112 protein-coding genes, 3 tRNA genes, 1 other RNA gene, 1 pseudogene and 1 riboswitch (1 of these 118 running past the window's edge) are annotated in these 111,626 nt (G+C 69.6%); of the genes and pseudogenes, 65 read left to right on the forward strand and 52 right to left on the reverse strand.

What is annotated here, in order from left to right:
- The 3 genes in view from ACWEPG_RS20275 to ACWEPG_RS20285 are tightly spaced (at most 37 nt apart) and all read right to left on the reverse strand, a layout consistent with a single transcriptional unit that may run on beyond the window.
- On the reverse strand, positions 1-304 hold the beginning of the coding sequence (locus ACWEPG_RS20275; protein WP_452595131.1) for an HtaA domain-containing protein. The gene continues 788 nt to the left of window position 1, outside the view; only the first 304 of its 1,092 coding nucleotides appear in the window; the start codon lies at positions 302-304; the stop codon falls past the left edge of the window.
- Positions 288-1,364 carry an ABC transporter substrate-binding protein gene (locus ACWEPG_RS20280; protein ID WP_452595132.1) on the reverse strand — a complete coding sequence of 359 codons (1,077 nt, stop codon included), beginning with the start codon at positions 1,362-1,364 and terminating at the stop codon, positions 288-290. Before ACWEPG_RS20280 ends, ACWEPG_RS20275 begins: the two co-directional genes overlap by 17 nt.
- 37 nt (positions 1,365-1,401) lie before the next feature.
- Complete coding sequence (locus ACWEPG_RS20285; RefSeq protein WP_452595133.1) at positions 1,402-1,533, reverse strand: hypothetical protein; 132 nt, start codon at positions 1,531-1,533, stop codon at positions 1,402-1,404.
- Positions 1,534-1,886: 353 nt separating this feature from the next.
- Here ACWEPG_RS20285 and ctaD point away from each other — a divergent pair, with 353 nt between their 5' ends.
- From ctaD to ACWEPG_RS20300, 3 genes are all read left to right on the forward strand, one after another.
- The gene (ctaD, locus tag ACWEPG_RS20290; RefSeq protein ID WP_452595134.1) at positions 1,887-3,617 is read left to right on the forward strand and encodes an aa3-type cytochrome oxidase subunit I; all 1,731 of its coding nucleotides are present in this window, start codon (positions 1,887-1,889) and stop codon (positions 3,615-3,617) included.
- Between the two features lie 149 nt (positions 3,618-3,766).
- The gene (gene serB, locus ACWEPG_RS20295; protein WP_450135200.1) at positions 3,767-4,987 is read left to right on the forward strand and encodes a phosphoserine phosphatase SerB; all 1,221 of its coding nucleotides are present in this window, start codon (positions 3,767-3,769) and stop codon (positions 4,985-4,987) included.
- Positions 4,987-5,736: an aminoacyl-tRNA hydrolase gene (locus tag ACWEPG_RS20300; protein WP_452595135.1), complete on the forward strand. Its 750-nt coding sequence runs from the start codon at positions 4,987-4,989 to the stop codon at positions 5,734-5,736. Before serB ends, ACWEPG_RS20300 begins: the two co-directional genes overlap by 1 nt.
- 24 nt (positions 5,737-5,760) lie before the next feature.
- On the opposite strand, the gene ACWEPG_RS20305 is transcribed toward ACWEPG_RS20300, so the two are convergent.
- The 3 genes from ACWEPG_RS20305 to ACWEPG_RS20315 all read right to left on the reverse strand — a co-directional run bounded on the left by ACWEPG_RS20305 (position 5,761) and on the right by ACWEPG_RS20315 (position 8,412).
- Positions 5,761-6,765, reverse strand: a complete 1,005-nt coding sequence (locus tag ACWEPG_RS20305; RefSeq protein WP_452595136.1) for an ABC transporter substrate-binding protein — start codon at positions 6,763-6,765, stop codon at positions 5,761-5,763.
- A gap of 80 nt (positions 6,766-6,845) precedes the next feature.
- The gene (locus ACWEPG_RS20310) at positions 6,846-7,586 is read right to left on the reverse strand and encodes an ABC transporter ATP-binding protein (RefSeq protein WP_452595137.1); all 741 of its coding nucleotides are present in this window, start codon (positions 7,584-7,586) and stop codon (positions 6,846-6,848) included.
- A gap of 13 nt (positions 7,587-7,599) precedes the next feature.
- Complete coding sequence (locus ACWEPG_RS20315) at positions 7,600-8,412, reverse strand: ABC transporter permease (protein WP_452595192.1); 813 nt, start codon at positions 8,410-8,412, stop codon at positions 7,600-7,602.
- A 254-nt stretch (positions 8,413-8,666) separates the two neighbouring features.
- A riboswitch (TPP riboswitch) is annotated at positions 8,667-8,777 on the forward strand.
- On the opposite strand from ACWEPG_RS20315, the gene ACWEPG_RS20320 reads away from it, so the two are divergent.
- The 8 genes from ACWEPG_RS20320 to ACWEPG_RS20355 all read left to right on the forward strand — a co-directional run bounded on the left by ACWEPG_RS20320 (position 8,769) and on the right by ACWEPG_RS20355 (position 16,220).
- Positions 8,769-10,112: a purine-cytosine permease family protein gene (locus ACWEPG_RS20320; RefSeq protein ID WP_452595138.1), complete on the forward strand. Its 1,344-nt coding sequence runs from the start codon at positions 8,769-8,771 to the stop codon at positions 10,110-10,112. It overlaps the preceding riboswitch by 9 nt.
- Entirely contained in the window at positions 10,109-10,714 is a 606-nt protein-coding gene (locus tag ACWEPG_RS20325) for a TenA family protein (RefSeq protein WP_450134922.1), read from the forward strand. Before ACWEPG_RS20320 ends, ACWEPG_RS20325 begins: the two co-directional genes overlap by 4 nt.
- The gene (locus tag ACWEPG_RS20330) at positions 10,711-11,322 is read left to right on the forward strand and encodes a thiaminase II/PqqC family protein (RefSeq protein WP_452595139.1); all 612 of its coding nucleotides are present in this window, start codon (positions 10,711-10,713) and stop codon (positions 11,320-11,322) included. The genes ACWEPG_RS20325 and ACWEPG_RS20330 overlap by 4 nt, the downstream gene beginning before the upstream one ends.
- 55 nt (positions 11,323-11,377) lie before the next feature.
- Positions 11,378-12,208, forward strand: coding sequence for an ABC transporter ATP-binding protein (locus ACWEPG_RS20335; protein ID WP_450112716.1), 831 nt, complete (start codon positions 11,378-11,380; stop codon positions 12,206-12,208).
- A 73-nt stretch (positions 12,209-12,281) separates the two neighbouring features.
- On the forward strand, positions 12,282-13,091 hold the full coding sequence (locus ACWEPG_RS20340; protein ID WP_452595140.1) for an NUDIX hydrolase: 810 nt from the start codon (positions 12,282-12,284) through the stop codon (positions 13,089-13,091).
- A gap of 102 nt (positions 13,092-13,193) precedes the next feature.
- Complete coding sequence (locus tag ACWEPG_RS20345) at positions 13,194-13,973, forward strand: enoyl-CoA hydratase/isomerase family protein (RefSeq protein WP_450112718.1); 780 nt, start codon at positions 13,194-13,196, stop codon at positions 13,971-13,973.
- Positions 13,974-14,071: 98 nt separating this feature from the next.
- Entirely contained in the window at positions 14,072-15,058 is a 987-nt protein-coding gene (locus tag ACWEPG_RS20350) for a class I SAM-dependent methyltransferase (protein WP_450112719.1), read from the forward strand.
- A 7-nt stretch (positions 15,059-15,065) separates the two neighbouring features.
- On the forward strand, positions 15,066-16,220 hold the full coding sequence (locus ACWEPG_RS20355) for a THUMP-like domain-containing protein (protein ID WP_450112720.1): 1,155 nt from the start codon (positions 15,066-15,068) through the stop codon (positions 16,218-16,220).
- Positions 16,221-16,253: 33 nt separating this feature from the next.
- Here ACWEPG_RS20355 and ACWEPG_RS20360 read toward each other — a convergent pair whose 3' ends face one another.
- The 6 genes from ACWEPG_RS20360 to ACWEPG_RS20385 form a co-directional block, all read right to left on the reverse strand.
- The gene (locus tag ACWEPG_RS20360) at positions 16,254-17,000 is read right to left on the reverse strand and encodes a sirohydrochlorin chelatase (protein ID WP_450112859.1); all 747 of its coding nucleotides are present in this window, start codon (positions 16,998-17,000) and stop codon (positions 16,254-16,256) included.
- 31 nt (positions 17,001-17,031) lie between these two features.
- Positions 17,032-18,318, reverse strand: coding sequence for a sulfate adenylyltransferase subunit 1 (locus tag ACWEPG_RS20365; protein WP_450112721.1), 1,287 nt, complete (start codon positions 18,316-18,318; stop codon positions 17,032-17,034).
- A 109-nt stretch (positions 18,319-18,427) separates the two neighbouring features.
- Positions 18,428-19,363 (reverse strand): sulfate adenylyltransferase subunit CysD, encoded by a 936-nt coding sequence (gene cysD, locus ACWEPG_RS20370; protein ID WP_450112722.1) that lies wholly within the window; start codon positions 19,361-19,363, stop codon positions 18,428-18,430.
- Positions 19,360-20,109: a phosphoadenylyl-sulfate reductase gene (locus ACWEPG_RS20375; RefSeq protein ID WP_450112723.1), complete on the reverse strand. Its 750-nt coding sequence runs from the start codon at positions 20,107-20,109 to the stop codon at positions 19,360-19,362. The genes cysD and ACWEPG_RS20375 overlap by 4 nt, the downstream gene beginning before the upstream one ends.
- Entirely contained in the window at positions 20,106-21,827 is a 1,722-nt protein-coding gene (locus ACWEPG_RS20380; RefSeq protein ID WP_450112724.1) for a nitrite/sulfite reductase, read from the reverse strand. The genes ACWEPG_RS20375 and ACWEPG_RS20380 overlap by 4 nt, the downstream gene beginning before the upstream one ends.
- A 136-nt stretch (positions 21,828-21,963) precedes the next feature.
- Positions 21,964-22,053 (reverse strand): Ms4527A family Cys-rich leader peptide, encoded by a 90-nt coding sequence (locus tag ACWEPG_RS20385; RefSeq protein ID WP_450112725.1) that lies wholly within the window; start codon positions 22,051-22,053, stop codon positions 21,964-21,966.
- 132 nt (positions 22,054-22,185) lie between these two features.
- Here ACWEPG_RS20385 and hemW point away from each other — a divergent pair, with 132 nt between their 5' ends.
- On the forward strand, positions 22,186-23,400 hold the full coding sequence (gene hemW / locus ACWEPG_RS20390; RefSeq protein WP_450112726.1) for a radical SAM family heme chaperone HemW: 1,215 nt from the start codon (positions 22,186-22,188) through the stop codon (positions 23,398-23,400).
- Between the two features lie 354 nt (positions 23,401-23,754).
- On the forward strand, positions 23,755-26,652 hold the full coding sequence (locus tag ACWEPG_RS20395) for a UPF0182 family protein (protein WP_450112727.1): 2,898 nt from the start codon (positions 23,755-23,757) through the stop codon (positions 26,650-26,652).
- A gap of 60 nt (positions 26,653-26,712) precedes the next feature.
- Here ACWEPG_RS20395 and ACWEPG_RS20400 read toward each other — a convergent pair whose 3' ends face one another.
- A complete protein-coding gene (locus ACWEPG_RS20400) occupies positions 26,713-27,015 on the reverse strand; it encodes a type II toxin-antitoxin system VapB family antitoxin (protein ID WP_450112728.1) in 303 nt (100 codons plus the stop codon).
- Between the two features lie 196 nt (positions 27,016-27,211).
- On the opposite strand from ACWEPG_RS20400, the gene hrcA reads away from it, so the two are divergent.
- The 3 genes from hrcA (at position 27,212) to ACWEPG_RS20415 (ending at position 30,288) form a co-directional block, all read left to right on the forward strand.
- Positions 27,212-28,237: a heat-inducible transcriptional repressor HrcA gene (hrcA, locus tag ACWEPG_RS20405; RefSeq protein ID WP_450112729.1), complete on the forward strand. Its 1,026-nt coding sequence runs from the start codon at positions 27,212-27,214 to the stop codon at positions 28,235-28,237.
- A gap of 119 nt (positions 28,238-28,356) precedes the next feature.
- Complete coding sequence (dnaJ, locus tag ACWEPG_RS20410; protein ID WP_450112730.1) at positions 28,357-29,508, forward strand: molecular chaperone DnaJ; 1,152 nt, start codon at positions 28,357-28,359, stop codon at positions 29,506-29,508.
- Between the two features lie 18 nt (positions 29,509-29,526).
- Positions 29,527-30,288, forward strand: a complete 762-nt coding sequence (locus ACWEPG_RS20415) for a 16S rRNA (uracil(1498)-N(3))-methyltransferase (protein ID WP_452595141.1) — start codon at positions 29,527-29,529, stop codon at positions 30,286-30,288.
- A 47-nt stretch (positions 30,289-30,335) separates the two neighbouring features.
- Here ACWEPG_RS20415 and ACWEPG_RS20420 read toward each other — a convergent pair whose 3' ends face one another.
- Positions 30,336-31,214, reverse strand: a complete 879-nt coding sequence (locus ACWEPG_RS20420) for a helix-turn-helix domain-containing protein (protein WP_452595142.1) — start codon at positions 31,212-31,214, stop codon at positions 30,336-30,338.
- A 102-nt stretch (positions 31,215-31,316) separates the two neighbouring features.
- On the opposite strand from ACWEPG_RS20420, the gene ACWEPG_RS20425 reads away from it, so the two are divergent.
- The 6 genes from ACWEPG_RS20425 (at position 31,317) to ACWEPG_RS20450 (ending at position 37,817) form a co-directional block, all read left to right on the forward strand.
- Positions 31,317-31,997 (forward strand): SDR family NAD(P)-dependent oxidoreductase, encoded by a 681-nt coding sequence (locus tag ACWEPG_RS20425; RefSeq protein WP_452595143.1) that lies wholly within the window; start codon positions 31,317-31,319, stop codon positions 31,995-31,997.
- Positions 31,998-32,058: 61 nt separating this feature from the next.
- The gene (locus tag ACWEPG_RS20430) at positions 32,059-32,820 is read left to right on the forward strand and encodes an alpha/beta hydrolase family protein (RefSeq protein ID WP_452595144.1); all 762 of its coding nucleotides are present in this window, start codon (positions 32,059-32,061) and stop codon (positions 32,818-32,820) included.
- A 171-nt stretch (positions 32,821-32,991) separates the two neighbouring features.
- Positions 32,992-34,164, forward strand: coding sequence for an AAA family ATPase (locus tag ACWEPG_RS20435; protein ID WP_452595145.1), 1,173 nt, complete (start codon positions 32,992-32,994; stop codon positions 34,162-34,164).
- 72 nt (positions 34,165-34,236) lie between these two features.
- Positions 34,237-35,010, forward strand: a complete 774-nt coding sequence (locus ACWEPG_RS20440; protein WP_452595146.1) for a PASTA domain-containing protein — start codon at positions 34,237-34,239, stop codon at positions 35,008-35,010.
- Between the two features lie 105 nt (positions 35,011-35,115).
- Positions 35,116-35,565: a GreA/GreB family elongation factor gene (locus ACWEPG_RS20445; RefSeq protein ID WP_452595147.1), complete on the forward strand. Its 450-nt coding sequence runs from the start codon at positions 35,116-35,118 to the stop codon at positions 35,563-35,565.
- A 56-nt stretch (positions 35,566-35,621) separates the two neighbouring features.
- Entirely contained in the window at positions 35,622-37,817 is a 2,196-nt protein-coding gene (locus ACWEPG_RS20450) for a DUF222 domain-containing protein (RefSeq protein WP_452595148.1), read from the forward strand.
- A 116-nt stretch (positions 37,818-37,933) separates the two neighbouring features.
- On the opposite strand, the gene ACWEPG_RS20455 is transcribed toward ACWEPG_RS20450, so the two are convergent.
- Together ACWEPG_RS20455 and ACWEPG_RS20460 are read right to left on the reverse strand one after the other, a co-directional pair.
- On the reverse strand, positions 37,934-38,320 hold the full coding sequence (locus tag ACWEPG_RS20455; protein WP_452595149.1) for a DUF7683 domain-containing protein: 387 nt from the start codon (positions 38,318-38,320) through the stop codon (positions 37,934-37,936).
- Between the two features lie 153 nt (positions 38,321-38,473).
- Entirely contained in the window at positions 38,474-39,874 is a 1,401-nt protein-coding gene (locus ACWEPG_RS20460) for a hypothetical protein (RefSeq protein WP_452595150.1), read from the reverse strand.
- Between the two features lie 122 nt (positions 39,875-39,996).
- On the opposite strand from ACWEPG_RS20460, the gene ACWEPG_RS20465 reads away from it, so the two are divergent.
- Positions 39,997-40,611: a QsdR family transcriptional regulator gene (locus tag ACWEPG_RS20465; RefSeq protein WP_450112741.1), complete on the forward strand. Its 615-nt coding sequence runs from the start codon at positions 39,997-39,999 to the stop codon at positions 40,609-40,611.
- A gap of 125 nt (positions 40,612-40,736) precedes the next feature.
- On the forward strand, positions 40,737-41,105 hold the full coding sequence (locus tag ACWEPG_RS20470; RefSeq protein WP_450112742.1) for an STAS/SEC14 domain-containing protein: 369 nt from the start codon (positions 40,737-40,739) through the stop codon (positions 41,103-41,105).
- Between the two features lie 9 nt (positions 41,106-41,114).
- Here ACWEPG_RS20470 and ACWEPG_RS20475 read toward each other — a convergent pair whose 3' ends face one another.
- Both ACWEPG_RS20475 and ACWEPG_RS20480 read right to left on the reverse strand, forming a co-directional pair.
- Complete coding sequence (locus tag ACWEPG_RS20475) at positions 41,115-41,657, reverse strand: AAA family ATPase (protein ID WP_452595151.1); 543 nt, start codon at positions 41,655-41,657, stop codon at positions 41,115-41,117.
- Between the two features lie 13 nt (positions 41,658-41,670).
- Positions 41,671-43,251 carry an MFS transporter gene (locus ACWEPG_RS20480; protein ID WP_452595193.1) on the reverse strand — a complete coding sequence of 527 codons (1,581 nt, stop codon included), beginning with the start codon at positions 43,249-43,251 and terminating at the stop codon, positions 41,671-41,673.
- Positions 43,252-43,424: 173 nt separating this feature from the next.
- Between ACWEPG_RS20480 and ACWEPG_RS20485 the strand changes: the two genes are divergently transcribed.
- From ACWEPG_RS20485 to era, 5 genes are all read left to right on the forward strand, one after another.
- Entirely contained in the window at positions 43,425-44,069 is a 645-nt protein-coding gene (locus tag ACWEPG_RS20485; protein WP_452595152.1) for a TetR/AcrR family transcriptional regulator, read from the forward strand.
- A 139-nt stretch (positions 44,070-44,208) separates the two neighbouring features.
- On the forward strand, positions 44,209-45,297 hold the full coding sequence (locus ACWEPG_RS20490) for a PhoH family protein (RefSeq protein WP_450135203.1): 1,089 nt from the start codon (positions 44,209-44,211) through the stop codon (positions 45,295-45,297).
- Between the two features lie 66 nt (positions 45,298-45,363).
- Positions 45,364-45,906, forward strand: coding sequence for an rRNA maturation RNase YbeY (gene ybeY, locus ACWEPG_RS20495; protein ID WP_450112745.1), 543 nt, complete (start codon positions 45,364-45,366; stop codon positions 45,904-45,906).
- A 6-nt stretch (positions 45,907-45,912) separates the two neighbouring features.
- Positions 45,913-47,247, forward strand: coding sequence for a hemolysin family protein (locus tag ACWEPG_RS20500; RefSeq protein WP_450112746.1), 1,335 nt, complete (start codon positions 45,913-45,915; stop codon positions 47,245-47,247).
- Positions 47,244-48,161, forward strand: a complete 918-nt coding sequence (gene era, locus ACWEPG_RS20505; protein WP_452595153.1) for a GTPase Era — start codon at positions 47,244-47,246, stop codon at positions 48,159-48,161. Before ACWEPG_RS20500 ends, era begins: the two co-directional genes overlap by 4 nt.
- 15 nt (positions 48,162-48,176) lie before the next feature.
- Here era and ACWEPG_RS20510 read toward each other — a convergent pair whose 3' ends face one another.
- Positions 48,177-48,476 carry a putative quinol monooxygenase gene (locus ACWEPG_RS20510; RefSeq protein ID WP_452595154.1) on the reverse strand — a complete coding sequence of 100 codons (300 nt, stop codon included), beginning with the start codon at positions 48,474-48,476 and terminating at the stop codon, positions 48,177-48,179.
- Between the two features lie 130 nt (positions 48,477-48,606).
- Between ACWEPG_RS20510 and ACWEPG_RS20515 the strand changes: the two genes are divergently transcribed.
- Complete coding sequence (locus ACWEPG_RS20515; protein WP_452595155.1) at positions 48,607-49,239, forward strand: dihydrofolate reductase family protein; 633 nt, start codon at positions 48,607-48,609, stop codon at positions 49,237-49,239.
- A gap of 30 nt (positions 49,240-49,269) precedes the next feature.
- Here the strand turns inward: ACWEPG_RS20515 and ACWEPG_RS20520 are convergent, their stop codons facing one another.
- Positions 49,270-49,827, reverse strand: coding sequence for a TetR/AcrR family transcriptional regulator (locus ACWEPG_RS20520; protein WP_450134946.1), 558 nt, complete (start codon positions 49,825-49,827; stop codon positions 49,270-49,272).
- 1 nt (position 49,828) lies between these two features.
- Complete coding sequence (locus ACWEPG_RS20525; RefSeq protein ID WP_452595156.1) at positions 49,829-51,289, reverse strand: amidase; 1,461 nt, start codon at positions 51,287-51,289, stop codon at positions 49,829-49,831.
- Between the two features lie 137 nt (positions 51,290-51,426).
- Here ACWEPG_RS20525 and recO point away from each other — a divergent pair, with 137 nt between their 5' ends.
- The 6 genes from recO to ACWEPG_RS20555 all read left to right on the forward strand — a co-directional run bounded on the left by recO (position 51,427) and on the right by ACWEPG_RS20555 (position 54,746).
- Positions 51,427-52,236 carry a DNA repair protein RecO gene (gene recO, locus ACWEPG_RS20530; protein WP_450134948.1) on the forward strand — a complete coding sequence of 270 codons (810 nt, stop codon included), beginning with the start codon at positions 51,427-51,429 and terminating at the stop codon, positions 52,234-52,236.
- On the forward strand, positions 52,193-53,005 hold the full coding sequence (locus tag ACWEPG_RS20535) for an isoprenyl transferase (RefSeq protein ID WP_452595157.1): 813 nt from the start codon (positions 52,193-52,195) through the stop codon (positions 53,003-53,005). The genes recO and ACWEPG_RS20535 overlap by 44 nt, the downstream gene beginning before the upstream one ends.
- The gene (locus ACWEPG_RS20540) at positions 53,002-53,403 is read left to right on the forward strand and encodes a hypothetical protein (protein ID WP_450112754.1); all 402 of its coding nucleotides are present in this window, start codon (positions 53,002-53,004) and stop codon (positions 53,401-53,403) included. The genes ACWEPG_RS20535 and ACWEPG_RS20540 overlap by 4 nt, the downstream gene beginning before the upstream one ends.
- A 171-nt stretch (positions 53,404-53,574) precedes the next feature.
- Positions 53,575-54,006, forward strand: a complete 432-nt coding sequence (locus ACWEPG_RS20545; protein ID WP_450112755.1) for a hypothetical protein — start codon at positions 53,575-53,577, stop codon at positions 54,004-54,006.
- Positions 54,007-54,289: 283 nt separating this feature from the next.
- Positions 54,290-54,511 (forward strand): hypothetical protein, encoded by a 222-nt coding sequence (locus ACWEPG_RS20550; RefSeq protein ID WP_450112756.1) that lies wholly within the window; start codon positions 54,290-54,292, stop codon positions 54,509-54,511.
- 31 nt (positions 54,512-54,542) lie between these two features.
- Complete coding sequence (locus ACWEPG_RS20555; protein ID WP_450112757.1) at positions 54,543-54,746, forward strand: hypothetical protein; 204 nt, start codon at positions 54,543-54,545, stop codon at positions 54,744-54,746.
- Between the two features lie 111 nt (positions 54,747-54,857).
- Here the strand turns inward: ACWEPG_RS20555 and ACWEPG_RS20560 are convergent, their stop codons facing one another.
- From ACWEPG_RS20560 to ACWEPG_RS20570, 3 genes are read right to left on the reverse strand one after another with little or no spacing between them, the layout of a single operon-like run.
- Positions 54,858-55,592 (reverse strand): Clp protease N-terminal domain-containing protein, encoded by a 735-nt coding sequence (locus tag ACWEPG_RS20560; RefSeq protein WP_450112758.1) that lies wholly within the window; start codon positions 55,590-55,592, stop codon positions 54,858-54,860.
- A gap of 55 nt (positions 55,593-55,647) precedes the next feature.
- Positions 55,648-56,064 (reverse strand): Fur family transcriptional regulator, encoded by a 417-nt coding sequence (locus tag ACWEPG_RS20565; protein ID WP_450112759.1) that lies wholly within the window; start codon positions 56,062-56,064, stop codon positions 55,648-55,650.
- A gap of 1 nt (position 56,065) precedes the next feature.
- Positions 56,066-56,497, reverse strand: a complete 432-nt coding sequence (locus tag ACWEPG_RS20570; RefSeq protein WP_452595158.1) for an ArsR/SmtB family transcription factor — start codon at positions 56,495-56,497, stop codon at positions 56,066-56,068.
- A gap of 121 nt (positions 56,498-56,618) precedes the next feature.
- Between ACWEPG_RS20570 and ACWEPG_RS20575 the strand changes: the two genes are divergently transcribed.
- Positions 56,619-58,010: a glycine--tRNA ligase gene (locus ACWEPG_RS20575; protein ID WP_450112761.1), complete on the forward strand. Its 1,392-nt coding sequence runs from the start codon at positions 56,619-56,621 to the stop codon at positions 58,008-58,010.
- Positions 58,011-58,074: 64 nt separating this feature from the next.
- Here the strand turns inward: ACWEPG_RS20575 and ACWEPG_RS20580 are convergent, their stop codons facing one another.
- The gene (locus ACWEPG_RS20580) at positions 58,075-58,815 is read right to left on the reverse strand and encodes an ABC transporter permease (protein ID WP_452595159.1); all 741 of its coding nucleotides are present in this window, start codon (positions 58,813-58,815) and stop codon (positions 58,075-58,077) included.
- 12 nt (positions 58,816-58,827) lie between these two features.
- Positions 58,828-60,885, reverse strand: a complete 2,058-nt coding sequence (locus ACWEPG_RS20585) for a TPM domain-containing protein (protein WP_452595160.1) — start codon at positions 60,883-60,885, stop codon at positions 58,828-58,830.
- 142 nt (positions 60,886-61,027) lie between these two features.
- On the opposite strand from ACWEPG_RS20585, the gene ACWEPG_RS20590 reads away from it, so the two are divergent.
- Both ACWEPG_RS20590 and ACWEPG_RS20595 read left to right on the forward strand, forming a co-directional pair.
- Positions 61,028-61,705: a YdcF family protein gene (locus tag ACWEPG_RS20590; protein ID WP_450112764.1), complete on the forward strand. Its 678-nt coding sequence runs from the start codon at positions 61,028-61,030 to the stop codon at positions 61,703-61,705.
- Positions 61,702-62,997, forward strand: a complete 1,296-nt coding sequence (locus ACWEPG_RS20595) for a deoxyguanosinetriphosphate triphosphohydrolase (protein ID WP_452595161.1) — start codon at positions 61,702-61,704, stop codon at positions 62,995-62,997. The genes ACWEPG_RS20590 and ACWEPG_RS20595 overlap by 4 nt, the downstream gene beginning before the upstream one ends.
- 11 nt (positions 62,998-63,008) lie before the next feature.
- Here the strand turns inward: ACWEPG_RS20595 and ACWEPG_RS20600 are convergent, their stop codons facing one another.
- A complete protein-coding gene (locus ACWEPG_RS20600) occupies positions 63,009-64,196 on the reverse strand; it encodes a dipeptidase (RefSeq protein WP_452595162.1) in 1,188 nt (395 codons plus the stop codon).
- A gap of 61 nt (positions 64,197-64,257) precedes the next feature.
- Here ACWEPG_RS20600 and dnaG point away from each other — a divergent pair, with 61 nt between their 5' ends.
- A complete protein-coding gene (dnaG, locus tag ACWEPG_RS20605) occupies positions 64,258-66,162 on the forward strand; it encodes a DNA primase (RefSeq protein ID WP_450112767.1) in 1,905 nt (634 codons plus the stop codon).
- Positions 66,163-66,177: 15 nt separating this feature from the next.
- Here dnaG and ACWEPG_RS20610 read toward each other — a convergent pair whose 3' ends face one another.
- Entirely contained in the window at positions 66,178-66,417 is a 240-nt protein-coding gene (locus ACWEPG_RS20610; protein WP_450112768.1) for a hypothetical protein, read from the reverse strand.
- Between the two features lie 138 nt (positions 66,418-66,555).
- Here ACWEPG_RS20610 and ACWEPG_RS20615 point away from each other — a divergent pair.
- Positions 66,556-66,628: transfer RNA gene (locus ACWEPG_RS20615), tRNA-Asn, on the forward strand.
- A gap of 431 nt (positions 66,629-67,059) precedes the next feature.
- Here ACWEPG_RS20615 and ACWEPG_RS20620 read toward each other — a convergent pair.
- Together ACWEPG_RS20620 and ACWEPG_RS20625 are read right to left on the reverse strand one after the other, a co-directional pair.
- Positions 67,060-67,413, reverse strand: coding sequence for a hypothetical protein (locus ACWEPG_RS20620; protein WP_450112769.1), 354 nt, complete (start codon positions 67,411-67,413; stop codon positions 67,060-67,062).
- A 288-nt stretch (positions 67,414-67,701) separates the two neighbouring features.
- A complete protein-coding gene (locus tag ACWEPG_RS20625; RefSeq protein WP_452595163.1) occupies positions 67,702-68,145 on the reverse strand; it encodes a DUF5994 family protein in 444 nt (147 codons plus the stop codon).
- 935 nt (positions 68,146-69,080) lie between these two features.
- Between ACWEPG_RS20625 and ACWEPG_RS20630 the strand changes: the two genes are divergently transcribed.
- The gene (locus ACWEPG_RS20630) at positions 69,081-69,230 is read left to right on the forward strand and encodes a hypothetical protein (RefSeq protein WP_450112771.1); all 150 of its coding nucleotides are present in this window, start codon (positions 69,081-69,083) and stop codon (positions 69,228-69,230) included.
- Between the two features lie 92 nt (positions 69,231-69,322).
- Positions 69,323-69,396 (forward strand) — tRNA-Ile (locus tag ACWEPG_RS20635).
- 67 nt (positions 69,397-69,463) lie between these two features.
- Here ACWEPG_RS20635 and ACWEPG_RS20640 read toward each other — a convergent pair.
- A complete protein-coding gene (locus ACWEPG_RS20640) occupies positions 69,464-69,787 on the reverse strand; it encodes a hypothetical protein (protein ID WP_450112772.1) in 324 nt (107 codons plus the stop codon).
- 633 nt (positions 69,788-70,420) lie between these two features.
- Here ACWEPG_RS20640 and ACWEPG_RS20645 point away from each other — a divergent pair.
- From ACWEPG_RS20645 to ACWEPG_RS20670, 6 genes and pseudogenes are all read left to right on the forward strand, one after another.
- On the forward strand, positions 70,421-71,992 hold the full coding sequence (locus ACWEPG_RS20645) for a S1C family serine protease (RefSeq protein ID WP_452595164.1): 1,572 nt from the start codon (positions 70,421-70,423) through the stop codon (positions 71,990-71,992).
- A 157-nt stretch (positions 71,993-72,149) separates the two neighbouring features.
- Positions 72,150-72,320 (forward strand): annotated as a pseudogene (locus ACWEPG_RS20650) (DinB family protein); the annotation flags it as partial.
- 281 nt (positions 72,321-72,601) lie between these two features.
- Complete coding sequence (locus ACWEPG_RS20655) at positions 72,602-73,729, forward strand: NDMA-dependent alcohol dehydrogenase (protein WP_450112775.1); 1,128 nt, start codon at positions 72,602-72,604, stop codon at positions 73,727-73,729.
- 120 nt (positions 73,730-73,849) lie between these two features.
- Positions 73,850-74,665: a serine hydrolase domain-containing protein gene (locus ACWEPG_RS20660; RefSeq protein ID WP_452595165.1), complete on the forward strand. Its 816-nt coding sequence runs from the start codon at positions 73,850-73,852 to the stop codon at positions 74,663-74,665.
- 138 nt (positions 74,666-74,803) lie between these two features.
- On the forward strand, positions 74,804-75,322 hold the full coding sequence (locus ACWEPG_RS20665) for a DUF3145 domain-containing protein (RefSeq protein WP_450112777.1): 519 nt from the start codon (positions 74,804-74,806) through the stop codon (positions 75,320-75,322).
- 224 nt (positions 75,323-75,546) lie between these two features.
- Positions 75,547-75,750 (forward strand): cold-shock protein, encoded by a 204-nt coding sequence (locus tag ACWEPG_RS20670; protein WP_450112778.1) that lies wholly within the window; start codon positions 75,547-75,549, stop codon positions 75,748-75,750.
- A gap of 90 nt (positions 75,751-75,840) precedes the next feature.
- On the opposite strand, the gene ACWEPG_RS20675 is transcribed toward ACWEPG_RS20670, so the two are convergent.
- The 6 genes from ACWEPG_RS20675 to aceE form a co-directional block, all read right to left on the reverse strand.
- Complete coding sequence (locus tag ACWEPG_RS20675; RefSeq protein WP_450112779.1) at positions 75,841-77,274, reverse strand: acyl-CoA carboxylase subunit beta; 1,434 nt, start codon at positions 77,272-77,274, stop codon at positions 75,841-75,843.
- Positions 77,275-77,366: 92 nt separating this feature from the next.
- Positions 77,367-78,608 (reverse strand): KasA/KasB family beta-ketoacyl-ACP synthase, encoded by a 1,242-nt coding sequence (locus ACWEPG_RS20680; RefSeq protein WP_450112780.1) that lies wholly within the window; start codon positions 78,606-78,608, stop codon positions 77,367-77,369.
- Positions 78,609-78,616: 8 nt separating this feature from the next.
- Complete coding sequence (acpM, locus tag ACWEPG_RS20685; RefSeq protein WP_450112781.1) at positions 78,617-78,898, reverse strand: meromycolate extension acyl carrier protein AcpM; 282 nt, start codon at positions 78,896-78,898, stop codon at positions 78,617-78,619.
- A 119-nt stretch (positions 78,899-79,017) separates the two neighbouring features.
- On the reverse strand, positions 79,018-79,926 hold the full coding sequence (locus ACWEPG_RS20690) for an ACP S-malonyltransferase (protein ID WP_450112782.1): 909 nt from the start codon (positions 79,924-79,926) through the stop codon (positions 79,018-79,020).
- 128 nt (positions 79,927-80,054) lie between these two features.
- Entirely contained in the window at positions 80,055-81,323 is a 1,269-nt protein-coding gene (locus ACWEPG_RS20695; RefSeq protein WP_450112783.1) for a PucR family transcriptional regulator, read from the reverse strand.
- A 276-nt stretch (positions 81,324-81,599) separates the two neighbouring features.
- Entirely contained in the window at positions 81,600-84,410 is a 2,811-nt protein-coding gene (aceE, locus tag ACWEPG_RS20700) for a pyruvate dehydrogenase (acetyl-transferring), homodimeric type (protein WP_452595166.1), read from the reverse strand.
- A gap of 285 nt (positions 84,411-84,695) precedes the next feature.
- Here aceE and ACWEPG_RS20705 point away from each other — a divergent pair, with 285 nt between their 5' ends.
- The 4 genes from ACWEPG_RS20705 (at position 84,696) to ACWEPG_RS20720 (ending at position 87,363) form a co-directional block, all read left to right on the forward strand.
- Positions 84,696-85,118 (forward strand): DUF3052 domain-containing protein, encoded by a 423-nt coding sequence (locus ACWEPG_RS20705; protein WP_450112785.1) that lies wholly within the window; start codon positions 84,696-84,698, stop codon positions 85,116-85,118.
- Positions 85,119-85,183: 65 nt separating this feature from the next.
- The gene (locus ACWEPG_RS20710; protein ID WP_450112786.1) at positions 85,184-85,648 is read left to right on the forward strand and encodes a peroxiredoxin; all 465 of its coding nucleotides are present in this window, start codon (positions 85,184-85,186) and stop codon (positions 85,646-85,648) included.
- Between the two features lie 38 nt (positions 85,649-85,686).
- Positions 85,687-85,761: transfer RNA gene (locus tag ACWEPG_RS20715), tRNA-Val, on the forward strand.
- Positions 85,762-85,857: 96 nt separating this feature from the next.
- A complete protein-coding gene (locus ACWEPG_RS20720) occupies positions 85,858-87,363 on the forward strand; it encodes a hypothetical protein (protein ID WP_452595167.1) in 1,506 nt (501 codons plus the stop codon).
- On the opposite strand, the gene ACWEPG_RS20725 is transcribed toward ACWEPG_RS20720, so the two are convergent.
- Positions 87,354-87,830 (reverse strand): SRPBCC domain-containing protein, encoded by a 477-nt coding sequence (locus tag ACWEPG_RS20725; protein WP_452595168.1) that lies wholly within the window; start codon positions 87,828-87,830, stop codon positions 87,354-87,356. The two genes, ACWEPG_RS20720 and ACWEPG_RS20725, sit on opposite strands and share 10 nt — an antisense overlap.
- Positions 87,831-87,846: 16 nt before the next feature.
- Here ACWEPG_RS20725 and ACWEPG_RS20730 point away from each other — a divergent pair, with 16 nt between their 5' ends.
- Positions 87,847-88,173: an ArsR/SmtB family transcription factor gene (locus tag ACWEPG_RS20730; RefSeq protein WP_452595169.1), complete on the forward strand. Its 327-nt coding sequence runs from the start codon at positions 87,847-87,849 to the stop codon at positions 88,171-88,173.
- A 365-nt stretch (positions 88,174-88,538) separates the two neighbouring features.
- On the opposite strand, the gene ACWEPG_RS20735 is transcribed toward ACWEPG_RS20730, so the two are convergent.
- The gene (locus ACWEPG_RS20735) at positions 88,539-89,531 is read right to left on the reverse strand and encodes a GlxA family transcriptional regulator (RefSeq protein WP_452595170.1); all 993 of its coding nucleotides are present in this window, start codon (positions 89,529-89,531) and stop codon (positions 88,539-88,541) included.
- Between the two features lie 72 nt (positions 89,532-89,603).
- Here ACWEPG_RS20735 and ACWEPG_RS20740 point away from each other — a divergent pair, with 72 nt between their 5' ends.
- The gene (locus tag ACWEPG_RS20740) at positions 89,604-90,899 is read left to right on the forward strand and encodes an MFS transporter (protein WP_450134970.1); all 1,296 of its coding nucleotides are present in this window, start codon (positions 89,604-89,606) and stop codon (positions 90,897-90,899) included.
- A 36-nt stretch (positions 90,900-90,935) separates the two neighbouring features.
- Here ACWEPG_RS20740 and ACWEPG_RS20745 read toward each other — a convergent pair whose 3' ends face one another.
- From ACWEPG_RS20745 to ACWEPG_RS20760, 4 genes are all read right to left on the reverse strand, one after another.
- Positions 90,936-91,454, reverse strand: a complete 519-nt coding sequence (locus ACWEPG_RS20745) for a DUF2231 domain-containing protein (protein WP_450112792.1) — start codon at positions 91,452-91,454, stop codon at positions 90,936-90,938.
- 44 nt (positions 91,455-91,498) lie between these two features.
- Positions 91,499-92,764, reverse strand: coding sequence for a sensor histidine kinase (locus ACWEPG_RS20750; protein WP_450112793.1), 1,266 nt, complete (start codon positions 92,762-92,764; stop codon positions 91,499-91,501).
- Positions 92,761-93,435 carry a response regulator transcription factor gene (locus ACWEPG_RS20755; protein WP_450112794.1) on the reverse strand — a complete coding sequence of 225 codons (675 nt, stop codon included), beginning with the start codon at positions 93,433-93,435 and terminating at the stop codon, positions 92,761-92,763. Before ACWEPG_RS20755 ends, ACWEPG_RS20750 begins: the two co-directional genes overlap by 4 nt.
- 542 nt (positions 93,436-93,977) lie before the next feature.
- Entirely contained in the window at positions 93,978-94,787 is an 810-nt protein-coding gene (locus ACWEPG_RS20760) for an alpha/beta hydrolase (RefSeq protein ID WP_450112795.1), read from the reverse strand.
- A 102-nt stretch (positions 94,788-94,889) separates the two neighbouring features.
- On the opposite strand from ACWEPG_RS20760, the gene ACWEPG_RS20765 reads away from it, so the two are divergent.
- Positions 94,890-95,387 (forward strand): acyltransferase, encoded by a 498-nt coding sequence (locus tag ACWEPG_RS20765; RefSeq protein WP_452595171.1) that lies wholly within the window; start codon positions 94,890-94,892, stop codon positions 95,385-95,387.
- A 142-nt stretch (positions 95,388-95,529) separates the two neighbouring features.
- Here the strand turns inward: ACWEPG_RS20765 and ACWEPG_RS20770 are convergent, their stop codons facing one another.
- From ACWEPG_RS20770 to ACWEPG_RS20785, 4 genes are all read right to left on the reverse strand, one after another.
- Positions 95,530-95,910, reverse strand: a complete 381-nt coding sequence (locus tag ACWEPG_RS20770) for an ArsR/SmtB family transcription factor (RefSeq protein WP_450112797.1) — start codon at positions 95,908-95,910, stop codon at positions 95,530-95,532.
- 5 nt (positions 95,911-95,915) lie between these two features.
- Complete coding sequence (locus tag ACWEPG_RS20775) at positions 95,916-97,160, reverse strand: MFS transporter (protein WP_452595194.1); 1,245 nt, start codon at positions 97,158-97,160, stop codon at positions 95,916-95,918.
- Positions 97,161-97,664: 504 nt separating this feature from the next.
- Positions 97,665-97,793 (reverse strand): hypothetical protein, encoded by a 129-nt coding sequence (locus ACWEPG_RS20780; protein ID WP_450112798.1) that lies wholly within the window; start codon positions 97,791-97,793, stop codon positions 97,665-97,667.
- Positions 97,794-98,049: 256 nt separating this feature from the next.
- Positions 98,050-98,427 (reverse strand): type II toxin-antitoxin system Phd/YefM family antitoxin, encoded by a 378-nt coding sequence (locus ACWEPG_RS20785; protein WP_450112799.1) that lies wholly within the window; start codon positions 98,425-98,427, stop codon positions 98,050-98,052.
- Positions 98,428-98,565: 138 nt separating this feature from the next.
- On the opposite strand from ACWEPG_RS20785, the gene ACWEPG_RS20790 reads away from it, so the two are divergent.
- Positions 98,566-99,558: a cobalamin biosynthesis protein gene (locus ACWEPG_RS20790; RefSeq protein ID WP_452595172.1), complete on the forward strand. Its 993-nt coding sequence runs from the start codon at positions 98,566-98,568 to the stop codon at positions 99,556-99,558.
- Here the strand turns inward: ACWEPG_RS20790 and ACWEPG_RS20795 are convergent.
- Genes ACWEPG_RS20795 through ACWEPG_RS20805 form a run of 3 tightly spaced genes read right to left on the reverse strand, consistent with a single transcriptional unit; the run spans position 99,484 to position 101,621 of the window.
- On the reverse strand, positions 99,484-100,449 hold the full coding sequence (locus ACWEPG_RS20795) for an SURF1 family cytochrome oxidase biogenesis protein (protein ID WP_450112801.1): 966 nt from the start codon (positions 100,447-100,449) through the stop codon (positions 99,484-99,486). The genes ACWEPG_RS20790 and ACWEPG_RS20795 overlap by 75 nt on opposite strands.
- Positions 100,450-100,501: 52 nt before the next feature.
- Positions 100,502-100,972 carry a low molecular weight protein-tyrosine-phosphatase gene (locus tag ACWEPG_RS20800; protein WP_452595173.1) on the reverse strand — a complete coding sequence of 157 codons (471 nt, stop codon included), beginning with the start codon at positions 100,970-100,972 and terminating at the stop codon, positions 100,502-100,504.
- A complete protein-coding gene (locus ACWEPG_RS20805) occupies positions 100,962-101,621 on the reverse strand; it encodes an HAD-IA family hydrolase (RefSeq protein ID WP_452595174.1) in 660 nt (219 codons plus the stop codon). The genes ACWEPG_RS20800 and ACWEPG_RS20805 overlap by 11 nt, the downstream gene beginning before the upstream one ends.
- Before the next feature lie 56 nt (positions 101,622-101,677).
- On the opposite strand from ACWEPG_RS20805, the gene cobC reads away from it, so the two are divergent.
- The 5 genes from cobC to ACWEPG_RS20830 all read left to right on the forward strand — a co-directional run bounded on the left by cobC (position 101,678) and on the right by ACWEPG_RS20830 (position 107,565).
- Positions 101,678-102,715, forward strand: coding sequence for an Rv2231c family pyridoxal phosphate-dependent protein CobC (gene cobC / locus ACWEPG_RS20810; protein WP_452595175.1), 1,038 nt, complete (start codon positions 101,678-101,680; stop codon positions 102,713-102,715).
- Positions 102,712-103,839 carry a Nif3-like dinuclear metal center hexameric protein gene (locus ACWEPG_RS20815; protein ID WP_452595176.1) on the forward strand — a complete coding sequence of 376 codons (1,128 nt, stop codon included), beginning with the start codon at positions 102,712-102,714 and terminating at the stop codon, positions 103,837-103,839. Before cobC ends, ACWEPG_RS20815 begins: the two co-directional genes overlap by 4 nt.
- A 142-nt stretch (positions 103,840-103,981) precedes the next feature.
- Positions 103,982-104,719: a zinc ribbon domain-containing protein gene (locus tag ACWEPG_RS20820; protein WP_452595177.1), complete on the forward strand. Its 738-nt coding sequence runs from the start codon at positions 103,982-103,984 to the stop codon at positions 104,717-104,719.
- Positions 104,716-105,849 carry a bifunctional RNase H/acid phosphatase gene (locus tag ACWEPG_RS20825; RefSeq protein WP_452595178.1) on the forward strand — a complete coding sequence of 378 codons (1,134 nt, stop codon included), beginning with the start codon at positions 104,716-104,718 and terminating at the stop codon, positions 105,847-105,849. Before ACWEPG_RS20820 ends, ACWEPG_RS20825 begins: the two co-directional genes overlap by 4 nt.
- A gap of 318 nt (positions 105,850-106,167) precedes the next feature.
- Positions 106,168-107,565: a dicarboxylate/amino acid:cation symporter gene (locus ACWEPG_RS20830; protein ID WP_450112808.1), complete on the forward strand. Its 1,398-nt coding sequence runs from the start codon at positions 106,168-106,170 to the stop codon at positions 107,563-107,565.
- Positions 107,566-107,586: 21 nt separating this feature from the next.
- Here ACWEPG_RS20830 and ACWEPG_RS20835 read toward each other — a convergent pair whose 3' ends face one another.
- Positions 107,587-108,111, reverse strand: a complete 525-nt coding sequence (locus ACWEPG_RS20835) for a DUF1697 domain-containing protein (protein ID WP_450112809.1) — start codon at positions 108,109-108,111, stop codon at positions 107,587-107,589.
- Positions 108,112-108,148: 37 nt separating this feature from the next.
- Here ACWEPG_RS20835 and rnpB point away from each other — a divergent pair.
- From rnpB to ACWEPG_RS20850, 3 genes are all read left to right on the forward strand, one after another.
- Positions 108,149-108,578: RNase P RNA component class A (rnpB, locus tag ACWEPG_RS20840), an RNA gene on the forward strand.
- A 487-nt stretch (positions 108,579-109,065) separates the two neighbouring features.
- Positions 109,066-109,248, forward strand: coding sequence for a hypothetical protein (locus ACWEPG_RS20845; RefSeq protein WP_450112810.1), 183 nt, complete (start codon positions 109,066-109,068; stop codon positions 109,246-109,248).
- A gap of 92 nt (positions 109,249-109,340) precedes the next feature.
- Positions 109,341-110,741, forward strand: a complete 1,401-nt coding sequence (locus ACWEPG_RS20850) for an RNB domain-containing ribonuclease (RefSeq protein ID WP_452595195.1) — start codon at positions 109,341-109,343, stop codon at positions 110,739-110,741.
- A 10-nt stretch (positions 110,742-110,751) separates the two neighbouring features.
- Here the strand turns inward: ACWEPG_RS20850 and ACWEPG_RS20855 are convergent, their stop codons facing one another.
- Entirely contained in the window at positions 110,752-111,618 is an 867-nt protein-coding gene (locus ACWEPG_RS20855; protein ID WP_450112811.1) for a CHAD domain-containing protein, read from the reverse strand.
- Between the last annotated feature and the right edge of the window lie 8 nt (positions 111,619-111,626).

The following is a 111,626-nucleotide window of genomic DNA, read 5'->3' on the forward strand; positions in this document are numbered from 1 at the left end:
GCCAGTGCGGGGCGAAGGCGCCGAACGCGACGAACGTGCCGTGCGGCACGCCCGGCGGCACCGGGGCAGGCAATCCGCTGGTGTTCGCCTGCGGGTCGAATCCGGTGCCGCGCACCACGATCCGGTCTCCCTCGTGGACGGCGGAGTTCCCGAATGGGGTGATGCCGTCGGCGCCGAGGAGCTCGATGTGCGCACTCGCCGCCGGGGCGGGGGTGGCGGACACCGCGGGCGCGGTCAGCGCCGACCCGATCAGTGCCCCGCCGAGCGCGGCGACCAGCAGCCGGGACCTAGTTGACGTAGCCATTGAGTGATGCTTCCAGATCGTCGAGGATGCCGCGGGCGGCCACCACGCCGATGCCCGTCATCCAGATCTCGTCGTCGACCTTGAACACGCGCCCGTCCTTCACGGCGCCGAGGCCCTGCCACAGTCCGCCGTTCATCACCTCGACGCCCTGGGTCTGGGCCTCGTCGCCGAAGAAGCTGACATAGATGACGTCACCCTCTGCCTTCGTCAGTTCCTCTTCGCTGATCTCCGCGAAGCGACGGTCCTTGGCGCCCTCGAGGCGCTGGAACGGGGGACGCTGCACGCCCGCGTCGGCGAGAACCTGACCGGAGAAGCTCTCCGGGCCGTACACCCGGATCGATCCGGGCCGGAACCGGACGATCGACGCCTGGGTCTCCGAGGCGCTGAGCGACTTGCCCGTCTCGACCGCCGCGGTCTGGTACTCGTCGAGGAGCCGGTGGGCGTCGGCGCCGCGGCCGAGGGCGGTGCCGTCCAGGAGGAAGTTGTCCTTCCAGGTGATGCCGACCTTCTCGGTGTAGACCGTCGGGGCGATCGCGGCCAGGCGCTCGTACGCCTCGGGGGCCCGGAACTTGGTGCCGAGAATCAGGTCCGGCTGCAGCGCCGCGATCTTCTCGAAGTTCGGTTCCTGCAGGGTGCCCACCAGTTCGACGCCGGCGATGGTGGGGCCGAGGTACTTCGGCTGCGATCCGATGGCGTCGGCGGCGGCCGCGCCGACGAGCCGGTCCTGCAGGCCGAGTGCGCACACGGAGTCGAGCTTGTCGGTGTCGAGGACCACGATCCGCTGGGGGTCGGCCGGGACCTCGGTCTCGCCGGCCGCATGCGTGACCTTGCGCACCGTGCCGGTGACACCCGCCGGGTCGACGGGGGCGGTCGGACCGCACACGTTCTCGGTGTCGCGGTCGTTGCCGAGCACGCCGGCGCCGGCGACGTTGGTGGTGCTGCGCACGATGGTGCTCGCGGCGTCGTCGGTGTCGGAGCCGCCGCACGCGGTCAGGACCAGGGCGGTCGCCGCCAGCAGGGCGACAGGGGCGGTGCGGCGGGCGAGGGTGGGCTTGCGCATGTGAACTTCTGTCCTCTCGGGGTGGGGCACGACGAGACTATCCGCGCTGCGGGTCGACCCCGAACGCCTCGGCGAGGTCGCCGCCGGCGATCGCATCGCCGGTGTACTCGGTGCGGGCGTCACCGGGACGGTCGGGCAGCCCGTCGGCCCGGTGTGTGACATATCCCATTCGATCGGTTGCGAGGATGTCGGGTTAGGTAAGGGAAACCTTAACAATCGATCGGGTTGTCCCTGTGTCGTGAGGTCGGTGCGCCGACCGTCCGCGGTGCGTCCGGCGCGGTCCCGGCCGGGAGTGTGGGTCCCCGGCGCGTCGCGGGGCCGCCGCCGTCGTCCCTGGTCAGAGGAGAACAGATGGCGGGAACGGACACGAAGTACGACAGTGGGTAGGACCGGCTCCGCGGATCGCGGAGCGACGGTCTACGATTCCTCAGAGCGCAAGCCATGAGGATGTTCGTCTCGCAGCCCGAGGTGGACGTCCTGAGCGAGCCTGCGGAGCGACCAAGGGCACATTCAGGAGGATCAGTGACTGCCGTAGCGCCCCAGCCAGTCCCAGAGCTAACGGCCAAACGGCCGTTCCCGGCGAGACTGGGACCCAAGGGCTCGTACATCTACAAGATGATCACCACTACGGATCCCAAGGTGCTCGGGATCATGTACATGGTGACGTCGTTCGCGTTCTTCCTCATCGGCGGCCTGATGGCCCTGCTGATGCGTTCGGAACTCGCGATCCCCGGCATGCAGTTCCTGTCGAACGAGCAGTTCAACCAGCTGTTCACCATGCACGGCACGATCATGCTGCTGATGTACGCGACGCCGATCGTCTTCGGCTTCGCCAACTACATCCTGCCGCTGCAGATCGGTGCGCCCGACGTCGCGTTCCCGCGTCTGAACGCCTTCAGCTACTGGCTGTACCTGTTCGGCTCCACCGTCGCGACCGCAGGCTTCATCACCCCGGGTGGTGCCGCCGACTTCGGCTGGACCGCCTACGCGCCGCTGACCGACGCGGTGCACTCGCCCGGCGTCGGCGCCGACCTGTGGATCCTGGGCCTCGGCGTCAGCGGCCTCGGCACCATCCTCGGTGGCGTCAACATGATCACCACCGTGGTGTGCCTGCGTGCCCCCGGCATGACCATGTTCCGGATGCCGATCTTCACCTGGAACATCCTGGTGACCAGCGTCCTGATCCTGCTCGCCTTCCCGCTGCTGACCGCGGCGCTGCTCGGCGTGTTCGTCGATCGCCAGTTCGGCGCCCACATCTTCGACCCCGCCAACGGCGGCGTCATTCTGTGGCAGCACCTGTTCTGGTTCTTCGGCCACCCAGAGGTGTACATCATCGCGCTGCCGTTCTTCGGCATCGTCTCGGAGATCTTCCCGGTCTTCTCGCGCAAGCCGATCTTCGGTTACAGCGGCCTGGTGTACGCGACCCTCGGCATCGCCGCCCTGTCCGTCGCGGTGTGGGCGCACCACATGTACGCCACCGGCGCCATCCTGCTGCCGTTCTTCTCGTTCATGACGTTCCTGATCGCGGTCCCGACCGGTGTGAAGTTCTTCAACTGGATCGGCACCATGTGGAAGGGACAGTTGACATTCGAGTCGCCGATGCTGTTCTCGGTCGGCTTCATCGTGACGTTCCTCTTCGGTGGCCTCTCGGGCGTCCTGCTCGCCAGCCCGCCGCTCGACTTCCACGTCAGTGACACGTACTTCGTCGTCGCGCACTTCCACTACGTGCTCTTCGGCACCATCGTGTTCGCCACCTACGCCGGCATCTACTTCTGGTTCCCGAAGATGACCGGACGGATGATGGACGAGCGCCTCGCGAAGTGGCACTTCTGGCTCACGTTCATCGGCTTCCACACCACCTTCCTGGTGCAGCACTGGCTGGGCAACGAGGGCATGCCGCGTCGCTACGCGGACTACCTGCCGTCCGACGGATTCACCTCGCTGAACACGATCTCCACGATCGGCGCGTTCATCCTCGGTGCCTCGACGCTGCCGTTCCTGTGGAACGTGTTCAAGAGCTACCGCTACGGCGAGGTCGTCACGGTCGACGACCCGTGGGGTTACGGCAACTCGCTCGAGTGGGCCACCTCCTGCCCGCCGCCGCGGCACAACTTCACCGAGCTGCCCCGGATCCGTTCCGAGCGCCCGGCGTTCGAGCTGCACTACCCGCACATGGTCGAGCGGATGCGCGCCGAGGCGCACGTCGGCCCCGGCCACAAGCACGCCACCGCGGTCCTGGAGGACGCGCACTAGGCGTCGCGCACGCGTGACCACGAGGCCCCGCCCGAGATTCGGGCGGGGCCTTCTGGTTACTGCGCGAGCACGATTGGCACAATGAATGGCGATACCCGTGGCGGCGCCCGCGGGATGGAGGGAGTTTCTCGGTGGGTTCGGATGCCTCGATGAAGTCGGGGACCACGGTTCTGGTCACGGTGACGGGTAAGGACCGGCCCGGTGTCACCTCGGTGCTGCTGGCCGCGCTGTCACGCCACCAGGTCAGCCTGCTCGACGTCGAACAGGTGGTCATCCGTGGACGGCTGACGCTCGGCGTGCTCGTCGAGTGCCCGGCGGACCCGGAGGCGCTGCAGGAGGCGCTCGAGGACGCCATGGCCACCGTCGGAATGGCCGTGGACGTCGAGATCGGCGCCGACGCCGGCGATCGTGTCGCGCCGTCGACGCATGCCGTCGTGGTGCTCGGCAGCCCGGTCACCGCCCGCTCCTTCAGCCACATCGCGCGGGAACTGGCCAAGCAGGGCGCCAACATCGACTCCATTCGTGGCGTCGCCGACTACCCGGTGACCGGCCTCGAGCTGATGGTCACCGCGGCCGACACCAGCGGCGAGACGGACGGACGGCTGCGCACCGGGCTCTCCGAGCTGGCGATGGTCGAGGCGGTCGACATCGCCGTCGAACGGGCCGGGCTGGCGCGCAGGGCCAAGCGACTCATCGTGTTCGATGTCGACTCCACCCTGGTGCAGGGCGAGGTCATCGAGATGCTCGCCGCCCACGCCGGCGTCGAGGACAAGGTCCGCGAGGTCACCGAGTCCGCGATGCGCGGCGAGATCGACTTCACCGAATCCCTGCACCAGCGGGTGGCGACCCTCGCCGGTCTCGACGCGTCGGTGATCGACGAGGTCGGCCGGGCGCTGGAGCTGACCCCCGGCGCCCGCACCACGATCCGGACGCTGCGCCGCCTCGGATTCCACTGCGGCGTGGTGTCCGGTGGATTCCGCCAGGTCATCGAGGGTCTCGCGCACGAGCTCGAACTGGACTTCGTCGAGGCCAACACCCTCGAGATCGTCGACGGCAAGCTCACCGGACGGGTTGTCGGCGACGTGGTCGACCGGGCCGCGAAGGCCGTCGCGCTGCGCAAGTTCGCCGCCCAGGTCGGTGTGCCGCTGGAACAGACCGTGGCGGTCGGAGACGGCGCCAACGACATCGACATGCTCAATGCCGCCGGTCTCGGTGTCGCGTTCAACGCCAAGCCGGCGCTGCGCGAGGTCGCCGACACCGCGCTCTCGCACCCGTTCCTCGACGCGGTGCTGTTCGTGCTCGGCGTGACCCGCGACGAGGTCGAGGCCGCCGACGCCGTCGACGGACTGGTGCGCCGAGTTCCGCTCTGATGTTGCCCGAACTGGACGCCGATTTCGCGGCCCGGCACGCGGTCCTCGCGGCGGGCTACGGGCACCGGCCCGACCCGGACGATCCGGCGCAGGTGCTGGCGATGCCGCTGGTGCTGCACATCCCGAAGGTCGACCGGCCCGCTCGGAGCGCGCTGCTGGAGGCGGCGGCCGCCGCGACCGCGGCGCTGTGCCTCGACGAGCGCGTCGGGGTCGGACCGGACGGTGAGGCGGGGCCGTGGCGGCGCGACTACCTCGCCTGGACCGACGCCCGGATCCGGAAGGTGGCCCGCCGCGCCCGCGGTGCGCAATGGTTGGCCGCGCAGGACGTCGACGGGGTGACCGTCGAGGTCGACGGCGCGCAGGCCCGGGCCCTCGTGCCCGGACCGGTCGGCGCCCTCGACACCCGGATCCGCAAACTGCAGATCGGGGGCACCGATCTCGACCACGACGAACCGGGCGACCCCGCCGCAGGCGTGCCGGTGCTGTGGCTGAACGCCGAACTCGGAATGACCGTCGGCAAGGCCGCCGCCCAGGTCGGGCACGCGGCGATGCTGCTGGCCGGTGCCATGAGCGCCCGGCAGGCGGCGGAATGGGCCGCGAACGGCTTCCGCTGCTCGGTCCGCGACGCCGACCCGCAGCGCTGGTCCGCGTCGGCCGCGGAGGTCGACGCCGGACGGGCAGTGGCGGTACGTGACGCCGGATTCACCGAGGTCGCACCCGGGTCGATGACGGTCATCGCCGTCATCTGACCTGTCCGGCCGGGGAGCAGCGTCCTAGCCCTCGAACCTCCGGTCGACCGCCCCGGCGAAGTCGACCGTGCCCGGCAGTTCCCCGGCCGCGGTGAACGCGTCGGCGATCTCCTGCTCGGAGGCCACGACGGCATCGGTCAGTGGAATCGGCTGCTTGATCGACCGGGTCCAGGTGGTTCGCGACGCGTCGGGACTGATCGAGGTGAGTTCGGCGTACTTCGCGGACCATTCGTCGAGGTTGTCCTGCGACCACGCGGTCGCCGCGGCGTAGCGGCCGAGGAAGTCGTCGACGGCCGCGGTCTTGCCCGGATCGTCGAGGGCGGCGCCGGACGCGGCCCAGAAGTTGTAGCCGTTGGCGGCCTGGTCGGCGGTCGCGATCACCCGCGCGCCGGATTCCTTCTCGGCGATCGCGGTGTACGGATCCCATGTCGCCCAGGCGTCCACGTCGCCCTTGGTCAGCGATGTGTATCCGTCGGCGGGGGAGAGGAACACCGTCTCGACGTCGGTGCGGTCCAGACCCGCCTTCTGCAGCTGCAGCAGCAGGTTCGCGTGCGCCGAGCTGCCCTTGAACGTCGCGATCTTCTTGCCCTTCAGATCCGCCACCGACGTCGCCGGGGAATCCTTGCCGACCAGGATCGCGTCGCCCTCACCGGTCGCCTCGAGCGCTCCGACGATCTTGATGTCCGCCTTCGACGCGGCACCGAAGATCACCGGGGTGTTGCCGGTCTGGGCGAGGTCGATGCCGCCGGCGCTCGCGGCCTCGATCAGCGGCAGTCCCGCGGTGAACGAGGAGAACTCGATCTTGTAGGGCACGTTCTCGAGCTGTCCCGACGCCCGCAGCAGAACCTCGATGGAGGTGGCCTTCTGGTCACCGACCTCAAGCGTGACGGTGGACAGGTCCACCGGTCCGGTCGCTGCCGCTTCGGTGGCGTCGCCGTCGGATCCGCCGCACGCGGTGAGTGCCAGCGCGGTGGCGGTGATCGCGGCCAGTCCGACGAGTCGTCGACGGCCGAAGGTACTGAGTTTCATTGGGTGTGGTCCTGTTTCGGTGAGGAGCGGTCGGCGGTGTGAAGTGGCGGCGGTGGGAAACGGCGGCGGTGGAGTCGAGCTCAGGTGGGTACGCCGAGCAGTTCGAGCAGTCGGGCGGAGTACTCGGCGGTCTCGGCGGTGGCGCGTCTGCGCGGGCGGGGCAGGTCGATCGGCACCTGGTGGGCGATGCGGCCGCCGTCCAGAATCAGGGCCCGGTCGGCCAGTGCCACCGCCTCGGTCACGTCGTGGGTCACGAGGAGGACGCCGAATCCGTGCTCGGCGAACAGGCCGAGCAACAGGTCGTGGACCGAGAGCCGGGTCAGCGCGTCCAACGCACCGAACGGCTCGTCGAGCAGCAGCAGCGTCGGTTCCGCGACCAGCGCCCGGGCCAGGGCTGCTCGCTGCGCCTCGCCGCCGGACAGCGTCAACGGCCACGCGTCCCGGCGATGCCCGAGACCGACCTCGCCGAGCACCCGGGCCGCCCGGTCCCGGCGTCCCGGACCGCGGCGGGGGTCGGGTAGGCCGAGTTCGACGTTCGTGGTCACGTCGAGCCACGGGACCAGCCGGGGTTCCTGGAAGACGACGGTGGGGTATCCGTCGGTGGTGACCTGCCCCTCGTGGTCGCCGGACAGGCCTGCCAGGGCCCGCAGCAGAGTCGACTTGCCCGATCCGCTACGTCCGAGCAGGGCGACGATCTCGCCGCGGCGGATCTCGAGGTCGATCCCGTCGAGTACGGGCCGGCCACCGAAGCTCTTCCGCAGACCGGTGACTCGGGCGGCCGGAGCCGTGGACACCGGCGAGGCGGTGATGGTGTCTGTCATGACGTGGTCCTCCTCAGGCCGCGGCGGGCTGCCAGCGCAGCGCCCGCCGCTCCAGCCCGCGTACCAGTGCATCCGTGATCAGCCCGAGCAGTCCGTACACGAGCAGGCCGAAGATGACGATGTCGGTGCGCAGGAACTCGCGCGCGTTGTTCACGATGTACCCGAGACCCTTGCCTGCGTTGATCTGTTCGGCGACGATCAGCGAGAGCCATGCCACGCCGAGGCTCTGACGCAACCCGACCAGGATGTGCGGCAGCGCACCGGGGATCACCAACCGGCGCAGCTGCTCGGTCCGGCTCAGCCGCAACACCCGGCCGAGTTCGAGGAGCTTCGGGTCCAGCTGACGAATCCCGGCAAAGGTGTTGAGGTACAGGGGAAATGCAACGCCGAGCGCGATGAGGAAGACCTTGGGTTCCTCCCCGATGCCGAACCAGATGATGAACAGCGGGATCAGGCCGAACAGCGGTACGGTTCGCAGCATCTGCAACGGCGGATCCACGATGTACTCGCCGATCCGGCCGATACCGGCGACGACGCCGAAGCCGACGCCAAGCACGGCGCCGAGCGCGAACCCGATCAGGACCCGCTGCCCGGACACGAGCAGGGCGTCGGTCAGCGCGCCGGAACGAAAGACCTCGACGCCGGCCTCGAGGATCACCGACGGCGCGGGCAACACCCGCTCGGACAGCAGTCCGGTCCGGCTGCCGATCTGCCAGACGAGCAGCAGCGTGAGCGGTGCCAGCGTTCGCAGCAGACCGCGGCGGCGGTGGTGCGCCTGCGACCCGGCGGACGACGCAACCGGCGCCTCTGCGGCGGCAGTGGTCACGGACAACGGAACCCCCTCTGATGGCCCCGCACACGGCGGGTCAGGGCGTCATGGTGCGCGGGCGGGCCGACGTCGGGAAGGTTTGGAATCAGCGCGAGCGATACCGTCGCGCAGCCGGGTCGGCTCGGGGTGGGCAGCCGGGTCGGCTCGATGGGCGCGGCAGGGTCGGCTCGATGGGCGCAGCCGGGTCGGCGTGCTCGTGGGGCAGGGGGCGGCTTGGACTGCGCCGTGACGACGGCCTAGTGTGAGCGTCGTCCATCCAGCACGGGAGCCCTGGCGTCGTAGGGCTGAGAGGGAGCACGGCTGCTCCGACCGTCACACCTGATCCGGGTCATTCCGGCGTAGGGAGCAGTGCGATGTCCGTCGTACCGACACGTCCGTCACCGGGGTCGGCTCAGGCCGAGCCGTCCTTCACCCTGGATGAATCACCAACCCGCACCCTGGGATTCGGCGCGCAGGTCGGCCTGTGGGGCAATCTCGGAATCTCCCTGCTGCTGCCGGTCGCTGCGACGTTCGCGGTGCTGCAGGGACAGTCGCTGCTCGCCACGCTGCTCGCGGTGGTCGTCGGTGCGCTGATCGGGTCGGCGTTGCTCGGGCTGTGTGCGGCCGCCGGCGCCTCGGTCGGCGCCCCCGCCATGGTGATGATGCGCGGCTTGCTCGGTACCCGGCTCTCCGCGCTGCCGACGGTACTGAACCTGGTGCAGTGTGTCGGTTGGGCGACCTTCGAGGTGTTCGTGATCGCGGAGACCGCGGCCCGGCTGACCGGGTGGCAGCGGTGGCCGTTCGTGCTGCTCGGCGGTGTGCTGGCGACGGTGATGGCGCTGTACCCGCTGCGGGTGGTCAAGATCCTGGCCCGGTATGCGGTCTGGGCGGCGCTCGCGTCCACGGTGTACCTGCTGGTGAACGTGCTGATGAAGGATCTGCCGTCGCTGACCGAGGGCAGCTTCGCCGGGTTCTGGACCAGCGTCGACCTGGTGATCGCGATGCCGATCTCCTGGGTTCCGTTGGCCGCCGACTACGCCCGGCACTCCCGGTCCCCACGGGCGGCGTTCCTCGGCGCCACTGTCGGCTACGGCGGCGCCACGGTCGCCTTCTTCGCGCTCGGCGTCCTGGCGTTCGTCGCGTTCGGGCTCGAACCCGGCTTCGACGTGATCGGCAGCCTGCTGGTCCTGCCGCTGGCGGGGGTTGCGCTGCTCATCCTGCTGGTCGACGAGGTCGACGAGGCGTTCGCGAACATCTACTCCACCGCGATCAGTGCCCAGAACCTGCGACCGAACCTGGACCGCCGATTCCTCGTGATCGGGGTCGGCGTGATCGCGACGCTGCTCGCGCTGACGGTCGACGCGTACAGCTACGAGCCGTTCCTGTTCCTGATCGGTGCCGTGTTCGTGCCGCTGACCGGAACCTTCCTGGCGTCGTTCTACCTGCTCCGGCGCGGCCACTGGGACGTGTCGGCCCAGTCGCCCACCCGCTGGATGATGTTGGTGCCGTGGGTCGCCGGGTTCGTCGTCTACCAGCTGGTGACGCCGACCTACTTCACCGGCTTCGGTGCCGGCTGGACGCGCTGGTGGACGAATCTGCAGTCGTCGCTGGGGATCCCGGCCTCCGGCTGGTCCGCGTCGCTCGCCGCGTTGGTGGTCGCCGCCGGGCTGGCGTTGCTGATCGGCCTGATCGACAAGCGAAAGGTGGTGCGGGCGTGACTCTCTCGTCCCGACTGCAGGAGAAGGGACGGGCGCTGCTCGCGGAGCAGCTCGCCCACCCCACGGTCGTGGGGATCGCGCGCGGCGACCTGGATCCGGCACTGTTCCGCGGCTGGCTCGAGCAGGACTACCTGTACCTGCTCGACTACACCCGGGTGTTCGCGCGCCTGGCGTGGCAGGCCCCCGACGGGCACCTCGGCTACCTGGTGGACCTGGCGCACTCGACGCTGCACGAGGAGTTGAGTCTGCACCGAGAGCTGTCCGAGCCGTTCGGTGCGGACTTCGGCACCGCGGTCAAGAGCCCGCAGTGCGCGGCGTACACCGAGTTCCTGCTCGAGTCGGCCGCGGACTACGGGCGTGGGCTGGCGGCGCTGCTGCCGTGCATGTGGGGGTACTCGCAGCTGGGCCTCGCCCTCGCGCAGGACCCGCCCGCCGATCCCCGCTACCGCCGCTGGGTGGACACCTACGCGGATCCGGGATTCGCGGCGCTCGCCGACCGGTGTGCGGAGATGCTGGACGAGGCGGCGCCGGACGAGGCGGTCGCGGAGGAGGCGTTCATGACGGCGATGCGGCACGAGCTCGCGTTCTGGGACGCGCGGTGACTCGCGCGGACGCCCTGCTGCGGGGCGAAGCGCAGCGGTGGCAGCGGTCGGCGGAGCACCCGTTCGTGCTCGCCACCGCGGACGGCACCCTGCCGGAGGCGGCCTTCGACCGCTGGCTGCTCGAGGACCACGCCTTCGTCGTCGAGTTCCGGCGGTTCCTCGGCGGGGTGCTCAGCCTCGCCCCCGACGAACGTTCCCGGGATGTCATCGCGGGCGGAATCGCCGCTCTGACTTCGGAGCTCGATCTGTTTCGTGCGGAGCTCGAGCGGCGAGGTCTGGATCGACACGGGCACCGACCGAGCGACGGGTGCATCGCATACACCTCGTTCATGCTGGCGAGCCTGCATGACGGCTACGACGTCGCGTCCGCCGTGCTGTACGGGATCGAGAAGGCCTACCTGGACGCCTGGACGACCGTGCGGCAACGCGCCGCCGACGCCGAGTCGCGGTACCGCGAGTTCATCGACAACTGGAGCGCGGCGCCCTTCGCCACGTACGTCGAGGACCTGGCGACGTTGCTCGGTGAGGGAGAACCCACCGACGCGCAGCGCACCGCGTTCGGGCGGGTCGCGGTGTTCGAGGAGCAGTTCTGGGACGCGCTGGTGTGAGCCCGCGACACGCGCCTCTGATCCCGTTTCACTCCCGCAACACCGGTGCGGGAAGATGACTGCCGTGTCCGAACCTGATCCCGATCTGCTCATCGACTTCGACGACGTCCTGATCCGCCGCGGCGGCGTGACCCTGGTGGGTCCGGTGACCTGGAAGGTGGAGCTCGACGAGAGGTGGGTCGTGCTCGGCCCGAACGGTGCGGGCAAGACCTCGTTGCTGCGCATCGCCGCAGGCGAGGTCCACCCGACGTCGGGCAATGCGAATCTGCTCGGCGAGACACTCGGACGGGTCGACGTCAACGAACTCAAGCCCCGGATCGGGTTGTCGTCCTCGGCCCTCGCACACCGGGTGCCCGCCGACGAACTGGTCAAGGACCTCGTCGTCTCCGCCGGCTACGCCGTCCTCGGCCGCTGGCGTGAGCGATACGAGGCGATGGACACCGACCGTGCGGTGGAGATCCTCGAGAGCATCGGCGCCGAGCACCTGTCCGACCGCACCTACGGCACCCTCTCCGAGGGGGAGCGCAAGCGGGTGCTGATCGCCCGGGCGCTGATGACCGACCCCGAACTGCTGCTGCTGGACGAGCCCGCCGCCGGTCTCGACCTCGGTGGCCGCGAGGAACTCGTCGCCCGCCTCGGCGACCTTGCCGCGGACCCGGATGCGCCGGCGACCGTGCTGATCACACACCACGTGGAGGAGATCCCGCCGGGCTTCACGCACGCCCTGCTCCTGAAGGAGGGCGAGGTGGTCGCGCAGGGTCTGATCGACGACGTCATCACCGCCGAGAACCTGACCACCGCGTTCAGCCAGTCCATCGCCCTCGACCGCGTCGACGGCCGGTTCTTCGCCCGCCGCAGCCGCCTGCCCGGCCAGCACCGCCGCTGACCGTCCCCTCGCCAGGCCCCGTTCACTCGGGCGGCGGCGGAGGGTGGGGGTGGGGCGGCGTAAGTTGCGTCACATGGCTTCGAACGAACTGCATCCCGACGTCCCGGTGAAGGACGCCTCCACCGTCATCCTGGTGCGCGACGGCGCCTCGGGGCCGGAGGTGTTCCTGCTGCGCCGCGTGGCCGGTATGGCCTTCGCCGGTGGCATGACGGTCTTCCCCGGCGGCGGCGTCGATCCGCAGGACGCGACCGCGGACGTCGCGTGGGCCGGGCCCGCGGTGTCGTGGTGGGCCGAGCGGTTCGGGGTCGACGAGGCGCGGGCGAAGGCGTTGGTCTGCGCGGCGGTGCGGGAGACGTTCGAGGAGTGCGGGGTGCTGCTGGCCGGCCCGACCGCGACCACGGTCGTGGCCGACACCTCCGGTTACGCGCAGGCGCGCAAGCAGCTCGAGGCGCGGGAGTTCTCGTTCAGCGAGTTCCTCTCCCGGGAGGGCCTGGTGCTGCGCGCGGATCTGCTTCGCCCGTGGGCGAACTGGATCACCCCGGTCGGTGAGCACCGTCGCTACGACACCCGGTTCTTCGTCGCCGCGGCACCGGTCGGGCAGACCGCGGACGGTGAGACGTCCGAGGCCGCCGAGGTCGCGTGGCAGACGCCGGAGGAGGCGATCGCCGACTGGCGGGCGGGCAGGACGATGCTGCTGCCGCCGACGTGGACTCAGCTCCGGTCGATCGCCGCGTTCGGTTCGGTGGAGGCGGTGCTCGAAGCCGAACCGGAGATCCCGCGGATCCTGCCGACGCTCTACCAGGAGGAAGGTCAGCTGCGGGTGCGGTTCCCGGGACAGGACCCCTACTACGCCGCCGGAGTCCATCCCTGGAGCAAGCGGTAGCGCCGGATTGGGTTCGGAGCAAGCGGTAGCGCCGGATTGGGTTCGGAGCAAGCGGTAGCGCCGCCGGGATTCGGTTCAGGCGCAGGCGGTAGCCTTCCGCACATGGCTGAGTTCGTAACCCTCGAAGTTTCCGACGGCATCGGCACCATCCGACTGGCCCGTCCCCCGATGAACGCCCTGAATCGTCAGCTGCAGGAGGAGCTGCGGGCGGCGGCGCGTGAGGCCACCGTCAACGACGAGGTCAAGGCCGTCATCGTGTACGGCGGCGAGAAGGTGTTCGCGGCGGGCGCGGACATCAAGGAGATGGCGGAGATGACCTACGCCGACATGGCTCCGATCGCCGGCGAACTGCAGTCGGCGCTCGGCGCGATCGCCGACATCCCGAAGCCGACGGTCGCCGCGATCACCGGCTACGCGCTCGGCGGCGGACTCGAGATCGCGCTCGGCGCGGATCGGCGGATCGCCGGCGACAACGCCAAGGTCGGTGTCCCCGAGGTGCTGCTCGGCGTCATCCCAGGCGGCGGCGGCACCCAGCGCCTGGCCCGGCTGATCGGCCCGGCCAAGGCGAAGGACATGGTGTTCACCGGCCGTTTCGTCGGCGCCGAGGAGGCGCTGCAGATCGGCCTGATCGACGAGATGGTCGCCCCCGACGAGGTGTACAACGCCGCCCGTACGTGGGCGTCGCAGTTCGTGGGGGGCGCCTCCCGTGCGCTGGCCGCCGCGAAGGCGTCCATCGACCAGGGGCTGGACACCGATCTGAACACCGGCCTGAAGATCGAGGCCGCCCAGTTCGCCGCCCTGTTCGCGACCGAGGACCGGACCATCGGCATGGCCTCGTTCATCGAGAACGGCCCCGGCAAGGCGAAGTTCGTCGGCAAGTGACGCCGGTGTCCCGGGCGGTGCGTGGCGTGCCGCCCGGGGCCCGGGAATTTGAAAAACTAGAACTTGTTCATTGCTTACTGCAGGGTAGGCTCTCCTCCATGACTGCAAGCCCGAACAACGGCGTCGACCCGGCGCCGAACCCGCACGCCACGGCCGAAGAGGTCGAGGCGGCGCTCAAGGACACCAAGCTGGCCCAGGTCCTCTACCACGACTGGGAGGCCGAGACCTACGACGAGAAGTGGTCCATCTCGTACGACGAGCGCTGTATCGAATACGCCCGCGGGCGTTTCGACGCGGTCGCGGGGGACCAGCCGCTGCCGTACGAGCGGGCGCTCGAACTGGGCTGTGGCACCGGCTTCTTCCTGCTCAACCTGATGCAGGGCGGCGTCGCGAAGACCGGGTCGGTCACCGACCTGTCGCCGGGCATGGTCAAGGTCGCGCTGCGCAACGCCGAGGGCCTCGGCCTGCCGGTCGACGGCCGGGTGGCCGACGCGGAGCGGATCCCCTACGACGACAACACCTTCGACCTCGTCGTCGGGCACGCCGTCCTGCACCACATTCCGGACGTCGAGCAGTCGCTGCGCGAGGTCATCCGGGTGCTCAAGCCCGGCGGGCGCTTCGTGTTCGCCGGTGAGCCGACCACGGTCGGCGACTTCTACGCCCGCTGGCTCAGCCGTGCCACCTGGTACGTGACCACGAACGTCACCAAGCTGGGTCCGCTGCAGGGCTGGCGTCGCCCGCAGGCCGAACTCGACGAGTCCTCCCGCGCCGCAGCGCTCGAGGCGGTCGTCGACATCCACACCTTCGACCCGGACGACCTCGAGAAGATGGCGCGTTCCGCCGGGGCGGTGCAGGTGCACGCAGCCACCGAGGAGTTCACGGCCGCGATGCTCGGATGGCCTGTGCGCACCTTCGAGGCCGCGGTGCCCGAGGGGAAGCTCGGCTGGAACTGGGCCAAGTTCGCGTTCGGTGGCTTCAAGGCCCTGAGCTGGGTGGACGAGAAGATCATGAAGCGCGTCGTCCCTCGCGGCTTCTTCTACAACGCGATGATCACCGGCGTGAAGCCGGGCGAGAAGGAGTCCTGACTCACCGGTGGGATACGACTTCACCACCTCGGATGTCCGGTATCTGAGCGCCGCCGCCGCCGACCTCGCCGAGGTGGATCGTCTGGAGTTCTCGCCGCGTACGCACCTGGCCGACATCGGCCGGGTGCGTACGCGTTTCGGGGACCGGGCCGGTGCGCTCGTCGAGACGGTGCTGCTGCGACGTCGCGCCGAGGGCAAGCTCGCCGGACACGACTGGCTGCTCACCGACGACGCGTTGCAGCAGGCCACACCGACGGTGGTCGCGGGCCGGCGGGCGCTGCGGCTCGCCGGCCGGGACGTGCACGACGTCACCTGTTCCATCGGGGCGGAACTGTCCGCGCTCGTCGGGATCGCGGGCGTGGTGCTCGGCAGCGATCTCGACCCCGTCCGCCTCGCGATGGCGGCGTGGAACGTGCCCGGAGCCACCGTGATCCGCGCGGACGCGCTGGCGCCGTGCAGTCGTGGCACGGTCGTGCTTGCCGACCCCGCCCGGCGGTCCGGGGGCAAACGCAGGCACGACCCGGCCGCGCTGATGCCGCCGCTGCCGGACCTGCTGGACGTGTACTCCGGACGTGACATCGCGGTCAAGTGTGCACCCGGCCTGGACTACGACCAGCTGGGCTGGGACGGCGAGGTGGAGATCGTCTCCCTGTCCGGCGGGGTGCGTGAGGCATGCCTGTGGTCGCCGGGTCTGGCGGGCGCCGGGGTGCACCGGCGTGCGACGGTCCTCGCCGCCGACGGCACCGGCTGGGAGATCACCGACGCCGAACCGGACGAGATCCCGGAAAGGGAGCCGGGGGAGTGGATCGTCGACCCGGACGGTGCCGTGGTGCGGGCCGGGCTGGTACGGCACTACGCCGCCCGGCACGGGCTCTGGCAGCTCGACCCGCGGATCGCCTACCTCACCGGCGACACGGTTCCGACGGGGGTGCGCGGCTTCCGGATTCTGGCGCAGCTCAAGTACTCCGAGAAGGCGCTGCGTCAGGAACTGACCCGCATGGACTGCGGTGTCGCGGAGATCCTGGTCCGCGGTGTCGACGTCGACCCGGCGGTGCTGCGGCCCAAGCTCAAACTGAAGGGCGGCCGCTCGCTGAGCGTCGTGCTCACGCGGATCGGCCGCACGCCCACGGCGTTCGTCTGCGAGCCCGGCGCCCGCGCGTAACTCTCCCTGCGGGCGGGTGCCGGCGAAGCGGTGTCAGGCGGCGCGGGTGGTCGCGACGAGCTCGAGGCCCTCGCGGTACCGATCCAGCACGACCTCCACGAGCAGTGGATGGTCGCCGATCACGCCGGCGCGCAGCGCATCCGGGGCCACCGCGTCCGTCGCAGTGTCGATGCGGTCCGTGAGCAGCCCGGGTGCCAGGAACCAGGGGGCGACGACGATGCGCCGCGCACCGTCCGCCCGCAGTCGTGAGACCGCCTGCGACAGCGACGGATCGGTGGTCGCGAAGCATGCCCGCGCACCGGACCACGACGTGCCCGCGAGCAGCCGTGGCGCGATTGCGGCGGTGCGGTCGTTGGCCTCGGCGCGGGACGAGCCGACCGCGGCGAGCACCACCCCGACCTGCGGGTCGTCGAGCGCGACGCCGGCAGTGCGCACACGGTCCCGGACCGCGCCGACGAGGCGGTCGTCGTCGCCGAGGACGTCGGCCTGCACCAGATCCAGGCCGCGGTGCCGCGCCCGCGCGGCCGCGAGCAGTCCCGGCAGGTCCACGCGGGCGTGGAAGGCGTTGCCCAGCAACAACGGCACGACCACGGCCGACGAATGGCCCTCCGCGGCGACGGTGTCGACGACCTGGTCCACCGACGGGGCGGACAGGTCGAGGAAGCAGAGCCGGACGTCGAGATCCGGCCGGGCGCCCCTGACCGCCGCCACGGCCGCCGCGACGGACCGCGCCGAGCGCGGGTCGCGGCTGCCGTGGGCGACGAGGATCATCGGCGGCACCGCCGCGGCGATCAGGGGCGGTGTCACCGAGCTAGACCCGCTCGCCCAGTTCGACGGCGGCGATCGCGTCGCCGACCAGCCCGGCAGCGAGGGTGTTGCCACCGGCCGGGTCGATCAGCAGGAAACTCCCGGTGTGCCGGTTCACGCGGTAGTCGTCCGCGACGATCGGCTCCGCGACGCGCACCGAGATCTTGCCGATCTCGTTGAGCTGCAACGATGCCGGGCTCGGCTCCGTGGTCAGCTCCTGCTCGTCGAACCGCTCGACAATGGCGCCGACGATGGCCTGCGTGGTGCGGGTGCCGTGCTTGAGCAGCAGCCGGGCACCGGGGTGCAGCGGCTTCTCGGCCAGCCAGCACACGGTCGCCTCGAACTCGCCCAGCGGCTCCGGGGCGTCCTGCGGCGAGGCGATGGTGTCGCCGCGGGAGATGTCGACCTCGTCCTCGAGCACCAGCGTGACGCTGCGGCCCGCGTGCGCGGCGGCGAGCTCCCCGTCCGCGGTGTCGACCCGCGCGACGGTGGTGCGGATGCCGGACGGCAGCACCACGACCTCGTCACCCGGGCGGACCTCGCCCGCGGCGACCTGGCCTGCGTACCCGCGGTAGTCGGGGAACTCGGCGGTGCGCGGCCGGATCACGTACTGCACCGGGAAGCGCAGGCCCACACGGTGCGGCTCGGAATCGACCGGAACCGACTCGAGGTGCTCGATCAGCGTCGGACCGTCGTAGTACGGGGTGTTCTCCGAGCGCACGGCCACGTTGTCGCCGTGCAGCGCGGAGACCGGGATCTCCACGACGTCCTCGTCCGCCCAGCCCAGCGACGAGGTCAGCTCGTTGAACTCGCGGGAGATGTCCGCGAACACCGTCGCCGGATCCTCGACGAGGTCGATCTTGTTGACGGCCAGCACCAGCTTCGGCACACCGAGCAACGCGAGGACGGCCGCGTGCTTGCGGGTCTGCGAGATCACACCCTTGCGGGCGTCGACGAGCAGAACCACCAGCTGCGCGGTCGAGGCGCCCGAGACGGTGTTGCGGGTGTACTGGACGTGACCGGGGGTGTCCGCCAGCACGAAGCTGCGCTTCGGGGTGGCGAAGTACCGGTACGCGACGTCGATGGTGATGCCCTGCTCGCGTTCGGCGCGCAGGCCGTCGACCAGCAGCGAGAGGTCGGGGGTGTCGAGGCCCTTGTCGACCGACGCGCGGGTGACGGCGTCGATCTGGTCGGCCAGAACGGATTTCGTGTCGTACAGCAGCCGGCCCACCAGGGTGGACTTGCCGTCGTCGACGCTGCCGGCCGTAGCCAGGCGCAACAGGTCGCTCATGATCAGAAGTAGCCCTCTCGCTTGCGGTCTTCCATGGCCGCCTCGGAAACTCGGTCGTCGCTCGCCCCGGGACGTGCACTGTGCGTCGCGCTCGGTCCGGTGACGCGCATCAGAAGTAGCCTTCGCGCTTGCGGTCTTCCATGGCCGCCTCGGAAACTCGGTCGTCGCCGCGCGTTGCGCCGCGCTCGGTCAGCCGCGACGCCGCGACCTCGGCCAGGATGGCGTCGTTGTCGGCGGCCTCGGACAGCACCGCGCCGGTGGTGGAGCCGTCACCGACGGTGCGGTAGCGCACCGACAGGGTCTGCACCTGCTCGCCCTCGCGCGGTCCGCCCCACACGCCGGAGGTCATCCACATGCCGTCGCGCTGGTACACCTCGCGCTGGTGGGCGTAGTAGATGCTCGCCAGTTCGATGTCGTCGCGGGCGATGTAGCGCCAGATGTCGAGCTCGGTGAAGTTGCTCAGCGGGAACACCCGCACCTGCTCGCCGGGGGAGTGCTTGCCGTTGTACAGGTTCCACAGCTCCGGGCGCTGCTTCTTCGGGTCCCAGCGGCCGAACGAGTCGCGCAGCGAGAAGATCCGCTCCTTGGCCCGCGAGCGCTCCTCGTCCCGGCGCCCGCCACCGAAGATCGCGTCGAAGCGGTGCTCGGCGATCGCGTCGAGCAGCGGCACGGTCTGCAGCGGGTTGCGGACGCCGTCGGGCCGCTCCGTGAGCCGGCCGTCGGCGAGGTAGTCCTCGACGTTGGCCACGTGCAGGCGCAGGTTGTACTTCTCGACGACGTGGTCCCGGAACGCCAGCACCTCGGGCAGGTTGTGCCCGGTGTCGACGTGCAGCAGCGCGAACGGGATCGGGGCCGGCCAGAACGCCTTGATCGCCAGGTGCAGGAGCACCGTGGAGTCCTTGCCGCCGGAGAACAGGATCACCGGGCGCTCGAACTCTCCGGCGACCTCGCGGAAGATGTGGATGGCTTCGGATTCGAGGGCCGCGAGGGTGTCGAAGTCGGCGCCGTCCAGAAGCGGTCGGATGTCGGTCAGTTCAGCAGTCATGAGGCGTGCAACCCGCATTCTGTCTTGGAGTTGCCGGCCCAACGTCCGCTGCGCGGATCGGAGCCGGGAGCTGGCTTGGAGGTGCAGGGCGCGCACCCGATGGACGGATAACCCTCGTCGACGAGCGGATTGACGAGGATGCCGTGCCTGTCGATGTAGTTCTGCATGTCCTCGTCGGACCAGGCGGCGATCGGGTTGATCTTCACCAGGCCGAAGCCCTCGTCGTACGAGATCAGCGGTGCGTTGGCCCGGGTGGGTGCCTCGACGCGGCGGATGCCGGTGACCCACGCCTTGTATCCGGCGAGGGTGTTCTTCAGCGGCACCACCTTCCGCAGCCGGCAGCACTCGTTGGCGTCGCGGGCGAAGAGGTCCTTGCCCAGCAGGGCATCCTGTTCGGCGACCGTCTGCTCGGCCTTGGCGTTGATCACGTTGACCCCGTAGACGGCCTCGACGGCGTCGCGGGTGCCGATCGTCTCGGCGAAGTGGTAGCCGGTGTCGAGGAACAGCACGTCGACGCCGGGATGCACCTGCGCCGCCAGGTGCACGAGCACCCCGTCCTGCATGTTCGACGCGACGATGTACTGGCTGCGCTGATTCCCCGTCGCTACGCTCGCCGCCCCGAAGGTGTCCTCGGTCCAGCGCAGGAGTTCCTCGGCGGACGCGCCGTCGAGACTTGCCGCCCCCTGCGCGGCAAGGTCGCGGAGATCGGCCTCGGTGGCGTCGGTCAGGTCGAGACCTGTTGTCATCGCAAATCCTCCTCGTCCGCACGGACTGCCCATTCGGCGAACCGTTCGCCCTCGTTGCGGTGCTTGACGAACTGCCGCACCACGCGCTCGATGTAGTCGCCCAGCTCTTCGCTGGTCACCTTGTGCTGGCGCAGCTTGCGGCCGAACGCGGCGTCGAGGCCGAGGCTGCCGCCCAGATGCACCTGGAAGCCCTCGATCTGGTTGCCCTCGCCGTCGTCGACCAGCTGGCCCTTGAACCCGATGTCCGCGATCTGGGAGCGGCCGCACGAGTTGGGGCAGCCGTTGATGTTCACCGTGATCGGCACGTCGAGGGAGGCGTTGATGTCTGCCAGCCGCTCCTCGAGTTCCGGCGCGAGCACCTGGGACCGCTTGCGGGTCTCGGTGAAGGACAGCTTGCAGAACTCGATGCCACTGCACGCCAGCAGATTCCGCCGCCAGTGCGACGGCCGTCCGTGCAGACCAAGAGGTTTGAGCTCGTCGATCAGCCATTCGACCTTGTCGTCGGGCACGTCGAGCACGATCAGCTTCTGGTACGGGGTGAAGCGGACGCGGTCGGAGCCGACGGCGGCCACTGCGTCCGCCACCTTGGTCAGGATGGTGCCCGAGACCCGGCCTGCGATGGGGGAGAAGCCGATGGCGTTGAGCCCGTTGCGCAGCTTCTGCACGCCGATGTGGTCGATCGGACGGGCCGGCTTCTCCGGGGCGGGGCCGTCGATCAGCTTCCGCTTCAGGTACTCGGTCTCGAGCACCTCGCGGAACTTCTCGATGCCCCAGTCCTTGATCAGGAACTTCAGCCGCGCCTTGCTGCGCAACCGGCGGTAGCCGTAGTCGCGGAAGATCGAGACGACCGCCTCCCACACGTCCGGCACCTCGTCGAGCGGCACCCACACCCCGACCCGTTGCGCAAGCATCGGGTTGGTGGACAGGCCGCCGCCGACCCAGAGGTCGAGTCCGGGGCCGTGCTCGGGGTGGTTGACGCCGATGAACGCGACGTCGTTGATCTCGTGGACCACGTCCTGCTGGCCGGAGATCGCGGTCTTGAACTTGCGCGGCAGGTTCGAGTACGCCGGGTCGCCGATGTAGCGACGGACGATCTCGTCGATCGCCGGGGTCGGGTCGAGGATCTCGTCCAGCGACTCGCCGGCCAGGGGGGAGCCGAGGACGACGCGCGGGCAGTCGCCGCACGCCTCGGTGGTCTTGAGGCCGACGGACTCGAGGCGGCGCCAGATCTCCGGGACGTTCTCGATCTCGATCCAGTGGTACTGGACGTTCTCCCGGTCGGACAGGTCGGCGGTGTCGCGGCCGAACTCGGTGGAGATGCCGCCGAGGGTGCGCAGCTGCTCGACGTTCAGGGCGCCGGCGTCGCAACGCACGCGCATCATGAAGTACCGGGCCTCGAGCAGGTCGATGTTCTCGTCACCGGTGTAGGTGCCGTCGTAGCCCTGCTCGCGCTGCGTGTAGAGGCCCCACCACCGCATGCGGCCGCGCAGGTCGGACTTGTCGATGCTGTCGAAACCCTGCTTCGAGTAGATGTCCTCGATGCGGGCGCGGACGTTGAGGGGGTTGTCGTCCTTCTTGGTCTGCTCGTTGGCGTTGAGCGGCTCGCGGTAGCCGAGGGCCCACTGGCCCTCGGAGCGACGCTTGACCGGCCGCGGGGTGCGGGCGCGGGGTGCGGCCTCGGTATCCGCGGGGGGTGACGAGTCGACGGACTGCGACATCAGGGCGCTCCAAGATCTGCTTCAGGTGGATCTTTACGGGCGCCGGTCTACCGGGGCATGGCTGAGGCGGGGAGGGCTGTCCCCGCGTTGCCCACATTCGAGACCGGCCGGGACTGGCGGGGTGCTGGGAATGCGTCTACGCAGAAGAGGGAAGACAGCAACAGCTACAGACGCGCTTGAGATCGACATGGCGGCGAGCCACGAGCACAATCCCAAGTCCGGTCACGCCGACGATTGTGCCAGATCACACCGCCGATTCCGACACCCCGGCGGACATTTCCCCCGGATTGGGGGGAAATGCGCAGGGCAGCGGCCGGTGTGGGATGGGTCACTCCCGGGTCGGTGGAACACTGGAGGGGTGAGTACACCCCTTACCGAGCCGGCCGCGGCGGAGTTCGCACTGCCCGACGACGCGCTGGTCGGTGTCGGTTCGCGGCCGTTCGGTATCTACGTCCATGTCCCGTTCTGCGCCACCCGCTGCGGCTACTGCGACTTCAACACCTACACCGCGGGCGAGCTCGGCACCTCCGCGTCACCGCAGTCGTGGCTCGAGGGGTTGCGCCGCGAGCTCGACGCCGGCGCCGCGATGCTCGGCCGCGACGGCCGAGCGGTGCCCGCGGCGCAGACGGTGTTCGTCGGAGGCGGCACTCCGTCGCTGCTCGGCGGCGACGGGCTGGCCGAGGTGCTCGACGCGGTGCGTGCCAGCTTCGGTCTGGCCGTCGGCGCGGAGGTGACCACCGAGTCCAACCCGGAGTCCACGTCGCCGGAGTTCTTCACGGCGATCCGCGACGCCGGGTTCACGCGGGTGTCGCTCGGAATGCAGTCCGCCGCGCAGCACGTGTTGCGGATCCTCGATCGCACCCACACCCCGGGCCGGGCTGTCGCGGCGGCCCGGGAGGCGCGTGCGGCCGGGTTCGAGCACGTCAACCTCGACATGATCTACGGCACCCCCGGCGAACGCGACGCGGATCTCGACGCCACCCTGGATGCGGTGCTCTCCGCGGGCGTCGACCATGTCTCCGCCTACGCGCTGATCGTCGAGGACGGCACCGCCCTGGCCCGCCGGGTGCGCCGCGGCGAACTTCCCGCTCCCGACGACGACGTCCTCGCCGCTCGCTACGAGCGCATCGACGCTCGGCTCGCCGACGCGGGCCTGCACTGGTACGAGGTGTCGAACTGGGCGGCCGGTGAGAAGTCCGCCTGCAGGCACAACATCGGGTACTGGGACGGCGGGGACTGGTGGGGCGCCGGGCCCGGCGCGCACAGTCACGTGGGCGGCGTGCGCTGGTGGAACGTCAAGCATCCGGCCCGTTACGCGGACCGGTTGGCATCCGGTGTGCTGCCGGTCGCGGACAGCGAGGTCCTCACCGCCGAGGATCGGCACGTCGAACGGGTGATGTTGAGTGTCCGCCTGCGGACCGGGCTGCCGCTGTCCGAGCTGTCGGACAGCGAACGCGCGGCGGCCGCGCGGGTCGTCGAGGACGGGCTCGCGGTGGCGGATGCCGATCGGCTGGTGCTGACCGATCGCGGGCGGTTGCTCGCCGACGGGGTGATCCGCGACATCGTTGCGTGAGTGGACTTTTCGCCATTCGGGAGGGTGAGTCGCCGCCGGGTCGTTGCGCAGGAGATTTAGGGCAAATACGACACGCCGCGTCGATCGGTGGATGGCGGTCCGCCGCTGCTGGCACCCTCGTCAACGTCTTCGGCACCCACACCCGGGCGATCCAGAGTTCTGTGGACGAGGCACGCAAGGCTGACGTCGTGTACGAGCTCGCCGGCTGTCTGGGGGGCCGGAGCGGGTCCAGATGCGGTCCGCGATCGCCTGCGGTGGCCCGGCCGCGGCGTCACGGGTCGAAGACGGCGTTCCCGGCCCGGTCCGGCTACGTAGAATTGGGGCACACGGCCGAGTGCCGACGAGGGCAGGAAAGTGGGTATGCCCGCCGCCAAGGATCTACCGAGGTTGTCGCGACGCAGTCGCATCCTGCTGCTGGCCGCGGCGTTCCTGCTCGTGGCGCTGGTCTTCGTCCCGCCGCTGGTGCACGCGTACACGGACTGGCTGTGGTTCGGTGAGGTGGGCTTCCGCAGGGTCTGGGCGACCGTGCTGGTCACCCGAGCGCTGACGTTCCTGGCGGTGTCCACGCTGGTCGGCGGTGCGATGGCACTGGCGGCGCTTCTGGCGTTCCGGGCGCGGCCGGTGGTCGCTCCCCGCAACGGGTCGGACGACCCGATCCAGGTGATCCGGATGATCGTGCTGCGGCGGCCGCGGCTGTTCGGGCTGGGGATCCCGGTCATCGTCGGGCTGCTCTGCGGGCTGATCGCGCAGACGAACTGGACCACGATCCAGCTCTTCCTGCACGGCGGCTCGTTCGGCGTCACCGACCCCCAGTTCGGTCTGGACGTCGGGTTCTACGTGTTCGACCTGCCGTTCTACCGCGCCGTGCTGAACTGGCTCTTCGCGGCCATCATCCTGGCCTTCGTGACCTCGCTGGCGACCCACTACCTGTTCGGCGGAATCCGGGTGTCCGAGGAGGCGAGTGGCGTGACGTGGGCCGCCCGCGTGCAGCTCGCGGTGCTGGTCGGCACGTTCATCCTGCTCAAAGCCATCGCCTACTGGTTCGATCGGTACGCCCTGTTGTCGAGCTCGCGCAAGGAACCGACCTTCGCCGGCGGCGGCTACACCGACATCAACGCGCTGCTTCCGGCCAAGCTGATCCTGCTGGCCATCGCCGTCATCTGCGCCGTCGCGTTCTTCGCCGTCGTGGTGGTGCGGGACCTGCGCATCCCTGCGATGGCCGCGATCCTGTTGGTGCTGTCCTCGATCGTGGTGGGTGCGGTGTGGCCGCTGGCGGTCGAACAGTTCTCGGTGCGTCCCAACGCCGCCGATCGGGAGAGCCCGTACATCGCACGCAACATCGCCGCCACCCGACAGGCCTACGGCATCGGTGCCGACAAGGTCGAGTTCCAGCCCTATCCCGGCATCGGGACGAGGTCGCCACCGGACGTGCCCGCCGACGTGACCACGATCGCAAACGCCCGGCTGCTGGACCCGAATGTGCTCTCGCACACGTTCATCCAGCAGCAGCAGCTCAAGAACTTCTACACGTTCCCGCCGACACTGGACCTGGACCGCTACTCCGTCGGCGGTCAGTTGCGTGACTACGTCGTCGCTGCCCGCGAACTGACGCCGAGCAGCCTGAGCGGTAACCAGACCCAGTGGGTCAACATGCACACCGTCTACACGCACGGCGACGGGTTCGTGGCGGCCCCTGCGAACCGGGTCAACGCCGCGGTCCGCGAAGCGGCGACGGACACGGCCAGCAGCAACAGCGGCTATCCCGTCTACATGGTGAGCGACATCGCCAGTCAGGAATCCGGGCGCCAGATCATCCGGGTCGATCAGCCGCGCATCTACTTCGGGGAGATGATCGCGAGAGCCGACCCGGACTACGCGATCGTCGGCGGTCCGCAGGGATCGGCTCCGCGCGAGTACGACACCGACAACTCCACCTACACCTATGCCGGGACCGGCGGGGTTCCCATCGGGAACTGGCTCAACCGCGTGGCCTTCGCCGTCCGGTACACCGAGCGGAACATCATCTTCTCCAAGGCCATCGGGTCCGACTCGAAGATCGTCTTCAACCGCGACCCGGCCGAGCGGGTGCGCCTGGTGGCCCCGTGGCTGACCACCGATCACGATCCCTACCCGGCCGTCGTCGGCGGGCGGATCGTGTGGATCGTCGACAGCTACACCACCGCGAGCAACTATCCCTACGCGCAGCGGAGTTCGCTCGACGACCTCGCGGCCGCACCGGAGGGCGCCGGAACGGAACAGGGCCGCGAGGTGTCCTACATCCGGAACTCGGTGAAGGCCACCGTCGACGCCTATGACGGCACGGTGACGCTGTACCAGGTCGATCAGCAGGATCCGGTGCTGAAGGCGTGGATGGCGGCGTTCCCGGGAACCGTGCAACCGGCGAGCGCCGTCCCCGACGAGCTGCGGGCGCACTTCCGGTACCCCGAGGACCAGTTCAAGATCCAACGCGACATGCTGGCGAGGTACCACGTCGACGATCCACGGGAGTTCTTCACCACCAATGCATTCTGGTCGGTGCCGAGCGACCCGACGGTCGAGACCAACCCGTACCAGATGCCGTTCTACGTGCTCGTGGGCGACCAGGCCACGGCGGAGCCGTCGTTCCGGCTGGCGAGCGCGATGGTCGGCTTCCGGCGCGAGTTCCTCTCCGCCTACATCTCGGCGCACTCGGATCCGCAGGACTACGGCAAGCTGACCGTGCTCGAGTTGCCGACCGACACGCTGACCCAGGGCCCGCAGCAGATCCAGAACTCGATGATCTCGGACACCCGGGTGGCGTCCGAGCGCACGCTGCTGGAGCGATCGAACCGGATCCAGTACGGCAACCTGCTGACGCTGCCGATCGCCGACGGCGGCGTGCTGTACGTCGAGCCGCTGTTCACCGAGCGGATCGCGTCGGCGCAGAACACCTCCACGTTCCCGCAGCTGGCCCGGATGCTGGTGAGCTACCGGGAACCGGGTGTCACCGGTGGTGTGCGGGTCGGGTACGCCCCGACCCTGGCCGAGGCGCTCGACCAGATCTTCGGACCCGGTGTCGGCGGGTTGGCGACCGCCCCGGAGACCGGCGGTCAGCAGCCGTCGCCGGACACCGGTGCGCCCCTGCCTGCGCCCCCTGTGGCCGCGCCCCCGAACCCGGCCCTCGCCGACCTGAACGCGGCGCTGGCGCAGCTGCGGGAGGCGCTGGACCGGCTGCAGCGGGCGGTCGACTCCTATCAGAACGCCCCGCGATAGCCGGCTTGGGCCTGTGCCCGACCCGTACCCCGTCCGGGGTGAACTCGAACCGTCGGCGCGTCAGTGCACCGTGTCGTGCTCGTACACGCGGGCGTGGAGCACGACCCGATTGCGCAGTGCGGATCGGACGGCGTGGTGCACCCCGTCCTCCAGATAGATGACGCCCTGCCAGAGCACCGCGTGCGGGAACAGGTCGCCGTAGAACGTGGAGTCCTCGGACAGCAGCCGGTCGAGTTCGAGGACCTTGGTAGTGGTGACGATCTCGTCGAGTCGGACCTGGCGCGGCGGAATCTTCGACCAGTCGCGGATCGACAGTCCGTGGTCCGGGTACGGCTTGCCGTCCCGGACTCCCTTGAAAATCATCTGGGCATCCGTCTCGTGGTCGGGCGGTGCTCGATGGCACCGCATGTCGGTGAGGCGCCACCACCCTAAGGCCTGCACGGCCGGTGGTCACGAGACGACTAGAATGCGGTCAGCCGGGGGTTTACATGCGTGCCCGGCGCGAGCATCGCCCTGCGACACCGGTCGAGGGGCACAGGGCGAGACGGAGGTGATCGGCATGGCGAGTACCGAGGAACGACGCTTCGAGGTGCTGCGCGCGATCGTCGCCGACTATGTCGCCAGCCAGGAGCCGATCGGGTCGAAGGCGCTCGTCGAGCGGCACAACCTCGGCGTCTCCAGCGCCACGATCCGCAACGACATGGCCGTGCTCGAGGCGGAGGGCTACATCACCCAGCCGCACACCAGCTCCGGACGCGTCCCCACCGACAAGGGGTACCGCGAGTTCGTCGACCGGATCGCCGAGGTCAAGCCGCTGTCCCCGGCGGAACGCCGCGCGATCCTCGAGTTCCTCGACTCCGGGGTCGACCTGGACGACGTGCTGCGCCGCGGGGTGCGGCTGCTGGCGCAGCTGACCCGCCAGGTCGCGGTCGTGCAGTACCCGACGTTGTCGGCGTCGTCGGTGCGGCACCTCGAGGTGGTCGCGTTGACGCCGGCGCGGCTGCTGCTCGTCCTGATCACGGACTCCGGCCGCGTCGACCAGCGGATCGTCGAGCTCGGTGACGTGATCGGCGACGACGACCTGGCCAAGCTGCGGGATCTGCTCGGCGGGGCCCTCGAGGGCAAGCGACTGGCCGCGGCGTCGATCGCGGTCTCGGAGCTGGCGGACGCCGCCCCGGAGGGCCTGCGCGATGCAGTGGTGCGCACCTCGACCGTGCTGATCGAGACACTCGTCGAGCACCCCGAAGATCGTCTCGTGCTCGGTGGCACCGCGAACCTCACCCGCAACGCCGGCGATTTCCCCGGTTCGCTGCGGTCGGTCCTCGAGGCCCTCGAGGAGCAGGTGGTGGTGCTCAAGCTGCTGGCGGCTACCGGCGCGCCGGGTTCGGTGACCGTGCGGATCGGTGAGGAGACGCAGGTCGAGCAGATCCGAGGCACCTCGGTGATCACCACCGGGTACGGCGCGGGCGGCAACATCTTCGGCGGCATGGGTGTGCTCGGTCCCACGCGCATGGACTACCCGGGAACAATCGCGTCCGTCGCGGCGGTTGCCAGGTACATCGGCGAGGTGCTTGCCGAGCGGTGAGGTGTGCCCGGTGACGGCCACGAGGTGGCCGGTCATGCGTCGCGCCGGGATTGATCGACAGACGAACGACGCCAGAGACAGACGACGAGCAAGACAGCAACGAGGACGAGAGACGTAACGTGGCACGGGACTACTACGGACTGCTGGGTGTCTCACCCAAGGCGACCGATCAGGAGATCAAGCGGGCGTACCGCAAACTCGCCAGGGAACTGCACCCCGACGTCAACCCGGACGAGGACGCGCAGGCCCGGTTCAAGGACATCTCCACCGCGTACGAGGTGCTCTCCGATCCCGAGAAGCGTCGCATCGTCGACCTCGGCGGGGACCCGTTGCAGCAGGGCGGCGGCGGGGCAGGCGGCTTCGGCGGAGCCGGCTTCGGCGGCGGTCTCGGCGACGTGTTCGAGGCGTTCTTCGGTGGCGGCACCGGAACCCGGCGCGGCCCCCGTGGCCGCGTGCAGCCCGGTGCCGACTCGTTGCTGCGCACCAAGCTGACGCTCGAGGAGTGCGCGACCGGCGTCACCAAGCACATCACCGTCGACACCGCGATCCTGTGCGACGTCTGTACCGGATCCGGCACCAACGGCGACTCGAAGCCCGTCACCTGTGAGACCTGTGGTGGCGCCGGCGAGGTGCAGTCCGTGCAGCGGTCGTTCCTCGGTCAGGTCATGACGTCGCGTCCGTGCCCCACCTGCCGCGGCGCCGGGGAGACCATCCCCGATCCCTGCCACAAGTGCGGTGGTGACGGTCGGGTGCGGGCCCGCCGCGACATCGCCGTCAAGGTTCCGGTCGGTGTGGGCAACGGCATGCGGATCCGGTTGTCCGCGCAGGGCGAGGTCGGCCCCGGCGGCGGACCGGCCGGTGACCTGTACGTCGAGGTCATCGAGCAGGCGCACGACGTGTTCGTGCGGGACGGCGACGACCTGCACTGCACCATCCGGGTGCCGATGGTCGACGCGGCGCTGGGCACGACGGTCACCGTCGACACCATCATCGACGGCCCCACCGAGATCACGGTCGACGCCGGCACCCAGCCCGGATCGGTCGCGGTGCTGCGTGGCCACGGCATGCCGAAGTTGCGGTCCGGAGTGCGCGGCGACGTGCACGCCCACCTGGAGGTGGTGGTCCCGTCGAAGCTGGACGGCAAGCAGACCGCCGTCCTGAAGGACTTCAAGAACCTGCGCGACCGCGATCAGGCGGAGGTCGTGAGCAGCGGGTCGCACCAGAGCGGCGGGTTGTTCTCGCGGCTGCGCGACGCGTTCAGCGGTCGCTGACGGGCGGCCGGAGAACGCATGGCCGCCACGGTGTTCTACCTCGATCCGCTGCCCGACGTCGGGGCGATCGCGGTCCTCGACGGCAAGGAGGGCCGGCACGCCGCCACGGTGCGCCGGATCCGAGTCGGTGAGCAGTTGGTGCTCGCGGACGGCCGCGGCGGCGTCGCCCGCGCCGAGGTCGTCGAGGTCGGCAAGGATCGGCTCGACCTGACGGTCACCGCCCGCGACGAGGTGGCGGCCGCGGCTCCGACCGTCACCCTGGTGCAGGCCCTGCCGAAGGCAGAGCGGTCCGAGCTCGCCGTGGAACTCGCCACCGAGGCGGGGATCGACGAGATCGTGCCGTGGCAGTCGTCCCGCTGCGTCGCCAAGTGGGAGGGCCCCAAGGCCGTCAAGGGTGTCGCGCGGTGGCAGGCGGTCGCGGTCGCGGCTGCGAAACAGTCACGGCGAGCGCACATTCCGCAGGTCGCGGAGCTGCACCGCACCCCGGCCGTGCTCGACCGGGTGCGCGCTGTCGTCGCGGAGGGCGGGGTCGTGCTTGTGCTGCACGAGTCCGCCACCGCGGAACTGGCGACGCTCGACCTGCGTGAGGTCCCGGAGATCGTGCTCGTCGTCGGGCCGGAGGGCGGACTGTCCGAGGAGGAGGTCGCCGCGGCGACCGAGGCCGGCGCGACCGCGGTGCGGCTGGGCCCGACCGTGCTGCGCACCTCGACGGCGGCCGCGGTGGCACTCGGCGCGCTCGGCGTGCTCACCGACCGCTGGTCCGCGGCGCCGCTGCAGTAGCGAACACCCGGCCCACCTCGGTATGCACCGGGCGGTTCCGGAACGGCTCACCCGGTGGTGTCCGTTCTCGTCACCGCCAGTGGGCGCCGATGGTCCGACAGGTCCTGCAGACCGGTGACCCGAAGCAGGTCGAGCTTTTCTTCGTCGGCGGATCCCGGCTCGACCGTGTAGACGACGATCCGCAGGTCGCCGCTACCCGGCGCGCCGAGGACATCGCAGTCCACCGTGATGTCGCCGACAGCCCTGGTGTGCAGGACCTTTCGGCTCGACCGGTGCAGGGCCACGTGCGCCTGTGCCCAGCGCGCCGCGAACTCGGTGGACTCCGAGAGGAGACGGTCCACGAGGGCCCGCAGCGGAGCATCCTCGGGGTAGCGCCCCACGGCTGATCGCAGATCCGCGACCAGGTCCGCTCTGAACTCGTCCTCGCCGACGGTGGTGTGGCTGACGGGGATGGCCCCTCCGGTGAACACCCGCCAGACGAGGTTGCGCCGCAACCCGGACTGCGTCGAGGGGTCACCGAGGAGCGCCGCCCAGAGCGGATTCCACAGCAGGAGGTCGTGTGCGGCGCTGTACACGGCGACCGGCACGTCACCGAGACGGTCCACGATCCGCTGGACGCCGGGCCCCACGTGCCGCGGCAACGAGGCAGGCGTCGGAACGGCGACACCGGCGACCCGGTACAGGTGGTCGCGCTCCTCGTCGGTCAGGCGCAACGCCCTCGCGAGCGCACCGAGCAGCTGCGCCGACGGATTGGTTGCCCGGCCCTGCTCCAGCCTCACGATGTAGTCGACGCTGACGCCGGCGAGCATTGCGAGCTCTTCCCGCCGCAGCCCCCGGGCGCGACGACCCGTACCGGGCGGCAGCCCGACGTGTTCGGGCTGCACGCGGTCGCGCCAGGCGCGCAGCACGCGCGCGAACTCGTCCATGCCCCCATCCTGCTCGCTGCCGGTGCGCGGTGGGTGGTACTGCCGGTCCCACTGTCGATCGGTGCCTGGTGTGCGCGCCGGAGCCGCGGGAGTGTTGTGGACATGACCACGACATTGATCACCGGAGCCAACCGCAGCCTCGGCCTGGAGACCGCACGCCGACTCATCGACGCCGGCCACACCGTCTACGCAGGCATGCGTGACCTCGCTTCGGCGGCAGAGGTACAGAATCTCGGCGCCCATCCCGTGCAACTCGACGTCACGGATCAGCGCAGCATCGACGCGGCGCTCGCCCAGCTGCCCGAGCTCGACGTCCTCGTCAACAACGCCGGCGTCCTCGGCAGGTCCTTCGGCGTCGACGACCTCGATGTCGCCGCCATGCAGGAGGTGTTCGACACGAATGTCCTTGGCGTCGTGCGTGTCACGCAGGCCACGCTGCCACTGCTGCGGCGCTCGGCGAACCCCGTGATCGTCAACGTCGCCTCCGGCGTCGGCTTCGCCCGGGCGCTGAGCACCCCCGGCACCGACGAGCACTTCGTCCGGGCGGTTCCGTATGCGAGTTCGAAGGCGGCCGTGATCGCCATGACGGTCCAGTACGCGAAGAACCTCCCGGAATTCCGGGTCAACGCGAGCGACCCGGGATACACGAGCACCGACTTCAACTGGCACCGCGGACACCAGACCGTGACCGAGGGAACCGATGCGACCGTGATGCTGGCCGGGCTGGGCCCCGACGGACCCACGGGGAAGTTCTTCAACCGCGACGGGCTCATCGACTACTGACCACGGCGTGCTCGCGTGGGCGGGGTGAGGCCGGCGTCGGCGCGACCGCGACAATGGGTTCATGTCACGCCTCCGCATCGACTACGGACCCGAACCCGCCCAGTTCGGGCATCTCTACACCCCCAATGGAGTGGACGGGCCGGTGCCGGTGGTGATGCTGCTGCACGGCGGCTACTGGAGCGCCGACTTCCATCTCAACCTGGCGACGACCCTGGCCTCGGAGCTGGCGCGACGCGGCGTGGCGGCCTGGAACGTCGAGTACCGGCGGGTCGGCGCGGGCGGCGGGTGGGCCGAGACCAGCGCCGACGTCGAGGCCGCGCTGGCCGCGACCGCGACGCTGCTGCCCGAGCATTCGACGGTCCCGCTCGATGTCGGCGACGTCCGGCTCGTCGGCCACTCCGCGGGAGCGCAGCTCGCGATGTGGGTTGCGGGGCAACGGGATTGTCCGGTGCGGCCCACCCGGGTGATCTCCCAGGCCGGCGCGCTCAACCTCGCCGCCCGTGCCGCCACCCGCAGCGGGGGCGCCGCGCTCGAAGCACTGTTCGGGGTGTCCTACGCGGACGACCCCCAGGTCTACCGGGACGCGTCACCACTGCACCGCGTCCCGACCGGGGTGCCGACGGTGTGCATCCACGGGGTCGAGGACGTGCAGGTGCCGGTGGCGGCAAGCCGCGCCTACGTGGACGCGGCCCGCGCCGCCTGCGACCGTGCCGTGCTGTGGGAGGTACCGGGCGAAGGGCACAACGCCTTCCTCGACCGCACCACCCGCAGCTGGGCGCTGACCCTGGACGCCGTCCTCGGCGAGGATCCCTGGGCCGGCTAGGACGAACCGGTGACCTCGATGAGGTTGACCTTCAGTTTCGGCACGGTGGTGCTGCCGCCGGCCTGGGTGTCGTAGGTGAAGGAGCTGTCCTCCCTGACCACGTCCCGGTCCCATCAGCCTTTATCGGACATTATCTGCAAAGCTCATATAAACCTGGATAAGGTGTGATGCATGGATCCGGTGCTGAACCCCTTCAAGCCGGGCGCCGGCTTGCGTCCCCCGATTCTCGCAGGTCGGGACCGTCTCTTCGCCGACTTCGATGTGGTCAGCCGCCGGATCACCGAGTTCGGGGAGGGCGACCGGGGCTGGATGCTGGTGGGGTTGCGGGGCGTCGGCAAGACCGTGCTGCTCGGCGAACTCGAACGGATCGCCGTCAACACCGGCTGGATCGTGGCGAAGCTCGAGGTCCGCAAGGCGCATCCGCTCACCGACGAGCTCGCCTCGAAGCTGGCCGTCAGCCTGCGCGCGACCACGCACCGTCATGCGATCGACAAGCTCGCGCGGCTTCTCGGGGTGTTTCGGTCGTTCACCGCGAAGCTCAACCTCGGGGTGGTCTCCCTCGGTGTGGACATCGACCCCGCCAAGGGGTACGCCGACAGCGGGCGTCTCTCGCTGGATCTGGCAGACCTCTTTGTCTCGCTGGGGGAGTCGTCCCGCGACCTCGGCATCGGCACCCTCATCCTGATCGACGAGTTGCAGGAGGCCACGGCCGAGGAGATGGCTGCGGTGAGCGCCGCGGTGCATCAGGTGGGTCAGACGTCGCCGGCGCTGCCACTCTTCCTCGTCGGCGCGGGCCTGCCGTCGCTTCCGGCGCTGCTGGCCTCGGCCACCAGTTACGCGGAGCGGCTGTACCAGTTCCGGGAACTGACCCTGCTCAGCGAATCGGACTCGCGGGCCGCGCTCACGCAGCCGGTGATCGAACGCGACGCGCACTGGGAACCGGACGCGCTGCGGGTGGTCCTGGACGCGGCCCGCGGCTACCCGTACTTCCTGCAGGAGGTCGGAAAGGCGGTGTGGAACAACGCCGTCGGTCCGGTCTTCACGGTCGACGATGCGCAACTCGGAGTCGACGTGGCCCGGCACGAGGTGAACGCGGGCCTGTACCGCGCAAGGTGGGACCGCGCGACGCCGGCGCAGCGAGCGCTGCTGCACGCCCTCGCGGAGACGGGAGTCGCTGGAACGGCGACGATGAAAGGTCTCGCGGCGGCGCTGGGGAAGAAGACCACCGCACTGTCGGTCCCGCGCGACGAGCTGATCAAGAAGGGGCTCGTCTACGCCCCGGAACGAGGACTACTCGCGTTCACCGTCCCCGGTTTCGACGACTTCATCCGCACGGAGGAGTAGCAATTCGTGTCGGCGGTCCATGCCATCATGGGCCCGACACAACGTATTGGCCTGGCGCTTCGGGAGTTACACGTGAAGAAGTTCGCGCCGTACTGGCGGGTCGCCGCCGGGTTCTTCGCGGCGGTCGGAACCTGGGTGGTTGTGCTGGATCTCGTCCACGGCAGGTTCGGGGATGCGCTCGTCGGTGTTCTGTTGGCGGCCGGGTTGTGGTACCTCGCAGTCGGCAAGCCGATCCGCGACAGTCTCGGGCGCAGGAAGGCGGAGGACGCGGCGCTCGCTGCCCGTGCGCAGGCGGGGCACGAGGCGTTCCTCGCCGGCGACCCGGCCGCGTTCGCGCCGCCGCCGCCCGCACCCGAGAAGCGCCCGGTGCGCCGCGGAGTGATCATCGCGGCCGCGGTCGCGGCAATCCTCGTGCTCATCGGGATCATCGGGGACGTCAGCGACGGCCTCGACGACGACTCCGACTCGGAGCTCACCGCGACGTCCGCGGCGGCGACCGCCGCGTTCGGTGTGCCCGCACCCTCGACCGCCAGGCCGACGGCGGCGGCAGCGCAGTCGGTCCATTCGGCCGCGCCGACCACCACGGTCACGGCGGCCGCGGCTCCCGCAGCCCCGGCGACCATGCCGGACGTGACGTGCATGAACCTGCAGGACGCGCAGGACACCATCCAGGCGGCGGGCGTCTTCTACTCCCGCAGCCGGGACGCGACCGGTGAGGGCCGCAACCAGGTCGTCGACCGCAACTGGGTCGTGGTCGGCCAATCGCCGCCCGCCGGGAGCGCCGTCGGTGAGGGAGCGGCGATGCTGTCGGTCGTCAAGGTCGGCGAGCCGGGAGACTGCTCGTGACCAGGAAGCCGGAGCGGTCGGCATGCTGAGCGGGCTCCGGCGGGCCGTGGCCGTAAGGATCCGCGACGTGGGCTCCTCCCCTCGGGGCTGCGTGCTCGACATGCGGTGAATCTGCAGATCGACACCCAGCGCGAACGGTGGGAGGTCGAACTGGCGCAGTGCCGGGCTCGTCGCTCCGCGCTGTCCGCGCGCATCAGGGACGAACGGTGCGGCTTCGACCCCGCCGAGAGCGAAGGCTCCCGCGTCGCGCTCAAAGCCCACCGCGACAATGAATCCCGGATCGAAGAACTCCGGGACCTCCTGCGCCTCACGGCTATGCCGACCTACATGCCGCAGTTCGCAGTCAGGGAAGGTTCGGTCGTCACAGCGCGGTTCAGCGGCAGTGAACCATTGCGAATGATCGTTGCCCCGCACAGTCACGATGAGACGATCGAGCCGTGTCCGCCGGACACGCCACTCGGCAGCGCGCTTGTGGGGCGTCGGCGCGGCGACACTCTCTCCTACACCGTCGACGGCCGTGCACGCTCCGTGACGATCATCGACCTGATCGTCTAGCGCATCGGATCTCCGAACACTGGCCAAGAATCTCGAACATATGTACGATAGAACTCATGTTCGAGTCGGGGGGTTCGATGCAGGCCGGGGCGGAGGCTCCCGGTGTGCTGTCGGGCGTCCCGGAGGTCGAATGGACGGCGGTGCTGCGCGAGCGGCACGCCGGGATCGCCCGGGCCCAGTTCCTCGAGGTGGATGCTGTCGCATCGGTGTATTTGGCGCGGTGCGCAGAGGACGCCCGGCGGGGCTGTAATGAGGCGTTTCAGGGCGAGTTCGCGCACGTTGAGGTCGGCGTGATGCTGACCGTGACCGAGCCGGTGGCGCGGCGGTGGATCGGGTTGGGCTTGGACTTGCGGTGGCGGCTGCACGCGACGTCGCTGGCGTTCTCGACCGGTCGCATCGATCAGTCTCGGGCCCAGGCCATTTCGGATGCGTTGGCGAACGTCTCACCCGACAAGGTGGATTTGGTGGAGCGACTCCTTCTGGCCGGGATCGAGGGGGCGACGACGTCGACGATCCGTCGCACCGCGCGCAGGTTGGTCGCTCGGCACGATCCGGCCGGTGCCAAAGCCCGGCGGGAACAGGGCGAGGCCGATCGTGACGTGCGGTTCCGCGCGAACGACGACGGCACGTGCTCGATGGAGGGCACGCTGCCCGGTCCGGCGGGTCAGGTGGTCGCGATGCGGCTGCGGACGATGTGCTTCGAGGTCTGTGGGAACGATCCGCGCACATTCGCGCAGCGTCGGGCGGATGCATTGGTGGCATTGGCGGACGGGTCTGGTCGACTGCGATGCCTCTGTGGTCACACCCACTGCACGCAAACAGTGAGTGTGACGGAACCCACGAGGGCCGGCGCTCGGACAGTCGACTCGAGAGGGTGTGCGGCGGCGGCGGCATCGGCGGCGACCGAGCCGACGTCGACCTGCGCGGCTGTCCCTGGTCGGCGAGGCACGGACGAGTCCGCGAGCCACGGGTCCGCAATCGACAACTCCGGCAAGCCCTCCGGCGATTCCGGCAAGTCCTCCGGCGACTCCGGCAAGACAGCCAGCTACTCCGGAAAGCCTTCCGGTGACTCCGGCAAGCGCTCCAGTGATTCCGGTAGGCCCGCCGACGGTGACGGGTGTGCTCGCGGCGGTTCGAATCTGCCGCCCCTGCCGGCGGCGACCATCCATGTCGGGGTGAACCTGACGACGCTGCTGGGACTCGACGATCTGCCCGCGTACCTCGCCGGACAGGGGTGGATAGACGCCGACCTCGCGCGGGACATCGCGGCGGACGGCACGTGGAAGAAGGTCCTGACCCTGACCGACACGGATCGGGAGGCTCTGCTCGACGCCCTGTGTGGCCACTCGGGGCAAGGCCGCGGGGCAGGCGAAGTTGCGGCCGATGATCTCTCGGGCGAGGTGTGGTTGTCGCGTCGTCGAATCGAAACACTCCCGCAAGGAACGATACTGGGAATCGGCCGCGCGTTGACTGCCGCGAGGATCACGCCGTCGGCCATCCGAAAACGCAGCAGGCGTCGACGAGAACAGCTGACGTACCGGCCGTCTCAGCGGCTGGCGGAGATCGTGCGCGCCCGGGACGGAATCTGTCGATTCCCCGGATGCAGCGTTCGGGCGGTTTCCTGCGACATCGACCACACGGTGCCGTATGACCACGCGAACCCGGCCTCGGGCGGCTGGACGGTCGAGCAGAACCTGGCCTGCCTCTGCCGTCGGCACCACCGCCTGAAGACGATCGGGCGGTGGACGGTGCGGCAGCTCGGAGGTGGGCGACTCGAATGGACCACTCCCTCCGGTGAACTCGTCATCACAGAACCCCTCGGTGAATTCAGTGCCGACGCGACCGCACCACCATTCGACGCGGGCACAGCGAACCCGGATGTGCCGTCGGCGGGAGCTGCGGGCTCTGCTGTGCGGCCGCTCGACGGTGCAGGTTCGTCGGTACAGCCGCCCGACATGGACGGCTCCGCCGCAACCTCGCTCAAGAGCGCCGGCCCGGCGGTACCGCCAGGTGACGACGGGCGCTCGAACGCAGAGAGTGCAGCGACGCGGGGTGTGACGCTCACCGATCCGCACGAGCTCGCCCGATTGTTGGGACAACCCCGCGGTCGGGGAGTTGAGGCGGACCTGAAATACCTGCTCGACAGCTGGCCCAAGCCGATCGCCGTGGTCGACCGAGCCTGCAACATCAAGGTCTACGACCTCGACCGGCCCGTCACGGTCCCGGTCGACGAGGAACCGGCACCGTTCTGACCGCGGTGCGTGAATATTCGCATGCACTTCGACTCGCCGGCACGCGGTCCTGGCGTTCCACCCGAACAGTTGGCGCGCAGGAATAGTGGTCCGTGGCGGGCCTGAAGTAGTCGGTGTCATTCACCATAGAAGCCGACCTGATAGTCCCACGAGTCGTCGATCGTGAATGGTTCGCCGATGTACTCCGCGAAGGTGTGGAGCATTACCGGTGAAATGTCGTAGCCGCCCGCTTCGAGTGGGTATTCCACTCCGCCGATCCTCACGGTGTCTCCGAGGGTCAATAGATCCTTGAGAGTTTCCGTACTCAATCCCGGCATGGGATAGTCACGAACTTGCAGTTCGGAGTCCTTGTCGAAAGCCTCCAAGTACCACATACGTTCATCGCTCCGATCGACGTGTCGGATCAGCCGGCCTTGTTGGCGCACTCGCGTGGGGGTCGTACTCGCCTCGGTGCCTCCCGCCCTTGTCGTATTCTCGACCGCGCCTTGCTGATAGTCCCACACGTACGTATTGCCCTTGTTGTCTTGCGATCTGGTGCGCTGCCGGTAGCTCCGGCGAACGCCTTCTTGAAGGTTGGCGACGTGCTCCTCGGGATCCGGCGGCCCGGCGGGGTGGTACCCACCCCGCCGGGTACCACCCGGCGAACGGGTTGGTGCTCAGCGGTGCAGCGGAGAGCAACCCCGGGCCTCGAAATCGGCCTTGGAGGAGTACACGCCGTCGGGCAGGTACTGCCCCATCACGGCCTTTTCGTCGCCCGGTGTCCGGGTGTCCTGGACGGCGTGGCCGAACCCGGCCGACGGCAGCATGTTTCGCAGGATGAGGTAGCCGTCATCGGGGTGGCCCGCGCCGTCGCCGGTCGGGGAGAGGGGTAGCCAGGCGACGCCGCAGGCTTCGGTGGCGTTCACCGGGCGGTCCTCCGGCAGGGTGGCGACGATGGTGAATCGGCGTGCCGAGTCGAGCGGCACCTGCTCGTCGTGGAGGCATCCGACCACCTTCGTGGTGGCCATCGACTCGTTGTTGCACAGCGACCAGTAGCGCATGTCCACGTCGTCGACGCGATCCTGACCGTTCAGGGTGCGCGGCGTCACCGGCATCGTCCCGGTCAGGGTGAGAACCTCGCCGAAGCCGCGGTTGGTCAGCGCCGCAACGTAATTGTTGTCCTTGTTCGAGTACTGGCCGCCGGTGCGTGCGGGGGTCCCGCTGCACTGCCCGAGGTAGCTGCACTGGAGGCCGAACGGCACGTTGTAGAAGGTTCGCCACGCCGGCTGCTGCTCGGCGGGGAAGGTCGCGGGCTTGCCGGGCTGGTCCCGCAGCGAGAGGTAGGTGTCCAGCGGGAGCTTGTCCACTGCCGGTGTGGTCGTCGCGGCGGCAACGGCGCTGCACAGGGACTCCCCGGTGAGCACCTGCCCGTCGGTCAGGTGCAGCTCGGGCTCGGGCAGTCCGACGCCACCGGTCACGTCGCGGCCGTTGTCGGGCAGGTACAGGCGGTAGAGCAGGGTGGTTCGTTCCTGCCCGGGAACTCCCGCGTACAGGGTGTTCGGCGCGGCGGTCCCGGGATCCGTGGGCGGTGTCTCGTTCACGACAGTCGCGGTGTACGAGCGGGGGCCGTGCCCGTTGCGGGGAGCCCCGGGCAGGTACGGGTTCGTCGAGCCCTCGTCGGGCGCGGTCGACACGTCGTTCAGCGCGGCCGTGGGCGAGTTGGTGCTGATGTCGTAGGAGTTGAGCGACTGGTACCGGGCATGCGCGTAGTCGCCCCGCAGCACGAGGCGCGCGCCGTCCGGGATCGCGAACTGCGCTGCCCAGTACAGCGCCCCGGAGTCGGGGAAGGCGTAGTTGAGGTCCTGGTTCGTCGCCGAGAACGTCGGACCGAACCAGAAGCACGTGGACGTGGGGTGGTTCTGGTCGCCGGTCGACCCCCCGCTCGACCCGAGATCCGGGGCGCCGGAGCCCGAGGAGCCGAGGTCGAGGGGGCCGAGCGCCTGGGCGGCACCGGTCGGAAGCAGGGTGACGACCGCGGCGAGTGCCGCCGCTGTCACGAGTCTGGCGAGGGCGGGCATCCGTGCTCCTTGTGATCTGGGTAACAAAACGTGCGCTGACGATAGGGGCCGTATGGAACAAAAGTCAATGACGTCTCATTTGGAAAGGTAGAAGTAAACGTCCCATGCGCTACAGTCCGACCGTGAGTTCCCAGCCTGTCGACGGGCCGCCGTCGTTCCGTAAGCCGACCGCGAGCGATGCCCGCGCCATGGCGACATGGCTGTTCCGGCGGGGCGAGCGCGTGGACATGCACACCGTCGCGTCGCATCTCGACATCGGCCGGTCGACGCTCTATCGGTGGGTCGGGGATCGCGAAAAGCTCATGGACCAGGTGATTCTCGCGTCCATCGGGGACATCTGGGAGGATTCGCGCGGCGCCGCCGAGGGCGCGGGGATCGACCGCGCGCTCGACGCGACTCGGCGCTTCATGCAGGGCTGTGTCGACTTCGAGCCGCTCGCGACGTTCGCGCGACGTGAGCCGAATCTGGCGTTGCGGGTCCTGCTCGATCCGGACGGTCTCGTCACGAAGGCGCTCGCGCGCAACCTTTCTCGCGAGATTGCCGAGACGGCCCCGGATATCGCCGTTCCGGAGGAGACCTACGGCGTGCTCGCGCTCACCGCCACCGCGCTGCTCTGGGCCCACGTCGCGGCGAGCCGTGAACCCGACATCGACGCGACGATCGCCATCATGCGTGCCGTGCTCGCCGCACACGTGCGGGATGCGGGATCCCCCGGCGCGGAACCGGGTCGACCGTAGGTTCCGGTGGACTTCGCGTCCAGCGGTGAGCGCACCGACCCGGAAGGGGCAGGTCCCGGGCGAGTTCCGGATCCGTCGCGGCGAGCCTCCGGGCATCGGCGGACGAGGTGGACCACAGTCGACGGATGACCATCGAGAAGATTCCCGGACTTCCGGCCGGCACTCTCGGGTATCGCGGACTTGGCGTGGTGACCGCGGACGACTACCGGACGGTGCTCGACCCCGCGATCGAGGAGGCGACCGCCGCCCATCAGCGGGTCAACCTCGTCTACGTCCTCGGTGACGGTTTCGATCGGTACTCACTCGGCGCGATGTGGCAGGACTCGCGGCTGGTCGGCGTCCCGCGCGACATCTGGGGACGGTTGGCCCTGGTCACCGATCACACCGGACTCGGCGAGGCCGTTCACCTGCTGGCCTTCCTGTTTCCCGGTGAGCTGCGGGTCTTTTCGACGGACCGGGAGGCCGACGCGATCGGGTGGGTGTCTGGCGGCTGAGGGCGTCGGTCACCCGGCGATCCGGTCGATTGAAGTCAGCGGGACCGTCGGATGGGCGCGAAGCACGGCCTCCAGCCGTGCCGCGACGTCGGCGGGAGCGGTGCTCTCCGTGCTCAGGACCAGGTCGACGCTGGTGAGTGCGCGCATGGTGGTCGCCAGCCGGTGGGCGGCGTCAGCCAGTTCCTCTCTTCCCGACCAGGTTTCGGGCTCCCGGTCGAGTACCCGGCGTCGTACGGTCTCCGGTTCGGCGTCGAGACGCACGGTCAGGTGATCGTCCGCGCCGGTCGCGGCCGACAGTGCGTCGCCGTACGCGTCGTCCTCCACGGTTGCCGTGACGAGGAGGAGCGTGTGGCCGGCCTCGCGGTACGAGTCGGCGAGCATCGCCACGTTGCGCATCAGGCGCCGGACGTCGAGCGGCGGGTAGCAGCGTTCGAGTTCGTCGAGTTCGATCAGCGCGTTGGCGACGCCGGCGTCCCCGAGGCCGTCGTGTAGTTCGGTGACGACGGAGCTCTTTCCCGCGCCCGGTGGTCCGGTCAGCAGCAGCACGAACATGTCGGCCAGTGTGTCAGTTCGCGGACCGCCCGGGCAGGATCAGGGCGACCACCAGGGCCCCGACGGCCAGTGCCAGGCCGCCGACCAGGCTGGCCTGCCCGATGGCGTCGGCGAACGAGATGCCCGCGGCCTCCCGCAGCGGCTCCGCGAACGACGAGGCCAGCGGGTTGGCCGACAGCTCCTGTGCGACCAGCGTTGCGCCACCGACGGATTCGCCCGCGACCTGCATCGCGTAGTCGGCCTGGGCGGCCATGTCTCCGGTCAGTGTCGGGAGCGGTGCCGCGTCGATGAACCCGGCGATCGACTCCTTGTATCCGGCGGCCAGGATCGAGCCGAGGATCGCGATGCCGAGCGAGCCGCCGAGTTCGATGGCCGTGTCGTTCAGGCCGCCGGCCGCGCCCAGATCGTCGTCGGGGAAGCGGTCCATGATCGCGTCGGTGGCGGGAGGTTCGGCCAGGCCGATGCCGAGACCGAGCAGCACCAGCGGCACCGCGAAGTCCAGGTAGCCGGAGCCGGCGTCCACCCGGACCAGCAGCAGGACCCCGGCGGCGGCGATCGCCATGCCCGCCACGATCGCCCACCGCACGCCGACTCGTGGGGCGACCCGCCCGGCCGCGAGCGCGCCGACCGAGACCGCCGCGGCCAGCGGCAGCAGCCGGACTCCGGTCTCGAGCGGGCCGTAGCCGAGGACGAACTGGAACTGCTGGGCCACGAAGTAGATCGCGCCGAACGCGGCGAGGAACAGCAGCAGCACTGCCAGGGTGGCGCCGCCGATCGTGCGGTCACCGAGTTTGCGGACGTCGAGCAGCGGCTGCGGATGCCGGAGTTCCCAGACCACGAACGCGGCCAGGGCGCAGGCCGCGAGGGCCGCGGCGGCGACCGGTCCGGCAGTCCACCCGAAGTGGAAGCCGTTGATGATCGCGTACACCAGGGCGCCGATCGCGACCACCGAGAGCAGTCCGCCGACCCAGTCGATCCGCCCCGCCTTCTCGGCCCTCGACGGCGGCACGAGGATCAGCGCGGCGACCGCTGCGACCGCGGCGATCGGCACGTTGATCAGGAAAGTGGCATTCCACGAACCGGATTCGAGGATCCATCCCGCCAGGAGCGGCCCGAACGCGATGGCCAGACCGGACGTCGCGGCCCACGCCGCGATGGCGCGGGAGCGTTCGGCTCGGGGGAAGGTCGCGACCAGCAGCGACAGGGTCGCCGGCATGATGATCGCCGCGCCGACGCCCATGGTGATCCGGGCGGTCACCACCGCGGTGGTCGTGTCGGCGAGGCTGCCGTAGACGGCGCCGGCGCCGAACACGAACAGTCCGGTCAGCAGCGCGCCGCGGCGGCCGTACCGGTCGCCGATCACGCCGCACAGCAGCATCAGTGCCGCGTAGGGGACGGTGTAGCCGTCGATCACCCACTGCAGCTGCGAGCTGGTGAGCGCGAGGTCGCGGGTCATGTCGGGCGCCGCGACGATCAGCGCGGTGTTCGCCATGACCACGATCAGGAGCGAGAGGCACAGCACGCCCAGTGCCGCCCATCTCCATCGATAGGGAGTCTCGTCGGTGGTGGTCGGTCGGGTGGCGAGGAAGGTCACGGTCGGCTCCGTTCCGGGCGTCACGACTATTGATTGCACACTGATGTGCAAGTTAGTTTGTTGCACAGTGGTGTGCAATGACGGTGTGGCGGGTATCACCGCCCCCGCGCGGTGCGCCGAACGCCGCGTCGGCGGCGTGGAACACTGCGAGTGTGGAAGTTGGTGCTGGTGGGGTGAGTGAGCCGGTCCGGCCGCGGCGCAGTCAGGCCCGCGCCAACCGGTCGCGCATCATCGAGGCCGCGATCGGGGCCTTCGCCGCCGACCCGGACGCGAGCATGGACGACGTCGCACGGGCGGCGGGAGTGGTCCGCCGTACCGTGTACGGACACTTTCCGAGCCGGGACGCCCTGGTCGAGGGCATTGCCGACGAGGCATCGGCGGCCCTGCTGGCAGTTCTCGACGGAGTGCCCGCACTGCCAGGCCGACCGGACTTGGCGTCCGCGGTGCTCGCGCTGCTGACCTGGCCGATCGGCGACCGCTTCCGGGTGCTGCTCACGTTCGCCCGCAAGGAACTCGGCGAGGAACGCATCCGCGATCTGCTCGAACCGGCCCGGGCGCCGAGCGTGGCACTGGTCGAACGCGGTCAGGCCGACGGGGTCTTCTCCTCGTACCTGCCCGCACCGGTCCTGGTCACGATGACCGAGGCGGTGGCACTCGCGCTGTTCGAGGAGGCCAACCGCGGTCTGGTCAACGATGCGGGGGAGTCGTTCGCGGTCGCGTCGCTCGTGATCGTCGGCCTGACGCCCGATCGGGCCGCAGAAGTGGTCGACGAGGCCCTGCGCTGGCTGCGTGAGAGCGCCGCCACACCCGGGGTCTGACCGCCCTTTACTCGGTGGGAAGGCCCGCGCGAGCGAGATAGACTGCGAACACCACCATCGCCGGATCAGGGAAGCAGGCCATAGCAACCACGTGAGTGCAGACAGCGAAACGGGTGAGACCACGGTGTCGTCGTCCGCCATGTCCGGATCCGGTGTCTCGGCGCGGACGGCCGACCGGCAACAACGCCCCGCACAGCGCTCCGTTCGATCCAGCATGGAGGTTCCACCCGAGTCGGTGCTGCCCCTGCTCGGATCGACCGACGAGAACCTCAAGGCACTCGAACGGTTGCTCGCCGCCGACATCCACGTGCGCGGCAACAGCGTCACGCTGACCGGCCGCGTCGAGGACGTCGCGCTGGCCGAGCGGGTGTTCGGCGAACTCGTCGCCATCGTCGGCCGCGGCCAGACGCTCACCCCGGATGCGGTGCGCCGCAGCGTCTCGATGCTGACCGACGGTGCGGGGGAGTCGCCGGCCGAGGTGCTCAGTCTCGACATCCTGTCGCGGCGCGGCAAGACGATCCGGCCGAAGACCGTCAACCAGAAGCGGTACGTCGACGCGATCGACGCCAACACCATCGTGTTCGGCATCGGACCCGCAGGCACGGGCAAGACGTATCTGGCGATGGCGAAGGCCGTGCAGGCGCTGCAGTCGAAGAACGTCAGCCGGATCATCCTGACCCGTCCGGCCGTCGAGGCCGGGGAACGGCTCGGATTCCTGCCCGGCACCCTGCACGAGAAGATCGACCCGTACCTGCGGCCGCTGCACGACGCGTTGCACGACATGATGGATCCCGAGGCGATCCCGAAGCTGATGCAGGCCGGGGTGATCGAGGTGGCACCGCTCGCGTACATGCGAGGCCGCACCCTCAACGACGCGTTCATCATCCTCGACGAGGCTCAGAACACCACCGCAGAGCAGATGAAGATGTTCCTCACCCGGCTCGGATTCGGGTCGAAGATCGTCGTCACCGGTGACGTCACCCAGGTGGACCTGCCCGGTGGGCAGCGTTCCGGCCTGCGCGCGGCGGCGGAGATCCTCACCGACATCGACGACATCCATTTCGCGGAACTGACCAGCGCCGACGTCGTGCGGCACCGGCTCGTCTCCGACATCGTCGACGCCTACGATCGCTACGACTCCGACCGGCTCGACGACGTCAAGCTCGGTAACCGGGCACAGCGGCGAGCCGCCGAGACATCGCAGCGGCGCGCGGCGGCGCGGCGCTGACCGAACCGGAATTTTCGAAGTGAGCCCCCGCACCGACGCCGACGCGGCCCGAGGAGAACGGCACAGATGAGCATCGAGGTATCCAACGAGTCCGGGATGGACGTGTCCGAGGCGGAGCTGGTCAGCGTCGCCCGGTTCGTGATCTCCCGCATGGACGTGCATCCGGCGGCCGAGCTGTCGATGGTGCTCGTGGACCTGGACACCATGGCGGACCTGCACATGCGCTGGATGGACCTGCCCGGTCCGACCGACGTGATGTCGTTCCCGATGGACGAGCTCGAACCCGGCGGGCGGCCCGACGCGCCCGAACCGGGTCCGGCGATGCTCGGCGACATCGTGTTGTGCCCGGCGTTCGCCGCGGACCAGGCCGCGAAGGCCGGTCACTCCACTGCGCACGAGCTGGCGCTGCTCACCGTGCATGGCGTCCTGCACCTGCTCGGCTACGACCATGCCGAGCCGGAGGAGGAGAAGGAGATGTTCGCGCTGCAGAACAGCCTGCTCGCCGAGTGGTACGAGGACCTGGACCGGCAGCAGCGCGAGGCCGAACTGGCCGCCCGCGACAGCCGGCTGCTCGGCAAGACCGGCTTCGTCGGGCCGACCGATGAGTGATCACCGGTGACCGGTGCCGTCGTACTGATCCTGTTCGCTGTCGTCCTCGTTCTCCTCGGTGGGCTGTTCGCCGCCCTCGACTCCGCGCTGAACACCGTCTCGCCGGCCCGCGCCCTGGAGATGGCCAAGGACGAACGTCCCGGCGCCCAGCGGCTGCTCGCGGTCGTCGAGGACCGGCCCCGCTACGTCAATCTGATGGTGCTGCTGCGCATCGCCGCGGAGATCAGTGCGACGGTGCTGCTCGCGGCGGGTCTGCTCGAACTGCTCACGCGTGGCTGGGCGCTCGCGGTCACCGCAGTGGTGATGGTGCTGGTCAACTACGTCGTGATCGGTGTCGGGCCGCGCACCGTCGGCCGTCAGCACGCCTATTCGATCGCGCTCGCAGCCGCGCTGCCGTTGCAGTGGCTCGGTGTCCTGCTCACCCCGATCAGTCGGCTGCTCATCGTCATCGGCAATGCGCTCACCCCCGGCAAGGGATTTCGCAACGGACCGTTCGCGTCCGAGATCGAACTGCGTGAGCTGGTCGACCTGGCACAGGAGCGCGGCGTCGTCGCCGACGAGGAACGCCGGATGATCCAGTCCGTCTTCGAACTCGGCGACACCCCGGCCCGTGAGGTGATGGTGCCGCGACCGGAGATGGTGTGGATCGAGGCCGACAAGTCGGCCGGACAGGCTACTTCGCTGGCCGTGCGCAGCGGACACTCGCGAATCCCGGTGATCGGTGAGAACGCCGACGACGTTCTCGGCGTGGTGTACCTGAAGGACCTGGTACAGAAGACGTATCACTCCACCGACGGCGGCCGCGGCGTCACCGTCGCCGAGGTGATGCGGCCGGCCGTGTTCGTGCCCGACTCGAAACCCCTCGACAGCCTCCTCGCGGAGATGCAGCGCGACCGCAACCACATGGCGCTGCTCGTCGACGAGTACGGCGGCATCGCCGGACTGGTCACCATCGAGGACGTGATCGAGGAGATCGTCGGCGAGATCGCCGACGAGTACGACACCGACGAGATCCCGCCCGTCGAGGACCTCGAGGACGGCCGCTACCGCGTCTCGGCGCGGCTGCCGCTCGAGGACCTGGGCGAACTGTTCGACCTCGAGATCGACAGCGACGAGGTCGACACCGTCGGCGGCCTGGTCGGCTACCAACTCGGCCGCGTGCCGCTGCCCGGCTCCGAGGTCGTGGTCGCCGCCGGCGACGACTCGGACACCGCCGAGCGCCTCGTGCTGCGGGCCGAGGGCGGCAGCGACATGCGCGGCCGCGTCCGGATCACCACCGTTCTCGCCTGGCGCGCACCGGAACCCGACGACGCCGACACCGACACCCAGGAGCACGCATGACCACCACCCAATTCCGTTCCGGCTTCGTCTGTTTCGTCGGCCGCCCGAACACCGGCAAGTCGACGCTGACCAACGCGCTGGTCGGCAGCAAGATCGCCATCACCTCGTCGCGGCCGCAGACCACCCGGCACACCATCCGCGGCATCGTGCACCGCGACCACGCTCAGCTGATCCTGGTCGACACGCCCGGTCTGCACCGCCCGCGCACCCTGCTCGGGCAGCGGCTGAACGACCTTGTGCGCGACACCTATTCGGAGGTCGACGCGATCGGCCTGTGCATCCCGGCGGACGAGAAGATCGGCCCCGGCGACCGCTGGATCCTCGAGCAGGTCCGGCAGGTCGCGCCGCGCACCAAGCTGATCGGCATCGTCACCAAGATCGACAAGGTGAGCAAGGACCAGCTCGCGCAGCAGCTGATGGCCGTCTCCAAGCTCCTCGGACCGGACACCGACGTGGTGCCGGTGTCCGCCTCGTCGGGGGAGCAGGTCGAGGTGCTGGTCGACGTGCTGGCCTCGCACATGGAGGAGGGTCCGGCGTTCTACCCGGACGGCGAGCTCACCGACGAGCCCGAGGAAACCCTGATGGCCGAGCTGATCCGCGAGGCCGCGCTGGAGGGCCTCGGCGACGAGCTGCCGCACTCGCTGGCCGTCGTCATCGAGGAGATCGTCGAACGCGAGGGGCGCACGGAGAAGCAGGGCGAACTGCTCGACGTGCACGCGCTTCTGTACGTCGAACGCCCCAGCCAGAAGGGCATCGTCATCGGCAAGGGCGGTGCCCGGCTGCGCGACGTCGGCACCAAGGCCCGCACCCAGATCGAGAAGCTGCTCGGCACCAAGGTCTACCTGGAACTGCACGTCAAGGTGGCCAAGGACTGGCAGCGCGACCCGAAGCAGCTGGGCCGGCTGGGCTTCTGACCCCCTCCTCCCCGGTCAGAGTTTGTCGGCGAGGACGTCGAGATTGCTGATCTCCGGCGGCACGGAGAACAGTTCCTCGGCGCGCTCGCCGAGAGCCTTCGCGACGGCCCCACCCAGATGCGTCGCCCGCCCGGCCTCGTCGGGGAACGCGTCGATGATCCCGAACGACGACGGTCCGAACCGCACCGCGAACCACGCAGTGGTGTCCGGCTCCTGTTCGACGAGCGGCACCGCCGACCGCAGGAACTCCTCGACCGCGTCCTCCTTGCCTGCCTTCGCCTCGAGCCGGACCAGCAGTGCCTTGGTGGTGACCATGGGAACCTCCTCGGTTCAGTCGACCAAGAACCAGCATCACACCGCCGGGTGTCCTTGGGAAGGTGCCTGTCCGTCGACGCCAGGAGGTCTACCTTCCAAGGAAGGACAACCACCTCAACTGGAGGACGGCATGGGTCTCATCCACATCGAGCTGTTCGCAACCCTCGACCTCGTCGGGCAGGCACCCGGCGGCCCCGAGGAGGACCCGGTCGGGTTCCCGTTCGGCGGCTGGCAGGCGCCCCTGCTGGACGAGGTCGCCGGGGCGCAGGTCGGTGCCGCGTACGAGGGCACGGACGCCCTCCTGCTCGGCCGACGGACGTACGACATCTTCGCCGCCTACTGGCCCCATCAGGAGGGCGGCGAGGACAACGAGATCGCGACGCTCTTCAACAGGGTCCCGAAGTACGTGGCGTCCCGCGGCAGGCCCGACCTCTCGTGGGCGGGGTCCACGCGGCTCGGCCCGGATCTGGCGACCGCGGTGCGTGAGATCCGGGACCGGCACGAACACGTGAAGGTCGTCGGAAGCCTGAACCTGGTCCAGACCCTCCTGCGCGAGAAGCTGTTCGACCGCCTCGACCTCTGGGTGCACCCGATCGTGCTCGGCGTCGGGAAGAAGGTGTTCGACGGCGGCGCGGTGCCCACCAACCTCACGCTTCTCGATGCGCCGGTGGCCGGTCCGAAGGGCACGGTGTACCTGCGCTACGGGCTCGCCGAGGGCACGCCGCGGACGGGCGACATGACCGCACCCGACCGCGGTGCCTGACCGGACGACTGAAGCCGCCCCGGCGCCGCGTCAGCCGCCGGCGAGCAGCCGCAGGATCGCGACGGAGACGTCCTGCGGCACGCCGGTCGCGACGCGGCGCAGCTGCAGACCGGCGATTGTCGCGACCAGGGTCGGGGCGACCGCGGCGGCGTCCGGCACCCCGAGGGCCTCGAGGATCGTGACGGTCAGCGCGTCGTAGGCGGCGAAGCACTCGTCGGCGGCGTCCTGCAGCGACGGGTCGCGGCCGGCCTGGATGTACAGCTCGAACGGAGCCAGACGCTCGGCCGACCAGCCGAGGTCGCGGACCACCTGTTCGGTCAGCGACGCGGCGTCGACGATGCTCAGTCCCCGGTCCCGGTAGCTCTCCGCGAGGGTCGTCAGCCGGGCGGTCTCGTCGGTGACGAAACCGAGCAGCGCGTCGCGCAGCATGTCCGTCCGGGTGGGGAAGTGGTAGGTGATCGAGCCGAGCGACACGCCCGCCTGTGCGGCGATCCGCCGATTGGTCACCGCCGCGACGCCGTCCGTGCCGATCACGTGCAGCACCGCGTCGAGGATCCGGTCCCGGGCCGGCGCCGTCTGCGTCGTCATCTCACCACCACCGGTCGGGACACACCGTGTCCCAGCGCAGTTCGCGTTCGAGCTGCCCCGCGAGTGCCACCAGCATCGGCTCGGTGGAGTCGTGACCCATCAGCTGCACGCCCCGCGGCAGCCCGTCGGCGGTGAACCCGGCGGGGACGTTCACCGACGGCCAGCCGAGCACGTTCCACGGCCACGTGTACGGGCACGCGGCGGTGATCACCTTGTCGGTGTCGAAGTGTCCGGTGTGGTCGATCGCGTGGACCGGAGGCGGCGGGGTCGCGGTGGTCGGGGCGAGGATCACGTCGAACTCGGAGAAGATCGCGCCGATCCGCCGCCGGATCCGCGGCTCGGCGGCGCGGGCGGCGCGCAGCGGCAGGCCGCCGAGCAGGCGTCCGTTGCGGGCGTTCGCGAGGGTGCGCGGGTCGAGCAGCGACGGATCGGGTGCGCGCCGTCGCCACAGCTCCAGCCCGGCCATCGACCGGGGAAGGAAGTTGGCGCCCAATGTGATTCCATAGTCCGGGTCGGCGAGGACGACCTGGTGCCCGAGCCGGCGCAGGGTGTGTGCCACGGCGCCGACAGCGCCGAGCATCTCCGGGTGCAGCGCGGTCGGGGTCGCGGTGAACGGCCGCTTCAGCGACAGTGCGATCCGCAGCGGTCCGGGGTCGCGGTCGGCGGCCTCGCGGACGGTGACCGGCCGTGGCGTGTGCAGGTCGCCGTCGTGCGGTCCGGCGACGAGGTCGAGGAGCAGGGCCGCGTCGGCGACCGTCCGGGCGAGCGGGCCGATCACGGTGATGCCGTGGAACGCCTCGGGATCCGGCCAGGTGGAGATCCGTCCGCGCTGCGGCTTGATGCCGACCAGGTTGGTCCACGACGCCGGGATCCGCACCGAGCCGGCGCCGTCCGAGCCCAGTGCGGCGGGCACGAGTCCGGCCGCGACCGCGGCGGCGCTGCCGCCCGACGAGCCTCCCGGGGTGCGGCCGCGGTCCCACGGGTTGCGGGTGTGGCCGAAGCTGCCGCCGGTGAAGGGCCACTGGCCAAACTCGGGGCTGTTGGTCTTGCCGACGATCACCGCGCCGGCGGCGCGCAGGCGGCGCACCACCTCGGAGTCGGCGGTCTTGGCGGGGAAGTCGCCCGCGCAGCCGAATGCCGTGGGTTCGCCGGCGACGTCGACGTCGTCCTTGACGGCGATCGGGACGCCGAGCAGGGGGAGTCGCTCACCTGCGGCGAGACGGCGATCGGCGTCGGCGGCCTCGGCCAGCGCGGCGGTGCGGCGCACCACCTTGAACGCGTTCAGGGTCGGCTGGGCGGCGGCGATCGCGTCCAGACTGCGGGTGACCATCGCGACCGCGGTGGTCTCGCCGGCGGCCAGCGACCGCGCGCACTCCTCGAGCGACGGCCAGGCGCGGTCGGACCCCTCGTTCCCGACCGCGCCCACCCGCGGTGCCCCTTGTTGACCGGTGTCAACGCTCATGTCGCGCCCCCTGTTCGTTCGAACGAACGGTAGCAGCGGCTCCGCCGCCCGTGAGTCCTTTTCGCCCACTCGCGGGCCAAAAGAACTCACGGCGCGGGGGGTGCGGGGGTGACGGTGCCCCGTGGGAGACTGGTTCGGTGAGGTTGTACCGGGATCATGCGGTGGTGCTGCGCCAGCACAAGCTGGGCGAGGCGGACCGCATCGTCACCCTGCTCACCCGCCAGCACGGTCTGGTCCGGGCGGTGGCCAAGGGCGTGCGCCGGACGAAGTCGAAGTTCGGGGCCCGGCTCGAACCGTTCGCGCACATCGACGTCCAGCTCTACCCCGGCCGGAGCCTCGACGTGGTGACCCAGGTGCAGACCCTCGACGCCTTCGCCACCGACATCGTCGACGACTACGGCCGCTACACCACCGCGTGCGCGATCCTCGAGACGGCCGAGCGGCTGTCCGGGGAGGAGCGGGCCCCGGCGCCGCGGCTGCACCGGCTGACCGTCGGCGCGTTGCGGGCGGTCAGTGACCAGATCCGTCCGCCGGAGCTGATCCTCGACGCCTTCCTGCTGCGGGCGATGGGTTTCGCCGGCTGGGCCCCGGCCCTCGACGAGTGCGCCCGCTGCGCCGCTCCCGGACCGCACCGCGCCTTCCACGTCGCGGCCGGGGGAGCGGTGTGCGTGCACTGCCGCCCGCCCGGTGCGGCCACCCCGTCACCCGGCGTGCTGGACCTGATGAGCGCCCTCGACCGCGGCGAATGGGCGTACACCGAGACCGTCTCCCCGGCGGTGCGCTCCCAGGCGTCCGGGCTGGTGGCCGCGCACCTGCAGTGGCACCTGGAACGGCAGTTGCGGACGCTGCCGCTGATCGAGCGGTCCCGGCCGCATGCCGCTGTCGACGAGGCGGTCGGGCAGGATGAAGGTCGTGATCCGACGACGCGCACCGCAAGCCTCGCCTGACCGGGAGATCCGGCCCCCCAGCCCGCACCCGTCCGGTGCCCGGCCCCCGATCATTCAGCCGGAACTGATCCCCCGGCACGTGGCGCTGGTGATGGACGGCAACGGTCGCTGGGCGCAGGAGCGGGGCCTGCCCCGCACCGCCGGTCACGAGCGCGGCGAGGCCGTGCTGATGGACACCCTCGAGGGCTGCATCGAGATCGGCGTCAAGTGGCTCTCGGCATACGCGTTCTCCACCGAGAACTGGAAGCGCAGCCCCGAGGAGGTCAAGTTCCTCATGGGGTTCAACCGGGACGTGATCCGGCGCCGGCGTGACGAGATGCACGAGATGGGTGTGCGGGTGCGCTGGGCGGGACGGCGGCCGCGGCTGTGGGCGTCGGTGATCAAGGAACTCGAGATCGCCGAGGAGATGACCAAGGACAACGACGTGATGACGCTGACGATGTGCGTCAACTACGGCGGCCGAGCCGAGATCGCCGATGCGGCAAGGGAGATCGCGCGGCGGGTCGCGGCCGGGGAGATCAACCCGGAGAAGGTCACCGAGGCGACCGTCGCCCGGTTCCTGGACGAGCCGGAGATGCCCGACGTCGACCTGTTTCTGCGGCCGTCCGGCGAGCAGCGCACCTCGAACTTCCTCATCTGGCAGTCCGCCTACGCGGAAATGGTGTTCCAGGAGAAGCTGTTCCCCGACTTCGACCGACGTGACCTGTGGGCGGCGTGCGTGGAGTACGCCTCCCGCGACCGGAGGTTCGGTGGGGTGAAGGAGCAGTGAGCGAGGACACCGCACAGGTGCTGCAGGGCCGCGCCCGCGACACTCTCGCGCATTTCGTGACTGTCACCGAAACCGACGACGGCTCACTGGGATTCGAGTACGCCGGGGCGCTGTGTTCGCTGCGGGCGGTGGCCCTGGCTCCGGGACTGGAGGTGCTGGCGCTGACGGCGGTGCTGGCCTGGGACCGGCCGGTCAGCACCACACTGCACCGCAGGGTCGCCGACAAGAACGCGGCGCTGCAGTTCGGACTCGTCTCCGTGATCACCCGCGGCCGGTTCGCCGATGTCATCCTCCGGTACACCTTCCCGGCCGCCGGACTGACCGACGAGGCGTTGACCACGATGCTCCTGCTGGTGCTTTCCGGGGTGGATGACAGCAGGCAGGGCCTGCTGCCGTAGCGGAGGTCGCCCGACCCCCCGGGCCGGCTCCCGCGCCGGTACCCCCAGGATTTGGGGGTACCGGTCGTGCATCGGGCCGGCACAGACTGGGGACATGGGCGTGAGGCGAAATGTCGAGATCCTCCGTTCGACCCTGCGGGATGTTGCCCGCGCATCAGGTGACACAACATCATGGGAAACGGCGATATTCATCAGAAGCTGCACGGCTTGTTCCTCGGCCGCGACTTCGACGCAATGGACGACTACCTCGATGCGAAGTTCACCTATGAGGACGTGCCACGCGGCCTGGCAATGCACACCCTGGGTGAGTTCAAGGGGTGGCTGCAGGGGTGGCTGACCGGGTTCTCCGATTCCCGGATCGAGGAGGCGCAGTACCTGGACGGGCCCGACTTCTCGGTGTGCATGTTCCAGGGAAGGGGTCGCAACGACGGTCCCCTGGGCGACCTCCCGCCGACCGGCCGGACGACGGACCGTATCGTACTGCGAGGTAATGCGATTCGGATCGGATGGCAAGGTCGTCTCCTGCCGGATCTTCTGCGACCAGTTGTCGCTCCTGAGCCAGCTGGGCCATATCACCCAACCCGCATGAGGATGTGGATGTGAGAGCCGACGTGCCCGTCTCGTCGTCGTGACGAGGCGGGCGCGCGTCAAAGGTGCGCGATGTCCGACATGTGACGGCTCCGCGCAGGGTCATTCCTGCGAGGGAGGTGTCGGACTCCTGCGCCTGGGTGAGGAATGCGTACTCGGGAGTCATTCGGTGCGAACGGATTTGCGGGGATCCATTGGTTGCGCAGATGCGAATCGCTGTTAACATACGTGCCCGAGGGGGTTGCGATCCGGTCCGGCCGCAGACCTGTCGACAGCGATCACGAGGGGGCGTCGCCTGATGAATGCGCTCGACCGAATCCTGCACTACGAGATGAAGGTCTCCGAGTTCCTCGGAGTCCTGATCTTGGTGGGCATCCCGTACTTCGTCATGGGCGTCGTGTGGACGCTCACGCACACCGATCACCTGCGGGACATGCACGGACTCGACGTCGTGATCTCGTTCCTCGGTTCCGTCGTGTGCTGGCCGGTGCTCACCTTCTCGAATGTGTGCATGACGTGAGGCATGGTCGGTTGCGAGCGGAGATCCGTCGATGATCCTTCTGGTTCGGCTGATAGACCTCGGCGTCCTGTACCTTCGGATCCTCGGTGGCAGGGTGGAGGTCGCCGGTGCGGTGCGTGCACTCGCCTGGATTGCCTTCGTGTCACTCGCGCTGCTGGGCCTCGGCCTGTTCGGGTTCGTGGTGGTGCACCTGCTCGACGTCATCTCCGCAATCACCGGCGACACCTACCGCTGACCCCGCTGCCGGTGGTCGGGCAGTCCGGCCCGAGGTTCGCCTACCCGCCGTACACCGACCGCGCGCAGGCGGTGATGCGGCGGATGTTCCGACCGATCCGTTGGCGTCCGCTCAGGACTCCTTCGGTGTGAGTGCGGCGAGGGCAGCGGTGAGGTCCGCCTCGAGTCGGTCGCGGTCGACGCCCAGGCCCGACAGCGGACCGTTGCCGTCCTCGACCTCGAGCAGTGCGAGGAGAACGTGCTCGGTGCCGATGTAGTTGTGGCCCAGTCGAAGTGCGTGACGGAAGGTCAGTTCCAGTGCTTTGCGTGCGGCGGTGTCGTAGGGGATCAGTTCGGGTGTCTCGTCGGCAGGCGCGGGCAGGGTGGCGGTGACGCCCTCGCGGACGGCGTCCACGGTCACGGACTGCCTGCCGAGGAGCAGCAGGGCCAGCGACTCGGGTTCGGCGAGCAGGCCGAGGGTCAGATGAGCGGGCGTGACCTCGACTGAGCCGGCGGCCTTGGCCTCGTTGTGCGCCGCGGCGACGACGTTGCGTGCCCGCGGGGTGAACCGGTTGAAGCCCTGGTTCGGATCGAGGTCGGCGGCCGTGCCGGGATCCTTCGGGGTGAACCGCTTCTGCACGGCCTGCTTGCTGACGCCCATGCTGCGGCCGATGTCGGTCCAGGAGGCGCCGGTGCGGCGGGCCTGGTCGACGAAGTGGCCGATCAGGTGGTCGGCGACATCGCCGAGGTGGTCGGCGGCGAGCACCGCATCGGAGAGCTGTTCGAGCGGATCGGCGTGGACCTTCTTGATCGCGTCGATCAGGTCGTCGAGCCGGATCTTGGGGGTGAGTTGTGTGGGTTCCGACATGCGTCAACTCTAAGTTGACGATGGGCAATCGTCAACCATTGGTTGACGAGAGTCGTCACGCGGTGGCGCAGGTGCGGCAGGTGCCGAAGATCTCCACGGTGTGACTGGCGTCGGTGAACCCGTTGGCCTCCGCGATCGACTGTGACCACCGCTCGACCTCCGGACCGTCGACCTCGACGGTGAACCCGCACGACCGGCACACCAGGTGATGGTGGTGGCCCGACGAGCAGCGGCGGTACACCGACTCCCCGGTGTCGGTGCGGAGCATGTCGACGGTGCCGGCCTCGGCGAGGGTCTGCAGGGTGCGGTACACGGTGGTCAGGCCGATGCCCTCGCCGCGCTTGCGTAACTCGTCGTGCAGATCCTGGGCGGACCGGAACTCGTCGATCTCGTCCAGGAGCGCCGAGATCGCGCTGCGCTGCTTGGTCGCGCGCACGCCGACCACCACCGGGATGCGGGGCTTGTCGGTCACGTCAGTGTCCTTCCTCGGCGTGGGCGACGGCGTCGATCACGATGTGGGCGAGATGGTCGTCGACGAGGCGGTAGACCACCTCGCGCCCGGAGCGGTCGCCGCGAACCACGCCCGCGGACTTGAGGACTCGCAGGTGCTGGCTGATCAGCGGCTGTGTGACCTCCAGTGCGTCGACGAGTTCGTGCACGCACCGCGGAGCCTCGTGGAGTTGCAGGACGATCGCGATCCGCACCGGCGCGGCCAGGGCTCGCAGGAGGTCGCCCGCGGCGTCCATGGTCTCGCGACCCGGCAGTTGTGCGGGGGGAGCGGCTTCGGCGCCGGGGCTGTGCAGACCGTCGGCGTCGGTGATGCTCACTTCGGCGTACTCCTTCGCGGTGGATGTCCGGGGTGTCGTGCTCGGGCTCACGATGACCTTATTGCAAACCGTATCCATTTTGATATGCACGAGTATGCATGTCAAACGGTGAATTGGGGTGTGCTCGCGCCTGCCGATAGGCTGGGAACGCACGTCCCTATCCACACAGCATCTATTACCCAGATGGAGAGCTTCCCCAGTGGCACCCAAGTCCAAGGTCGAAACCGTCGCCAACCTCGCCAAGCGTCGAGGTCTCGTCTTCCCCTGTGGCGAGATCTACGGTGGCACCCGGTCCGCCTGGGATTACGGGCCGCTCGGCGTCGAGCTCAAGGAGAACATCAAGAAGCAGTGGTGGCGGTCGATGGTCACCAGCCGCGACGACGTCGTCGGCCTGGACTCCTCGGTCATCCTGCCCCGCCAGGTGTGGGTCGCGTCCGGCCACGTCGGCGTCTTCAACGACCCGCTCGTCGAATGCCTGAACTGCCACAAGCGGCACCGGCAGGACCACCTGCAGGAGGCGTACGCCGAGAAGAAGGGTCTCGACAACCCCGACGACGTCGCGATGGACGTCCTCGTGTGCCCCGACTGCGGCACCGTCGGTCAGTGGACCGAGCCCCGCGACTTCAACATGATGCTCAAGACCTACCTCGGCCCGGTCGAGTCCGAGGAGGGCCTGCACTACCTCCGCCCGGAGACCGCGCAGGGCATCTTCGTCAACTTCGCGAACGTGCTCACCACCTCCCGCAAGAAGCCGCCGTTCGGCATCGGCCAGATCGGCAAGAGCTTCCGCAACGAGATCACCCCCGGCAACTTCATCTTCCGCACCCGCGAGTTCGAGCAGATGGAGATGGAGTTCTTCGTCAAGCCCGGTGAGGACGAGGAGTGGCACCAGTACTGGATCGACACCCGCCTCGCCTGGTACACCGACCTCGGCATCAACCCGGACAACCTGCGTCTCTACGAGCACCCCGAGGCCAAGCTGTCGCACTACTCCAAGCGCACCGTCGACATCGAGTACCGCTTCGAGTTCCAGGGCAGCGAGTGGGGCGAACTCGAGGGTGTCGCGAACCGCACCGACTACGACCTCCGCGTCCACGAGGAGTCCTCGGGCCAGGACCTGAAGTACTTCGACCAGGCCACCGGTGAGCGCTACACGCCGTACGTGATCGAGCCGGCTGCCGGCCTGACCCGATCGCTGATGGCCTTCCTCGTCGACGCCTACCAGGAGGACGAGGCGCCGAACGCGAAGGGCGGCGTCGACAAGCGCACCGTGCTCCGCCTCGACCGCCGGCTCGCGCCGGTCAAGGCGGCGGTGCTGCCGCTGAGCCGCAACGAGGCACTGAGCCCGAAGGCCAAGGATCTCGCGGCGACGCTGCGCAAGAACTGGAACGTTGAGTTCGACGACGCCGGCGCGATCGGCCGCCGCTACCGCCGCCAGGACGAGATCGGCACCCCGTTCTGCATCACGGTCGACTTCGACACCCTCGACGACCACGCCGTCACCGTGCGTGAGCGCGACACCATGGAGCAGGAGCGGGTCTCCCTCGACAAGGTCGAGGGCTACCTCGCGCAGCGCCTGATCGGCGCGTAAGCACCTCTGGCACCTGTGCGCGCTTTTCGGGTGGCGGGAGCCACCGAAAGCGCGCACAGGTGCGTCAGCGCCTGACCACCCCGCGGGCGACGAGTTCCATCGTGACCGCGACCGCACAGGTCTGCGCCAGCAGGACTCCGACGAGCACCAGGATCTGCACGGCCCCCGCCTGCACCGCGGATCCGCTCGCGAGCAGGACACCCACGAAGGCGCCCGGCAGCGTCACCAGCCCGACCGTGCGCGTCTGATCGAGCCCCGGCAACAGGGCGTCCGCGGCGCTGTCGTGGACCACCAGCATCCGCGAATCCCGTTCGCTCAGGCCGAGACTGAGCGCCGCCTCCACCTCGCCTCGCCGCTGTCCGATGGCGTCGAGTGCGCGTTTGGCGGCCAGCGAGGTGGACGTCATCGCGTTACCGAGGAGGATGCCACCGATCGGGATCAGCGCGACACCCTCCAGCGGCACCACACCGCTGAGCAGCATCGGGGGCAGGACCGCCGCCATGCCCGTCGCCAGTGCCGCGGTCAGCCACATCCCGGATCGGCCGGACCGCGATCGGCGGGCGGCGGTGACCGAGGCCGCAACGAACATCACGACCAGCACCGCCGCCGCCGACCACAGATGTCGTAGCGCCGCAGCCAACACCAGCGAGACCGCGGCCAACTGGGCGGCGCCGCGGGCCGCGGCCGCAGGTACCGACCACGGACGGTCGAGCCCGGCGACCCGGTACACCACGGCCGCGGCGAGCGCCATCGCCGCGCACAGCAGCGCGAGCGCGATCCCCGGGTGAGCGAGGGCCGCACTCATGCCCATCGGTCCCTAGAACCGTCCGCTGCGGCTGATCCGGCCGGAACTGCTGGGGCCGCCGAACGATCCGGGCCCCCGGCCGCCGCCGCTCCGGTAGCCGCCTCCGCGGTTGCCCCAGCCGCCGCCGCTCCGGTAGCCGCCTCCGCGGTTGCCCCAGCCGCCGCTCATGCCGCCGCGCATCATCGAGTCGATCAGGATGCCGCCGAGGATCGCTCCGTTCATGCTCTGCTGCTGCTGAGGCCGCCGGCTGGCCTCCCACTGCTGGACGTCCGACTGGGCCAGCCGGAGGGCCCGGCCGCTGAGGTCACCGGCCGCCTTCGCGTGCTGCAGCGCCTGCGACGGATCGGACTGGGAGAGCTGCCGCGCGGCGTCCAGATGCCGCTCTGCCTCCGACAGTCGGGTGCGGGCCTCTGCGCCGACCGCGCCGCGCCGCGTGGCGATGAAGTCGGTGGCCGCGGTGATCTGGGCCTGCGCAGCGGTGATGTCCTGCGTCAGACGTTGCGCCGTCCGTTCGGCGGTGGCCTTGGCCTCGGTCGCGGTGGCGATCACCTCGTCGAGCGCGGCATCGGCCTTGGCGAGTTCGGTGAACGCACCGAGCGGGTCGCTGTCGCGAGTGGCCTCCGCCTTCTCGAGAGCCGCCTGTGCGGCGGCCTTCGCGGCGGCCAGGTCCGCGCCGCCGTGCGTGGCGAGGGCGTCGGCGTCGGTGATGTCCTTGCGGGCGTCCTCGATCGCGGCGGGCAGCGTCGCCATCGCGGTTCGGATGTTCTCCGCGGCGTGGTCGATGCCGTCGAGCAGTTCCCGGACCTGGTCGAGAGCACCCTCGGCGGCCCGGATCGCGACGACCGCCGGGCCCTGCTTGCCCGCGGGCCTGCTCGCGGCCTCCCGGCCCGCGGTGATGTTCTGGTCGGCGTACGCCAGTTGCTCACGCGCCAGCGCGATGTTGCCGTCCACCGAGGCCAGTGCGGGAGCGGGGAACTCGCTGCGCAACGAGACCAGGGTCTTCTCCGAATCGGGGATCCGGACCGTCATCTCGACCGTCCGCTGGGTGAGCGCGTCGAGCCGGGCCGGCGCGTCGATCAGCAGGTCCCGCATGCCGTCGAACTCGGTCACCCGGTCGTTGAGCTCGCGGTCGGCGCGGCTGCAGGTGGCGATCAGCTCGACGAGCATGTCGCGCTGCTGGTCCGGGGTCTCCGGGATGTCGTCGTCGAGCCGCTGCCGGATCGTGAACGCCGACGCGAGAGTCGACTTGGCGCTCTCGTATGCGGCGGTGAACGGGGCGGTCGCGGCATCACCGAACTCGCCGCGGGCGAGGTTCAGTTCCTCCTCGCTGGTGCGGATCGCGTTGTCGGTCTCGACGAGGACCTCCTTGGCGCGGGCGTCGAGGGCGGCGATCGGCAGCGTCGCCACCGCGGCCGGGTCGGTCCAGTCGATCTCGGCGTTGCCGGACCTGCCGCGTCCCGCCGTGCTCTTGCGGCGGCGGGTGTAGAGCACCGCGCCACCCGCGACCACGACGACCGCGCCGCCGATCACCAGATACTTGACGCCGGAACCGGATCCGGTCGACGACATCGCGTCGGACAGCCCGCCGGCCGCGGACACCGCGGCGCCGGCCCAGTCCTCCTGGCGCAGCGCCGGCACGATCGCGTTCCGTTCGATGTCCTCGACCTCGGACGCGGACACTCCGGAGATCCCGGACGGGACACTGAACGAGTACGCGCGGTCCCCGGTCGCGACGGCCAGCAGGGCGGTCCCGTTGCCGAGGCTGCTCAGCTGCTCCGTGCGGCCGGCCCACGCGTCGGCGTCCACGCCGTCGAACGAGTCGACGTACACCACCCACAGCTGCACCTGGTGCTCGTCGAACAGGCTGTCCAGCGCGGCCTGGACGTCGGCGCGTTCGGACCCGTCGAGCACCCCGTTCGGATCGGTGATCTGGGAGGGCAGCCGCGACGGGGCGTCCGCTGCGGCGGTGGCGGGCAGACCGAGCAGGGCGATCAGGGTGGCCACGAAGGCGAAGGCCGCGGCGACCGCGCCCCTGCGTCGACCGGCAACGACGGGGTGTGCGAGTGACATGATCACGAATCTATCGGTTGCGGCGTCGATAGCGGTGACATCGAACGGTGCTGTCACCGCATGTCCTTCGTCACCGACCTGCCGCGGCGCCGCCGGGGCGGCGGTGGCCGGTGTCGCGCCCGTCGGCTGGCAGACTTGTGGAGTGAGTTACGCAGCAGCACGCCCCCACGACGACGAGCGTCTCGGGTTCACCGGCACCGTGGCCCGGTGGCTGCGGCGTGCGGTGGTCGGGGCCCTCCTGATCGGACTGCTGTTGGTCGGGGGGACCGCGGTGCGGGTGTGGCAGGTGGCGCGGATCAACGACACCCGGTCCGCGGACGCGATCGTGGTGCTCGGCGCGGCCCAGTACTCGGGGACCCCGTCGTCGGTGTTCGAGGCCCGGCTCGAGCAGGCCGTGAAGCTGTTCGAGCGCGGCGTCGCGCCGACGGTGGTGACGGTCGGCGGTAAGCAGGTCGGTGACCTGTACACCGAGGCGGCGTCCGGCAAGAACTACCTGATCTCCCGGGGCGTTCCGGAGGACCGGATCATCGCGGTCGAGGAAGGGTCGGACACGCTCCGCAGCATCGAGGGCGTCAGCCGGGTGATGGGGGAGCACTCGATGACGTCCGCGGTCCTGGTCAGCGACCCGTGGCATTCGTTGCGCACCCGTACGATGGCCCGGGACGCCGGCCTCGAGGCGTGGACGGCGCCGACCCGGCAGGGGCCCGCCGTGTTCACCCGGGAGTCGCAGTTGCACGGAATCGCCAGGGAGACAGGTGCATTGCTGTGGTACCAGCTGACCCACTTCTCCGCCGACTTCCCGTACACGGCGGTGCAGTGACCGTGTCCGCGTACACCGAGCACGACCTCGACCGGCGTGTCGCCGAGGCGCCGAAGACGGCCGGGCTGCCGGGCACCTCGTCCTCGCGCAGCGACTTCTCCCGCGACCGGGCGCGGGTGCAGCACAGCGCCGCGCTGCGCCGGCTGGCGGACAAGACGCAGGTGGTGGGGCCGCGGGACGGTGACACCCCGCGCACCCGGCTGACGCACTCGATCGAGGTGGCGCAGATCGGCCGGGGCATCGCCGACGGCCTCGGCTGCGATCCGGACCTGGTGGACCTGGCGGGCCTCGCCCACGACATCGGGCACCCCCCGTACGGACACAACGGGGAGAAGGCCCTCGACGAGGTGGCCGCCGACTGCGGCGGTTTCGAGGGCAACGCGCAGAACCTGAGGATTCTCACCAGTCTGGAACCGAAGGTCCTCGGACCGGACGGTGTCAGTGTCGGGTTGAACCTGACCCGCGCCGCCCTCGACGCCGCGATCAAGTACCCGTGGACCCGTCCGGAGCCGGGCGCGAAGTTCGGGGCGTACGACGACGACGCCGAGATCCTCGCCTGGGTGCGCGAAGGCGACCCTGCAACACGGGTGCGGGACGGCGTTCCCGGCATCCGGCGGTGCCTCGAGGCGCAGGTGATGGACTGGGCCGACGACGTCGCGTATTCCGTGCACGACGTCGAGGACGGGGTGATCGCCGGCCGGATCGACCTGCGCGCGCTCGCCGACCCCGCCGAACGCCGTGCGCTCGCCGAGATGGGTGCCGCCGAGTTCCGAGGGCTCGTGGCCGACGACCTGGTCGAGGCCGCGAGCCGGCTGTCGGTGCTGCCGGTGGTCGTCGAGGTCGGACGCTACGACGGCACCCTCGGCTCGTCGGTGGCGCTGAAGAACCTCACCAGCGAGCTGGTCGGCCGGTTCGCGACCGCAGCGGTCACCGCGACCCGGCAGGTCGCCGGCGACGATCCGCTGTCCCGGTACGCCGCCGACCTGGAGATCCCGCCGGTCGTGGCGGCGGAGGTGGCACTGCTCAAGACCGTCGCGCTGCGGTACGTGATGTCCGACGCGGGGCACCGCAACCGGCAGGACCGGCAGCGGGACCGCATCCACCGCGTCGCGCAGTGGCTGACGCAGACCGCGCCGAGCTGTCTGGACCCGATCCTGCTGCCGGCGTGGGAGCGGGCCGGTGACGACGGCGCCCGCACCCGGGTGATCGTCGACCAGATCGCCTCCTACACCGAGAGCCGTCTCGAACGCGTCGACAAGCAGAGCCTCGGCGCGCAGGCGGCCTGGGGTTAGGCGCGAGGCGACTAACCGGGCAGCGTCTGTGCCATCACCCGCAACGTGTTGCCGCCCATGATCGCGCGGATGTCGTCGTCGCTGTGCCCGCGATCGCGCAGTTCCTGGGTGATCACCGCGATCTCGCCGGTGTCCCAGGCGACCGTGGTGGAACCGTCGTAGTCACTGCCCAGCGCGGCGGTCTGCAGGCCGCCGACGGCGATCACGTGCTCGATCGCGTCGACCACCGCGGCGGGGGTCAGCTCGCACACCGCGGCGTCCCAGTAGCCGATGCCGACGACGCCGCCGGTCGCCGCCACCCCGCGGATCTCGTCGTCGGTCAGGTTGCGGTTGACGTCGCAGGTGGCCTGGACGCCACCGTGGCTGGCTACGACCGGCTTCGTCGCCGTCGTCAGCATCTCCGCGATCGCCGGGTGGCTCGCGTGCGCGATGTCGACGATCACCCCGCGCTGCTCCATCTGCTCGAACACCTGCCGTCCGAAGTCGGTCAACCCGTCCTTGTCCACCCCGTGCATCGAGCCGGCGACCTCGTTGTCGAAGAAGTGAGTGAAGCCGGCCATCCGCATGCCCGCGTCGTAGAGCCGGTCGAAGTTCTCGATTCGCCCCTCGAGGTTCTGCAGGCCCTCGACCGAGAACAGCGCGCCGGTCACGTCCAGGCCTGCCGCCCGATCCGCGAGCAACGCCTCGAGGTCGTCCCGGGTGCGCACGACCCGCAGCCGCCCGTCGGAGTCCGCGGCCGCCGTCTCCAGCTTCTCCGCGTGGTACAGCGAGCGTTCCAGCAGCGACCCCCACGTGCGCGGCGGCTGCAGCTGAGCGATGGTCAGCAGGGTGATGTTGTCGGTCTCGCCGGTGTTCGAGTCGTAGTTCTGCCCCTTCGGCGACTTCGACACCGACGAGAACACCTGCAGGGCCACGTTGCCGTCCTGCAGGCGCGGCAGGTCCATGTGGCCGCGGGAGGACCGCTCGAGCAGGTCGCGGTCCCACATCAGGGTGTCCGAGTGCATGTCCACGATCTGCAGGCTGTCGTGCAGTTCGCGGGTTTGCGGGGCGATCTCCGGCAGTGCCGTGTCGATGGTCTTGTTCTGCGCTCGCTCGACGATTCCGGGCGCGAGCGCGAAGAACGCGACCGCGGCGACGGGGACGAGGACGGCGACGCCGATGGCGGTGCGGCGCACCCACCGGCGTGAGGAAGGCGACATGGCGCGAATCCTAGGTCGTCCACCGTGCGGGGTTCCCGGAACGTGCACCTAGACTGTGCTCGTGGCCGGCCGAATTCCTGAACGAGACATCGCGGCCATTCGGGAACGCACCCGCATCGAGGACATCGTGGGGGAGTACGTCGCGCTGAAGAACAGCGGCGGCGACTCGATGAAGGGCCTGTGCCCGTTCCACGACGAGAAGTCCCCCTCGTTCCACGCCCGCCCCAACCACGGCACCTTCCACTGCTTCGGCTGCGGCGAGGGCGGCGATGTCTACTCGTTCCTGCAGAAGATCGAGCACATCTCGTTCGTCGAGGCGGTCGAACAGCTCGCGGACCGGATCAACTACACCATCTCCTACGAGGGCGGCGGGCCGTCCGTCCAGCGCGACCGCGGCACCCGGGCCCGGCTCGTCGCGGCGAACGCGGCCGCGCAGCAGTTCTATGCCGCCCGGCTGCGGGAACCGGACGCCCAGACCGCGCGCGACTACCTGACCGAACGCAACTTCGACGGTCAGGCGGCGCTGACGTTCGGTTGCGGCTACGCCCCCGACGGCTGGGACACCCTGACCAAGCACCTGCTGACGCAGGGCTTCGAGGCCAAGGAGATCATCGACGCCGGCCTGGCCACGCCGGGCAAGCGGGGCACCCCGATCGACCGGTTCCGGCGCCGCCTCGTGTGGCCGATCCGCAACCTGGGCGGCGACGTGATCGGGTTCGGTGCCCGCAAGCTGTTCGACGACGACACCATGCCGGGCAAGTACATCAACACCCCGGAAACCATGCTGTACAAGAAGTCCCAGGTGCTGTTCGGCCTCGACCTGGCCAAACGGGACATCGCGAAGGGGCACCAGGCGGTCGTCGTCGAGGGCTACACCGACGTGATGGCGATGCACCTGGCGGGGGTCACGACCGCGGTCGCGGCGTGTGGCACCGCCTTCGGTGACGACCACCTGGCGATGCTGCGTCGGCTCCTGATGGACGACAGCTACTTCCGCGGCGAGGTGATCTACACCTTCGACGGGGACGCGGCGGGACAGGCCGCGGCGATGAAGGCGTTCGAGGGCGACCAGAAATTGGCCGGACAGTCCTTCGTGGCCGTCGCACCGGACGGGATGGATCCGTGCGAGCTGCGGCAGGCGTCCGGTGACGCCGCGGTCCGCGACCTCGTCGCCCGCCGCGTCCCGATGTTCCGGTTCGTCGTGAAATCGCTACTGGCCGAACATGATCTGGAGACCGCCGAGGGTCGGGTGCAGGCGCTGCGGCGGACGGTGCCCGTGGTGGCGCGGATCAAGGACACGGCTCTGCGGGAGGACTACGCGCGCCAGCTCGCCGGCTGGATCGGCTGGGACGACATCTCCGCGGTGGTGCGGCGGGTCCGGGACGAGTCCCGTCGTGCCGCGTCCCACCGCGGGAAGGCGGAGCCGGAGAAGAGGTTCCGGGAGGAACCGCAGGCGCCGGCGGCGCCCGCCGGGCCGCCGCGCCCCAACCCCCGCGACCCGACGCTGTGGCCGCAGCGTGACGCCCTCAAGGCCGCGCTGCAGCACCCGGAGATCGCCGGGTCCGTGTTCGACTCGCTGCCGCCGGAGACCTTCACCCACCCGGCGTACGCGCTCGTGCGGCAGGCGATGGCCGACGCGGGCGGCACCGCCGCCGGTCTCGGCGGCGCCGAGTGGATGGACGCGGTCGCCAAGCTCGCCGACCCGTTGCAGTCGTTGGTCACGGAACTGGCCGTCGAACCGATCCGGGCCTCCGACGTTCCCGACTACGTGCCGCGCGTCCTCGCGCGCCTGCAGGAGGTCTGGGTGGGTCAGCAGGTCGCCGACCTCAAGTCGCGCCTGCAGCGCATGTCCCAGGCCGACCGGCCGGACGAGTACATGTCGCTGTTCGGCGACCTCGTCGCGCTCGAGCAGTACCGCCGCAGCCTCCTCGAGCAGGCCGTCGGCGACAACGCCGAGGACCTCTGAGGCCCGCGGTCCGCCCTACAGGCGGTCGCGGGGCACGTAGATCTGCGTGTTCTCGTCGATCGGCTTGAGAGGCTCGAGCTTCGGCTGCGGGTTCAGGCTGTCGGAGAGCTTCTGCCTGCCCACCTCGATCGCCTTCTTCGTCGCCGGGCTCTCGATGATCGCCTTCGTGGTCCGGGTGATCTGTTCGTAGCGGGCGCGGCCGGCCTTCGTGCCGAGCACGTATCCCGCCGCGACCCCGATCAACAAGCGCATCATGAACTGCTTTCCCTCCTGTCGAACGGCCTGACCAAGTGTGCCTGACCGGCCCACGGGCAGGCGATTTGGTACCAGGGTGGGTCTATGGGTTAAAGTCTGTTCCGCAGCCAAGAGAGAAACACCGGCTGCCGAAGGTAATCCCCTGTAGCTCAATTGGCAGAGCTTCCGACTGTTAATCGGACGGTTGCTGGTTCGAGTCCAGCCGGGGGAGCAACCAGGAGAGCCCTTCACCTGCGGAAGCGTGGGTGGGGGGCTTTTTCCGTTTCAAGAGCTCGCGGCGTCCCTGTCGCGGATTGTCACAACCGATCCCAAACTCGCCGCAGCCACGGCCAAGGCATCAGCCCGGGGGTGCGCGCGTCCTCAGGGCGAAGGACGAATCCGCGTGGCCGAGCCACGCTGAGATCACTGCGATCGGATCCCCCTTGCAGGTGCGTCAGCGGGCCGCGGGTGTGACGAGCATCATGAAATCGCACTCGAGTCGCTGGAATCGACTCGAGCGAAACCTACCGCGCAGGCGCGTGCAAGTGGTGGTGCGGCGCGAGTAGTTGACGCCCGGGGTGGCCAGGGACCATTGGCCGGACAAACCGGTGCGGTTTGACGCTTCCCTCGCCGCCGCGTATCGATTTGCGCTTCCGGCTTGATTCAGGCTCCGGCGTGACGCTGGTGGCGGAGCGCTTCGCGTCGCCGCCGCATGAACTCTGTCTCGACCTCAGTCTGTGCTTCCAGTCGCTGATCGTTTCGTCGTCGTTCGAGTGCGACACTGATGCGCGCGGGGGCTGTTTTGAGGTGTAGTGCGCGGGCTCGGCGAGCGGACGATTCGTCGTGGAGTACGCGCGATGCGGTGCGGTCCCAGTTGATGAGGATGCGCTCGTATGTCAGTCTCGCCGGGGCCGTGGCGTGAATGCGGCGGACGCCGAGCTGCTCGATGAGCTCCAGCTGAATGCGGAGTATCCGATAGTTGAGTCGGGCCACCGCGATCGTGAGTTCGGACATCATCTCCGGGATCCTTTGGGTCGGTCTGATCGCGGCGTGGGCGACGGCAGCGCCACGCCCGCGTCGAGCATCTCGTCGGCTCGTGAGTGAGTGTGAATTCGAGCCTGCGAAACAGCCAGGAAAGCTGTTGCCCACACGTTTCCGGGCTGCGGGGAGCCGGCTACTCTGAACCGGCGCCGAATCCATGCACAAACGCCACCTGCTCGGCCCGGGTTGTGTCCTCATCGGCGCGACCGGTGGCGCGTGGCACCCCTCGGCACCCGTCACTGCCGCGCTCGTTCGGTGGCTGACCTACTGGTTCCGAATGATGTCGCGCATCAGGTCATAGCCGTGTTCCGCGGTCATGCCGGCGGCGATCACCACAAGGACCATTCGGTTTCCGTTCTCTCCGAATACGTACATGACATTCGCGGGTTGGTCAGGTAGCGGGCCTGTCACCTGGATGTCGTCTGCATCATCGACACGGTGTTGATTGGAACTCACTGCGTTCCAGTCGAACGTGACGCGCGAGATCGGTCCGATTCGCAGTGTGAGCGCGGTGGCCAGGTCGTGGAGTTCGCTTTTCAGGTTCGTCGTCCATGGGCACCAGACTCCATCGACCGGAGCGGGATGATCCGATCGTTGGGTGAGCAGCAACCGGGGCGTCCGTGTCGGGTGTACGAACGGTCGCCGGTTTCCCGGCGTTGGCGCGTGTGCACCCATGTCGAAATGCGAGGGGATGTGCGGTCGAGTCATTGCGACTCTCCTTGGGGCCGCGAATCGGCCGGTGATGTTCCAATCGGCGCAGACCGGAGATATGTCAATTCCAGTTCGTAGGGCGACCGACACACACGAGCGTACAGGCATTCCTCTCGTGCGGTCCGGATGAGCGCCTCGCCGGCCACTGCCGCGAGTGTGGTGCGATCGTGCGACGGCCGCCGTGCAGCGGGGCAGATCCCCTGCGGGACCAGTGGGCGAAACGGGTTGGTGACGTGACCCAGGCCGGCCGCCAAGACAGGCGCGACCGGCCGGGGTGGCGCCACCTGACGTCGGGGGAGGATGGCGTCGCGTGTCACCGTATGGGTGAGCTCACTCGATCACTCCCGAAATGCAGTCTGACGACGCATTCCGTTGTCCTTCAATAGCATTGAATCAACGGCCACGACGCTTCCCTCGCGCATGGGCCGCGGCCGCAGAACAATCGGTGGGGGGAGCAGCTGGTCCGGCGGGGGAACAGATCCCGTATTGACGAACTTGACGTCCTCGGTTGACTGTCCCTCGCTGGGATCGTAGTAGCCGAAGGCGAGCGCGTCTTCGGTGGTGACGGGTCGTGGCGCACCGACCGATCTGTTCTGGCTGGTCGTCGTTCTCCACCGGCTTCCATGGGCCTGCCGGGCCGGACTGCTGATCGAACGGTTGCTGGTTCGAGTCCAGCCGGGGGAGCCGCGAAAACCCCTCCATCTGCTTCGCGCATGTGGAGGGGTTTTTTCGTTTCCGTGCGGCGTACGGGAAACGGCAAAGGTCCCCGACCTGTGTACGCAGGTCGGGGACCTTCGTCGTCCGCGGCGTCGCCCCGGGGCCGGACGTGACTCAACTCATGCCGGCCTCGGGAGCGATCAGGGACCTTCGCCCCTGTTGTCGCCGTGTCGAGGGTGGAACGCTCGCATTGTCGACGAAGGGCGAGGAAGAAGATGCAGAATTCGCGAACTCTGTCCAACACACATCTGCTGGCACCGCGCGATGCCGACGAGCGGGTGGCGCGGGCGCGGTTCGTGCTGGCGATGCTCACCGCGGTCGCGGTCGTCGCATCGGCCGTCCTGCTCGTGATGGCGATGGCGTAGTCGACAGGGCGACACCTCACCTGGACATCCGCCCGCTGCGGGTCCGTCGGGGGTGCACCGGTAGCATTCGGTGCGCCCGCAAGCGGGCGGATGGGGCGGTAGCTCAGTCGGTTAGAGCCGTGGACTCATAATCCATTGGTCGCGGGTTCGAGCCCCGCCCGCCCCACACAAGTGATTGAGACTTCCGGGTGGATCGATCTGCAGCGGGACCGTACGAACGCGTGAGTGAACGACTACTCGTTGGCGGCGGCGGTCGAGCGGAATTGCGCAGTTCGGTTCAGTGCCTCCCAGGCGGCGTCGTAGCGTTTGACGGTCACTTCGTCGGCATCCCCGAGCAGAGCGTCCAGCAGGCAACGCGGGTTGTGACGCCAGGCGTGCGCGGCATAGGCCACGACATAGTTGGGGAACAGACCCGACCGAGCCAGGGCGTGAATCCAGTCGCCGATCTCACCCCGGTGGATGCGCTCGACGGTGTCGTCCACGAATCCCTCTGTAACGAAGTCGCGGGAGAATACTGCGGTGACATAGTCGTTGCAGGTGAGCAGATGATTCTTCATCGGTGCGGGCACCTTCCTTTGGAGCTGATGCAAAGGGTCCGCGCGGTCCGACTGGACGGCGAGCGATGCCGGGAGCTTCACCTACCAGCTTGAACATGTGCGGCAGAGCACATCTTCGGTCGCGCGGCGCCTGGGGGCATGCGTGGAAATACCTGGTGACATACCTGCCTTTGCCGTGCGCGTGGCCTGCTTCCCGCACGGCAGGCGACGGACGCACTGCTGCCTCGAACCGGAGGGCCGACGCGTGCGATGTCGGTGTCGCGACCGGCCGCCTCGTTGCCCGAAGTGGCCCCGCGGCTCGTCGTTGCCGCGATACCGTGCCCGCAGGGGGTCGGCTGTCGGCCGCGCCTCACCCCCCCCCAGATTCCCGGCCGGGGAACTCCCCAGAAACCTGGGATGGCCCCACCGTGCCGGATCGCGAACGCTGAGCCGGTGACGAATTCAGCCGCCGCAACGTCCGGCCTGGAGCCGGTCCCGGCCCGTGGGCCGAAATGGTTCCCGCGACATCAGGACTGCTGACTCTGTCCTCGGGACACCCGGTCCCGGCAGGCTGACCGACACCCCCTGCGTCACCGCCGTGGGCGAGCTCACCTGACCTTCCCGCGCCGCCCGCGCTTTCTCCACAGGAGCACCATGAAACACATTTCCCACCGCCGACTCCCACGCCGAGCGCGTGTCGGCGCCTCGGCCGGGCTCGTGGCCGGCGCGCTGCTGCTGTCCTCCTGCTCGTTCTCCTTCTCGATGGGCGGCGCCGATGCCGCCGACGGTGGCGTCGGGTTCGAAGACCTGCAGTCCGCGACCATCCAACTCGAGGCGGTCGGCACCTTCGTCTCCCCGCAGGAGGGTGCCTACGAGGCGGCCGGACGCGGATCGGGCTTCCTGATCTCCTCGGACGGCTACGCGCTGACGAACAACCACGTGGTCACCGGCGCGGGCACGCTGAAGGTGTGGCGGGGCGGCGACCAGAGCAAGACGCTCAACGCCCAGGTCAAGGGATCCTCCGAGTGCCTCGACCTGGCCGTCGTGAAGATCGACGGAAACGACCTGCCGTACATCGGGATTCGTGAGGACGACGTCGCCACCGCAGACGAGGTGTACGCGGCGGGGTACCCGCTCGGAGATCCGACATTCACGATGACGAAGGGCATCGTGTCGAAGGCGGACACCCCCGCCGACACACCGTGGGCGTCGCTGGAGCACGTCATCGAGCACGACGCCCGGATCCGCAGCGGCAATTCCGGTGGACCACTCGTCGATCCGGACGGTCGCCTCGTCGGCGTCAACTATGCGGGCGACGAGCAGCACGACACCAACTTCGCGATCCATCGCGACGAGGTGCGCCGGATCGTCGACGACCTCCGGGACGGGAAGAACGTGCTCAGTCTCGGCATCAACGGGGAAGCCGTGACCTCCGACGACGGTGAGGGGCTGGGCATCTGGGTCAACTCGGTGGCGTCGGGATCGTCCGCCGACAAGGCCGGCGTGGAACCGGGCGACCTCCTCACCAATATGGAGGGCGTCGCCCTCGGCGCCGACGGAACTCTCTCCGAGTACTGCAACGTCGTCGAAACCCACGGCCAGGACGCCACCCTGTCCGTGGAGGTCTACCGGCCGGCCACCGACACCTACCTGCGCGGCCAGTTCAACGGCGACCCGCTGGAGGCGACCACCACGGTCAGCTCCGGACTGGTCGGGGGCGCCGGGGCGCCGACCGCTCAGGCGACCGCCGCCGGGTTCACCACGGTGACCGACGATTCCGGTGTCGTCAGTGTGCAGGTGCCCGAGTCGTGGTCCCAGGTCGACGGAACACAGTTCGTGGACGACAAGGGCAACTCCTACTTCGGGGTGGAGGCCAGCTCGAATCTCGACCAGTACAAGAACGGCTGGGGGGCGGTCGGCGCCACGGTGCTCGGGTCCGAGGAGGCGGTCGCGAACTCCACGCCGGAGGATCTGCTGAACATGGCGGGCAAGGACCTGCCGGCGGCCGGCTGCGTGTCCCGGGGACGGATGGACTACAGCGACGCCCTGCACACCGGCCGCTTCGAGGCCTGGGAGAACTGCGGACCGGAGAAGGCGAAGTACATCTTCGTGGCGGCGCAGGCGGACAGCGGCCGCTATCTCGCGCTGGTGGCGGTCCAGGCGAACAGCGAGGCGGACGTCGCCGCCGCCGATCGGGTGGTGAACAGCTTCACCGTCGATCTCTGACCACGGGCGGTTCGCCGCCCCTGACCGACAGTTGGGGTGTCCGTTCGAGGGGAGCGGACACCCCGGCTGTCACCTGCCGTGTACCGCCTCGTATTCGGCGATCGGGGCGTTCGCCGACCGTCCTTGCGGTGAATGCACACCTGCGTAGGGTGGGCGCATGGCGATCGCTCCGGACACCAAGAACTGGACCTGGGTCGTCGAACGACCCTGCCCCGACTGCGGATTCGACCCGTCCGCGGTCGAGTTCGGTCGGTTGCCGGAGCTGGTCCGTGCCAATGCCGAGCGCTGGCCTGCGGTGCTCGCCCGCCCTGACGTCGCGGTCGACCCTGGCGGTGTACTTCCTCCACGACCCGGTCCATCATCTGCACGACGTGCACGGCTGACGGACTCGGTACCTGGTCTTCGAGCACCCGCGCGAGGCGTCGTCGACACGCTGACATGACCGGCCGGTAACCGCTTCCGACCTGGCGATACGCCTCTACGTTAGAGCCTGTTACGGAATTCTTCTAGAACGTGTTCCAAAACGCCGATTTTCGGGCTATCGTGTGCGCTTGTGATCACCGTCACCTCGATCACCTGTAGTTGACGTGGACGAAAGGCCGGAACGAAATGAAGACAAAGGGCGCGCTGCTGTGGGGTCTCAACGAGCCGTGGTCGGTCGAGGAGATCGAGCTGGGTGATCCCCGAGAGGGCGAAGTCCAGATCCGTATGGAGGCGGCCGGTATGTGCCACTCCGACTACCACCTCGTCACCGGCGCCACGCCGATGCCGTCCTTCCCGGTGCTCGGCGGGCACGAGGGCGCCGGCGTCGTCACCAAGGTCGGCCCGAACGTCAAGCGGCTGAAGGAAGGCGACCACGTCGTCCTGTCCTTCATCCCCGCCTGCGGCACCTGTGATCCGTGTACGCAGGGTCACTCGAACCTCTGCGACCTTGGCATGGGTCTGCTGACCGGCCAGTCCATCTCCGACGGTTCGTACCGCATCCAGGCCCGCGGCCAGAACGTCATCCCGATGTCGCTCCTCGGCACCTTCTCGCCGTACATGACCGTGCACGAGTACTCCGCGGTCAAGATCGACGAGCACGTCCCGTTCGAGGTTGCCGCGCTCGTCGGCTGCGGCGTCACGACCGGTTGGGGCTCGGCGACCAACGTCGCGCAGGTTCGCCCCGGCGACTCCGTCGCGATCGTCGGTGTCGGCGGCGTCGGCATGGCCGCGCTGCAGGGCGCGGTGGTCTCGGGTGCGCGCAATGTCATCGCCATCGACCCGGTCGCGTCCAAGCGCGAGCGGGCCCTCAAGTTCGGTGCCACCCACGCCTACGCCAGCCTCGAAGAGGCCATCGTCCCGGTCATGGAACTGACCTGGGGCAAGATGTGCGACAAGGTCATCCTCACCATGGGCGAGATGGACGGCGCTATGGTCGACCCGGCGCTGACGCTGACCGCCAAGGCCGGCACCTGTGTCGTGACGTCGATGGGCAACATGTCCGACATGGACGTGAAGATGAACCTCTTCCTCTTCGCGATGCTGCAGAAGACCCTCAAGGGCAACGTCTTCGGTGGTGCCAACCCGCGCCACGAGATCCCGATGCTCCTCGACCTGTACAAGTCGGGTCAGCTGAACCTGCAGGACATGATCTCCAACACCTACAGCCTCGAACAGATCAACGACGGCTACCAGGACATGCTGGACGGCAAGAACCTGCGCGGCGTCATCAAGTACACCGACGCCGACCACTGACGTCCCCGCAACACCGAGCTCTCCGCGACACTGACATCGCTGCACCACCCGACGCCGGGCCGCCCACCGCGGGCGACCCGGCGTCGTCGCGTCCGGGACCCCTCCTCGTAGGCTGACGGGATGCACAGTCTCGCCGCGATCGACACCTGGCCCGTCGACCACGCCGCTGCCGCGGCGATCGGCCCGGACGGGGTGCTCGCCACGGCGGGGGAGCAGGACCGGGTGTTCGCGTTGGCGTCGGTGACCAAGCCGCTCGTCGCCTACGGGGTGCTCGTCGCGGTAGAGGAAGGTGCGGTCGAATTGGACCAGCCCGCCGGCCCGCCCGACGCGACCGTGCGACACCTGCTCGCGCACACCTCGGGTCTCGCGTTCGGCGACCGGACCGTGCAGGCGCCCCCCGGGGCCAAGCGCATCTACTCGAGCGCCGGGTTCGAGGTTCTCGCCGAACTGGTCGAGGCCGAGACGGCGATCGCGTTCCCGGAGTACCTGCGCCAGGCGGTGTTCGAGCCTCTCGGTATGACCGACACCGCACTGGAGGGATCGGCCGGGCACGGCGCCCGCGCCACCACCGCGGACCTGACCCGCTTCGCGCTGGAGTTGCTGCGGCCGCGGCTCCTGTCGGTGCCGACCCTGGCCGAGGCGACCACGGTCCAGTACCCGGGACTGCGCGGCCTCCTGCCCGGCTACGGGATGCAGCGACCCAACGACTGGGGCCTGGGTTTCGAGATCCGCGCCGAGAAGTCACCGCACTGGACCGGGACCACGAACTCGGCTGCCACCTACGGTCATTTCGGGCAGTCCGGCACGTTCCTGTGGGTCGATCCGGCACGTTCACTGGCCTGTGTGGCACTGTCCGACCGGGCCTTCGGCGACTGGGCGAAGGAGGCGTGGCCTCCGGTGAGCGACGCCGTCGTCGCCGAGTTCGGCACGCACTGAACGATCCCGCCGCGACGGATTCTGGTTTCAACTGGCGTACCACTGGCCACTGGGGGCACACTGTTACCGCGCCGTGGCACGACCGCGACGACAGAGGCCGTTGGGGAAGACGACCCTCGTCGAAGCTGGAGGTGCCCTGTGCGCGAATGGGATGAGTTCGTCGACGCGACGAACGGTGTGCTTCACGTGCACTCGTCGCCCGCGGCGCTGTGCCCGCACATCGAATGGGCCCTCGCCGCAACCCTCGACTGCCGAGCCAACCTGAAATGGACCTCCCAACCCGCCTCGCCCGGCCAGTTGCGGGCCAGCACCGACTGGATGGGTCCGGTCGGCACGGCGGCCCGGCTCGTCCATGCACTGCGCGCCTGGCCGATGCTGCGCTTCGAGGTCACCGAGGAGGCCAGCGAGGGCGTGGACGGCGAGCGGTACTGCCACGCACCGGGCCTCGGCCTGTGGCGGGGCTCGATGAGCGCCAACGGGGACGTGATCGTCGGGGAGATGCGGTTGCGGTCCCTGATCGCCCAGCACGGCGGCACCGACACGCTCGCGGTCGAACTGCAGCATGCCCTCGGCTCGGAGTGGGACACCGAACTCGAGCCCTACCGCAGTGGCAGCGAGGGCGCCGAGGTCACCTGGCTGCGCCGCGACGTCGGCTAGACGCACCGGGGAATCATTACGGGTGCCGGTGCGTTGAAGCAGTCGGCCGTAGTTTTTGTGTGTTTGTGTACCAACTGCACGCTCGCAAGGAAACAGTGTTGCGGGCGCCGTGCAGCCCTTCAGGTACCTGAGAAATCCCGTTCAGTGTCTGGAGACGCGCGTTGCGTCTGAAAACCGGCCCGGTCCGCAAGGTGCGGTCCGACCAGCCCTGAAAAGGAGTTTCCATGACTCAGGGAACAGTCAAGTGGTTCAACGCGGAGAAGGGTTTCGGCTTCATCGCGCAGGACAACGGGGGCCCGGACGTGTTCGTGCACTACTCCGAGATCACCGGTTCCGGATTCCGGAACCTCGAGGAGAACCAGCGCGTGGAGTTCGAGATCTCCCAGGGCGCCAAGGGCCCGCAGGCGACCGGCGTCCGCGCGGTCTGACACCCACCCGCCGGTGAACCACCGGCACGAGACGACGAGGGCCCCGACCGTTGCGGTCGGGGCCCTCGTCCGTTCACATGTCGCGGCGGATCACAGCGGGATGTTCTTGTGCCGACCGCGGCGGGCGGGGGCGGCGGCGAGCGCCGTGGTGAGCAGACTGCGGGTCTGCGCGGGCTCGATCAGTTCGTCGACGACGCCGATGGACATCGCTCGCCCGACGCCGCCGGCGATCGCCTCGTGCTCGGCGGCCAGGCGGTCGTGCAGCGCCTCGCGCTCCTCCTCGGGGGCAGCCGCCAGGGCCCGCTTGTGCAGGATCCCGACCGCGGCCTTTGCGCCCATCACGGCGACCTCGGCCTCCGGCCACGCGTACACCGCGGTGGCGCCGAGGGCCCGGGAGTTCATCGCGATGTAGGCACCGCCGTAGATCTTCCGGGTCACCAGGGTGACGCGGGGAACGGTGGCCTCGGCGAAGGCGTGCAGCAGCTTCGCGCCGCGGCGCACCACACCCTCCCATTCCTGGCTGACGCCCGGCAGGTAACCGGGGACGTCGACGATGACGACGAGCGGGATGCCGAACGCGTCGCACAGCCGCACGAACCGGGCCGCCTTCTCCGCGCTCTCGGAGTTCAGGCAGCCGCCCAGTCGCAGCGGGTTGTTCGCGATGACGCCGACGGTGCGGCCACCGAGCCGGCCGATGCCGGTGACGATGCTGCGCGCCCAGTTGCCTTGCAGCTCTTCGAGGCTGGACTCGCCGTCCACGTTGTCGAGCAGTTCGTGCACGATCGGACGGACGTCGTAGGCGCGCTTGGCCGACTCGGGCATCAGGGCCCGGAGGTCGGTGTCGCCGCGGCGGGCGGCGTCCACGTCGAACTCGCCCTGATCGGCGATCATCGACACCAGCCGGCGGGCGCGGTGCAGCGCGTCGAGTTCGTCGTGAGCGGCGATGTGCGCGACACCGGACTTCTTGGTGTGCGTCGCGGGGCCGCCGAGCGACTCCATGTCGACCTGCTCGCCGGTCACCGAACGCACCACGTCGGGTCCGGTGACGAACACGCGGCCCTCGGGCGCCATGATGACGACGTCGGTCAGCGCCGGACCGTAGGCGGCCCCACCGGCGGCGAAGCCGAGGACGACGGAAATCTGGGGGATCAGGCCGGACGCGCGGACCATGGCTTCGAACACGAGGCCGACGGCGTGCAGGGCTTCGACGCCCTCCGCCAGCCGGGCCCCGCCCGAATGCCAGACCCCGACGATCGGGACCTGCTCCTCGATCGCGGCGTCGATCGCCGCGACGATGTGTTTGCAGCCCTCCACTCCCATGGCGCCGCCCATCACGGTGGCGTCGGAGCAGTAGGCGATGGTGCGGACGCCGTCGATCTCGCCGGACGCGGCGAGGACGCCGGACTTGTCGCGGGGATGAAGCGTCGTGGTGGTCCCGGCGTCGAACAGTTTCTCGAGCCGGGCGAGGGGATCGCGAGGGTCGAGCTGCGAATCGGGTCTGGTGACTGGATCCAGAATGGTCATCGCCGGTCCTCCTTCATAGCGAGCCGCTGACTGTGGGGAGGTGAGGGGCCCGGCTTCCGGGCCCCTCACCTGTCGAACTGCGAGCCGACCCGTCAGGCGCGGCCGAAGGCGAGCGCAACGTTGTGCCCACCGAATCCGAACGAGTTGTTGATGGCGAAATCGATCTGGCCGGCGCGGGATTCCCCCTTGACGACGTCCAGGTCGATCTCTGGATCCTGATTGTCGAGATTGAGCGTGGGGGGAATGACCCCGTCACGCACACTCAGGACCGTGAGCACCGATTCGAGCGCACCGACGGCGCCGATCGAGTGCCCGAGCGCGGACTTCGGTGCGTACACCGCGGCGTGGTTGCCGACCGCGGCGTTGATGGCCTTCGCCTCGGCGGTGTCGCCGATCGGGGTCGCGGTGGCGTGCGCGTTGACGAACGAGATGTCCGACTTCGCCAGTCCCGCGGTTTCGATGGCCCGGGTCATCGCCCGCGCCGCTCCGGTGCCCTCGGGGTGCGGCGCCACGATGTGGTAGCCGTCCGAGGTGATGCCCGCACCCAGCAGTCGTGCGTGGATGGTGGCACCGCGCGCCTTCGCGTGCTCCTCCGTCTCGAGGACCATCATCGCTCCGGCCTCGCCGAAGACGAATCCGTCGCGGTCCTTGTCGAACGGCCGCGACGCACCCGTCGGGTCGTCGTTGCGCGTGCTCAAGGCCCGCATCATCGCGAAGCTCGCCGTGGCGACCGCGTCGAGTTCTCCCTCGACACCACCGGCGACGACGATGTCGGCGTCACCGAGCGCGATCATCCGGTACGCATGCGCGATGGCCTCCGAACCCGACGAGCAGGCGGAGACGGGCGTGATCACACCGGCGCGAGCGCCGAGTTCGAGTCCGACGGTCGCGGACGGACCGTTCGGCATCACCATCTGCACGGCGAACGGGGACACCTTGCGGTACCCGCCCTCCCGCAGCTTGTCGACCGCGTCGATGAGCGATTCGCCGCCGCCGAGGCCGGTGCCGATCACGACACCGAGGCGGTCCTTGTCGACCTCCGGGCTGCCGGCGTTCTCCCACACCGTGCGGCCCAGCGTCAGGGCGAGGCGCTCGGCGAAGCTCATCCGCCGGACCTCGACCCGGGAGAGCGACTCGTTGGGGCTGACCTTGAGCTTGCCACCGATCCGGACCGGGAGGTCGAACTCGTCGACGAAACCGGTCAGCGTGCCGATGCCGCTCTCACCGGCGAGGAGGGACTTCCACGTGGCATCCACGTCACCTGCGAGTGACGTCGTAGCCGCGAGACTGGTGACGACGACGTTGGGCAACGTCCGCGGAGATGTGGAAGACACGTCGAGGCTCACTCGCTGTCGGTGGAGCCGGTCTGGACGCCCTCGGCCTCGAGCTTCTGGATGTACGTGACGGCGTCACCGACGGTGCGCAGGCTGGCGAGATCCTCGTCGGGGATCTTCACGCCGTACTTGTCCTCGGTCTGCACGGCGATCTCGACCATGGAGAGCGAGTCGATGTCGAGGTCGTCGACGAAGGACTTCTCGATGGTCACCTCGGACGGCTCGATGCCGGTGACTTCCTCGATGATCTCGGCGAGACCGGCGATGATTTCTTCCTGGCTGGTGGCCACTGGGTGGCTCCCTTCTTGATGGTGTTATTTTCGGGTCCTGCGTTCGACCGGTCCTCGGATCGGTCGAGTGCTGCAAGTGTGTGTGTTCATTCGAGTCACGGCGTGGGGCCGTGTTCGGTTCAGCCGAGTTGGGCGATGGCGTCCAGATCGGCGGGGGTCTTCAGGGCGAGCGTGGGGGTGCCCTTCATTTCGCGCTTGGCGATGCCCACCAGCGTGCCGGCCGGCGGGAGTTCGACGACCGCGGCCACTTCGGCGCCGCGGAGGTATGCGCTGCACAGATCCCACCGGACGGGCCGGGTGACCTGCGCGGCCAGCTTGGTCAGGGCGTCGGCGCCGGAGGCGACCGGCTGACCGTCGGCGTTGGACAGCAGGGTGCGCGTCGGCTCCTGCGGCGCGATCTGCGATGCCGCCTCGGTGACCGCGTCCTGGGCGGGGCCCATGAACCTGGTGTGGAATGCGCCGGCCACGGGCAGTGCGCGGACGCGAGCCTTCTCCGGCGGGTTCGCGGCCAGTTCCTCGAGCTTGCTGAGCAGGCCGGCGGCGACGATCTGACCGGCGGCGTTGCGGTTGGCCGGTTCGAGGTCGAGCTCGGCGAGCCGGGCGAGGACCGCGTCCTCGTCGCCACCGAGGACCGCGGACATGCCGGTCGGTTCCAGCGCGCACGCCTTCGCCATCTCGGAGCCGCGCAGTGCGGCGAGCGCGACCGCGTCGTCCGCGGAGATGACGCCGGCGATGGCGGCGGCGGCGAGCTCACCGACGGAGTGGCCCGCTGCCACGAGGTCGGCCGGAACCTGACCGCGGCGTTCGAGTTCCTCGAATGCCAGCAGCGCGGACGCCACGACGAGCGGCTGGGTGACGGCCGTGTCGGTGATCTCCTCCGCGGTCGCGGTGGTGCCGAGCCGGCCGAGGTCCAGGCCGGCGGCCTTGGACCAGATCGCAATGCGATCGGCGGTACCCGGCAGCTCCAGCCAGGGGCTGAGCATGCCGGGGGTTTGGGACCCCTGACCCGGGGCGAGCAACGCAATCACAGGAATAAGGGAACACCGATCGCCGGGTTCCGCGGGGTGTTGTTGGCGATGAACCTTGGACAAGTGTTTTGTAGGGTTCCAACAAAACAGCTTGTCGGGAGTGAGCATCGTACTTCAATCGTTGTGCGTTACACCCTGAACCCGTGATCTGTTGCTGATGTTACCGAAGTGGCTAAACGGGAGGGTTCGTGATTGGTTCGTGTCAGCCTTCCTACTGTTGCTGCGATTCGGAGTACGTACGCGTCCCGCGGGTTGGTCGGATCGCGCCGGGTGATCTCGGCGATTTTCTTCAGGCGATACCGCACAGTATTTGGATGGACGAACAGTTGACGGGCGCACGTCTCCACGGCGGCACCGCAGTCCAGATAGGTGTCGAGGGTGTCAGTCAGCGCGGACCCCGCCGCGGCGAGGGGACGCACCAACTGGTCGTTGAGGGCGTCGAGGGCGGCGCGGTCCCCGAGTAGCGCGCGTTCGGGGAGCAGCTCACCCGCGTGCACCGGCCGGGGCGCTCCCCGCCAGCCCGTCACGGCGTCCATGCCGGCCAGCGCCTCGACGGCGCTGAAGTGGGCGGTGCTCAGGGTTCCGGTCGTCGGGCCGATCACCACCGGGTCGGGGGAGAACGCGGCCAGCAGATCGGTCAGGAACGGTCGATTCTCCGGCGACGCCTTCACGTCGCCGGAGACCACGGCGACCAGGCGCGACCCCTGGACCACCGCCAACGCGGCGCGGCCGTGCCGCTGCGCGATGGTGTGCACCGTGCCGACCACCGAGACGCCCTGGTCCGGCGGCGGGGTGCCGACCAGGACGGTGGCCGGCGCGTTGGCGTCCCAGTTCAGCGTCGCGGCGCGGGAGAGCATGTCGGGTCCGCTGTCGCCGCGCACCACTGCATCCACCACCAGTGCCTCGAGCCGGGTGTCCCAGGCGCCGCGCGACTCGGCGGCGCTGGCATACACCGATGCCGCCGTGAATCCGAGCTCGCGCCCGTACCTCAGCACCGCCTCGGTCAACGCGATCAGCTGCTGGTCGTTGCGGGCGAGCGCGGGCAGCCACTGCTCGAAGAACTCCATCGCCACCCGCACCATGTCGACCGTCTGACGCAGCGTCAGGCGCCGGGCCAGGTCCTGGGGGATCACCTGGAAGGCATCGAGGCTGAACCGGACGTCGCTGTCCTCCGGGTTCCGCAGCCACTCGAGGAAGTTGACGATGGCGGTCTGCACCAGCAGCTGGACGCTGGCGCGCTGGTCCGCGTCCAGGTCGGCGAAGAACGGCAACTGCGTCTGCATCGACGAGACCGCCTCGGTGGAGAGCCGGCCCGAGAACTGCTTCACCCGGCGCAGCAGTGCGTCCGGCAGCGGCGCCCGCGGTTCACGCCGGTGGGCGAAGGGGGTCGGAATCATCGGTGGCGGCGACGTCGGGTCCGTGCCACGCGGGGCGCCGGCCGGTGCCGACGCATCCGCCCCCTCGACACGGGGCGTGGTCGCGGCTCCCGACTCTCCGGCTCCTGATTCTCCGGACCCGGGCTCGCCGGATTCCTGTGCACCCATGACTCCGAAACCTACGCCACGGCGCAGGTCCGGGCGCGATGCACGGGTGCGGCGACCCGGTGAGGGTCGGGACGGCGAACGCCCCGGCACCGAGTCGGTGCCGGGGCGCTGGCCGGGGGTGCCGGGGATCTAGGCGCTGCCCGGATCCTTCATCGACGTCGGTGCGGCGAGCACGTCGTCGATCCGGTACTGCCGGGCGGCCGCCGCCGGGGTGTTGTGCTCGACCTTGCCCGCGCGGGCGAGACCGGCCAGCACCGCGACCGCAATCGACTCGGCGTCGACGTTGAAGAAACGTCGCGCCGCCGTGCGGGTGTCGGAGAAGCCGAACCCGTCGGTGCCGAGGGTGGTGTAGTCGCCGGGCACCCACTGCCGGATCTGGTCCGGAACCGAGCGCATCCAGTCGGAGGCCGCGACGAACGGGCCCTCCGCGCCGGAGAGGGCGGTGGCCACGTACGGCAGCGGGGGAGCGACGTCCGGGTTGTGCAGCGCCTGCCGGTCGCACTCGATGCCCTCACGGCGCAGCTCGCCCCACGAGGTCACCGACCACACGTCGGCCGACACACCCCAGTCGTCGGCCAGCAGCTGCGCGGCCCGCAGGCCCTCCGGCATCGCAACACCGGACACCAGAATCTGCGCCTTCGGGCCGAGTCCCGTGCCGCGGTGGTACAGGTAGATGCCCTTGAGCAGGCCCTCGACGTCGAGGTTCTCGGGCTCCGCCGGCTGCACGTACGGCTCGTTGTAGATCGTCAGGTAGTAGAAGATGTTCTCGCCGCCGAACCCGGCCTCGCCTTCGGTACCGCCGTACATCCGCCGGATACCGTCCCGGACGATGTGGGCGATCTCGTAGGAGAACGCCGGGTCGTAGGTGACCGCGGCGGGGTTCGTCGACGCCAGCAGCAGCGAGTGCCCGTCCGCGTGCTGCAGGCCCTCACCGGTGAGGGTGGTGCGGCCGGCGGTGGCGCCGAGCACGAAGCCGCGGGCCATCTGGTCGGCCGCAGCCCACAACCCGTCGCCGGTGCGCTGGAACCCGAACATCGAATAGAAGATGTACAGCGGGATCATCGGCTCGCCGTGGGTGGCGTAGGAGGTGCCGACCGCGGTGAACGACGCCGTCGAGCCCGCCTCGTTGATGCCCTCGTGCAGGATCTGGCCGACGCTGGACTCCTTGTACGCCAACATCAGTTCGGCGTCGACGGAGGTGTACAGCTGACCGTTGCGGTTGTAGATCTTCAGCGACGGGAACCACGAGTCCATGCCGAACGTGCGGGCCTCGTCGGGGATGATCGGCACGATCCGCTTGCCGATCTCCTTGTCGCGCAACAGTTCCTTGATGACGCGCACCAGCGCCATCGTGGTCGCGACCTCCTGCTTGCCCGAGCCCTTGCGGATCGGGTCGAGGGCGGAGATGTCCGGCACCTGCAGCGGCGCGGCGTCGGTGCGTCGCGACGGCAGGAACCCGCCGAGCTGCTTGCGGCGGTCGAGCATGTACTGGATCTCCGGGGCGTCCGGCCCGGGGTGGTAGTACGGCGGCAGGTAGGGATCCTTCTCCAGTTCCGCATCGGAGATCGGGATCCGCTGCAGGTCGCGGAACGCCTTGAGATCGTCCAGGGTGAGCTTCTTCATCTGGTGCGTGGCGTTGCGGCCCTCGAAGTGCTTGCCGAGGGTGTAGCCCTTGATGGTGTGCGCCAGGATCACCGTCGGCTGGCCCTTGTGCGCCATCGCCGCGGCGTAGGCGGCATGGATCTTGCGGTAGTCGTGGCCGCCGCGCTTGAGGTTCCAGATCTCCTGGTCGGTGAGGTCCTTGACCAGTTCCTTGGTGCGCGGGTCGCGGCCGAAGAAGTGCTCGCGGACGTAGCCGCCGTCGTTCGCCTTGTAGGTCTGGTAGTCACCGTCCGGGGTGACGTTCATCAGGTTGACCAGCGCGCCGTCCTTGTCGGCGTGCAGCAGGGAGTCCCACTCGCGGCCCCACACGACCTTGATCACGTTCCAGCCGGCACCGCGGAAGAAGGACTCCAGCTCCTGGATGATCTTGCCGTTGCCGCGGACCGGACCGTCGAGGCGCTGCAGGTTGCAGTTGACGACGAAGGTGAGGTTGTCGAGGCCCTCGGTGGCCGCGACGTGCGCCAGGCCACGCGACTCGGGCTCGTCCATCTCGCCGTCGCCGAGGAACGCCCACACGTGCTGCTGCGAGGTGTCCTTGATGCCGCGGTCGTGCAGGTAGTGGTTGAATCGTGCCTGGTAGATGGCATTCATCGGGCCCAGACCCATTGACACGGTGGGGAATTCCCAGAAGTCCGGCAGCAGGCGCGGATGCGGGTACGACGGCAGGCCGCCCTCGGCGTGGCTGGCCTCCTGGCGGAAACCGTCCATCTGCTCGGCCGGGATCCGGCCCTCGAGGAACGCGCGAGCGTAGATGCCGGGCGAGGCGTGGCCCTGGACGAAGATGTGGTCGCCGCCGCCCGGGTGATCCTTGCCACGGAAGAAGTGGTTGAACCCGACCTCGTACAGAGCCGCCGAAGACGCGTACGTCGAGATGTGGCCACCGACGCCGACACCCGGGCGCTGTGCGCGGTGCACCATGATCGCAGCGTTCCACCGGATCCAGGCACGGTAGCGACGCTCGACCTCCTCGTCACCGGGGAACCAGGGTTCGTTCTCGGTGGGAATGGTGTTGACGAAGTCGGTGGAGGTCAGGGCGGGGATGGCGACGTGGTTTTCGCCGGCGCGCTCGAGCAGTCGCAGCATCAGGTAGCGTGCGCGCGTCGGCCCCGAACGCTCCAACAGGTCGTCGAAGCTCTCGATCCACTCGCCGGTCTCGTCGGGATCGATGTCGGGAAGGTAGGACGCGACGCCCTCACGGATGACGCGCACACGGCCGTCGGAACCGGGGGTGGGACTGGGCGCCAGGGGAGATACCGGGTCCTGGGTCTGCTCGGACAACATTTGCTCCTCATCGCGGTGGACGCTCGGTGTGGCGTCCTATCCATCCGCGTCGCCAACTGTGACGGCAACACGGTTTGTTCATGATGGTGATCTGAATCCAATCCTGCCAAACCGCGTCGGCAATGGTGCGGGCGAGTCTCATTCGTCCACCGTCGAAATATTTGTTCGCGCGATTCGGCCCGGTCCGCTTGCGCGGAAGGCTTCGAGCATGTTCGCTTTCACTACCGATCACCACCGATCGGAAGCTGGAGGTTCAGCTCGAACACTTAGGAGGACACCACCGTGGTCGCCGCGGCCGACGCCCAGAACTACGTCCAGAAACTGGGCATCACCCAAGACATGTCTGTACAGGAACTGGGTTGGGACGAGGACACCGACGACGACCTGCGGGCGGCCGTCGAAGAGACCATCGGCGGTGAGCTCCTCGACGAGGACTCCGACGAGGTGATCGACGTGGTCCTGCTGTGGTGGCGGGACGGCGACGGTGACCTGGTCGACGCGCTGATGGACGCGATCGGGCCGCTCGCCGACGAGGGCTTCGTGTGGGTGCTAACCCCGAAGACCGGTCAGCCCGGGCACGTCGAGCCAAGCGAGATCGCCGAATCGGCACCGACCGCGGGGCTGACGCAGACCTCCGCCGCCAATCTGGGATCCTGGTCCGGTAGCCGGCTGGTGCAGCCGAAGGCACGTCCCGCCAAGCGCTGACCGCCGAACCTGGGGAGCGGCGCCTCCGCGGCGCTCCCCAGACCGTCGAGACCTAGGAGTTCGTCATGCCGTTGGCCGTGGGCACCGTCGCGCCCGACTTCACGCTCAAGGACCAGAACAACCAGGACGTGTCGCTCTCCGACTACCGGGGGCGCAAGAACGTCCTGATCGTGTTCTACCCGCTCGCCTTCACCGGCACCTGCCAGGGCGAGCTGTGCCGCGTCCGGGACACCCTGCCGACGTTCGAGAACGACGACACCGCCGTCGTCGCGATCTCGGTCGGCCCGCCGCCCACCCACAAGATCTGGTCGGCGGAACAGGGCTACACCTTCCCGCTGCTGTCCGACTTCTGGCCGCACGGGGAGATCACCCAGGCGTACGGGGTGTTCAACGAGAAGGCCGGCTACCCCAACCGCGGCACCTTCGTCGTCGACAAGGCGGGAATCATCCGGTTCGCCGAGATGAACGGTCCCGGAGAGGCCCGTGACCAGGGAGCTTGGGAGAAAGCGCTCGCCGCGCTAGATTCCTGAGTGCAATTCGGCGAACGAATTCTCGTTCGCCGAATTCCGGGCGTGTAGCTCAGTGGTAGAGCTCTGGTTTTACACACCAGCGGTCGGGGGTTCGAAACCCTCCGCGCCCACCAAGTCCACGAATCCGATCGGATCCGTGGTCTGCGAGGTCGCTTTGAAGCAACTTCTGGCCGTCCGGCGATGTCGGTGCTGCGGCCTACGGTGCGCGCATGGATATCGGGCTGTGGTTCGGTTGGATCTGTTCGTTGTTCGTCCTGATGTATCTTGCGTCGTTTGCGCTTGCCGGTGCGGCTGCATTTCGCTCGCCCGCGTGGAATCCGACGCTCCATCGTGCTGCCGGTGTCGAGTTGACCCGCCGAGGGTACTTTGCGAGGCCTACGTCGACCGTCGAGGACGCCGCCGCGGCCGGTATGTGCGGGACAGCGGTGCAGTCCGCCGACGAGGATGAGGATTCGGGGATCGTCGATCTCATCCGTCTTCTGGGCTGCGGGAGTGACGACGACGAGATGGTCGATGATCTCGATTCTCGGCGCGATGCCTTTCTGGAAACTGCGGTGCGGCGTCAGTTCGCGCGAGTGGAGAACGTCGCCGATCTGCGGCTCGCCAGTCGTCTGTGGCGATTCCAGCGCTTCCTGAACGAACTGGAGATCGGTGCTCGAGGCGCCTGGTGGCTCGGCCGGCTCAGTCTCGACAAGCAATCAGCGGCGATCCGGAATTACGCGACGCAGGTTGCATTCGGTGCGACATTGCTCGGAGTCGTCTGGTGGACGGTGGGTACGGCGCTCGACGCCTCGGACAGGGATCTCCTGACGACCGTCGCGAAGTTCACCGGGTGTGGCGCTTTTCTGGGTGCACTGTTCGCGATTGCGCAGTTCTGGCGCAGTCTCCTCGTCTTACGGTGGGGCCCGATTTCTCGGTGGACCGGTCGAGGTGTCCTCACCGGTGCCGGACTCGTCGCTGTGGTGTCCGCCTTGTTTCTGAGTGGAGTTTCAGGTGCCGCCGCGGGCGTGGCGGAGTACCTGGCGAGGGCAACGGATCGTTTCACTTCCACCGGGCTTTCCGTCAGCATCGGTGGTGTTCTGCTGATCGCGGCACTGCTGTGGGTGGTGTGGCGATCCGTATCGGCAATCCGTCGCGGGCGCGGAACGCCGAGCGACCGACTCGGGACGGCGGCCGTTGCTGTCTTCTTGATGGCGATGACCGTGCCAGTGGCGCTCATGGTTCTCCGGCTACCGCTCGAGTCGGCATTCACGGCATCGGCTTGGGTGGCGGTTGTCGGGGGCGGATTGTTGGGTGGCGCGGCGATGCTGGCCTGGTGTCGTGAGTGGTGGGTGCGGTATCGAACACTCGTGGACTCGGGTTATCCGTTGCGTCGGTACGGATTCCGTTGGTCGATGCTGTTGACGTGGTCAGTTGCCTTCGCGGTGTTCGCGGTTCTCGCCGGCACTGCGGACGGCAGCAACCACCGATCGAGTCCGGGCGTCGAGGTGGTTGTCGAGTGTGCTCTCGCCGTGCTCGCAATTGTTGTGGTTCTTCTGCTTCCGCCGGGACTGGTCGTGACGTACTTGTTCGTTCGCCGGGTGAATGCGCAATACCAGCGTCGCGAGATGGAGCGGCACAGCACCTTCTTCGACGCAGGCACCGTGACGCGCGCTCTGATGGAGAGCCGGGAACGAGGTTCGGTGGCCGACCCTGCACGCGAAAGTCACTTGTAGAAGCCGTCGCGCAGGTTGATTCCGTGCTCGACCCACACCTTGAGCGCCGCGAGCATGCCGGTCCAGCCCTGGCAGTTGCCGAAGGCGCTCTTCGCGCCCTCCTCGGTGGGTTGCCACGCCGACTCGGTGATCGTGACCAGGGTCCGGGTGTCGTCGTCGACGGGTTCGAACTCGAATGTGGTGGTGGTCCTGCCCGTGTCGGATGTGGTGGCCGTGCCGGCCCACTCGATGACGATGCGGCGCGGCGGTTCGGCCGCGACGACGGTGACGGGGAAGGCGCCGGGGAAGTCGGCGAAGTCCCACGTGACCTCGGAGTTCGACTCCAGCCGGCCGCGCGCGCCGCCGGTGGTGAAGTACTTCGACAGTTGCTCGGGGTCGGCGACGGCCTCGTACACCTCGGCGCAGGGCCGCGAGACGTGACCGGAGACGGTGAATGTCAGTGCGGTGAGGGTGTTCTGCTCAGACATGTTGTAATTTTACAACATGTCTGTGGGTGGCCGCGAGGAATCGGACGACGACCGGGTGTTCAAGGCGCTGGCGTCCGGGACGCGGCGGCGGATGCTCGACGTGCTGCGGGAGTCGTCGTGCACGACCGGCGAGCTGTGCGCGCGATTCCCCGAACTCGACCGCACCACCGTCCTCCAGCACCTGAAGGTGCTCGAGCGCGCCGAACTGGTGACCGGTCGCAGCGTGGGGCGGGAGCGACGCCTGACGCTCGCACCCCTGCCGATCAAACGCATCCACGACCGCTGGATCGGCGAGTACGCCCGCGCCGCCATCGACCTGCTGGATAGGCTGGGGCGCGAATGAACGCGCCGCCGGGCCGACGGTGGTGCGGTCAGCGGTTGCTGGTCACTGCATGAGGTACATCAGCAGCGTGAGGACGAGGGCGACGACCGCGGCGACAAGGAGCATGCCGGGCCAGATTCTCGGTTCCGAACTGTCGAAGTGATCGTGCATCACGGCACCTCTTGACGTGGTGGGCGATGGAAGCCGGGCTGCCCCGGCCGATCCGGGTCGGGTCGACCGGGGCGGACGCGACCCGACCCGGAGGGATGGGTACGGGTGCTCCAGCGCCGACTCTAGGTATGGTCCGGCGTGCGTGAGTGCGACTTTCCCCGGCGTTCACCTGGTGTTCGGCGACGCGCCGTCCAGGGCGCGTGGGTGGGTGGTGTCTACGGGGTGGCGGGCGCTGTCGTGGCCGCGCCGGCCTCCCCGCGGAAGGTCCGGCGGTACGCGGACGGGGGGACCCCCAGCTGTGCTGCCATGTGCTGTCGCAGGGAGGCGGCGCTGCCGAAGCCGACGTCGGCGGCGATGGTGTCCACCGGCAGGTCGGTCGTCTCGAGGAGCTGGCGCGCCCGGTCGACGCGGCGGGTGATCAGCCACTGCGCCGGAGTGGTTCCCACCTCCTCGCCGAACCGCCGGGTGAAGGTGCGCACGCTCATGTTGGCGTGCCGCGCGAGCCGGGAGAGTTGCAGCGGCTCGTCCAGCCGTTGCAGGGCCCAGTCCCGCGTCGCCGCCGTCGATTCCGCGGTGTGTGCCGGGATCGGCCGCTCGATGAACTGGGCCTGCCCGCCGTCCCGCCACGCCGGCACGACGGAGCGTTTCGCGACGCGGGTGGCGACGTCCGACCCGTGGTCGCGGCGCACGATGTGCAGGCACAGGTCGATGCCCGCTGCGACGCCGGCCGAGGTGAGCACGTGGCCCTCGTCGACGAACAGGACGTCGGGGTCGACGCGGACCTGCGGATAGGTGCGCTGGAAGTGCTCGGCGTGCCGCCAGTGGGTGGTGGCCCGCAACCCGTCGAGCAGGCCCGCGGCGGCGAGGACGTACGACGCGATGCAGATCGACACGTACCGGGTGCCCGGGCGGATGAAGCCGAACGCCTTCTCCAGGTGCTCGGGCAGGTGGCCGTCGCGGGTGGCACCGAGTTCGTACGTCGCCGGGATCACCACGGTGTCTGCGGTCGCCAGCAGCTCCGGGCCGTGGTCGACCGACACTGTGAAGTCGACCTCCGTGCGGACCGGGGCGCCGTCCGCGGTGCATGTGAGCACCTCGTACAGCGGCGCGCCGTCCCTGTCCTCGGCCATCCCGAACACCCGCGAGGGAATACCCAGCTCGAACGGGACGACTCCGTCCAGCGCGAGAACCACCACCCGATGCACCATGGCTGGATTCTTTCACATGTTGGCGTTCACGCCAGTGGTTCGCGAGGGTCACCATCGCGCAGACTGGTCGCCGTGACTTCTGAGCTCGTACGCCCCGCCGCTGCCGGTACGCCCCCGCGAGTGCACTACGCCTGGCTGGTGGCCGCGGTCGCGTTCCTCGCGCTCGTCGGTGCGGCGGCGTTCCGGGCGGCACCGTCGATCCTGATCGACCCACTGCACGACGACTTCGGCTGGTCCCGGGCCTCGATCTCCTCGGCGGTGTCGATCAACCTGGTCCTGTACGGGCTGACGGCACCCTTCGCGGCGGCACTGATGGAGCGGTTCGGCCTGCGCGCGGTGGTGTCGGCGGCGCTGCTGCTCGTCGCAGCGGGCAGCGGGCTGACGGTCTTCATGACCACCCAGTGGCAACTCGTCCTGCTGTGGGGCGTCCTCGTCGGGCTCGGCACCGGATCGATGGCGCTGGCGTTCGTCGCGACCGTCGTCGACCGCTGGTTCGTCGCCCGCCGTGGCCTGGTCACCGGCATCCTCACCGCCGGCGGCGCCGCCGGGCAACTGGTGTTCCTACCGGTCCTCGCCGCCGTCTCCGAGGCCCACTCCTGGCGGACGGTCGCGCTGACGGTGTCGTTCGCGGCGCTGGCCGTCGTGCCCCTGGTGCTGCTGTTCCTGCGCAATCGCCCCTCGGACGTCGGAACCGTTCCGTACGGCGCCGCCCCCGACTTCGTGGAGCCGGAACCGGCGGCGCAGTCCGGCGGAGCGGTGCGCCGCGCGCTCGCGGTGCTGGCCGCGGCGGCGAGGACCCGCGTGTTCTGGCTCCTCGCCGGGACATTCGCGATCTGCGGTGCGAGCACCAACGGGCTCGTCGGGACCCACTTCGTGCCCGCCGCCCACGACCACGGCATGCCAACCACGGCCGCCGCGAGCCTGCTCGCGGTGATCGGCATCTTCGACGTCGCCGGCACCATCGCGTCCGGCTGGTTCACCGACCGCTTCGACTCGCGCAAGCTCCTCGGCGCCTACTACCTGCTCCGCGGCCTCTCGCTGATCTTCCTACCGATCCTGTTCGCGGAGACCGTGCACCCGCCGATGATCGCCTTCGTCATCTTCTACGGTCTCGACTGGGTCGCGACCGTCCCGCCTACGGTTGCGCTGTGCCGCAAGCATTTCGGTGCCGACGCCCCGATCGTGTTCGGATGGGTGCTCGCCTCGCACCAGATCGGCGCCGGGCTGGTCGCATTCCTCGCGGGCCTGGTGCGCGACCGGTTCGGCGGCTACGACGCCGCGTTCTACGTGGCGGGCGGACTGTGCGCGATCGCGGCCGTCATGTCGCTGGCCATCGTCGGGCGGGGCCGCGAGCCGGTCACCGTCTGACGCGGCGAGTCCGAGGTCGTTCGAGGCGCCGACCGATCAGCGCGGCGCGGCGGCCGACTCGTTTGCCTGGTCGTGCCACACGGCGGTCGCGCCGCTGTCGCCGATCCGATAGACCTGGACCACCGATCCGACGGCCACGGCGATGCCCAGGACCGTCAGTGCGATTGCCACGATCTGGGATGCCCGCCCCTGCGACGATCCGGTGCGCGCGCTCCACCACTGCCGTACCCGCGGCCGATGTAGCGCCCACCATGCCGCCGCGACAGCGAAGACGCCGACCGACCAGACCAGGAGTTGGTCACCGAGTTCGGCGTGGATCCGCACCAGCGGATCGCGGGGGACCCGGTGCTCGAGCCACTCGCCGGCGTGGGTGGTGAGCGGGACCAGCACCAGCGTCACGAACGCCACCACGGGGGTGACGGCCCCGAGACGCCGCCGGGCTGCCGGCCAACACAGTGAGAGGAGCAGGAGCAGTGCGGAAAGCGGGACCAGGACCACCACGAAGTGCACGAGCAGTGGATGGATCGGCAGGCCGTTGAACGTTGTGGGCCCCATGTTGTGACTCGCCTCCGTCGGATGTGTGTGTGACCGTCGCCAGACTAGGTCCGGATTCTTGGAGTCTGCTGGGAGTTCGCGGGCAGGACGAGGGTGAACGTGGAGCCCTGTCCCTCGACGGAATCCACGAGCACCTCACCGTCGTGTGCTTGCGCGACCTCGCGGACGAGTGCGAGGCCGATCCCGTGCGCGCGCCGACCGGAGGGCTGGTCGGGCCCGTGCGCGAATCTCGCGAACAGCCGGGGCAACTGCTGGGGCGAGACGCCGACACCGGTGTCGGTCACCGCGATACGGACGAGTCCGGCGCCGACCCCGATGCGGACGATCACCCGTCCACCCGGCCGGACGTGAGTGACGGCATTGTCCACCAGGCCGTGCACCGCGCGGCGGAGCGCCGGCCGCGAGCCGGACACGAAGGCCGGGTCGGCATCCGACTCGACGTCGATTGCGACTCCGAGGGATCGGGCGTGGGCCGTCATGCTTTCGCCGATCTGCTCGCACAGGACGGCCACGTCGACCGGCTCGCGGGCGGCCGGACCGGAGTCCAGCGAAGCCGAGAGCAGAAGATCCTCGACGAGTTCGGTCAACGCCCGGGTGTCGTCGACGATGCCGTCGAGCTGCTTCGAGAGCTCGGCCGGTTCGATCCGTTGCGCCCGCCTGGCGAGCAGTTGCGCCCGGGTGTGCAGGACGGTCAGCGGTGCCCGCAGTTCGTGCGAGGCATCCGCGACGAATCGGCGCTGCAGCGTCAACGCCTGCGCCAATGGTCGAATCGATCTGCGGGACAACAGGATCACGACCAGCGTCGAGGCCGCGATACCGGTGATCTCGGCGAGGAGCAGGGCCGACAGCAGCCGGTCCCGGCCGGCGTGGAACGGTTCGAGGTCCACGAGCGCGACTGCGCGTCCGCCGTGGATGTCGGCGACGAGCCCGCGATAGTCCCGGTCGCCGTCGCGGACGTCCACGAAACCGGGCGGACCGTCGAGGAGCTGCACGGCCCGGGACGGTGCGCCCGCGCTGACCGCTGTCGCCCCGTCCGGGCCGCGGAGTGCGAGTGCCGTTCCCGGTGGCGGATCGTCGACGTCCTCGGCGGTCTCGACGACGGACCGCAACTGCGACTCCACCTGTCTGGACTGGGCGCGGCCGTCGACCAGGAACGCGACGACGCCCACCACCATCAGGACGAGGGCGAGGGCGACCGCCGCTTGCAGCGACACGACGCGACCGGCGCGCCGCAGCAGCAGTTCGTCGCCGATCACCGCGGCCGGGCGGGTAGCGAGGGCGGGCCTGCGACGGAACGAACGGGTGGTCAACGGGAGCCGATCCGGTACCCGACGCCCCGGACGGTGCGCACCACGTCGCGCCCGAGCTTTCGGCGCAGGTAGTGCACGTACGTGTCGACGGTTCCCGGCGTGCCTGCCGCGCCGAACGCGGCGTCGAGCAGTTGTCCGCGGGTGAACACCTGGCCGGGCGACCGGGCGAGTACCACCAACAGTGCGCACTCGCTCGCCGACAGCTCGACCCTGCCGTCCTCGCCGACCACCGTCCGGCTCGCCGGCTCCAGTTGTCGCCCCGCGACCGGCAGCAGTTCGGCGGCGTCGAACCGGCGGCGGCGCAGCGCGCGCAGCCGGGCAAGCAGCTCCGGGATCTCGAACGGCTTGACGAGGTAGTCCTCGGCACCGGCGTCGAGTCCTTCGACCCGGTCGAGGAGCATGCCCCGGGCGGTGAGCACGAGAACCGGGGTGTCGATGCCGTGTCGCCGGAGTGCGCGGAGCACCTCGATGCCGTCACGTCCGGGCAGGCCGCGGTCGAGAACCACGACGTCGTAGCGACGTGTGAGGCCCAGGTGCAGCCCGGTCGGGCCGTCCCCTGCGGTCTCCACGCGGTACCCCTCGTCGGTGAGCAGTTCGACGAGTAGGTCGGTCAGGTGGGTGTCGTCCTCGACGAGCAGGACGGCTGGGAGCTCGGGGACAGGTGCGGGCACGGTTCGAGGGTGCCACCGCCCGGCTCGCACGTCCGGTGGGATGGCCGGTCCCGGTCCGCATCCGTACCCGTCCCGGTCCGCCCCTCCCGCCACCGGGAGGACATCCGACGATGCGCTGGAGGACCTGGACAGCGGCCGAATCGCCTGGAGATCCCGGGGACGCTGTCTCGGTGATCGTCCGCAGCGACTGCCACCGGGCGGCCCGACAATCGTGCCGGACGTCACAGTGAGAGTTCACCTTCCCTTCACCGGCGCCGCGACGGATCTCACTACCGTGGTCAGGGACCGAGGCGTCCGGTCGACGGCATCTCGGTCCGCGAAACTGCGTGAGCTCGAAGAACACTCCGTCCGCCTGCCCAGGGAGGTGTACTCATGGAACTCCTCGCAGCCCTGACCCTCGTCGCCGCTCCGATTGTGGTGCTCGCCGTCTACCTCACCTTGAGTGCGGTGTTCCTGCTCGAACTTCGCAAACGTGAGCGTCACGAGGACGAACCGCCCGTGGACCGTCCGAAACCCGCGCCGCCCGCTCGGAGCCCGCGCCCTCAGCCGTGTCGTGTCCCGAGATCGTGGCGATCGAGGAAGTCCAGCGCCAGGTCCGCGACCTCGCGCCACCCGTTGTCGGCGGTGAGGGAGTGCCCCCGGTCGGGCAGCACCGAGTACTCGGTGGCACCGGTGTTGCGACGCTGAATGTTGTACTGCGACCGGACCAGTGACTCGGGAACGGTCCGGTCCGCACCGCCGGCGACCAGCAGCAGCGGGCCTCGGGCGGTGCGGGTGTCGACCTTGGTGGGGCCGCCCGCGATGTTCGCCAGCGCCGCCTGGAACAGCGGCCGCGCCGGACCCGGGATGGTGTAGGTCTCGAACAGGTGGTCCGACTCCTCCCGCGGCACCGCGCTGGCGTACCCGCGGTGATACGTCTCCGGCGTGTGCGACCACGTCTTCTTCCGCAGGCCCGGTCGGCTCAGGATCGGCAGGACGGTCTGCACCTGCGTGCGCGGCAGCCGCAGCACCCCCTTGAACTGGGCCGGTGCGATCGCGACCGCGCCGCGCACCAGTCCGTCGCCGAGCAGCTTCTGCGCGATCAGCCCGCCGAACGAGTGCCCCACCACGATCGGCTGTGTCGGCATCGCCTCGACGACGGTCCGATAGTGCCGGGCGACCTCCCCGATCCCGACCCCGTTCAGCTCGTCGGGGTTCTCCCTGGTGGCCGCCACGGTGTCGCCGTCGCCGGGCCAGCCGGGGGTGATCGGTACGTACCCCCGGGCGGCGAACAGGTCGCGCCACGGCTGCCAGCTGCTCGAGTGCATCCACAGACCGTGCACGAACACGACGGGAATCGGGTCGGGTTCCATCACGATCTCCTCAGGGGTCTCGGCAATCTGTGCTCCGGCGGGGGATGTCTCGGCAGGACGCTGCGGCGTCAAGCGTAGAGCGCGCGCGGCTATCGTGACGCGATGCGCCTGATCACGATCATCCAGTCCTCCCCGTTCGTGCCGGTGTGGCTGCGGATCCTGTTGCTGCTCGCCGCGGGTGCGCGGGTATGGGGCGCGGGCATCTATGCGGGATGCCACTTCGGTGGCAAGGACATTCGGATGGGGGTGGGGACCTTCGTCAACCGCGGGGTGCTGTTCGACGGGACCGCGCCGATCACGCTCGGCCGGCAGGTGGCTGTCGGGCACGGTGCCAAGTTCATCACCAGTAGCCACGAGATCGGTCCGGAGGACGGGCGCGGGGGCCGGGTGTTCCACCGGCCGATCACCATCGGCGACGGCAGCTGGATCGGCGCGGGCGCGATCGTGCTGCCCGGGGTGACAGTCGGTCCCGGTTGCATCGTCGGGGCGGGTGCCGTCGTCACCCGCGACTGCGAATCCAACGGCCTCTACGCGGGCAACCCGGCGCGGCGGGTGCGGGACCTGCCGGTCGGTGCGTCGCGATCCGGCATCCCGGGGTGACGGGAGCTCGACTCGTCGGTGCGGCCGGATCACGAAGTCTGCTGCCTGAGCCTGGATCGCCGCTCGGAGGATGATGGTCTTCGGGCTCGGCTTGGTTGGTCCCTCGTTCGTTGGAGCGGACCGGTGTGAGGTTTGTCTGGGGCTATTCGTGTGGGGGTTCGCCGGTGACGACGTGGTCGGCGTGGTTCATGCCCTCGCGGACGAGGCGGGTGAGGTGGCCGTCGCGGATGCTGTAGATGACGCGGCGGCCGTCTTTGCGGGTGTCGACCAAACCGGTGAAGCGGAGTTTGGCGAGGTGTTGGCTGACGGCGGTGCGGGAGGCGCCGCAGGCGTCGGTCAGGGCGGTGACGTCGGCGTCGGTTTCGGTGAGGATCCAGAGGATGTGCAGGCGGGTGGGGTCGGAGAGCATCCGGAAGGTGCTCGTCGCGGCGTCGAGGCGCGGCTGATCCGGTGCGGTGGCGTGGGTGAGGCTGGCCACGGTGGTGGCCGGTGTGGCGCCGGTGTTCGTGCTGTCCGCAGCCATCGTTGTCACCTTCCGGCCGTCACCATCTCTGGCACTGCGAGGCCGACGCTTTTCGGCCATGCCCGCGTTGCTGTTGTTGTTGCGAGTGTAGCGATCGCGGTCAGGACCGCTGCGGCGGTGAATTGGCTGGTCTGGGCGCCGACCCATCCTGCGATCGGGTAGGTGAGCATGAAACACGCGTGGGAGAGGGAGAACTGGGCGGTGAACACCGAGGCGCGTGTGTCGAGGGTCGACTCGGCTCGAAGCAGTCGGGCCGAGGGGGTGTTGATCATCGACGTTCCGGCGCCGAGCACGATCCAGAGCACGGTGAGCGCCGCCCACCCCACGCCGGGTGACGGGTCGATGGCCAGGACAGCGGTGACCGCGGCCAACCCGATGGGGAGGATCACGGCACCGGTCAGCATGACGGTCCGGTCGTCGACGCGGGTGAGCAGCCTGGGGATGAGGAGGGCGACGAGCATGGAGCCGCCGCCGTAGCAGCCGAGGGCGAGCGCGACGCCGGTGTTGGTGCCGCCGAGGAGGTCTCGGACGTAGACGACGGTGTTGACGACGACGAGGCCGGTGGCAGCGGCGACGGCGAGGTTCATCGCCAGCAGTCCGCGCAGGACGGGACGGGAGAGCATCACGCGTGCACCGCCGGTGATGCGGTGGACGAGCGGGATCGACCGGTCGGCGGGGATCAGGCGCGGCAGGGATGTCGAGACGACCAGGGCGGCGGAGGCGACGAATCCGGCGACGGTGCCGAGGAAGAGCAGGTTGTAGGAGATCACCGTCAGCAGGGCGGCGGCCAGCACGGGGCTGAGCAGGGATTCGAGGTCGTATGCGAGGCGGGAGAGGGAGAGGCCGCGGGTGTAGTCGTCCTCGTCGTCGAGGATGGAGGGGATCACCGACTGGAACGTCGGGGTGAAGGTCGCCGAGGCCGCTTGCAGCAGGAAGAGCAGCAGGTAGATCTGCCACACCTGCTCGACGAACGGCAACAGCAGCGCGATCGCCGCGCGCACCACATCCGCGGACACGAGGAGCAACTTCCGCGGCACCCGGTCGGTGGCCGCGGTGATCACCGGGGCGACCGCGACGTAGGCGACCATCTTGATCGCCAGCGCCGTCCCGAGCACCGCTCCGGCCTGACTGCCTGCGATGTCGTAGGCCAGCAGTCCGAGTGCGACCGTCAGCAGGCCTGTGCCGACCAGTGCGACGACCTGCGCGGTGAACAGCCGACGGTATTCGCGGTGACGCAGCACGCTCATCAACACGGGACCTCCGGGATCGTTCGACTGTCGAATCGATCCAAAGATATCCTTTATGTGCGCACCTGTGCACCTATGCACCTATGCATGGTCAGGTCTGATCCCGCTGCCGTCGAGACCGGAAGGCCTTCCGTGCGTCAGTCGCCCGGAGGAGGACACACGCCATCGCCGCCGGCATCGACTTCCGACCCGTCGGGGGTGGGCATGCCGCTCGGAAACGGACTCTCGGGGGGAGTGCCGCCGGAGCTTGCTGCCGGCGCTGTGAACGGCAGGCTGAGCGGCCATCGAATGCCGAACGTGCCTATTTGCGGTGAAGCGCCCGGGAAAAGGCGAGAATTGGGAACCAGGGGTCCTGGCCGGAACGAACGAGAGAAGTGAAATGGGGGAAATTGCGCGGAGTGGGGTTTCCGCCCGAACGAGGGGCTCGCGGTCACGGCCGCCTCGCCCGGTGGTGTCGAGTGCAGCTTCCGCTCACGCGGCAGCGGCACTCGACATCGACCGCAGCTGCTATCCGAGCAGTTCGCTCACGGTTTCGGCGGAACCGGTGAAGAAGCTCAGCGCCCCGAACAGATCGCTCGTTGCGCCGGCGAAGTCGGCGACGAGGTCGAGGAACGGAACGATCTCGGCGGAACCCATGCGTGCTCTCCTTTTCTCGTGCGGCAATGGCCGCGTAAATACCCGAGGAAGCATCCACTAATTCGAGGTGATTTGTAAACAAGTGTGACGAGAGTCAATTTATTTCCATATTCGCACGTCCGCATACGCGTTCACATATTCGCGAATGTTTATTTCCGAATGTGGAACTCGCAGGCCGACCGGCGACGACGGAGGTTCCGTGCCGCAACGCGGGCGGGGTCGGACGAACCGGCGACGACGGCCCGTGAGGCCAGGATCACCGGGTCTTCTTCTTCCGCTTCTTTCGCTTCTTCCGCGCCTGGGCCCGGGACCCTCGCTTGCGCTTCTCGGCCGAATGCGTGGCCGCATCGCCGCTCTCGGTGACCTGCTCTTCGGGGGCAGGCGCAAGCGAGCGGGCCATCTCCCTCCGCAGGCTCTCCATCAGCTCCGGTGAGCGGAGCAGGAAGTTCGCCTCCTGCAGCGCGGTGTACCGCGCAAGCGAGATGAGTACGGCGCTGTTGCTCTTGCCGGCGATCTCCACCGCGACCGTGTTCTCGTTGACGTCCCGGATGAGCGATGCCAACCGTTTGCGCGCGGACTTCACCGTCGCCACCACCGCCGTCGACTCCATTCGCCGCTGAACTGACTCCGGCATCCTTCCACCACCGAGCGGTGAATCGGACACGGACACGACAATCTCGTCGAACCGGTGTGGGACCGGGGAGGGACGAAGCGTCCGGGCGTGCGACGGGCACCACCGGCCCGGGTGACCACGATTGGTACAACTACCGGTGTGACTCGACCCAGGATCTCTGCCCGCGCGACCGGCATCGTCCTGGGCGCTCTCGCCGACCTAGCCTTCGCCGATCCGGTGCGCCGGCATCCGGTCGCCGGCTTCGGGACGGCCGCGGCGGCCCTCGAGCGGTTCACCCACCGCGACTCGCGTGCGGCCGGGGCGCTGCACACCGGACTCCTCGTCGGTGCCGTCGTCGGTGGCTCGGCGCTCGGGTCTCGCGTGGCGCGCCGGCTCGGCTGGGCGGGGGAGACGGCCGCGGTCGCGGCGGCGACCTGGACCGCGCTCGGCGGCACGTCGCTGACCCGGGTCGGGAACCGGATGGCCGACCGGCTCGCGGCCGACGACCTCGCCGGGGCACGTGAGCTGGTGCCGTCACTGTGCGCCCGGGACCCGCAGTCCCTCGACGCCGACGGCATCGCCCGCGCCACCGTCGAATCGCTCGCCGAGAACACCTCCGACGCGACCGTCGCCCCGCTCGTGTGGGCGGCGGTCGCCGGGGTGCCGGGGGCGCTCGGGTACCGGGCGATCAACACCCTCGACGCGATGATCGGCTACCGGTCGCCGCGGTACCTGCACTTCGGCTGGGCGGCGGCCCGCCTCGACGACGTGGTGAACCTGGTGCCCGCCCGGGTGACCGGACTACTCGCGGTCGCCGCCGCCCCGGTCGTCGGGGGCTCACCGCGGTCGGCGGCGCGCGCGTGGCACCGGGATGCGGCCGCTCACCCGAGCCCGAACGCCGGGGTCGCGGAGGCGTCGATGGCCGGAGCGCTGGGAGTGCGGCTCGGCGGCCGCACCGAATACCCGTACGGCGTCGAGGAACGGCCGACCCTCGGTGACGGCCCGGCCCCGCGAGTCACCGACATCGCGCGGGTCGCGCGGCTGTCGACGGCGGTGCAGGCCGGTGCGGCGCTCGGGTCAGCGGCGCTTGCCGTAGCGGTCGGCGAGCTTCGCCTCCGTCGCCGTCATCGTCTCGGGCTCCGCCGGCGCTGAGCGGCCGAACCGGCGCCGCGGGAGGACGATGTCGTCGTCGTGCTCCGCGGTGTCGGCGGTGGTAACGGTGACCGCGACCGTCCGGGCCGGGTCCTCGGCGGGGGCGGGGACCTCGTCGGCCGGAGCCGCGGGCTCGACGACCGTGCGTTCGCGTTCGCGTCGCCGTTCCCGCAGTTCGGCGCGCACGAAGTAGGCCAACCCGAGCGGCGCCATGACGCCGAACGCGAGCCACTGCAGCCCGTACGACAGGTACGGCCCGGCGTCGAGCTGCGGCAGCGGGATCGGGGTCAGCGACCCGGGCTGGTCGGATGCGAGCTGGAACCAGCCCTCCACGAGCGGCAGACCGACGGCAGCGCCGACCTGCCCGGCGTCGACGTAGTAGACCTGGATGACGCCGTTCTCGGTGAGGGGCTCCTTGCCTGCGATGGTGCCCTCCGACGCGCGGGCACGGGCGGTGACCGTCACCTCTCCGGCCGGGGGCGGGTCGATCGGCGGTGCGAGCGTGCCCTGCACGGGGCGGACGTAGCCGCGGTTGACCAGGATCACCGGGCCGCTGGACAACCGCATCGGCGTGAGCACCTCGTAGGCGGGGTCACCCTCGATGGACCGCAGCCGCACGAGCGCCTCGTGGTCGGGCAGATAGGTGCCGGTCGCGGTGACCTGTCGCCACTCGTCGTCCGCCGGGATCGGGCCCGAGATGGGCAGGATCGACTCGACCGGAACGGGGTCGGCGTCGATCGACTCCTCGATCAGGGTGTTGCGGTGCGAGGTGTTGGTGTTCTTGCCGAGCTGCCACGGCGCCAGCACCGTGAAGCACATGTAGGCGAATCCGGCGACGACGACAGCCAACGCGACCCAGCCCGGACGCAGCAGAAACTTCAGCCTTCCCACGACACCACGGTACTGGGCAGGGATGGAGACCCCGAAATGTGCGTGTGCGGGATCACAGCCGTTCCCGCACCCAGTCCAGCAGTCCCGGAATCGCGGCCTCGATCTGCTCACGCACCAACTCGAAGTCGTCGAGGTCGCCGTAGTACGGGTCCGGCACCGAGTCGCCGTCGGCGTCCGGGTCGAAACTGCGCAGCAACCTGCGCCGGTCGGTCGGTACGCCCAGGTGCGCGAGCGCCCGCTCGTGGCCGCGGTCGAGAGCGACCACGAGGTCCGCGCCCAGGTGATCGCGTCCGACCTGCGCGGCGCGGTGCCCGGTCGGATACCCGTGCGCCGCGAGCACCTCGGTGGTCCGGTGGTCGGCGTCGTCGCCGACGTGCCAGTCGCCGGTCCCTGCGCTCGACACCCGCACCGCGTCGGCGAGCCCGGCATCGATCAGGTACCCGAGCAGGATCTTCTCCGCCATCGGGGAGCGGCAGATGTTCCCGGTGCACACGAAGGTGACGTGGAGTCTTTCAGCTCGCATGGAGGATCGCCCCCAGCTCGGCGACGGTCGCCGCGGACCACGCGGCGTCCGCGGCCTCCGAGTCCGCCCCGTATCCCCAGTGCACGAACACCGTCGGGATGCCCCAGTGCGCGGCGCCGTGCACGTCGTGGACACGGTCGCCGACCATCACCACCCCGGCGGTGCCTCCGGCGACCGGTGCGACGCCGAGTCCGCGCAGCGCGTGCTCGATGACATCCGCCTTCGCCCGCCGGGTGCCGTCCGCGGACGCGCCCGCGATCACCTCGAAATGGTCGGCGAGACCGAAGTGGTCGAGGATGCGGACCGCGAACCGCTCCGACTTCGACGTCGCCACCGCCAGCCGGGTGTCGGTCCGCGACAACGCGGAGAGCAGGTCCGCGATCCCGTCGAACACCTCGTTCTCCGCCCACCCGACGCTGTCGTAGCGGTCGAAGTAGGCGGCCAGCGCCCGGTCCGCGGTCGCGTCGTCGAGACCGACCGTGCGCAAGGTGTCCGCCATCGGCGGGCCGAGGATCAGCCGGGCCAGGTCGCCGTCCGGTTCCGGCGCGCCGACCGACGCCAACGCGTGCCGGAATCCGGACACGATGCCGGGCGCGGAATCGGTGAGGGTGCCGTCGAGGTCGAACAGGGTGATCGCGGGGGAACTCACCCGTCCATCCTGCCTGCCTCGATCGGCGAGCACCGGACCGCCATAGACTGCCGGTCGTGGACACCCCAGCTTCCGGCGGCATCGACCTGCGCCACCACGGCGACGTCGATGCGGTGCCCGGGCTGTCGGACTTCGCCGTCAACGTCCGCGGGGACGGCCCCCCGGACTGGCTCGCGGCCCGCCTCGCCGCGGCGCTGCCGACCCTCGGGCGGTATCCGTCGGCCGCCGCGGACCACGCCGCCCGCGCGCAGGTCGCCGCCCGGCACGGCCGGCACCCGGACGAGGTGCTACTGCTGTCCGGCGGCGCGGAGGGGTTCGCGATGCTGCCGCGCCTCGGGTCGCGGCTGGCGGCGCTGATCCACCCGTCGTTCACCGAACCCGAGTGGGCGCTGCGGGAGGCCGGGGTCCCGGTGCGCCAGGTGGTGCTGCCGCCGCCGTATCGGCTCGGCGCCGCCGCGGTTCCGGACGACGCGGACCTCGTGGTGCTCGGCAACCCGACCAACCCGACGTCGGTGCTGCACCCGGCGGACGAGGTGCTGGCGCTGCGCCGCCCCGGTCGAATCCTGGTGGTGGACGAGGCGTTCGGAGACGCGGTGCCGGGCGAGCCGGAGTCGCTGGCCGGCCGGTCGTTGCCCGACGTACTGGTGCTGCGGTCACTGACGAAGACCTTCGCGCTCGCCGGGCTGCGCTGCGGCTACGTGCTCGGTCCGCCGGAGTTGCTGGCGCGGCTGCAGGTCGGTCGGGCGCACTGGCCGTTGGGCAGCCTGCAGCTCGAGGCGATCCGGGCGTGCAGCGAACCGGAGGCGGTCGCGTGGTCGGAACGTGAGGCGCGGCTGATCGAGGACGAACGCGCCGCGATGGTCGAGATGCTCGGCGCCGCCGGGGTGGACGTGGTCGGGCCGGCGCGGGCCCCGTTCCTGCTGCTCCGGGTTCCCGATGCCGACCTGGTTCGGAAGAAACTGCAGGAGAAGGGGATCGCGGTCCGGCGTTGCGACACCTTCCCCGGACTGGATCCGAACCACATTCGTGTCGCCGTCCGCGCCGCCGGGCCGGCGCACGCCCTGGTGACCGCACTGACGGAGGTTCTGGCATGAGTGTTGTCCTGGCCGAGGTGATCTCGGCGCTCGAGGAGGCGTACCCGCCCGCGCTCGCGGCGAGCTGGGACTCCGTCGGGCTGGTGTGCGGTGACCCCGCCGACCGGGTGAGCCGCGTGATGGTCGCCGTCGACGCGACCGCGGCCGTCGTCGACGAGGCCCTCGCCTGGGGTGCACAGCTGCTGCTCGTGCACCACCCGCTGCTGCTGCGCGGAGTCGACACCGTCGGCGCGCACACCCCGAAAGGCGCTCTGCTGCACCGGCTGATCCGCGGCGGGTGCGCGCTGTACACCGCGCACACCAACGCCGACTCCGCCGACCCGGGGGTGTCCGACGCGCTCGCGCACGCGCTCGGGCTGACCGTGACCGGCCCGTTGGACCCGGCGCCGTCCGAGCCGCTCGACAAATGGGTGGTGATGGTGCCCGGCACCGACACCGCCGTCGTGCGCGAGGCGCTGTTCGCGGCGGGAGCGGGGCAGGTCGGCGACTACAGCTGCTGCAGCTGGACCGTCACCGGCACCGGCCAGTTCCTGCCCGGCGCCGACGCCAACCCCGCGCTCGGGACCGTCGGACGCGTCGAACGGGTCGCCGAGGATCGGGTGGAGGTCGTCGCGCGGCGGGCGCTGCGGTCGCGGGTGCTTGCCGCGTTGCGGTCGGCGCACCCGTACGAGGAGCCGGCGTTCGACGTCCTCGAACTCGCCGACACCGGCTCCGCGCTCGGCATCGGCCGGGTCGGGGAGCTCCCGCAACCCGAGTCGCTGCGGGAGTTCGCTGCGCGTGTGCGCCGCGCGCTGCCGGAGACGGCCTGGGGTGTCCGTGCCGCCGGCGACCCGGACACGGTCGTGCGCACCGTCGCGGTGTGCGGCGGCTCCGGCGACTCCTACCTGGGGGTGGCCCGGGCCCGCGGCGTCGACGCCTACGTGACGGCGGACCTGCGGCACCATCCCGCCGACGAACACCTGCGCGGCGGGGGACCGGTCCTCGTCGACGTCGCGCACTGGGCCAGCGAGCAGCCCTGGTGCGCGCAGGCCCGCGATCTCCTCGAGGCCCGCTTCGGCGGCGGCGACGGCTGGGCCGCCACCGTCTCCACCGTCCGCACCGACCCCTGGACCCTCGGCGGCTGACCCCGCCGCAGACCGGGTGAAGGGCACCTGCGTTCGGGTGAACCGGACAGAGGTGCCCTTCACCCGTTCGGGGAGGGGCTCTGCGGGCGGTACGGTATGCGATACCCACCACCGCCGAACACCAAGCAGGAGCGAAGCCCGCGTGAACGTCGAACCCCGGATCCAGGCCAAGCTGCTCGACCTCGCCGCGGTCGACACCGAGCTGACCCGGATCGCGCACCGCAGGCGCACCCTTCCCGAGCAGGAGGAGGTGCAGCGCCTCGAAGCCGACCGGGTGGGACGCAAGGACGCCGCGGTCGCCGTACAGATCGTGCTCGACGACCTGGACCGCGACATCGCCAAGCTCGAGGGCGAGGTCGAGGCGGTCCGCAAGCGTGAGGACCGGGACCGGCAGCTGCTCCAGAGCGGTACCGTCGGCGCCAAGCAGCTCACCGAACTCGAGCACGAGCTCGCCAGCCTCACCCGCAGGCAGGAGGCCCTCGAGGAGGACCTGCTCGAGGTGATGGAGCGGCGTGAGGCCACCCAGGCCGACTACGAGCACGCCGGCGGCCAGGTCGACCAGATCGACGACGCCCTCGTCGACGCCGGACGCCGCCGCGACGACGCGCTCGCCGACCTCGACGCCGCGCAGCAGCGCTGCGAGGCGGACCGGACCACGCTCGTCGGCGAATTCCCCGAGGACCTGCTCGCCGTGTACGAGCGTCAGCGCTCCGGCGGCGGGGCCGGGGCGGCGTTGCTGCAGGCTCGCCGCTGCGGGGCATGCCGCATCGAGATCGACCGTGGCGAGGTCGCCCGGATCGCGGCCACCGCTCCCGACGTCGTCGTCCGGTGCCCCGAGTGCAGCGCAATCATGGTGCGCACCAAGGAATCCGGTCTGTGACTGCGCCGGATGCTCGTTCCGCGGGCTCCACTCGTGTCATCGTCGAAGCGGACGGGGGATCGCGGGGCAACCCGGGCCCGGCCGGCTACGGCGCCGTCGTCTTCGACGCCGGCCGCGAGCGGGTGCTCGCCGAACGCAACGAGGACATCGGCATCGCGACGAACAACGTCGCCGAGTACAACGGCCTGATCGCCGGGCTGACCGCCGCGGCTGATCTCGGTGCCGACGTCGTCGACGTGCGGATGGACTCCAAGCTCGTCGTCGAACAGATGTCGGGCCGCTGGAAGGTCAAGCATCCGGACATGATTCCGCTCGCGCGGCGCGCAGGGGAGCTGGCCGCGGGGTTCGACGTCGTCACCTACACCTGGATCCCGCGCGCCGAGAACTCGCACGCGGACCGGCTCGCGAACGAGGCGATGGACGGCGCCGCCGGTGTGCCCGCCGACGTCCCCGAGGTGGCGCCGGTGCCCGCGGCGACCGAGAAGACGCCGACCGCTCCCGGCTGGACCGGCGCGGTCGGCAAACCGACTCGCCTGCTGCTGTTGCGGCACGGACAGACCGAGCTGTCGGTGGAGCGGCGGTACTCCGGTCGCGGCAACCCGGAGCTGACCGACGTCGGGCGGGCGCAGGCGGCGGCCGCCGCGACGCGCCTCGGGTCCCGCGGCGGGATCGAGGCGGTGGTGTCGTCGCCGCTCGGCCGGGCCCGGCAGACCGCGCAGGCGGCCGCGGATGCGCTCGGTCTCGAGGTCGTGGTTCACGAGGGTCTGACCGAGACCGACTTCGGCGCGTGGGAGGGTCTGACGTTCCGGGAGGCGAGCGAGCGCGATCCCGACCTGCACCGCCGCTGGCTCGGCGACACGTCGGTGCGTCCGCCGGGCGGGGAGAGCTTCGACGAGGTCCGCGTCCGCGTCGACGCCGTCCGCGACGACCTGACCCGCGAGCATCCCGGCCGGAACGTGCTGGTCGTCTCGCACGTGACGCCGATCAAGACGCTGCTGCAGCTCGCCCTGGACGCCGGACCGGCGCTGCTGTACCGGCTGCACCTGGACCTCGCGTCGCTCTCGATCGCCGAGTTCTACCCCGACGGCGGCGCCTCCGTCCGTCTCGTCAACGACACCTCGCACCTGTAGGCGGCTGCGTCCCCCGCAAGCGGGAGGTGTCCCCAGCCTGTGCGCCTTTCAGGTGGCTCCGGTCACCGGAAAGGCGCACGGGCGCGAAGCGCATTCTTTAGCGGGGGTAACATGTCGCGGGTGACCCCGCTGCTGACCTGCCGACGCTTCGTCGACAACTGTCTGCAGTCGAACGCCGTCTGTACCCGCTGACCCCGGTCGACGCACACGTCCCGGGACGGCCGCCAGTTCGCCGCGGCCGTCGGATTCCACTCCAATGTCAGCCTCCCCCGCGCACACCTGTGATCCGTGCTGCGCGCCCGCAGAAAGGTCCGTCGAATGTCGGCCCCCTCCAGCGCCCCGACCGGGCGCCGCCTACCCGCGTGGGCAACCTCCTTCGGTACCCAGATCGTGATCGGTCTGGTCGCCGGAGTCCTGATCGGCCTGCTCGCCCGCTCGATGCCCAAAGCGGACGACGGCAACCCGAACTGGCTGGTCGGCACGATCACCACCATCGGGTCCAGCTACGTCGCGCTGCTCACCGTCGCGGTGATCCCGCTCGTGTTCACCGCGATCGTCAGCTCCATCGCGAACCTGCGACAGGTCGCCAACGCCGCGCGCCTGGCCGTGCAGACCCTGCTGTGGTTCGCGATCACCGCGCTGATCGCCGTCGTCATCGGCATCGTCGTCGGCCTGATCGTCCAGCCCGGTGCCAACACCACCGTGGACGCGGCCGCCGCCGCAGCGCCGAAGTCGTCCGGGTCGTGGTGGGCGTTCCTCACCGGCCTCGTCCCGCAGAACTTCCTCGCCCTCGGCGCCAAGACCACCGTCACCGACGGCGTCGCGAGCACGTCGCTGAGCTTCAACGTGCTGCAGCTGCTGGTGATCGCGATCGCGATCGGTGTCGCAGCGCTGAAGGTGGGGGAGAAGGCGCAGCCGTTCCTCGACTTCAACGCGGCGCTGCTGGCGATCGTGCAGAAGGTGCTGTGGTGGATCATCCGCCTGGCCCCGATCGGCACCGCCGCGCTGATCGCGAAGGCCGTCGCCACCTACGGCTGGGACGCACTGGGCCAGCTCGGCTGGTTCACCGCCGCCGTCTACCTGGGCCTGGCCCTGGTGTTCTTCGTGGTCTACCCGGTGCTGATCCGGGTGCACGGGCTGTCGGTGCGCCGGTTCTTCTCCGGGGTGTGGCCTGCCACCCAGCTCGGGTTCGTGTCCCGTTCCTCGATCGGCACCCTGCCGCTGACCGAGCGGGTCACCGAACGCAACCTCGGGGTGCCCCGTGAATACGCGTCTTTCGCGGTGCCGCTCGGCGCGACCACCAAGATGGACGGCTGCGCCGCGATCTACCCGGCGATCGCCGCGATCTTCGTCGCCCAGTTCTACGGTCTCGACCTGACCCTGACGGACTACCTGCTGATCGTCGTCGTCGCGGTGATCGGCTCCGCGGCCACCGCCGGGACCACCGGGGCCACGGTGATGCTCACCCTGACCCTCTCGACGCTCGGGCTGCCGCTCGCCGGTGTCGGCCTGCTGCTGGCGGTCGAACCGATCGTCGACATGGGCCGCACCGCTCTCAACGTCACCGGGCAGGCTCTGGTGCCGACGATCGTCGCGAAGCGCGAGGGCATCCTCGACGGGGAGTTGTACAACGCCGAGCGGAACGGCGACCCGTTCGCGGACGAGGACGCCGCATCCGCGACACCGTCGAGCGACCGGGAACCCGTTCACGCCTGACCGGTGGAGCCGCGAGCGCACCTACAGCAGTTTGCGGAGGGTGCGCAGGTTTCGGTTCGTGGTGGTGGACTTGTACCTCGCCCTGCCGGTGAGCTTGCCGAACGGGCTCGTCAGCGTCTGGCCGCGTTCGACATGCCAGTACAGCACCCCGTCGCCGAGCTGCAGAGCCTCGTCCCCGAGGTCGAGGGCGTCGGCGGCGGCGACCAGGTCGTCGAGCACCGCCGGGTCGGACGAGAGCAGCACGTAGGGATGCCAGCCCTCGCGGTCGGCATCGAACGGGAAGCGCTCGACGATCCTCGCCAGGGTCGGCTGATCCACCAGCACGATCCAGGCCTCGTAGCCGAACCGGTCGCGCAGTGCCGCCTCGATGTCGGACTTGATGCCCGCAGCGTCGGTGCGGTCGGAGTCGAACAGGACGTTGCCCGATGCCAGCACCGTCTTCACCTTCGCGAACCCGGCGCCGGAGATCGTGTCCGACAGGTCGGCCATCTTGATGTTGATCCCGCCGACGTTCACACCCCGCAACAGGGCCACGTACCGTGTCATGCCCAGACCCTAGTGCCGGGTAGTCTGTACGGGCGGACGAGTTGGTCGGGCGGCCGCGGCGAGGGGAACCGTACGCAGCCAGCGTGCAGGCCCGGCGCCGAGGAAAGTCCGGACTCCACAGAGCAGGGCGGTTGCTAACGGCAACCCGGGGTGACCCGCGGGACAGTGCCACAGAAAACAGACCGCCGGCCCATGGCCTTTCGAGGCCATGGCGTCGGTGAGGGTGAAACGGTGCGGTAAGAGCGCACCAGCACCCCGGGTGACCGGGGTGGCTAGGTAAACCCCGCCCGGAGCAAGGTCGAAGGCCGCACCTTCACAGGTGCGGCTGCGCAGGTGTTCGAGGGCTGCTCGCCCGAGCCTGCGGGTGGACCGCTCGAGGTACCCGGCAACGGTGTGCCCAGATGGATGGTCGCCGCCCGGCGTTTCGGCGCCGGGAACAGGATCCGGCTTACAGGCCAACTCGTCCGCCCACACCGGTCCGTCGGCGCGAACGCCCCGACGCATTGATGCCGCCCACGCGAAGAGCGGAGGATTCCGGCGGTGTCGAATGGCGGAGATTCCGGCCGTGCCGAAAACGCGAAAATGCCCCCGTCCGTGGACGAGGGCACTGTCGACGCGGGAAATCTAGACCGGGTTGATCACGAGAAGGGTCGCCCAGTGCTTCGCTTCCTTCTCGCCCAGGTGCGGAAGCAGTGCGTCGAAGAGCAGGTAGGACATCGGCTCCATGGTTGGGGGGTTCTCCGTTCGGGGTCGTTGCAGCGCAGCTGATCCAGGACAGATCAAAAGGCCACGATCCGCCGAGGGAAGTCGACGATCCGTGGCCCGCTACGGCGTAAGAATCTCATGCTTGTCACTTCCGCTCAAGGCTTGTCCCGGATTTGTTGCGGCCGGGACTCGAATTCACACGCGCGTCACCTGATGGCCGGACGACGGGAGATGGCGCACACTGGACCGATGAGCGACGACGAGCAGTGGTACTACTGCGTTTCCGACGGTTCGGTGCGACAGGGCAAGGACGCACGCGGGCTCGATCGGATGGGACCGTATCCGGACCGGGCGACCGCGGAACGGGCGCTGGAGATCGCGGCCGAACGGAACAAGGCCGCGGACAAGGCCGATCACGACTGGGATGACTGACGGCCGAACCGCCGGCTGAACGGTGGTGTCTCGCGCGGACCGTTGCCTGTCGAAGGCGTATCGGCACGGGGCACTAGGCTCGGTTCGTGACCATGCGAATCTCCGCCCGCGGCATCGACTTCGAAGCGGTCAGGGAAGCCTTCTCCCTGCCGGGTGACTTCCCCACCGCGGCGTCCGTCGAGGCCGAGTCGGCGCGGGACCGGTTCGCCTCCGACCGGGTCGACCACACCGACCTGCCGCTGGTCACGATCGACCCGCCGGGGTCGATGGATCTCGACCAGGCACTGCATCTGGAGCGGACCGCGGCCGGGTTCGTCCTGCACTACGCGATCGCGGACGTCGCCGCGGTGGTCGAGCCGAACGGTCACCTCGACCACGAGACCCGGCGCCGCGGGCAGACCTACTACCTTCCCGACGGTTCGTTGCCGCTGCACCCGCGGGTGCTGTCGGAGGACGCTGCGAGCCTGCTTCCCGACCGGGTGCGGCCGGCGGCGCTGTGGCGCATCGAACTCGACGATCGCGCGGAGCCGGTGACGTTCGGGGTGAGCCGGGCGTTGGTCCGGTCGGTGGCACGTTTCGACTATGCGGGGGTACAGGCGGATTCGGCTACCGGGTCGCTGCATCCCTCGATCGCGGCGCTGCCGGAATTCGGCAAGCTGCGGCTGGCGTCAGCGGTGGACCGCGGGGCGATCGAGCTGAAGCTTCCGGAGCAGACGGTGGTGTCCGACGGCGACGGCGGCTGGCGGCTGGACATCGAGCCGCGCACCGAGGTCGACGACTGGAACGCCGAGGCGTCCTTGCTGACCGGGATGTGCGCGGCGCGACTGATGCTGGACGCGGGGGTCGGGCTGCTGCGGACGCTGCCGCCCGCCCCGGCCGACGCGGTGCTCGCGTTGCGCCGCTCGGCGCGGGCACTCGGAGTGGACTGGCCGGCGGCGATGCCGGTCGGCGAGATGCTCGCCGGTCTGGAGGCGAACGCACCCGACACGCTGGCGATGATGAGCGACGCGACGGCTCTGCTGCGCGGCGCCGACTACGCGGCGTTCGACGGCGAGGTCCCGGAGCTGACGGTGCACGCCGGAATCGGTGCCCCGTACGCGCACGTCACCGCCCCGCTGCGGCGCCTCTCGGACCGGTTCAGTACCGAGATCTGCCTCGCGGTCACCGCGGGAGACGAAGTGCCGCAGTGGGTTCGGCGGGTGCTGCCCCTGCTGCCGGAGTTGATGCGCGGATCGGACCAACTGGCGGGCAGGGTGGAACGCGCCTGTCTGGATCTGACGGAGGCCAACGTGCTCGCCGGCCGCGAGGGGGAGCGGTTCGACGCGGTCGTGCTGCGGGGCGCCGACGGCAAACGGGACGCCGAGGTGTTCGTCGAGGATCCTGCGGTGATCGCCCGGTGCGCAGGCAATCCCCCGGAGGGTGAGCGGGTGTCGGTGCGGCTGGATCAGGCGGACACCGAGGAGCGGACGGTCCGCTTCGCCTACGACGCCTGAGCGTCCGCACTCACAGGTCCCGGCGGCGATCCTTGATCGCAGCCACTTCCGCCCGCGCGCCCTGCGCCGACCGGTCGGCGCGCGCCGTCTCCTCGGCGGCGACCACCCCGTAGGTGAAGGTGTCCTCGCCCGCCGCCCGGGCGCGGTCCGCGGCCGCAATCACCTCCGCCCGCGCGACCACCGCGTCCTGGTGTTCGCCGAGCACCGTCTGCAGTCGTTCCGCCGCCACCGCTATGCGTTCGGCCCGTGGGCGGGACGCGGTGAACGCCTCCGCCGCGTAGCGCAGGGCCTTCGCTCGTTTGCGGGTGGTGTGCAGGGCATCCGGCGGGCCCGGCACCTCGTCCCGATCGCGCAGTCCGGCCTTCCGGCTCGCCTTCATGACCCGTCGGTGAGCCCGGCGCAGCTCGGCGCGTGGGCGACCGGTGCTCGCGGGGTCGGCGCACAGGGCGTCCAGGGCAGCGACGAGGTCGCGGTGTCTCGGTCCGGCCAGCGCCGCCACGGCGTCGGCATGGGCGGCGGCATACCCCGCGCGGTGCGCGTCGACCAGCCGGTACCGCACCGGGCCGCGCAGCACGTCCGGCGGCAGGGCGTCGAGGACCGTCGCGAAGTGGTCGGCAACCACCTCGGCGTCGCGTGCGCGGCCGAGTACCGATCCGAGCCACCGCAATTCGTCCCGCACCGGATCGGCGGCGTCCGCCGGGAAGATCGACCCGTACGTTCCGATCACACTCCGCAGCCGCCGCGCCGCCACCCGCATCCGGTGCACGGCGTCCGGCTCGTCCGCCCGCACCGCGTCGGTCAGCCCGGTGAGCCGGTCCCGCTGCTCACGGACGTACTCCAGCACCGCCGCGCGGTCCGCTTGCCTGTGCTTGCCCACAGCACAGG

Source organism: Rhodococcus sp. NPDC004095, from assembly GCF_053604015.1.

Bases quoted from the DNA above. Each gene is read 5' to 3' on its own strand.
- ACWEPG_RS20280 (WP_452595132.1), bottom strand. From the start codon at position 1,364: ATGCGCAAGCCCACCCTCGCCCGCCGCACCGCCCCTGTCGCCCTGCTG.
- ACWEPG_RS20285 (WP_452595133.1), bottom strand. From the start codon at position 1,533: ATGGGATATGTCACACACCGGGCCGACGGGCTGCCCGACCGTCCCGGT.
- serB (WP_450135200.1), top strand. From the start codon at position 3,767: ATGAAGTCGGGGACCACGGTTCTGGTCACGGTGACGGGTAAGGACCGG.
- ACWEPG_RS20300 (WP_452595135.1), top strand. From the start codon at position 4,987: ATGTTGCCCGAACTGGACGCCGATTTCGCGGCCCGGCACGCGGTCCTC.
- ACWEPG_RS20305 (WP_452595136.1), bottom strand. From the start codon at position 6,765: ATGAAACTCAGTACCTTCGGCCGTCGACGACTCGTCGGACTGGCCGCG.
- ACWEPG_RS20310 (WP_452595137.1), bottom strand. From the start codon at position 7,586: ATGACAGACACCATCACCGCCTCGCCGGTGTCCACGGCTCCGGCCGCC.
- ACWEPG_RS20320 (WP_452595138.1), top strand. From the start codon at position 8,769: ATGTCCGTCGTACCGACACGTCCGTCACCGGGGTCGGCTCAGGCCGAG.
- ACWEPG_RS20335 (WP_450112716.1), top strand. From the start codon at position 11,378: ATGACTGCCGTGTCCGAACCTGATCCCGATCTGCTCATCGACTTCGAC.
- ACWEPG_RS20340 (WP_452595140.1), top strand. From the start codon at position 12,282: ATGGCTTCGAACGAACTGCATCCCGACGTCCCGGTGAAGGACGCCTCC.
- ACWEPG_RS20345 (WP_450112718.1), top strand. From the start codon at position 13,194: ATGGCTGAGTTCGTAACCCTCGAAGTTTCCGACGGCATCGGCACCATC.
- ACWEPG_RS20350 (WP_450112719.1), top strand. From the start codon at position 14,072: ATGACTGCAAGCCCGAACAACGGCGTCGACCCGGCGCCGAACCCGCAC.
- ACWEPG_RS20365 (WP_450112721.1), bottom strand. From the start codon at position 18,318: ATGAGCGACCTGTTGCGCCTGGCTACGGCCGGCAGCGTCGACGACGGC.
- cysD (WP_450112722.1), bottom strand. From the start codon at position 19,363: ATGACTGCTGAACTGACCGACATCCGACCGCTTCTGGACGGCGCCGAC.
- ACWEPG_RS20375 (WP_450112723.1), bottom strand. From the start codon at position 20,109: ATGACAACAGGTCTCGACCTGACCGACGCCACCGAGGCCGATCTCCGC.
- ACWEPG_RS20380 (WP_450112724.1), bottom strand. From the start codon at position 21,827: ATGTCGCAGTCCGTCGACTCGTCACCCCCCGCGGATACCGAGGCCGCA.
- ACWEPG_RS20400 (WP_450112728.1), bottom strand. From the start codon at position 27,015: ATGATTTTCAAGGGAGTCCGGGACGGCAAGCCGTACCCGGACCACGGA.
- hrcA (WP_450112729.1), top strand. From the start codon at position 27,212: ATGGCGAGTACCGAGGAACGACGCTTCGAGGTGCTGCGCGCGATCGTC.
- ACWEPG_RS20415 (WP_452595141.1), top strand. From the start codon at position 29,527: ATGGCCGCCACGGTGTTCTACCTCGATCCGCTGCCCGACGTCGGGGCG.
- ACWEPG_RS20420 (WP_452595142.1), bottom strand. From the start codon at position 31,214: ATGGACGAGTTCGCGCGCGTGCTGCGCGCCTGGCGCGACCGCGTGCAG.
- ACWEPG_RS20425 (WP_452595143.1), top strand. From the start codon at position 31,317: ATGACCACGACATTGATCACCGGAGCCAACCGCAGCCTCGGCCTGGAG.
- ACWEPG_RS20430 (WP_452595144.1), top strand. From the start codon at position 32,059: ATGTCACGCCTCCGCATCGACTACGGACCCGAACCCGCCCAGTTCGGG.
- ACWEPG_RS20435 (WP_452595145.1), top strand. From the start codon at position 32,992: ATGGATCCGGTGCTGAACCCCTTCAAGCCGGGCGCCGGCTTGCGTCCC.
- ACWEPG_RS20450 (WP_452595148.1), top strand. From the start codon at position 35,622: ATGTTCGAGTCGGGGGGTTCGATGCAGGCCGGGGCGGAGGCTCCCGGT.
- ACWEPG_RS20460 (WP_452595150.1), bottom strand. From the start codon at position 39,874: ATGCCCGCCCTCGCCAGACTCGTGACAGCGGCGGCACTCGCCGCGGTC.
- ACWEPG_RS20470 (WP_450112742.1), top strand. From the start codon at position 40,737: ATGACCATCGAGAAGATTCCCGGACTTCCGGCCGGCACTCTCGGGTAT.
- ACWEPG_RS20475 (WP_452595151.1), bottom strand. From the start codon at position 41,657: ATGTTCGTGCTGCTGCTGACCGGACCACCGGGCGCGGGAAAGAGCTCC.
- ACWEPG_RS20490 (WP_450135203.1), top strand. From the start codon at position 44,209: ATGTCCGGATCCGGTGTCTCGGCGCGGACGGCCGACCGGCAACAACGC.
- ybeY (WP_450112745.1), top strand. From the start codon at position 45,364: ATGAGCATCGAGGTATCCAACGAGTCCGGGATGGACGTGTCCGAGGCG.
- era (WP_452595153.1), top strand. From the start codon at position 47,244: ATGACCACCACCCAATTCCGTTCCGGCTTCGTCTGTTTCGTCGGCCGC.
- ACWEPG_RS20510 (WP_452595154.1), bottom strand. From the start codon at position 48,476: ATGGTCACCACCAAGGCACTGCTGGTCCGGCTCGAGGCGAAGGCAGGC.
- ACWEPG_RS20515 (WP_452595155.1), top strand. From the start codon at position 48,607: ATGGGTCTCATCCACATCGAGCTGTTCGCAACCCTCGACCTCGTCGGG.
- ACWEPG_RS20520 (WP_450134946.1), bottom strand. From the start codon at position 49,827: ATGACGACGCAGACGGCGCCGGCCCGGGACCGGATCCTCGACGCGGTG.
- ACWEPG_RS20525 (WP_452595156.1), bottom strand. From the start codon at position 51,289: ATGAGCGTTGACACCGGTCAACAAGGGGCACCGCGGGTGGGCGCGGTC.
- ACWEPG_RS20535 (WP_452595157.1), top strand. From the start codon at position 52,193: ATGAAGGTCGTGATCCGACGACGCGCACCGCAAGCCTCGCCTGACCGG.
- ACWEPG_RS20545 (WP_450112755.1), top strand. From the start codon at position 53,575: ATGGGAAACGGCGATATTCATCAGAAGCTGCACGGCTTGTTCCTCGGC.
- ACWEPG_RS20550 (WP_450112756.1), top strand. From the start codon at position 54,290: ATGAATGCGCTCGACCGAATCCTGCACTACGAGATGAAGGTCTCCGAG.
- ACWEPG_RS20555 (WP_450112757.1), top strand. From the start codon at position 54,543: ATGATCCTTCTGGTTCGGCTGATAGACCTCGGCGTCCTGTACCTTCGG.
- ACWEPG_RS20560 (WP_450112758.1), bottom strand. From the start codon at position 55,592: ATGTCGGAACCCACACAACTCACCCCCAAGATCCGGCTCGACGACCTG.
- ACWEPG_RS20570 (WP_452595158.1), bottom strand. From the start codon at position 56,497: ATGGATACGGTTTGCAATAAGGTCATCGTGAGCCCGAGCACGACACCC.
- ACWEPG_RS20580 (WP_452595159.1), bottom strand. From the start codon at position 58,815: ATGAGTGCGGCCCTCGCTCACCCGGGGATCGCGCTCGCGCTGCTGTGC.
- ACWEPG_RS20585 (WP_452595160.1), bottom strand. From the start codon at position 60,885: ATGTCACTCGCACACCCCGTCGTTGCCGGTCGACGCAGGGGCGCGGTC.
- ACWEPG_RS20600 (WP_452595162.1), bottom strand. From the start codon at position 64,196: ATGTCGCCTTCCTCACGCCGGTGGGTGCGCCGCACCGCCATCGGCGTC.
- ACWEPG_RS20610 (WP_450112768.1), bottom strand. From the start codon at position 66,417: ATGATGCGCTTGTTGATCGGGGTCGCGGCGGGATACGTGCTCGGCACG.
- ACWEPG_RS20620 (WP_450112769.1), bottom strand. From the start codon at position 67,413: ATGATGTCCGAACTCACGATCGCGGTGGCCCGACTCAACTATCGGATA.
- ACWEPG_RS20625 (WP_452595163.1), bottom strand. From the start codon at position 68,145: ATGACTCGACCGCACATCCCCTCGCATTTCGACATGGGTGCACACGCG.
- ACWEPG_RS20630 (WP_450112771.1), top strand. From the start codon at position 69,081: ATGCAGAATTCGCGAACTCTGTCCAACACACATCTGCTGGCACCGCGC.
- ACWEPG_RS20640 (WP_450112772.1), bottom strand. From the start codon at position 69,787: ATGAAGAATCATCTGCTCACCTGCAACGACTATGTCACCGCAGTATTC.
- ACWEPG_RS20645 (WP_452595164.1), top strand. From the start codon at position 70,421: ATGAAACACATTTCCCACCGCCGACTCCCACGCCGAGCGCGTGTCGGC.
- ACWEPG_RS20655 (WP_450112775.1), top strand. From the start codon at position 72,602: ATGAAGACAAAGGGCGCGCTGCTGTGGGGTCTCAACGAGCCGTGGTCG.
- ACWEPG_RS20660 (WP_452595165.1), top strand. From the start codon at position 73,850: ATGCACAGTCTCGCCGCGATCGACACCTGGCCCGTCGACCACGCCGCT.
- ACWEPG_RS20670 (WP_450112778.1), top strand. From the start codon at position 75,547: ATGACTCAGGGAACAGTCAAGTGGTTCAACGCGGAGAAGGGTTTCGGC.
- ACWEPG_RS20675 (WP_450112779.1), bottom strand. From the start codon at position 77,274: ATGACCATTCTGGATCCAGTCACCAGACCCGATTCGCAGCTCGACCCT.
- ACWEPG_RS20695 (WP_450112783.1), bottom strand. From the start codon at position 81,323: ATGATTCCGACCCCCTTCGCCCACCGGCGTGAACCGCGGGCGCCGCTG.
- ACWEPG_RS20710 (WP_450112786.1), top strand. From the start codon at position 85,184: ATGCCGTTGGCCGTGGGCACCGTCGCGCCCGACTTCACGCTCAAGGAC.
- ACWEPG_RS20720 (WP_452595167.1), top strand. From the start codon at position 85,858: ATGGATATCGGGCTGTGGTTCGGTTGGATCTGTTCGTTGTTCGTCCTG.
- ACWEPG_RS20725 (WP_452595168.1), bottom strand. From the start codon at position 87,830: ATGTCTGAGCAGAACACCCTCACCGCACTGACATTCACCGTCTCCGGT.
- ACWEPG_RS20730 (WP_452595169.1), top strand. From the start codon at position 87,847: ATGTCTGTGGGTGGCCGCGAGGAATCGGACGACGACCGGGTGTTCAAG.
- ACWEPG_RS20735 (WP_452595170.1), bottom strand. From the start codon at position 89,531: ATGGTGCATCGGGTGGTGGTTCTCGCGCTGGACGGAGTCGTCCCGTTC.
- ACWEPG_RS20745 (WP_450112792.1), bottom strand. From the start codon at position 91,454: ATGGGGCCCACAACGTTCAACGGCCTGCCGATCCATCCACTGCTCGTG.
- ACWEPG_RS20760 (WP_450112795.1), bottom strand. From the start codon at position 94,787: ATGGAACCCGACCCGATTCCCGTCGTGTTCGTGCACGGTCTGTGGATG.
- ACWEPG_RS20765 (WP_452595171.1), top strand. From the start codon at position 94,890: ATGCGCCTGATCACGATCATCCAGTCCTCCCCGTTCGTGCCGGTGTGG.
- ACWEPG_RS20770 (WP_450112797.1), bottom strand. From the start codon at position 95,910: ATGGCTGCGGACAGCACGAACACCGGCGCCACACCGGCCACCACCGTG.
- ACWEPG_RS20780 (WP_450112798.1), bottom strand. From the start codon at position 97,793: ATGGGTTCCGCCGAGATCGTTCCGTTCCTCGACCTCGTCGCCGACTTC.
- ACWEPG_RS20785 (WP_450112799.1), bottom strand. From the start codon at position 98,427: ATGCCGGAGTCAGTTCAGCGGCGAATGGAGTCGACGGCGGTGGTGGCG.
- ACWEPG_RS20800 (WP_452595173.1), bottom strand. From the start codon at position 100,972: ATGCGAGCTGAAAGACTCCACGTCACCTTCGTGTGCACCGGGAACATC.
- ACWEPG_RS20815 (WP_452595176.1), top strand. From the start codon at position 102,712: ATGAGTGTTGTCCTGGCCGAGGTGATCTCGGCGCTCGAGGAGGCGTAC.
- ACWEPG_RS20830 (WP_450112808.1), top strand. From the start codon at position 106,168: ATGTCGGCCCCCTCCAGCGCCCCGACCGGGCGCCGCCTACCCGCGTGG.
- ACWEPG_RS20835 (WP_450112809.1), bottom strand. From the start codon at position 108,111: ATGACACGGTACGTGGCCCTGTTGCGGGGTGTGAACGTCGGCGGGATC.
- ACWEPG_RS20845 (WP_450112810.1), top strand. From the start codon at position 109,066: ATGAGCGACGACGAGCAGTGGTACTACTGCGTTTCCGACGGTTCGGTG.
- ACWEPG_RS20850 (WP_452595195.1), top strand. From the start codon at position 109,341: ATGCGAATCTCCGCCCGCGGCATCGACTTCGAAGCGGTCAGGGAAGCC.